Source organism: Bacillus sp. JAS24-2 (assembly GCF_008274905.1).
GTDB lineage: Bacteria > Bacillota > Bacilli > Bacillales > Bacillaceae_G > Bacillus_A > Bacillus_A cereus.
Genome location: NZ_CP031068.1, coordinates 300,001 through 415,343 on the forward strand (window position 1 = coordinate 300,001; position 115,343 = coordinate 415,343).

Below are 115,343 nucleotides of genomic sequence, written 5' to 3' on the forward strand. Positions count from 1 at the left end.
GCACCTCGATGTCGGCTCATCGCATCCTGGGGCTGTAGTCGGTCCCAAGGGTTGGGCTGTTCGCCCATTAAAGCGGTACGCGAGCTGGGTTCAGAACGTCGTGAGACAGTTCGGTCCCTATCCGTCGTGGGCGTAGGAAATTTGAGAGGAGCTGTCCTTAGTACGAGAGGACCGGGATGGACGCACCGCTGGTGTACCAGTTGTTCTGCCAAGGGCATAGCTGGGTAGCTATGTGCGGAAGGGATAAGTGCTGAAAGCATCTAAGCATGAAGCCCCCCTCAAGATGAGATTTCCCATAGCGTAAGCTAGTAAGATCCCTGAAAGATGATCAGGTTGATAGGTTCGAGGTGGAAGCATGGTGACATGTGGAGCTGACGAATACTAATAGATCGAGGACTTAACCATATAATATGTAGCAAATGTTATCTAGTTTTGAAGGAATATGCCTTCATAGTTTGGTGATGATGGCAGAGAGGTCACACCCGTTCCCATACCGAACACGGAAGTTAAGCTCTCTAGCGCCGATGGTAGTTGGGACCTTGTCCCTGTGAGAGTAGGACGTCGCCAAGCAAAAACCTAAGTCGTTTCGACTTAGGTTTTTTTGTGTTTATTTTTATTTACCGAAGGCTATAATCCATAAATTTAATAAAGCTAAAGACGAAAAAAGAATGAAATAGAGACTGTTTAAAATAATAGCAATGATTTTTTGTGTTCCTGATTTTCCTAATGTCGCTAAAGTAATACTTAAAATAGGACAAATTATTACTATCATAAGTATATATTTTAAATAATGAGATGCTATAAATAAGTATTTAATAATTACAGAAATTACTGCAATAGAGAAAAATAAATAGGATAATAGCATAGTTCTTTCTTTAACAGTTATCCTCCTTAGAAATTAAATCGTTATAATAATACAAGAGTGCATATATATTGATTTAAAACATACTGAAGTGCCATTTAAACGATTATACGTAAAATAGATCTCTAGAAATATATATTCTAATTCCCTTTTCTTCTTGCATATAGTTGCAATTCTTCTTTTGAATATAACTAAAACACGAACGTTATTGACTACTAATAAAAAAACATTCGATTATTTATTGACATTGTTTATGAAATATTGTTAATATAACCATAGAAACAATAATATAAGACCTCATATAATCGCGGGGATATGGCCTGCAAGTCTCTACCTAACGACCGTTATTCGTTAGACTATGAGGGAAAGTCACTCGGTATTTTTCTATTCACAAGGGATACGTATGCCTGAGTAGAGCGCTTTCTCTCATAGTAAAAGAGAAACTGTTCTATTTCAGGCTTTTTTTATTTGAATCGGGGGGATTCTAATATGAAATCACTAGTTGGAGTCATAATGGGAAGCACGTCAGACTGGGAAACAATGAAATATGCTTGTGACATTTTAGATGAATTAAATATACCGTATGAGAAAAAAGTTGTATCCGCTCATCGGACTCCGGATTATATGTTTGAATATGCAGAGACGGCTCGTGAACGTGGATTGAAAGTTATTATTGCTGGAGCTGGTGGAGCAGCACATTTACCAGGAATGGTTGCAGCGAAGACAAATCTTCCTGTAATTGGAGTTCCAGTTCAATCAAAAGCATTAAACGGCTTAGATTCATTATTATCCATCGTCCAAATGCCAGGAGGTGTTCCAGTTGCAACTGTTGCAATTGGTAAAGCCGGTTCAACGAATGCTGGATTACTTGCCGCACAAATACTTGGATCATTCCATGATGATATACATGATGCATTAGAATTGAGACGAGAAGCGATTGAAAAAGATGTGCGTGAAGGTAGTGAGCTAGTATGACGAGGATCATTTTACCTGGAAAAACAATCGGTATTATTGGAGGCGGCCAGCTAGGAAGAATGATGGCATTGGCAGCTAAGGAAATGGGATATAAAATTGCTGTTTTAGATCCTACAAAGCATTCACCATGTGCACAAGTTGCTGATATTGAAATTGTTGCACTATATGATGATTTAAAAGCAATTCAGCATTTAGCAGAGATAAGTGATGTTGTCACATATGAATTTGAGAATATTGATTATAGATGTTTACAATGGCTTGAAAAACATGCGTACTTACCACAAGGTAGTCAGTTGTTAAATACAACGCAAAATCGTTTTACAGAAAAGAATGCGATTGAGAAGGCTGGGTTACCAGTAGCAACGTATAGATTAGTTCAAAATCAAGATCAGCTTACAGAAGCAATTGCTGAGTTATCATTCCCTTCCGTCTTAAAAACGACGACAGGTGGATATGATGGGAAAGGACAAGTTGTTTTAAGAAGTGAAGCTGATGTTGAGACAGCAAGAAATCTTGTGGATAAAGCAGAATGTATTTTAGAGAAATGGGTGCCTTTTGAAAAAGAAGTATCAGTTATTGTGATTCGTAGTGTAAGTGGTGAAACAAAAGTGTTTCCAGTAGCAGAAAATATTCATGTAAATAACATTTTACATGAATCTATCGTTCCAGCTCGCATTACAGAAGAGCTTTCTCAAAAAGCAATTGCTTATGCAAAGGTACTTGCGGATGAATTAGAACTTGTGGGAACACTAGCTGTAGAGATGTTTGCTACAGATAATGGTGAGATTTATATTAATGAATTAGCGCCAAGACCTCACAATTCAGGACACTATACACAGGATGCATGTGAGACGAGTCAATTTGGTCAACATATTCGAGCAATCTGTAATTTACCTCTAGGAGAAACAAATTTGTTAAAACCAGTTGTCATGGTAAACATTTTAGGCGAACATATAGAAGGGGTCCTAAGACAAGTGAATAGATTAACCGGGTGCTATTTACACTTGTATGGAAAAGAAGAAGCAAAAGCACAGCGAAAAATGGGGCATGTTAATATTTTAAATGATAATATTGAAGTCGCTCTAGAAAAAGCGAAGAGTTTGCATATTTGGGACCATCAAGAACAACTGTTGGAGGGAAAAAGATGATTAGTCGTTATACACGCCCAGAAATGGGTGCAATTTGGACGGAAGAGAACAAATTTAAAGCATGGTTAGAAGTTGAGATTTTAGCTTGTGAAGCATGGGCTGAGCTTGGCGATATTCCAAAAGAAGATGTTAAGAAAATTCGTGAGCATGCATCATTTGATATTGATCGTATTTATGAAATTGAAAAAGAAACACGTCATGACGTAGTTGCATTCACTCGTGCTGTATCCGAAACGCCAGCATTAGGTGAGGAACGTAAATGGGTTCATTACGGTTTAACATCTACAGACGTAGTAGATACAGCGTTATCTTACATTTTAAAACAAGCGAATGAAATCATATTAAAAGACTTAGAAAACTTTGTAAGCATTTTAGCTAACAAAGCGAAAGAGCATAAATACACAATCATGATGGGAAGAACACATGGTGTTCATGCAGAACCAACAACATTTGGTTTAAAACTTGGTCTTTGGTATGAAGAAATGAAACGTAACGTAGAGCGTTTCAAACAAGCTGCTGATACAGTTCGTGTTGGTAAACTATCTGGTGCGGTTGGTACATATGCAAATATCGATCCATTCGTAGAAAAATATGTTTGTGAAAACTTAGGATTAGAAGCAGCACCAATTTCAACACAAACATTGCAACGTGATCGTCACGCACACTACATGTCAACACTTGCACTAATTGCAACATCTATCGAAAAGATGGCAGTTGAGATTCGTGGTTTACAAAAGAGTGAAACACGTGAAGTTGAAGAAGCTTTCGCAAAAGGTCAAAAAGGTTCTTCTGCAATGCCACATAAACGTAATCCAATTGGTTCTGAAAATATGACTGGTTTAGCTCGTGTTATCCGCGGTTATATGATGACAGCTTACGAAAATGTTCCATTATGGCATGAGCGTGACATTTCTCACTCTTCGGCAGAACGTGTAATTTTACCAGATGCTACAATCGCATTAAATTACATGTTAAATCGCTTTGGTAATATCGTTAAAAACTTAACTGTATACCCAGAGAATATGAAACGCAATATGACAAGAACATACGGCTTAATTTATTCTCAGCGCGTAATGCTTACACTAATCGACAAAGGTATGGTACGTGAAGAAGCTTATGATATCGTACAGCCTAAAGCGATGGAAGCTTGGGAAACACAAGTACAATTTAAAGAGCTTGTAGAAGCTGATGAGCGTATTACAAGCAAGTTAACACAAGAAGAAATTAATGAATGCTTCAACTATGAGCATCATATGCAACACGTTGATACAATCTTTGAACGCCTTGGATTAAACGAAGCGTAAAATTTCATATGGCACAGAATAGAGTCATTCTGTGCCATTCTTTATAAAAACATTATTCACATTTTTCAAACTACAGGGGGCTTGCGAAATGCAAAAGCTAGAATTGCTGTATGAAGGTAAGGCAAAAAGAATTTATCGTACAGAATCAGCAGATATGGTTTGGGTAGAGTACAAAGATAGTGCGACTGCTTTCAATGGGGAGAAAAAAGAGACGATTACAGGAAAAGGTCGTTTGAACAATGAAATTACAACTTTATTGTTCAGAAAGTTACAAGAAGTGGGAATTAAAACACATTTTGTTGAGAAGTTATCTGAAACAGAACAACTTGTTAAAAAAGTGAGTATTATTCCTTTAGAAGTTGTCACAAGAAATGTAATTGCAGGAAGTCTTTCAAAACGATTAGGAATGGAAGAGGGAACTGTACTTGCAGAACCAATCGTAGAATTTTACTTCAAAGATGATGATTTAGGAGATCCGCTTGTAACGGAAGATCATATTCGTGTATTAAACGTTGCATCACCAGAGCAAGTAAGTGTATTACGAGATATGGCTCTACAAATCAATCAAGTGTTGATTGATCATTTCGCAAGCTGTCGTGTAAGATTAGTAGATTTCAAATTAGAGTTTGGTGTAACGGAAGAAGGAGAAATCATTTTAGCGGATGAAATTTCACCGGATACTTGCCGTTTATGGGATGAAACGAGCAATGAAAAGTTTGATAAAGACGTATTCCGTCGCGATCTTGGAAATTTAACAGATGCTTATGAAGAGATTTTAAAACGTTTAGGGGGAATTTCACATGTATAAAGTTAAGGTATATGTAACATTAAGAGAAAGCGTATTAGATCCACAAGGAACAGCAGTAAAAGGAGCACTTCATAGTCTTTCATTCACAGAAGTACAAGATGTTCGAATCGGAAAGTACATGGAACTAACAATTGATAAATCTGTATCTGATTTAGATAGCAAGGTAAAGGAAATGTGTGAAAAACTATTAGCGAACGTTGTAATGGAAGACTTCCGTTATGAAGTTGAGGAGGTTGTCGCACAGTGAAATTTGCCGTAATAGTATTTCCGGGTTCGAACTGTGATGTCGATATGTTCCATGCAATTAAAGATGAGCTTGGCGAAGAAGTAGATTACGTTTGGCACGATACAGAGAATCTAGATGAATATGATGCAATTCTACTACCAGGTGGATTTTCTTATGGTGACTACTTACGCTGCGGTGCTATCTCTCGCTTTGCTAATGCAATGAAAGCAGTGCAAAAAGCTGCTGAGCAAGGAAAGCCGATTTTAGGTGTATGTAATGGATTCCAGATTCTTGTTGAATCAGGATTACTACCAGGAGCGTTAATGAGAAACGAAAACTTAAAATTTATGTGTCGCACTGTTCAGTTGCGTGTTGAAAATAATGAAACGATGTTTACATCACAATATGGAAAAGATGAAGTAATTAATATTCCAATCGCGCATGGTGAGGGGAATTACTATTGTGATGAAGCGACGCTTAAACAATTAGAAGAGAACAATCAAATCGCATTCCGTTACGTAGAAAACCCTAACGGTAGCGTTTCAGATATTGCTGGTATTGTAAATGAAAAAGGAAATGTACTTGGTATGATGCCACATCCAGAGCGTGCTGTAGATGAATTACTTGGCGGTGCTGAAGGGTTAAAAGTCTTTCAATCTATCTTAAAACAGTGGAGGGAAACATATGTCGTTAATGCTTGAACCAAATCCAACACAAATTAAAGAAGAGCGTATATATGCGGAAATGGGGCTAACAGACGAAGAGTTTGCCATGGTTGAAAAGATTTTAGGTCGTCTGCCAAATTATACAGAAACAGGGTTATTCTCTGTAATGTGGTCTGAACATTGTAGTTATAAAAATTCGAAACCAGTTCTTCGTAAGTTTCCAACTACAGGTGAGCGCGTTCTGCAAGGACCTGGAGAAGGTGCTGGAATTGTAGATATCGGTGATAATCAAGCAGTTGTATTTAAAATGGAAAGTCATAACCATCCTTCAGCTATTGAACCATATCAAGGAGCTGCAACAGGTGTTGGTGGTATTATTCGTGACGTATTCTCTATGGGAGCACGCCCGGTAGCTCTATTAAACTCACTTCGTTTCGGTGAATTACAGTCACCACGTGTGAAATATTTATTCGAAGAAGTAGTAGCAGGAATTGCAGGATACGGTAACTGCATCGGTATTCCGACTGTTGGCGGCGAAGTACAATTTGATCCATGTTATGAAGGAAATCCACTTGTAAATGCAATGTGCGTAGGTTTGATTAACCACGAAGACATTAAAAAAGGGCAAGCGCACGGTGCTGGTAACACAGTAATGTACGTAGGAGCATCAACTGGTCGTGACGGTATTCACGGTGCAACATTCGCGTCGGAAGAACTATCTGAAAGCTCAGAAGCGAAACGTCCAGCGGTTCAAGTAGGGGATCCATTTATGGAAAAGCTTCTTATTGAAGCGTGTTTAGAATTAATTCAATCCGATGCACTTGTTGGAATTCAAGATATGGGTGCGGCTGGTTTAACATCATCATCTGCAGAAATGGCAAGTAAAGCAGGAATGGGTATTGAAATGTACTTAGATGATGTACCACAGCGTGAAACAGGAATGACACCATATGAAATGATGCTATCTGAATCACAAGAGCGTATGTTAATTGTCGTGAAAAAAGGTAGAGAACAAGAAATAGTAGATTTATTTGAGAAGTATGGTCTTGCAGCGGTTACGATGGGGAAAGTAACAGAAGATAAAATGCTTCGTTTATTCCATAAAGGTGAAAAGGTAGCTGAAGTTCCAGCAGATGCTTTAGCAGAAGAAGCACCAATTTATCATAAGCCATCAAAAGAAGCAGCATACTTTGCTGAATTCCAAGCAATGAAAATGGAAACGCCAAAAGTAGAAAATTATAAAGAAACGTTATTCGCTTTATTACAGCAACCAACAATTGCAAGTAAAGAGTGGGTATACGATCAATACGATTACCAAGTTCGCACAAGCACAGTTGTTACGCCAGGTTCAGATGCTGCAGTTGTACGTGTACGCGGTACAGAAAAAGGATTAGCAATGACGACAGATTGTAACTCTCGCTACATTTATCTAGACCCAGAGATGGGCGGTAAAATTGCAGTAGCAGAGGCAGCGCGTAATATCGTATGTTCTGGCGGAGAGCCACTTGCAATTACAGATTGCTTAAACTTCGGGAACCCAGAAAAACCAGAAATCTTCTGGCAGATTGAGAAATCAGTAGACGGTATGAGTGAAGCTTGTCGCACATTACAAACACCAGTTATCGGCGGAAACGTATCGATGTATAACGAGCGTAGTGGTGAAGCTGTATATCCAACACCAACTGTTGGGATGGTCGGACTTGTGCATGACTTAAAACATGTAACAACACAAGAGTTTAAGCAAGCTGGTGATTTAGTGTATGTAATTGGTGAGACGAAAGCTGAGTTTGGCGGAAGTGAATTACAGAAAATGATTCACGGCAAAATTTTCGGTCAATCACCAAGTATCGATTTAGATGTAGAATTAAAACGCCAAAAACAAGTATTAGAAGCAATTCAAGCTGGTCTTGTTCAATCTGCACATGATGTTGCTGAAGGTGGTTTAGCAGTTGCGATTTCAGAAAGTGCAATTGGTGCTAAAGGCTTAGGTGCTACTGTGAAATTAGATGGAGAAGCAACAGCAGCATTATTCGCTGAATCACAGTCTCGTTTCGTGATAACTGTAAAACGTGAAAATAAAGAGGCGTTTGAGAAAGTGGTAGAAGCAATCCAAGTTGGAGAAGTAACAAGTACAAATGAAGTAACAATTCATAATGAAGAAAATGAAGTATTACTTACAGCAAATGTAGATGAAATGAGAAAGGCTTGGAAAGGGGCAATCCCATGCTTGCTGAAATAAAGGGGTTAAACGAAGAATGTGGCGTTTTCGGAATTTGGGGGCATGAAAATGCAGCACAAGTTTCATACTACGGATTGCACAGTTTACAGCACCGTGGGCAAGAAGGCGCAGGCATTGTCGTAAATAATGGGGAAAAAATCGTCGGTCACAAGGGGTTAGGTTTAATATCAGAAGTGTTTTCAAGAGGTGAGCTAGAAGGATTAAATGGAAAATCAGCAATCGGACATGTACGATATGCAACAGCTGGTGGAAGTGAAGTTGCTAACGTTCAACCATTGTTGTTCCGTTTTTCCGATCATAGTATGGCGTTAGCTCATAACGGAAATTTAATTAATGCAAAAATGCTTCGTCGTGAATTAGAAGCAGAGGGCAGTATTTTTCAAACTAGTTCAGATACAGAAGTACTTTTACATCTTATTAAACGTAGCACGAAAGATTCTTTAATTGAAAGTGTAAAAGAGGCTTTAAATAAAGTGAAAGGTGCGTTTGCGTATCTTTTACTAACTGGAAATGAAATGATCGTTGCATTAGATCCGAATGGGTTCCGTCCGCTTTCAATTGGAAAGATGGGGGATGCTTACGTTGTAGCGTCAGAAACATGTGCTTTTGATGTAGTAGGTGCAACATACATTCGCGATGTAGAACCGGGTGAATTACTTGTCATTAATGATGAAGGAATTCACGTGGATCGTTTCACAAATGATGTAGAACATGCAATTTGCAGTATGGAATACATTTACTTTGCACGCCCAGATTCAAATATTGCTGGTGTTAACGTCCATGCAGCACGTAAGAATATGGGGAAACGTTTAGCGGCAGAAGCTCCTATTGAAGCAGATGTTGTTACTGGTGTACCAGACTCTAGTATTTCAGCTGCGATTGGCTATGCGGAGGCGACAGGTATTCCATATGAGTTAGGATTAATTAAAAATCGTTACGTTGGACGTACGTTTATTCAACCTTCTCAAGAACTGCGCGAGCAAGGGGTTAAGATGAAGCTTTCCGCAGTAAGAGGTGTAGTTGAAGGGAAACGAGTTGTTATGATTGATGACTCTATCGTAAGAGGAACGACAAGTAAACGAATTGTTCGTATGCTTCGTGAGGCTGGAGCGACAGAAGTTCACGTAAGAATTGCTTCACCACCTCTGAAATATCCATGTTTCTATGGTATTGATATTCAAACGAGAAAAGAATTAATTGCAGCAAATCATACAGTAGAAGAAATCCGTGAAATGATCGGAGCAGATTCTTTAACATTTTTAAGTGAAGATGGATTAGTAGATGCAATTGGACGTCCATATGAAGGGAAATATGGCGGCCTATGCATGGCTTACTTTAATGGGGACTATCCAACAGCTCTTTATGATTATGAGCAAGAGCTTTTAGAAAGTATGAAATAAGAAAAGTGAGAAAAGCTTCTACTTCTTTTGATGTAGGAGCTAGATCCTTTCTTAAAATAGCCCGCCCTGGATGGGGAGAAATTAAAAGACGAGGTGTAAATAACGATGGCGAATGCATATAAGCAAGCAGGAGTAGATATTGAAGCTGGATATGAAGCGGTATCTCGCATGAAAAAACACGTACAAACAACTATGAGAAAAGAAGTACTAGGCGGTTTAGGCGGTTTTGGAGGTATGTTTGATCTATCAAAATTTGCATTAGAAGAACCTGTATTAGTATCTGGAACAGATGGCGTGGGAACGAAATTGATGCTCGCTTTTATGGCAGATAAACATGACACAATTGGTATTGATGCAGTAGCAATGTGTGTAAATGATATTGTTGTCCAAGGAGCAGAGCCGCTTTTCTTCCTTGATTATATTGCTTGTGGTAAAGCTGAACCTAGTAAAATTGAAAACATCGTCAAAGGTATATCAGAGGGCTGTCGCCAAGCTGGTTGTGCATTAATCGGTGGAGAAACAGCTGAAATGCCAGGAATGTATTCTACGGAAGAATATGATTTAGCTGGTTTTACAGTTGGGATTGTTGATAAAAAGAAAATTGTAACAGGTGAAAAGATTGAAGCTGGTCACGTGCTAATTGGCTTAGCATCTAGCGGTATTCATAGCAATGGTTACTCTTTAGTACGAAAAGTGTTATTAGAAGATGGGGAACTATCTTTAGAGCGTATTTATGGCCGCTTAGAACTACCTCTTGGTGAAGAATTATTAAAACCAACGAAAATTTATGTCAAACCTATTTTAGAACTATTGAAGAAACATGAAGTATACGGTATGGCGCATATTACAGGTGGTGGATTTATTGAAAATATTCCACGCATGTTGCCAGAAGGAATCGGTGCTGAGATTGAACTAGGATCTTGGGAAATTCAGCCGATCTTTAGTTTGCTTCAAGAAGTTGGAAAACTGGAAGAGAAAGAAATGTTCAATATTTTTAACATGGGTATTGGTATGGTAGTAGCAGTGAAGGAAGAAGATGCAAAAGATGTTGTTCGTCTTCTTGAAGAGCAAGGAGAAATGGCTCGTATTATTGGACGTACTATACAAGGAGCTGGCGTTACTTTTAATGGGGGCACAGCACTATGAGTAGATTAGCAGTTTTTGCTTCTGGAAGCGGATCTAACTTTCAATCTCTCGTTAATGCGGTAGAAGAAAAAAGATTGGATGCAGAAATTAGTTTATTAGTATGTGATAAACCAGAAGCACGCGCTGTTGGACGGGCAAATTATCATCATATTCCGTGTTTTGCTTTTTCAGCGAAAGCATATGAGTCAAAAGAAGCGTTTGAAAAAGAGATATTAAAGAAGCTAGAAGAATATGAAATTGATTATGTTATTTTAGCTGGATATATGCGTTTAATCGGGCCGACGTTACTAGAAGCATACGGCGGGAAGATTATTAATATTCATCCATCATTACTACCGAGCTTTCCGGGTAAAGATGCTGTCGGTCAAGCGTTAGAAGCAGGTGTGAAAGTAACTGGAGTAACAATTCATTATGTAGATGCAGGTATGGATACAGGGCCAATTATTGCACAAGAAGCAGTGGTTGTTTCTGAAGGGGATACGAGAGAAAGCTTACAAAAGAAAATTCAACAAGTTGAACATAAATTATACGTAAATACAGTGAATCAAATTGTTCAGTCTGTGAAAGAATCAACTGTTAACTAACATACAACCAGGGGTGAAGGATAAATGAAAAAGCGTGCATTAGTAAGTGTTTCAGATAAAACAGGAGTAGTAGAATTTGTTAAAGGGTTACTAGAACAAGGGATTGAAGTTATTTCAACAGGTGGTACGAAAAAGTTACTAGAAGAAAATGGCTTACAAGTAATCGGCATTTCTGAAGTAACTGGTTTCCCTGAAATTATGGATGGCCGTGTGAAAACATTACATCCAAATATTCATGGTGGTCTATTAGCAGTTCGTGATAATGAAACACATGTAACACAAATGAATGAGTTAGGTATAGAGCCAATTGACTTTGTTGTTGTTAACTTATACCCATTTAAAGAAACAATCGCTAAGCCTGATGTAACATTTGCTGATGCAATTGAAAATATTGATATCGGTGGCCCAACAATGATTCGCTCTGCTGCGAAAAATCATAAATTCGTATCGGTAATTGTAGATCCAGTAGATTATGATATTGTGTTAGCAGAACTGAAAGAGAACGGTGAAGTAGCAGAGGAAACAAAACGTAAACTAGCAGCGAAAGTATTCCGTCATACAGCAGCGTATGATGCGTTAATTTCTAACTACTTAACAGAGCAAATGGGTGAAGAAAGTCCAGAAACATTAACTGTGACATTTGAGAAAAAGCAAGACTTACGCTATGGCGAGAACCCACATCAAAAAGCAACTTTCTATAAAGCGCCATTCGCAGCAACGTCTTCTGTTGCATACGCAGAACAATTACACGGTAAGGAATTATCGTATAACAATATTAATGATGCAGACGCAGCGCTTAGCATCGTAAAAGAATTTACAGAACCAGCAGTAGTAGCAGTAAAGCATATGAATCCATGTGGTGTTGGAGTAGGAACTAATATTCACGAAGCATATACTCGTGCTTATGAAGCAGATCCAGTATCAATCTTCGGCGGTATTATTGCAGCAAATCGTGAAATTGATAAAGCTACAGCAGAAAAGTTACATGAAATTTTCTTAGAAATTGTTATCGCACCTTCGTTCTCGCAAGAAGCTTTAGAAGTGTTGCAAAGTAAGAAGAACTTACGTTTATTAACTATAAATATTGAAAAAGCGACAAGTGCAAGCAAAAAACTAACTTCTGTACAAGGTGGACTTCTTGTTCAAGAGGAAGATACGTTATCATTAGATGAAAGTACAATTTCAATTCCAACGAAACGTGAACCTTCAGAGCAAGAATGGAAAGATTTAAAACTCGCTTGGAAAGTTGTAAAACATGTGAAATCAAACGCAATTGTTTTAGCGAAAGATGATATGACAATTGGTGTCGGTGCGGGACAGATGAACCGTGTAGGTTCTGCAAAAATCGCAATTGCACAAGCTGGTGAAAAAGCACAAGGTAGCGCGCTTGCATCTGATGCTTTCTTCCCAATGCCAGATACATTAGAAGAAGCAGCAAAAGCAGGAATTACAGCAATCATTCAACCGGGCGGATCGATCCGTGATGAAGATTCTATTAAAGTGGCAGATACTTATGGGATTGCTATGGTGTTCACTGGCGTACGTCATTTCAAACACTAATAGAGGATGTTTAAAAAGTCCGGTTAAGATAACCTTCGCATGTCGTCGTTGCATCGCCAGTGCGGTACTCATGTAGGAAAGCTACACTCCGTGTCCTCCTGGCAAATGCGCCTCGACCTGCTCGGTTCTCTTAATCCTCCTTTTTAAACCTTTATTGATATGGATGTTTAAAAAGTCTGGTCGAGATAACCTTTTATTGATATGAAAAAGCAAACTAGGAGCATAGCTTCTAGTTTGTACTTATTTAATTATTGGGGGATGAAATATGAATGTTTTAGTAATTGGCCGCGGTGGGCGTGAGCATGCTTTAGCTTGGAAGTTTGCACAATCTGAAAAAGTAGAAAAGGTATATGTAGCACCAGGTAATGAAGGTATGAGAGATGTTGCAACACCAGTTGATATTGATGAAAATGATTTTGATGCATTAGTTTTATTTGCAAAAGAGAATAATGTTGAGTTAACTTTCGTTGGACCAGAAATTCCGCTTATGAATGGAATTGTTGATCGTTTTAAAGAAGAGGGACTTCGCGTATTTGGTCCGAATAAAGCGGCTGCTGTTATTGAAGGTAGTAAAGCTTTTACAAAAGAGCTTATGAAAAAGTATGATATTCCAACTGCGGCGTACGAAACTTTTACAGATTATGAAGAAGCAGTACAGTACATTCAAAAAGTTGGTGCACCAATCGTTATTAAAGCTGACGGCCTAGCTGCTGGTAAAGGTGTAACGGTAGCGATGACGCTTGAAGAGGCATTACAAGCTGTGAAAGAAATGCTGCAAGATGTGAAATTCGGCGCGGCAAGTAAGAAGGTCGTTATTGAAGAGTTTTTAGATGGACAAGAATTTTCATTAATGGCATTCGTGAATGGAACAACTGTACATCCAATGATAATCGCCCAAGATCATAAAAGAGCTTTTGATGGTGATAAAGGTCCAAATACGGGCGGAATGGGTGCATATTCTCCAGTACCACAAATTCCAGAATCAGCAGTTCAAGAAGCGATTCAAACCGTATTGCATCCAACTGCTAAGGCGATGATTGAAGAAAACCGTTCGTTTACAGGTATTTTATACGCAGGTCTTATTTTAACAAATGATGGTCCGAAGGTAATTGAATTTAATGCACGCTTCGGTGATCCTGAAACAGAAGTTGTATTACCTCGATTAGAAAACGATTTAGTTGATGTATGTAACGCTGTATTAGATGAAAGTGAACTAACGTTACAATGGTCAGAAGAAGCGGTAATCGGTGTTGTACTTGCTTCTAAAGGATATCCAGAAGCATATAAAAAAGGTAATATTATTAGCGGACTAGATGCACTGCAAGATGTGATTGTTTTCCATGCAGGTACAGCAATGAAACATGGGGACTTTGTAACGAACGGTGGCCGTGTATTATTTGTTGCTTGTAAGGCAAATAGTTTACAAGAAGCAAAAGATAAAGTATATAAAGAAATCGGTAAAATTGAGAGTGATGGTCTATTTTATCGAAGTGATATAGGATATCGTGCAATTGGGCATGAGATGACGAAAAGTTAATATGTAAAAATCCCGCTGAGGAATCAGCGGGATTTTTTATGCATCTTTATCTTTTTTTAATTTCCCTTTTTGCTTTGCCATTTCTCGAAGTAAATACTCGATGTGTGCATTGACGCTACGAAATTCATCATTTGCCCATTTTTCGATGACTGCGTGTAATTCAGGATCAATACGTAATGGAAAGCTTTTCTTTTTAGCCATAATTACTTATAGCCCTTAGTATAGGCTTCCTGTATTAATAACTGGCTGCGCACCTTTATCTGAAACGATGGCAACTAATAAGTTGTTTACCATATTTGCTTTACGCTCGTCATCGAGTTCTAGTACGCCTTCTTCATCTAACATATGGATGGAATCTTTCGCCATCTTCACAGCACCTTCAACAATTTCTTTTCTAGCAGCTAATACTGCTTTTGCTTGCTGGCGTTGTAGCATTGCATGGGCAATTTCTGTTGCGTAAGCTAAGTGCGTTAAACGAGTTTCTAATACTTCTACACCAGCAATTTCAAGACGCGCCTCTAACTCACGTTTTAATTCTTCAGAGATTTCTTCAGTATTTCCGCGTAACGTAACGCAGGTTTCATCTTGGAAATTGTCATAAGGATATTTTGTTGCAACATGGCGGATTGCCGTTTCGCTTTGAATTTCTACAAATCGATCATAATGTTCAACACCAAACATTGCTTTTGCAGAATCAACAACTTTATATACGATAACAGCTGCAATTTCAATTGGATTTCCATCAACGTCATTTACTTTTAATTTTTTACTGTTAAAGTTTTCAACACGTAAAGATACAGTTTGACGGAATGCGAACGGAATCGTTAAAAATAAACCGTTTTGACGAATTGTTCCTAAATAATTACCGAAGAACGTAATAACCTTTGCTTGATTCGGTTGAACAATACCGATACCTGTAGCGAGAACTGCGGCTAATATAATAGTTAGTGCCGCTCCTATGAAAATTTCTTGTGCAAGGAAAAATACACCGATAGCAGCTAAAATCAAAATTCCAATAATACCGAGAAAACCATTTACATAAAATACTTGTTTTTCTTTCATATGATCGCCTCCTGATATAAAAATGATATCACTTTTATATCATTTTAAGCAAGAGGTATGCATCTAATTTTCTGAATTTTATTGGTTGATATCTTTTATATACATTTTAAGGTTCAAAAAGAGAATATACGTTCTGTTTTATGGTAAAATAAAGAAGACTTAACCGCCCACTGCAGCAGCTAAGTCCCTTTGAGAGCATCTTACATCGTGACAAATGATTCAAAGCGGTTTTGCCAGGATTATATCTTCAATCGCTGACTCAATCTCTTTGTCAGAAGCGTCATAACTTCCTTTTGACTCTGGCTTGTCATGAGTGGAAGTTTGATTCACTTCTTCTTTAGCATGTCCTTTTTCAGCAAAATTCATGCTAGGCATTTTAAATGCCCCCATGTTCATGTATTTTCCGAATTTCCACATTTCAACAACAGGGCAGAAACGAACAATTCCTTCTGCAACTTTCATTGCACCAATCCATAGAAAAATGTTAGACCAAGTGCACCACGGCTTGCGTACAAGTTTAGTTGCACTACATCCGAAGAGGACGAGCCCAAGTGTAATTCGAATTAGAGCGTTTATTGTCCCGATATTTTGCTTCATTAGAAAAACACTCCTTTTTATGAAAGTTGAAATAGATAATACTATTTCTTTTATTAGTATCCCGTTTGATTTTTGGGATATGTAATCCAACATTTGACGTGGAAAAAGATGTTGGAATGTGCGTGTGTGTAAGTAACTTTTTTTGTTATAATGAAAGAATGCATAAAAGGAACTTCAAAATTAAATCCTCTAGTTTAAAAAATATGGAAGAGGTAATTCCAAACTTAATTCTCCGTTTTAAACAAATATTTAAGATGAAGTTAAAACAATAATGATGAAAATAAACTGTTATTTTGAACAGAAATATATATAACTAGAGAAAAGGAAGGGTGTTTTCATGTACGATATTTCCGGATGGAAACATGTATTTAAGCTTGATCCAAATAAGGAGTTAAGCGATGAACATTTAGAAATGATTTGTGAGTCTGGAACTGATGCGGTTATTGTAGGCGGAAGTGATGGAGTTACAATTGATAACGTATTACACATGCTAGTTAGCATTCGTAGATATGCAGTTCCTTGTGTATTAGAGGTTTCTGATGTAGAAGCAATTACACCAGGATTTGATTTTTATTACATCCCAAGTGTTTTAAATAGCCGAAAAGTAGAATGGGTAACAGGTGTTCATCATGAGGCATTGAAAGAATTTGGGGATATTATGGACTGGGACGAAATTTTTATGGAAGGGTATTGTGTTTTAAATCCAGAAGCGAAAGTAGCCCAGCTTACAGAAGCGAAATGTGATTTAACAGAAGATGACGTTATTGCATATGCTCGTTTAGCAGACAAGCTATTACGTTTACCGATATTTTATTTAGAATATAGCGGTACGTATGGAGATGTTGAACTTGTTAAAAATGTAAAAGCAGAATTGAAACAAGCTAAGTTATATTATGGCGGTGGTATTTCTAATGCAGAACAGGCGAAAGAAATGGCACAATATGCTGATACAGTAGTTGTTGGAAATATTATTTATGATGATATAAAATCGGCGTTAAAAACAGTTAAAGCAGTAAAAGGAGAGTAGGTGCAGGCGTATATGAGTATGACAGATAAGTTATTAAACGGTTTAAATCCACAGCAACAAAAAGCAGTACAAACAACGAATGGACCACTTCTATTAATGGCAGGTGCAGGTAGTGGTAAGACACGTGTGTTAACACATCGTATTGCGTATTTACTTGGTGAAAAAGGTGTAGCACCATGGAATGTACTAGCTATTACCTTCACAAATAAAGCAGCTCGTGAAATGCGTGAGCGTATTGATACACTTGTGGGACCAGAAGCAGAAGATATTTGGATTTCGACGTTCCACTCTATGTGTGTACGTATTTTACGACGCGATATCGATCGTATTGGTATTAATCGTAACTTTACAATCTTAGATTCAGGTGATCAGCTAACTGTAGTCAAAAAAATTATGAAAGAGCGCAATGTTGATCCGAAGAAATTTGAGCCGCGCTCTATTTTAGCGGGTATTAGTAATGCGAAAAATGAACTGTTATCTGCGGATAAATATGCAAAAAAAATTACAATGGCTGATCCATATGAAAAATTAACGAGCGATGTATACACAGAGTATCAAAAACGTCTTTTGAAAAATAATTCATTAGACTTTGATGATTTAATTATGACGACGATTCAGCTATTTGAACGTGTTCCAGAAGTATTAGAGTTTTATCAGCGTAAGTTCCAATATATTCATGTTGATGAGTATCAAGATACGAACAAAGCGCAATATCTTCTTGTTAAACATTTGGCAGCGCGTTTTAAAAATCTTTGTGTTGTGGGTGACTCTGACCAGTCTATTTATCGCTGGCGTGGTGCAGATATTTCTAACATTTTGTCATTCGAAAAAGACTATGAGAATGCACAAGTAATTCTGTTAGAACAAAACTATCGTTCGTCACAAAATATTTTAAATGCAGCGAATGCTGTTATTGAAAAAAATACGAATCGTAAGCCGAAGAAATTATGGACAGACAATCAAGTTGGAAGTAAAATCTCGTATTATCGTGCTGCAACTGAAAAGGACGAAGCGTATTTTGTTGCAAAAAAAATTCGTGACGATATTCAAATGGGGAAACGAAAATATACTGATTTTGCAGTGCTATATCGTACGAATGCTCAGTCTCGTATGGTCGAGGAGATTTTCCTTAAATCTAACATTCCGTATAAAATTGTCGGGGGTACGAAGTTCTACGATCGTAAAGAGATTAAAGATATTTTGGCGTACTTACGTTTAATCGGTAATCCAGATGATGAAATTAGTTTTGCACGTATTATAAATGTGCCAAAGCGTGGCATTGGTGCGACTTCTATCGATAAAATTATTAATTACGGTGTGCAAAATGGAATTTCATTAACTGCTGTATTTGATGAGATTGAGCATGTTGGAGTAAGTGCAAAAATTACAAAGGCAGTAAAAGAATTCGCGAATTTATTAAATAACTGGGTAAATATGCAAGAGTATTTATCTGTTACAGAATTAGTAGAAGAAGTTATTGAAAAAACAGGCTATCGCGATATGTTGAAAAATGAACGTTCTTTAGAAGCGGAAGGTCGTTTAGAAAACTTAGACGAGTTCTTATCTGTTACGCAAACATTTGAATCTCAAAGCGAAGATAAGAGCCTTGTTGCATTCTTAACAGATTTAGCACTTGTTGCTGATATTGATCGTGTAGATGAAGACCCAACTGCTGGTGAAGAAGTTATTTTAATGACGATGCACTCGGCGAAAGGATTAGAGTTCCCGGTTGTCTTTATTGTTGGCTTAGAGGAAGGGATATTCCCTCATACTCGTTCTCTTATGGAAGAGGATGAAATGCAAGAAGAACGTCGTCTTGCTTATGTAGGTATTACTCGTGCAGAAGAAGAGCTATATTTATCTAACGCGCAAATGCGTACATTATTTGGTAGAACAAGTATGAACGCTGCGTCTCGATTTATTACAGAAATCCCGACAGAACTAGTGGAATCATTAAATGAAACAGCGCCGAAGCGTGAAACATCGTTTGGTACAAAAGGCAGAACGGCAAGTAGCGGCAAAACGACAATCACAACAGCAACACGCTCTCGTTCAGCTTTCGCGCGCCCTGCAGCTAAGACGACAGGCGGCGAACAAATTGGCTGGGCAGTAGGAGATAAAGCTTCCCACCAAAAATGGGGAGTCGGTACAGTTGTAAGTGTAAAAGGTGAAGGTGATGCAAAAGAATTAGATATTGCGTTCCCAAGCCCAATTGGTGTTAAACGTTTGTTAGCAAAATTTGCGCCTGTGACGAAACAATAGGAAAGGAATGAGGATATGTCAAAAGAGATAGTAAAAAAACGTATAGAAGAATTACGTGACTTGTTAAATACATTTAACTATCAATATCACGTATTAGACAATCCTTCTGTTTCTGATGCGGAATATGACCGTAATATGCAGGAGCTTATAAAATTAGAAGCAGAGAACCCAGAGTTTATGAGTGAAGATTCTCCCTCCGTTCGCGTTGGGGGGACTGTTCTTGATATATTTGAAAAAGTAACACATAAGTCACCAATGTTAAGTTTAGGAAATGCATTTAACGAAGGAGATTTACGTGATTTCGACAGAAGAGTACGTCAAGGAATTGATGGTGCGAATGTAAGATATATATGTGAATTAAAAATTGACGGGCTTGCCGTTTCGCTTCATTATGAAAAAGGACGCTTCATTCAAGGGGCGACACGTGGTGATGGTGTAACGGGTGAAGATATTACTCAAAATTTAAAAACGATTAAAGCTATCCCACTTCGTTTAAATGAAGAAGTAACGTTAGAAGCAAGAGGCGAAGCTTATATGCCGAAGCGTTCATTCGTTAAACTAAATGAAGAAAAAGAGCAAAATGGAGAAGATGTATTTGCGAATCCGCGTAATGCAGCAGCAGGTTCAATACGTCAACTTGATCCGAAAATTGCAGCGAAGCGTAACTTATCTATGTTTGTGTATGGTCTTGCGAATGTAGAAGAAAAAACAATTTCATCACATAGTGAATCGCTGGATTTCTTAGGTGAACTTGGATTTAAGACAAATCCAAATCGCCGTACATGTGAAACAATTGAAGAAGTTATAGCTTATGTAGAAGAATGGCAAGAAAAACGTCCGCATCTTGATTATGAGATTGATGGAATCGTTATAAAAGTAGATGATGTTGCTCTTCAAGAAAGTCTAGGAACTACAGCGAAGAGTCCAAGGTGGGCGATTGCTTATAAATTTCCGGCTGAAGAAGTTGTAACGAGATTAACAGGCATTGAATTAAGTGTTGGCCGAACAGGGGTTGTAACACCGACTGCAGAACTAGAGCCAGTGAGAGTTGCTGGTACGATTGTTCGTCGTGCTTCTTTACATAACGAAGATTTAATTCGTGAAAAAGACATTCGAATTGGTGACTACGTTGTTGTGAAGAAGGCTGGAGATATTATTCCTGAAGTTGTGAACGTTATTTTTGATAAGCGTACTGGTGAGGAAGAAGAATACCGCATGCCAACTCATTGTCCAGCATGTGAGAGTGAACTTGTTCGTTTAGAAGAAGAAGTAGCACTTCGATGTATAAATCCGACTTGTCCGGCTCAAATTCGAGAAGGGTTAATCCATTTCGTTTCAAGAAATGCAATGAATATTGATGGACTTGGAGAACGTGTCATTACACAACTCTTTGATGCAGATTACATTCGTACATTTGCTGATTTATATGCATTGACGAAAGAGCAATTATTACAGTTGGAACGTTTTGGTGAAAAATCAGCAACAAACTTAATACAAGCAATTGAAAATTCTAAAGAAAACTCGTTAGAGCGATTATTATTTGGTCTTGGAATTCGCCACGTTGGAGCGAAAGCAGCACGTACATTTGCAGAGCACTTTGAAACGATGGATGAGCTTGTAAAAGCAACGGAAGAAGAACTAAAAGCAATTAATGAAATTGGCGAAAAAATGGCTCAATCTGTTGTGACATATTTTGATAATGAAGATGTATTAGAGTTATTACAGCAGTTTAAAGAGTATGGCGTGAATATGACATACAAAGGTATAAAAATTGCAGATTTACAAAATGTTGAATCTTACTTCGCAGGAAAAACGGTTGTTTTAACAGGTAAGCTAGAAGTTATGGGACGAAGTGAAGCGAAGAAGAAGATTGAGGCATTAGGTGGAAAAGTAACAGGAAGTGTTAGTAAGAGTACGGATTTAGTTGTTGCAGGTGAAGCAGCTGGTTCGAAATTAGCACAAGCGGAGAAACATAATGTTGAGGTTTGGAATGAAGAGAGGTTCTTACAAGAGCTAAATAAGTAAGAGGTGCAAACTTACCATGAAAAAAATAGCATTAGCGGTATTAAGCCTTGGCCTACTTGTAAGTGGGTGTAGTGCAGGTGCCGACAAAGATGAAAAAGTGGCTGGGAAATCGGGGAAAGCAAAAGAACAATCAGTTGTTCCAAAATACGCTATTTCGGATGAATATTATAAGACGACTATTCCATTTGATGGTGGAAAGGCACGTGGTTTAGTGGTGCAAGGGTTAAATAGTCGCCTTGATATAGATGAATTTGAAACAGGATTAATGCGAATTGCAAAAGAATCATTTAGTACGAAAGATAATTTTTTAAAAGGCGGAAAAGCTCTAGATACTCAAACTATACAGATGCTTGTTAAAAGAAAACGTACAGATGCTGAACAAAAGGAACTAGAGGAAAAATTAAAAAAAGATGCAGTTAAATTTCCAAATATAGGATTAAATCCTGCATTAGGAACAGGATCCGAATCACTAGAAGTGAAAAATAAAAAAAATCCAATATATATTTCAAATATTTTAGAGCATGATTATTATGTGAAAAAAGGCGATAACGGCGAGGAACGTGTTGGTATGGTAGTTGGATTAGCGATGAATTCTGTTCAATATTTTAACGAAGAGCATGGTTACCCACGTGAATCTGCAATCCCAGATGAAAAGATGTTAGCTGAAGGGAAAAAAATGGCGCAAGAAATTTTGAAAGTCATACATCAAAAAGAACCTGAAACAAAAAATATTCCGATAACATTTGCGATTTATCGCCAAGCTCCAAAGTCTTCGCTCGTGCCAGGTAATTTTGTTTCTTATGCAAATGTCGAAAAAGGTAGTGAAACGGTTGAAGATTGGAAACAAATTAATGAAAAATATTATTTGTTCCCATCAGAGCAAGCGAAAACAGATAATAAACGTGAAGATCTTGCAAGAGTATCCAACTTTAAGGCAAAACTAAGCGATTATTTCCAAGGCGACTATACAGCTGTTATTGGTACTGGTATGTATAGAGATGATGAATTAAGAGAAATGAAGCTTGATATTCCTGTCCAGTTTAATGGAAAAGCGGAAATAGTTGGTTTTACACAATATGTGGCAGGGCTTGTTATGGAATACTTCCCGAATTATATGAAAGTACAAGTAACGATTAAATCTGTAGAACGCCCAGAAGCTATTATTATACGTGAAGCAAAACAAGATGAACCACTTGTGAAAATTTTAGATTAAATATGAAGGCTGTTCCTCTATGGAACAGCTTTTTTTCTTATGTAATTTTGTTATAATTTAAAATGTTGTAAAAAATAGGGGTGAGGGGTAAAGCTCATGGAAGAATTAAGTTTTCAAGTCATTATTTTATTAATTGCATTCGGTTTTTTAGCAGCTTTTATTGATTCCGTTGTTGGAGGGGGAGGGTTAATTTCGCTTCCTGCACTTATGTTTGTTGGCCTATCGCCAGCTTCGGCAATTGCAACGAATAAATTAGCGGCAACAATGGGGACGTTTACGAGTGCGATGTATTTCATTCGATCAGGAAAAGTTGATTTTAAAATTGTAGGAAAGTTAATCCCGTTAACTATTGTTGGAGCTGTTGCAGGTGCTTTAGTAGTAAAATTTATTCCATCGGATATTTTACGCCCATTAGTACTTGTAATGTTGGTATTTATTGCTATTTATATTATTGCAAAAAAGAATTGGGGAAGTGTGTCTACCTATAAGAAGATGACGCAAAGAAAAACATTAATATTTTTCTTTGCTATTTTAATGATAGGATTTTATGATGGGTTTTTTGGACCAGGGACAGGGTCGTTTTTAATTTTTGCATTTTTATTAATTGGCTTGGATTTTATTCAAGCGGCAGCATCTGGAAAACTTTTGAACTTTGTTAGTAATATTGTATCTTTAATTACTTTTTTATTCTTAGACATAATTCATTTTGAATACGGTATTATCATGGGATTATCAATGATCTTAGGTGCTTATTTTGGATCGAAGTTTGCGGTTCAAAAAGGTGTTGGATATGTAAGGACTTTATTTTTATTAGTTACTATATTATTGATCGGGAAAAATGTTTTGGAATATACTCATATTTTGTAGATTCATACGCATGTATGAATCTCTTTTTTTTATTATATTTTAAAAATTTATTAATTTTAAAAATATAAGTCTAGGAATATTTGAATAAATCTAAATTATCGTGTAGAATAATGTTGTAAAATGTAAACGTTTTTCTAAGGGGAGGCTAAAAAAAATGGTAGTAGCATACAAACATGAGCCATTTACAGATTTTTCAGTGGAGGCTAACAAATTAGCGTTTGAAGAAGGTTTAAAGAAAGTAGAATCTTATCTTGGACAAGACTATCCATTAATTATTGGGGGAGAAAAAATCACTACAGAAGACAAAATTGTTTCTGTAAACCCTGCAAATAAAGAGGAACTTGTTGGTCGTGTTTCAAAAGCAAGCCGTGAGTTAGCTGAAAAAGCAATGCAAGTAGCGGATGAAACATTCCAAACTTGGAGAAAATCAAAGCCAGAAATGCGTGCAGACATTTTATTCCGTGCTGCAGCAATCGTTCGTCGCAGAAAACATGAATTCTCTGCTATTCTTGTAAAAGAAGCAGGTAAGCCATGGAATGAGGCAGATGCTGATACAGCAGAAGCAATCGACTTTATGGAATATTATGGTCGTCAAATGTTAAAATTAAAAGACGGTATTCCAGTAGAAAGCCGTCCAATTGAATATAATCGTTTCTCTTACATTCCATTAGGAGTAGGTGTTATCATTTCTCCTTGGAACTTCCCATTCGCAATTATGGCAGGTATGACAACAGCTGCTTTAGTTTCTGGTAACACAGTATTACTAAAACCAGCTAGTACAACTCCTGTAGTAGCAGCGAAATTTATGGAAGTATTAGAAGAAGCTGGCTTACCAGCTGGCGTAGTAAACTTCGTTCCAGGTAACGGTTCTGAAGTTGGTGACTACTTAGTAGATCATCCTCGTACACGTTTCGTAAGCTTCACGGGATCTCGTGATGTAGGTATCCGCATCTATGAGCGTGCAGCGAAAGTAAACCCAGGACAAATTTGGTTAAAACGCGTTATCGCTGAAATGGGCGGTAAAGACACAATCGTTGTTGATAAAGAAGCAGATCTTGAATTAGCAGCTAAGTCTATCGTTGCATCAGCATTCGGATTCTCAGGACAAAAATGTTCTGCATGTTCTCGTGCAGTAATCCATGAAGATGTATACGATCACGTATTAAATCGTGCTGTTGAATTAACAAAAGAATTAACAGTTGCTAACCCAGCAGTATTAGGTACAAACATGGGTCCTGTTAATGACCAAGCTGCATTTGATAAAGTAATGAGCTATGTTGCAATTGGTAAAGAAGAAGGTAGAATCTTAGCAGGTGGCGAAGGAGACGATTCTAAAGGCTGGTTCATCCAACCAACAATCGTTGCTGACGTTGCAGAAGATGCTCGCTTAATGAAAGAAGAAATCTTCGGACCAGTAGTAGCATTCTGTAAAGCGAAAGACTTCGATCATGCACTTGCAATTGCAAACAATACGGAATACGGTTTAACAGGTGCTGTTATTACTAACAACCGTGACCATATTGAAAAAGCACGCGAAGACTTCCACGTTGGTAACTTATACTTCAACCGTGGATGTACTGGTGCAATCGTAGGTTACCAGCCATTCGGTGGCTTTAACATGTCTGGTACAGACTCTAAAGCTGGTGGACCTGATTATTTAGCACTTCACATGCAAGCAAAAACTACTTCTGAAACTTTATAAGAAATAGTAGAGGAGCTCTTCACAGAATGTGAAGAGCTCCTTTTAAAATTGAAACCCCATATATTACCGTCGTTCGAAGAGAATGAGCTAAAACCTATTAATAGCGGGATAAACATGTAAACAGAAATAAAATAATGAGAAAAGTTGACTTATTAGTCATATTTTTTAGTATTCATTTTGAGAATTTCCTGTATAATACAATTTGAAAGAAAATCTATGGTTCGACAAGGAACACTCCTTTTGGTTTTGCTCACTGAAAGGAGTGTTTTTTTATGTAGCTAAAAATTCTTGCGTGCTTATTACATTTGCATATACGCCATTTAAACTAGCTAAAATTGTATTGTGAATATAAACAGCTGGTATAGTAGCGTTCTTAAAAGAAAGGTCTTTTGTAGCACAAGCGTCATGTATAACGGTACATTGAAAGCCAAAATCGAATGCAGCCCTTACTGTTGCATCGATACACATATGAGTCATCATCCCGCATACAACGACATGTTCAATATTAAAACGTTTTAATTGCTCTAGAAGATTAGTTTCTCGGAAGCTATTTGGATAATGTTTGACTATAACTGTTTCTTCTCTAAGTGGACGTACGCTTTCGTGAATATGTACACCTTCTGTATTAGGTAGGAAAAAAGTAGCGTCATCTTTTATAGCTACGTGTTGGATATGAAAAATAGGTTCGCTGTTTGTTCTAAATTGTTGTAATAACTGATTAGCATATTCGCTTGCTTCTACTGGATTACGCAATTCCATCTTTCCATTTGGAAAATAATCGTTTTGAATATCGACGAGTAAAAGAGCTGTTTTCATATATTTATCTTCCTCCGAGTTTCATATTCAAATAAATTTATTCAATTCGTAGAGAGGATTCTCCTGTTTAAAAATATGAGGAAGAAGAATTTTAAATAACCTTGAAAGTTACTATTTTTCAGATGAATATTCATCTGAAAATTTTAATAAAGAAATAATTAATATTTTTCTAAAAAATGTATTGACTCTTATTATTCTGAGTTCTATAATGAGAATTAATTAAACGACAATTAAATCGATACATTCTTATCCAGAGAGGTGGAGGGACTGGCCCTACGATACCTCAGCAACGGGTTTTTTAATACCGTGCTAACTCCAGCAAGCCATATAAAGGCTTGGAAGATGAGAAGATGTGAACGAGTACATATAAGTGCTCTCCTTCTTATCTTTATGGTTGATAAGAAGGAGGGCACTTTTTATTTTACCTCGAAAGCTCTGCTTCAAGTTTTTACAGCATATAGGAGGGGAAAAAATGATTTCTTTTACCAATGTAAGTAAAGTGTATGAATCAGCTGGCCAATCTGTTCACGCGGTGGAGGATGTAACATTATCAGTTGAGAAAGGCGAAATTTTTGGCATTATCGGTTTTAGTGGCGCTGGAAAGAGTACGTTATTACGCTTAGTAAATATGTTAGAGAGACCGACGGCAGGAACGATTTCAATAGATGATAAAGATATTACATCATTATCGACGAAAGAATTGCGTAAACTAAGACAAAGAATCGGAATGATTTTTCAAAGTTTTAATTTATTTAATTCAAGAACAGTATTTGGAAATATTGCTTATCCATTAAAGTTAGCGAAAGTACCAAAGAATGAGATAAAAGAAAGAGTAAATGAACTGCTGAAGTTTGTAGGGTTAGAAGATAAAGCAAACTATTATCCAGAGCAGCTATCAGGTGGGCAAAAGCAGCGTGTGGGCATTGCTAGAGCACTTGCGACATCGCCAGATATTCTTATATGTGATGAGGCAACATCAGCCTTAGATCCAGAAACGACGACAGAAATTCTAAACTTATTAAAGAAAGTAAATCGAGAATACAATTTAACAATTCTTCTTATTACACATGAAATGCATGTTGTGAAAGAAATTTGTCACCGTGTAGCTGTAATGGAGAAGGGGAAAGTTATTGAAGAAGGAAAACTGTTTGATGTTTTCACGCAACCAAAAACAAAGACGACTCAAAACTTTGTACGTTCTGTCATTAATGATCATTTACCGGAAAGTGTTCTAGCGAAAATTCAAAATGGTGGTCAAATTTATCGTCTAACATTTACTGGTGAGGAGACAGGACAGCCGGTACTATCATATATCGCAAAAAACTATAACGTCGATGTAAATGTACTGTACGGAAATATTATTGAACTTCAAAATGTGCTATTTGGAAATCTTCTTGTAGAGTTGCAAGGTGAGCAGAGGGAAATTCAAAAAGCATTACAACATCTAAGACTGCAAGTGCAGCTGAAGGAGGTAGAAGCTCATGCGAGTTGATTGGAGTATATTTTGGCCGCGCATACTAGATGCGACGGGGGATACCCTCTTAATGGTAATTGTAACCCTTATATTCGCTACAATTCTGGGTATACCTCTAGGTTTACTTTTATATGTAACGAGAAAAGGAAACTTTTTAGAAAATAAATGGGTCTTTTCTATTCTTAACATCATAATTAATACAATTCGTCCGGTACCATTCATTATCTTTTTAGTAGCCTTAAGTCCACTAACAAGAAGTGTTATCGGAACGACGATTGGAACAGCAGCGGCAATTTTCCCGATGACGTTAGTCGCATCAATTGGTATTGCTAGAATGGTTGAAACAAACCTTGTTTCCGTTCCGAAAGGAGTAATTGAAGCAGCGCAAGCAATGGGCGCCTCACCAATTAGAATTGTTTTTGAAATCCTTGTACCAGAAGCGTTAGCACCATTAATCTTAGGTGTCACATTTATGACAGTTGGTTTAATTGAATTCTCTGCAGTTGCTGGGCTTGTCGGTGGTGGCGGTCTTGGTGACTTGGCAATGACATATGGTTATCAACGTTTTGATACATCAGTTATGTTCGTAACGGTCGTGTTACTTATCATTCTCGTACAGATAGCTCAAAATTTAGGAAACTACTTTGCGAAAGTCTTGTTACGCAGATCATAAAAAGGAAGAGAGGAAAAGAAAATGAAGAAAATTTTAGCATTTGCATTATCAGCGATTGTAGGAGTCTCAGCATTAAGCGGCTGCTCAAGTGGAGAAACGGGTGCAGGAGCGAAAGAAAAAGTAGTTCGCGTCGGTGTAACTGGAACGGATGGAGACGCTTGGGAAATTTTGAAGAAAAAAGCTGAAAAAGAAGGGATTAAGATTAAACTGGTCGAGTTCTCTGATTACACAACGCCAAATAAAGCGTTAGCTGATGGAGATATTGAATTAAACTCATTCCAGCATATTGCTTTCTTAGAGCAATTTAAAAAAGAGCATAAGTTAGATATTACAGCTGTTGGTACAACGCAAATTGCGCCAATGGGTTTATACTCTGAAAAATATAAGAAAGCAAATGAAATCCCAGATGGTTCAGAAATTGCAATTCCAAACGATCCAACGAACCAAGCACGGGCATTAAAACTTCTTGATGCAGCTGGATTATTAAAGCTTAAAAAAGACTTTGGTCTATTTGGAGATCCAAGTGGTATTGCTGAAAATCCGAAGAAATTAAAAATTACACCGGTTATCGCACAGCAAACACCTCGTGTGTTAAAAGATGTAGCGGCATCAGTTATTAATAACGGTGTTGCTGGTCAAGCTGGATTAGATCCAGCGAAGGATCCTATTTTCTTAGAAGATCCAAAGAATGAAAATGCAAAGCCATATATTAATATTTTTGCAGCTCGTAAGAAAGATAAAGATGATCCAACATTGAAAAAAGTAATTGAACTATATCATTCAAAAGAAGTAACAGACGCAATTAAGAAAGAAACAAATGATGGTTCCATTTCAGTAGATCTTTCACTTGATGAGCTTGAAAAAATCGTAAAATAATCATTGGGTTTAATGGACTAACAGAAGGAACCCCTCCGCTGTTAGTTCGTTCAACATATAAACTTAACAAACAAACCCTAATTCTGTACCTTCCAATTTTGTATAACATAGAATCCAATGTTTGTTAAGTAGAGTGATAGACCAGGAATTTTCCTGGTCTTTTTTTATGAATGAAAGTAGCTAGCGAACAGTAAGGTGATCCAAATTATAATGGGATAAGAAAATAAGCTGAAAAGGAGTGTAATTACGAATTGCTTTGGATGAATTAAGTGTTTTTTTGATAAAAAAAAGAAAATAGAAAAGAGAGTAATGAAAAATGCTGATATTACGCCGGGGTTATAAGAGCGATAAATGAAAAACAAAATAATATGTTGAACAGAGTTGAAGAAGATGGCCCCTTGTATAAAAATAATCCAGCATATAGAAGACAAGAAGTTAAGTTGATATAGAAAGACGATAAGTAATACAAAGATTGTTAATACGGAAATGGCGATGAAAAATTGTTGGCTAGTTATAAGACGGATTGAAAATTGATTAGCAAGGTATTGTGGCATTTGGAAAGCTTCTTCAAGGTTATGAATGAAAAATAATAAGGGAATGATCCAGAATATAGTAGTGGAATGTTTTTTCATCAATTTACATCACTCCAATAAAGTATAGAAAGCCTAAAAAAAGGCCCTCTATACAGAGATGGTTATTCAATTATGATATTTTTTAAATTAACTTCATGATGCTCTCGTTCTTTCAGATAAGCAGCTAGTTCCTCTTGTAAAATATTTAATATTTGCTTAGCTGATTGTTGGATTGGATTAGGTAGCTCTTCTAATATATGCATCCCGACTTTTACTTTTGTACGAATTACCCTTCGTAGTAATTCCTCATGCATGTACTACACCTCCAAACCGAATATTTAGTACATCTTCTTCAAATTTTGCTCCTTGAATAGAAAGGTGTGTTAATGTTTTTGGTAACGTGATGTTCCGTTTAACAGAACCCGCTCGAATAATAAGTTCATCACCTTTTTGATTTAAGGAAAGTTCACTTTTGTTTGAGAAGGGAATGGACAGAACGAAAATATACTCATCGCCATCCTTTTTTACATATTGAGTGCGCCCGTTAAATTTTACTTCTGTAGGGGAATGATCAGTTTTAAATAAAGAATCTCCTACACGTTCTAACATAGACAAACCAACAACTTCTTGTTCAAACATTGGAGCTTCGTAAATAGGAAGGGGTTGAAAACTATCTTTAATTAATGTTTTATATTTCTTCTGTGTATCTTTCCATGCCTGAAAATAAGGATCGGTGACAGTGTTAGGGATGACGCGGTTAATCATAATGGCATCTACGTTATAATCGTATAAATTCAAATAAGTAAAGCTGCGCTGGGCTTCTTTAATGACCATTTTTTCAGGATTTACAACGATGCGGATACTTGTTACTTCTCGATTTGATAAAATATCTCTCATTTCTCCGAGCTGTTCAAGTGTACTTGTTAATTCGTCCATAATATCGTCGGTTGGAAGAGGGACACCAAGGAGTGGTTGAGCTACAGGACGAACGACTTTTAAAACTTTTCTTTTAATAGGAAATAATTTTTCCATCCACCAGCTGAGCATGTCTGGAAAGCTTAGCATTGCTAATGTTTCTCCTGTAGGGGCACAATCAATAATGATAACATCATATGTGTCTTGCTTATAATAATCGAGTACGCGAAGTAGGCTAATTAAATCTTCCATACCGGGAAACATCGTTAATTCTTCTGTTGTAATATCATCAGCTGCTTTAGAAGTGAAGAGTAGTGTAATATATTTCTGTAATTTTCCCCAGCCTTTTTCCATTTCATAAATCGTATTAATTTCTTGTGCCCACAAATTTTCACGAATTTCTAGTGGTTCAGAAGATAGCTTTATACCAAATGAATCTCCTAAACTATGAGCAGGATCTGTGCTCATTACTAATGTTTTTAATCCTTGTTTCGCACTTTGAATTGCTGTTGCTGCTGAAATGCTAGTTTTTCCTACGCCGCCTTTACCTGTATACAAGATAATTCTCATCATTCATATCCCCTTTGTTTCGAATGTCGAATATTACGAGTGTCGAAGTAAATGGTTGAATAAAAACCCAGATAGGGTTTTATTCAATCGGAATGTTTTTCATTTTAGGTGTAGAAATCTTTTCTTTTGTTTTTTGCTGTGACGTAGCGATGTGATTCATGATTTTTTGGAAGATTTGTAGTAAGAATGCTTTTTCTTCTTCTGATAATGCTTCTGTTACTAAGCTAAAGTAATGGGCCGCATTTTGTTTTACTTCTTGAACGAGCATTACGCCGTTTTCTGTTAACCGAATTAATACAATACGTCGGTCATTTTCATCATGGTAGCGTTCAATATATCCCTTTTTTACAAGGCGATTTACAACGCCCGTTGTTGTACTCATCGGTATATCAAGAAGATCAGCAATTTTCGTCATTGTAATATCTGTATTTCGTTCCATCCAAAGTAAACAAAATACTTCTGTTTTAGAAAGTGTTAAATCTAGGCTTACCCATTCTTCAGGATAGAAAAGTTTCTTGGCGTTATCTAGCAGTAAGTCTAAAAAATGTTCATATTGCAACAATTAATTCCACTCCCGTATATTTCGAGGTTCGTAATATTTATTTTTATTTTATGTAGAATAGAAATAATTGTCAATGATTTTAATTGTTTTTTCAGATTAGGCAGAAAACTTTCTTTAAAATAGTATTCTTTTATGATAGATTTATAAATATAAAACGAGAATTTACATAAAAATCCATCATGGTAAATATACTTATCTATAATGGGTATGCAGCTAACGAGGGGGAGAACGATGAGAAGACGTAATACGCAAGCGTTCACGTTTTTAGCATGGACTTCATTTGTTTGTGCGCTTTCAGGTATGCTAATTGGGATTTATACGTTAGATGAAACGCTTAGTGTAAAAGGATACTATTTAATTGGAACATTATTTTTAACGATGTCTTGTTTTGTATTACAAAAAACAATTCGTGATAATGAAGAAGATAACGAGAGATTTCCGAAAAATAAACCGTTAGATAAAGAGTAAATTGTAAAGAAAGGCATTTGCCTTTCTTTTTTTATGTAAAAATGGCGTAAGTACTCTGTGTTGACTTGCTTGAAGTACTGAAAATTTGGTATCATCAATAGTATTGTAGATTGAACGATATATTATGGAGGTGGCCTAGCCGTGTCAAGAATTTCCGTTGAGAATGTAAAGCACGTAGCACATTTAGCACGTCTTGCAATTACTGATCAAGAAGCAGAAAAATTTCAAAAACAACTAGATGCAATTGTTACATTTGCAGAACAGTTAAATGAATTAGATACAACAGATGTAAAACCAACAACTCATGTATTAACTATGAAAAATGTTATGCGTGAAGATGTACCAGAAAAAGGTTTACCAGTCGAAGAAGTATTAAAAAATGCACCGGATCACAAAGATAATCAAATCCGTGTTCCAGCAGTATTAGAATAGAGGAGGGGAATTTCGATGTCATTATTTGATCATTCAGTATCAGAGTTACATAAGAAGTTAAACAACAAAGAAATTTCCGTTACGGATTTAGTAGAAGAATCTTACAAGCGTATTGCGGATGTTGAAGATAACGTAAAAGCTTTTCTTACATTAGATGAAGAAAATGCACGCGCAAAAGCGAAAGAATTAGATGCAAAAATCGGCGCTGAAGATAATGGTTTATTATTCGGTATGCCAATTGGTGTAAAAGATAACATTGTAACTAACGGTCTTCGTACAACTTGTGCGAGCAAAATGTTAGCAAACTTCGATCCAATTTATGATGCGACAGTTGTGCAAAAGCTAAAAGCTGCTGACACAATTACAATCGGTAAATTAAACATGGACGAGTTCGCAATGGGTTCTTCAAATGAAAACTCAGGATTCTACGCTACGAAAAACCCATGGAACTTAGATTACGTTCCGGGCGGATCTAGTGGTGGTTCTGCAGCAGCTGTAGCAGCAGGAGAAGTACTATTCTCTCTAGGTTCTGATACGGGTGGTTCTATCCGTCAGCCAGCTGCATATTGCGGTGTTGTAGGTTTAAAACCAACTTATGGACGCGTATCTCGTTACGGATTAGTAGCATTCGCATCTTCACTTGACCAAATCGGACCGATTACACGTACAGTAGAAGACAATGCATACTTATTACAAGCTATTTCAGGTATTGACCGCATGGATGCAACTTCTGCAAACGTTGAAGTTGGAAACTATTTAGCTGGTTTAACAGGCGATGTTAAAGGTTTACGCATTGCTGTACCGAAAGAATACTTAGGCGAAGGTGTTGGCGAAGAAGCTCGTGAGTCAGTACTAGCTGCTTTAAAAGTATTAGAAGGTATGGGCGCAACTTGGGAGGAAGTATCGCTTCCACACTCTAAATACGCTCTAGCAACGTATTACTTACTATCTTCTTCTGAAGCATCTGCGAACCTTTCACGCTTTGATGGCGTGCGTTACGGTGTTCGTTCTGATAATGTAAATAACTTATTAGATCTTTACAAAAACACACGTAGTGAAGGTTTCGGTGATGAAGTTAAACGTCGTATTATGCTTGGTACATTTGCGCTTAGCTCTGGTTACTATGATGCATATTACAAGAAAGCACAACAAGTACGTACATTAATTAAAAACGACTTTGAAAATGTATTTGCTAACTATGATGTTATTATTGGACCAACAACGCCAACTCCGGCATTTAAAGTGGGCGAAAAAGTTGATGATCCAATGACAATGTATGCAAATGACATTTTAACAATCCCAGTAAACTTAGCGGGTGTTCCAGCGATTTCTGTTCCATGTGGATTCGGTGCTAACAACATGCCACTTGGTCTACAAATCATTGGTAAACACTTCGATGAAGCGACAATTTACCGCGTTGCACATGCGTTTGAGCAAGCAACAGACTATCATACAAAAAAAGCAAGTCTGTAAGGAGGCGAGCATAGATGAATTTAGAAACAATTATTGGTTTAGAGGTTCACGTTGAGTTAAAAACAAATTCGAAAATTTTCTCTGCGAGTCCAACAGAATTCGGAGCGGAGCCAAATACACAAACAAGTGTAATTGACTTAGGATACCCAGGGGTACTTCCTACTTTAAATAAAGAAGCAGTTAACTTTGCAATGAAAGCTGCAATGGCATTAAACTGTGAAATCGCAACGGAAACGAAGTTTGACCGTAAAAACTATTTCTATCCAGATAACCCGAAAGCTTACCAAATCTCTCAATTTGATAAGCCAATTGGTGAAAATGGTTGGATTGAAATCGAAGTAGACGGTAAAAAGAAACGTATCGGTATTACACGTCTTCATTTAGAAGAAGATGCTGGTAAATCAACGCATACAGCTGATGGTTCATTAGTAGACTACAACCGTCAAGGTATGCCTTTAATCGAGATCGTATCTGAGCCAGATATGCGTACGCCAGAAGAAGCATATGCATACTTAGAGAAGTTAAAATCAATCATTCAATACACTGGTGTATCTGATTGTAAGATGGAAGAAGGTTCCTTACGTTGTGATGCGAACATTTCTCTTCGTCCAGTTGGACAAGAGAAGTTCGGTACAAAAGCGGAACTGAAAAACTTAAACTCATTCACTTACGTACAAAAAGGTCTTGAGCATGAGCAAGTGCGCCAAGAAAAAGAACTGTTATCTGGTGGTATCATCCAACAAGAAACACGTCGTTATGATGAAGCAACAAAGAAAACAATCTTAATGCGTGTGAAAGAAGGATCTGACGATTACCGTTACTTCCCGGAGCCAGACTTAGTTGAACTTTACATCGATGATGAGTGGAAAGAAGCAGTTCGAGCTTCTATTCCAGAACTTCCAGATGCACGTAAAGCTCGCTACGTTGCAGAATTAGGCTTACCAGCTTATGATGCACACGTGTTAACATTAACGAAAGAGATGTCTGATTTCTTTGAAGCAACTGTTGCAGACGGTGCTGATGCGAAATTAACATCGAACTGGTTAATGGGTGAAGTACTTGCATACTTAAACAAACAACAAAAAGAATTAAAAGACGTTGCATTAACGCCTGCTGGTTTATCTAAAATGGTTCAATTAATTGAAAAAGGTACAATTTCTTCTAAAATCGCGAAGAAAGTATTTAACGAATTAATTGAAAAAGGTGGAGACCCAGAAGAAATCGTTAAAGCGAAAGGTCTTGTTCAAATTTCTGACGAGGGTACACTTCGTAAAGTTGTAACAGAAATTCTTGATAATAATGAGCAATCTATCGAAGACTTTAAAAACGGTAAAGACCGTGCAATTGGCTTCTTAGTTGGTCAAATTATGAAAGCTACAAAAGGACAAGCAAATCCACCACTTGTTAACAAAATCTTACTTGAAGAGATTAATAAGCGATAATAGTAGTGACTTTTAAAGATTAAGCAGAAAAACACCCGTACATGGGTGTTTTTCTAGGTTAATCAAACGTTTGTTTAAATGAGACAAAATCGTTTAAACAAACGTTTGATTAACTGTCAAAAGTGGAAAAATGTTTGTATAGCAACTATGGTATGATAGTTGCAAAAAGGTGGGAATAATGATAAATCTAAACATAGAGGTTTTTTTCATCTCATGAAATAATAGATAGTTATTATTCGTTATATGTAAATTTTTATGGAAGAATGGATAGAAATAAAGTGAAACTTTAATCAGTAGGAGGTTCATCCACCATTGATTATTAGCCCTCACCAATCGGGCATTTACTGCCCGCAAATAGCGGGATAAATTTTGGAGTCAAATAAAAAACCATTGAAATGAATATTTACTTTTGATGGACTACACGAATCGGGTTCTTACTGCCTGTTTGAGCGGGATAAAAGAAGGATAGCAAGATGAGAGGAGGTAGGCATGGGAATACTGAATAGAAGTTCAGTATGTTCTTTTTCGATACATAAAGAAATTTCCTGTGCTAATAAATGATGAAGCGAGCAAGAATTATTTATAATCCTACTTCGGGGCGTGAGCTATTTAAGAAGAGCTTACCAGAAGTATTACAAAAATTAGAACAAGCTGGCTATGAGACATCTTGTCATGCGACAACGGGTCCTGGAGACGCTACTGTGGCGGCGAGGCAAGCTGCGGATCGTAAGTTTGATGTTGTTATTGCGGCTGGTGGCGACGGTACATTAAATGAAGTAGTAAACGGTTTAGTTGGGCATGAATTCCGTCCGAAATTTGGAATTATTCCAGTTGGAACGACAAATGACTTTGCACGTGCAATTGGTGTACCTCGTTCTATTGAAGAGGCAGCAGATATTATTTGCGAAGGAAAAACAGTGCCATTAGACCTTGGTAGAGCGAACGATACATATTTTATTAACATCGCTGGTGGCGGTCGTATTACAGAATTAACATACGAAGTACCGAGTAAGTTAAAGACAGTATTAGGACAACTTGCTTATTACCTAAAAGGTATCGAGATGTTACCATCATTGCATCCGACATATGTTGAAATTGAGTATGATGGAAAGTTACTACAAGAAGAAATTACGATGTTTTTAATTACGAATACTCGTTCAGTAGGTGGATTTGAAAAGGTAGCACCGTATGCATCTATTAACGATGGGTTATTTGACCTATTAGTACTGAAAAAAGGTTCTATCGCTGATTTAATTAAAGCAGCAACACAAGCACAACGTGGTGAACATATTAATAATCCAAAAGTGTTATATACACAAGCGAACCGAATTAAAGTACATTCACCAGATAAACTAATGATTAATTTAGATGGTGAGTATGGTGGAGATGCACCGATGGAATTCGAAAATATATATCATTGTTTAGAACTATTTGTTCCTGAACATCAAGAGGATGCCCTGTAAAGGCATCCTTTTTACTTTGTTAAAATGAATTGTAAATTGGGAGTTAGTTTGATTTTTATGGTATTTTTACAATTCTTTTATTTTACATCCATACTTTATTGATACACTGGAAGAGATAAGAAATGAGAGGTAGGGTGCTATGGAGAAGGTAAAGGCGATATTATTTGATAAAGATGGGACATTAATGGATTTTCATTCAATATGGATAAAAGTAGCTGAAGAACTTGTAGCTGAATGTATAAGTTTATATCATTTACCAAGTACAATGCGGCAGACCTTATTAGAAGAGATTGGTGTAGAGGGAGCATTTGTTAATCCGAGGAGTGCAATAGCTGCTGGAACAAGCCTTGATGTAGCGAAGGGGCTTTGTAATTATATTGAGTCTGCTAGAGAAGAAGAGATGCATCAGTGGGTAAGTGAGAAGTTATTTTCCCTTATGTATGAGCATCGTTCGCATATGAAAATGACAGCGGACTTACCGAAAGTGTTACAGGCATTAAAAGATAAAGGATTTATATTAGGGGTTGTCACGGCAGATGATTTCGCACCAACAGAATTATTTTTAAAACAATATAAGTTGGAGAACTTTTTTGATTATATTATAGCCTCGGATATATTCCCTGCGCAAAAACCAGATAAAAAGATTATAGAAGTGTTTTGTGAGAAATTTAATTTAGAATCATGTGAGGTTGCGGTTGTTGGAGATACGCCAACTGATTTACATTTAGCTAAAAATGGCGGTGATTGCTATGCAATTGGAGTCCTTTCTGGTACAGGGGATCGTCCAACATTAGAACCACTTGCTGATTTAGTGTTAGATTCTGTTGGAGAGTTTATTTCTCAATCGGGTGAGTTTTTCTGGGAGAAAGAAAAGTCTAATGTGTAAGGAAAATAAGTCTATAAAGACTCTTAATGAGTCTTTATAGACTTATTTTTTATGCCTGGATACAAAGAATATAGGATAAATGCTAGAAAAGAAAGTTGGCATACATTTTGCAATAAAAAGAGAAAACAATGTAAAGAAAAGGATGGGGTACGCAATGAACACAAAAAAATTTGCTAAAGTAAATGAACAAATTCCAGGACCGAAAGCGGCATCTTTATTAGAACGCCGTCAAAATATAGTACCAAAAGGAGTAAGTAACGGCATCCCAACGTTTGTACAATCTGCAAATGGTGCTCTTGTAACAGATGTTGATGGTAATCAGTACATTGATTTTGCAGGAGCAATTGGGACAATTAACGTAGGGCATTGTCATCCAACGGTTAAAGAAGCGCTCCATAAACAAGTCGATCAATACATTCATACTGGATTTAATGTCATGATGTATGAGCCATATATTGAATTAGCGGAAAAGCTTGCGGCATTGGCACCGGGAAGTTTCGATAAGCAAGTCCTCTTTTTAAATAGTGGTGCAGAAGCAGTTGAGAACGCGGTGAAGATCGCTCGTAAATATACGAAGAGACCTGGTATTATCGCATTTTCTAAAGGTTTCCACGGGCGTACATTAATGACAATGACGATGACAAGTAAAGTGAAGCCATATAAATTTGGGTTTGGTCCCTTTGCTCCAGAAGTATATAAAGCGCCATTTCCATACGAATACCGTCGCCCAGAGGGATTAACGGAAGAGCAGTATGATGATTTTATTATTGAAGAGTTTAAGAACTTCTTCGTATCGGAAGTAGCACCAGAAACAATTGCAGCTGTTGTAATGGAGCCTGTTCAAGGGGAAGGTGGATTTATCGTCCCAAGTAAGAAATTTGTTCAAGAAGTACGCCGCATTTGTTCAGAGAACGGCATCTTATTTGTAGCGGATGAAATACAAACAGGCTTTAGTCGTACAGGAAAATATTTTGCAATTGATCACTATGATGTCGTTCCAGATTTAATTACAGTGTCTAAATCATTAGGTGCTGGTGTACCGATAAGTGGTGTCATTGGACGTAAAGAAATTATGAATGAGTCTGCACCAGGTGAACTTGGTGGAACGTATGCAGGAAGTCCACTAGGATGTGCGGCTGCATTAGCTGTTCTCGATGTAATAGAAAATGAGAAATTAAATGATAGAGCGATAGAATTAGGAAAAGTCGTAATGAACCGATTCGAAGAGATGAAAAATAAATATCATTGCATCGGTGATGTGCGTGGGTTAGGAGCAATGTGTGCATTTGAGGTCGTTCAAGATCGTAAGACGAAAGTACCTGAGAAAGCGTTAACAGCTAATCTATGTACAGAAGCAAATAAGCGTGGGTTACTGTTATTATCAGCAGGAACATATGGAAATGTTATCCGTGTGTTAATGCCTTTAGTTATTACAGATGAGCAACTTGAAGAAGGATTAACAATAATTGAAGAATCGTTGCAAGCTTGTTATGAACAAACAAACATCGCTCGTGTTTAAAAACTGAAGTATAAATAGCAAACATTCTAGCTGACTCTATATTAAATGCAGAAAATTCACTTTATAATAAAGGTAGTGAAGTGGATCGATGGATTTGAAGTTAGGGGTGGCTAGGATGGTTGCAGAAAAGGAACGAGTGTTAATGGATTTAAAAGATGTATTTGAATATGCGTTTGACGAAATTTTTGTTACAGATGAGCAAGGGATCGTTGTGCGTGTAAATAGTACATGTGAAAGGCACTACCAACTAGCTGCCGAAGAGTTAGTTGGTAAGCATGTAAAAGAACTACAAAAGGATGGAATCTTTTATCCATCAGCGACATTAGAAGTGATTGAAAAAAAGAGGCCAATTGAACTCGTTCAAACTACAAAATCAGGAGAGTATTTACACGTTCGTACAAGGCCTGTTTTTGATGATGAGGGAAATTTAAGAAGAGTGATTAGTTATTCTCGCGACCTTACTGAACTCTATCAATTACGTCAAAAGGTAGAGGAAATGGATAATCAGCTAAAAACATATAAAAAAGAATTAAGAGAAACATATGAGCATGAAGGACTGATTTTTAAAAGTCTAGCTATGCAAAAAATAGTCGATACAATCAAAAAAGTATCTGTAGTGGATAGTACTGTTCTCGTTTTAGGCGAGACTGGGGTAGGAAAAAGTCGATTGGTACGCCATTTACATGAAGTGAGTCACCGTAAGCATGAAAGTTTCTATGAAATTAATTGTGCGGCATTGCCAACTAATTTAATTGAATCAGAGCTTTTTGGATATTCAGGTGGGTCTTTTACAGGTGCGAATCGTGAAGGGAAAAAAGGACTATTAGAATCCGCGCATAAAGGAACTCTTTTTTTAGATGAAATCGGTGAAATGCCGATTGAAATTCAAGCAAAGCTTTTGCAAGTATTGCAAGAAAAAACATTTCGTCCTATAGGGGGAAGAGAATTAAAAAAAGTGGATGTTCGAATTGTGGCGGCAACAAATAGAGATTTAAGTATGATGGTGAAACAAGGAACATTTCGGAAAGATTTATACTATCGTCTGAATGTCATTCCAATTGCAATTCCCCCGCTTAGGGAAAGAACAGAAGATATTTTACCGCTTATTTATCATTACTTGCAGCACTTTAATAAAAAATACGGACGCGATGTGAAACTAGCGCCGAGTACGTTACAAATGTTTGTTGGATATCCGTGGGAAGGAAACAATAGAGAAATAGAGAATGTAATTGAGAGAATTGTTATTACTGTCGATGATGTTGTAACGGTAGAGGATTTGCCACTCTCTATGCAAGAGGCAGCAGTTGAACAATCGGGGCAAAGCCTTTATAAAATGCTGGAAGAGGTAGAGAGAAATATTATTCTTAAAGCGTATAAAACGTATGGATCAAGTTATAAAGTAGCTGAGTTTTTGCAAATTAGTCAATCTGCTGCTACTAGGAAAATTAAGAAGTTCATAGAGGAGGAAGAAAACATTGGATAAAAAGGCGACTTTCGTAAGTATAGATAAAAAGGCGATGTATATAAATGGTGAGTGGATTACACTACAAGAACAAATTGAAGTAAATAATCCTGCGACGAAGGAAATATTTGCAACTGTACCAAAAGGCGGAGTAACAGAGGCAAAGCAAGCTGTTGATGCTGCACATGAAGCTTTTAAAACGTGGTCTAAGTTAACGGCAGCAGATCGTGCAACGAAGTTAAAAAAGTGGTTCATGCTTATTGATAAAAATAAAGAAGAGATCGCAGCGCTTATGACGAAGGAACAAGGAAAGCCGTTTGCAGAAGCGCTTGGTGAAGTAAATTATGCAAATAGTTTTGTTGAATGGTATGCAGAAGAAGGGAAACGTGTATATGGTGAAATGATTCCTGCTTCTCATCCGAATAAGCGCATTTTAGTTATGAAGCAACCAGTTGGCGTTATGGCAGCTATTACACCTTGGAACTTCCCAGCTGCTATGATTACGAGAAAGGTAGCCCCAGCGCTTGCAGCAGGCTGTACAGCCGTTGTGAAACCGGCAAGTCAAACGCCGCTAACTGCATTGAAATTAGCGGAATTAGCCCATGAAGCAGATATTCCAAAGGGCGTAATCAATATCGTAACAGGTAGTGCAAAAGCAATTGCTGATACATGGATGGAAGATAGTCGCGTTCGAAAAGTATCCTTTACAGGGTCAACGGAAATCGGGAAAGAGTTAATGGCTAGTGCTGCACAAACGATGAAAAAAGTTTCGCTTGAGTTAGGTGGCCACGCTCCGTTTATCGTAATGAATGATGCGGATTTAGATAAAGCAGTAGAAGCGGTGATTGGTTCGAAATTCCGTAACGCAGGACAAACGTGTATATGTACAAACCGAGTATTCGTTCAAGAAGAAGTATACGAAGTATTTGTAGAGAAGTTCCAAAAGGCAGTAGGGCAGTTGAAAGTAGGAGACGGTTTCGGTGACGGAACGACTGTCGGACCACTTATTGATGAGAATGCAGTTTCAAAAGTACAAGAACATATTGAAGATGCTATTCAAAAAGGTGGAACAGTTTTATATGGTGGTCAAAAGGTCGCAGAGTTAGAGGGACATTTCATTCAACCGACTGTAATTGGATTGGCAAATGATACGATGCTTTGTATGAATGAAGAAACATTTGGGCCAGTGGCACCAGTTGCGAAATTTAAAACAGTTGATGAAGTAATCGAACGTGCAAATAATACACCATACGGTTTAGCTGCGTATATTTTCACGAAAGACATTAGCCAAGCATTCCAAATTAGTGAAGCGTTAGAGTACGGTATTATCGGTCTAAACGACGGTCTTCCATCAGTTGCACAAGCACCATTCGGTGGCTTTAAAGAAAGTGGTATCGGTCGTGAAGGAGGCCATTTCGGCATCGAGGAATATTTAGAAATTAAATATATTTCATTGGGACTATAAGTAGTATACTAGAATCTCTATAAGGTAACAGAGAAGGAGATTCTAGTATGGTATATTGGCTATTATTACTTGTTACAATTATTTTTGAAGTAGCTGGAACAATTGCGATGAAACTATCAAATGGTTTAACAAAGCTCGTTCCAAGTGTACTGATTTTCGTGTTTTATGGAATTTGTTTCAGCGTGTTCGCCATCGTCGTTAAAAAGATTCATTTAAGTATTGCTTATGCTATTTGGTCTGGCGTTGGAACATTACTTATTACAATCATTAGTGTGTACTTTTTTAAAGAGCATATTAGTTTATTTCAAGCATTTTGTATTCTTTTTATTGTTTTGGGTGTCATTGGGCTTAAGGTTTCATCGGCATCATGAAAGCTATCTTTTGTAGAAGATAGCTTTTTTCTATTTGTGCAGTTAGCAATTAATACGACAAAATATGACAAGAAAGAGTAAAGCGTTTTGTTATGATATATATGAAATTTTGTCTTATGTGGAGGAAAGAGTATGTTAGAAAAGGTAAGTCAAATTGTTTTAATTTTTGGCATAGCTTTTAGTTTAAGTGCTTGCACTGAGACTAAAGATAGTAATGAAAGTAAACAAGAAGATGTTCAAGATAAAGTGTATAAAATAGGGGAGACAGTAGACGTAGATGGTTTGCAAGTAACTATCGATTCAGTTAAATTAGGATATCCGGATTATGATGAGGATAAAAAGAAAGAGGAGATTTTGGGGATTATTTTCAAAGTGGAAAATAATAGTAAAAAGGAAATACCTTTTGCATTTTATGAATTTGAGATTACCGATAAGAAAGGTACAAGATTTAAAGAATATAATAACCCTGATAGCTTTATTAGTAAAAAGTTAGCACCAGAAGAAAAAATTCAAGATATCATGCTATTTGACGTAGCGAAAGAAAATACGTATATCGCTACGTATAGACCAGAGTTTACGCGTGAAAATAGAACAATAAAATTTGAATTGAAACCAAATAAATAAAGAAACACATTGGATTATCCAATGTGTTCCTTTATGGTAATAAATTTAAAACGCCCAGTTACCTTTACGGAAGATAGGCTCATGTCTGCCATCAGCAGTAATACCGTCAATATCAAGCTCAGCTGATCCAATCATGAAGTCGTTGTGTGTAATACTAGCGTTTGCGCCGTTTTCAGCAAGTTCTTCTTTAGACATTGTTTTTCCGCCAACTAAGTTAAATGCGTAAGCATTTCCAATCGCAAGGTGGCAAGATGCATTTTCGTCAAATAGTGTATTGTAGAATAAAACATTTGTGTTTGAAATTGGTGAGTCATGAGGTACTAAAGCTACTTCCCCTAAGAAGTGAGAACCTTCATCTGTTTCTACTAAATGTTTTAAAGCTTCTTCACCAGCTTCAGCTTTATAGTCTACGATACGTCCGTTTTCAAATGTTAACGTGAAATTATCGATAATATTACCTGCAAATACTAACGGTTTTGTACTAGAAACTTGGCCGTTTACACCTGTTTTAAGTGGCATTGTAAATACTTCTTCAGTTGGAATATTAGCCATAAATGGTACGTTCTTTTCATTTAAGCTACCAGCACCAGCCCATACATGTTTTTCTGGAAGTTCGATTGTTAAATCTGTTCCAGGACCTGTATAGTGAAGAGCTTTATAATGCTTTTCGTTTAAGTAATCCACTTTTGTATGTAATGTTTCATCATGTTCTTTCCATGCTTCTACAGGATTTTCTAAATCAGCACGAGTAGCTTTGAAAATAGCATCCCATAACTTGGCTTCTTGTTCTTCTGGCGCTACGTCAGGGAATACTTTCGCAGCCCATTCTTTCGTAGGAACAGAAATGACACACCAGCTTACTTTATCTGCTTGTACGTAATCACGGTATACTTTCATTGCTTCTCCAGCTACTTTATGAGCTGTTGCGATACGCGATGGTTCTACACCTTTTAATAAATCAGGGTTTTCTGCATAGATAGACATAAATGCAGCGCCTTCTTTTGCTAATTCTTCACGAGCATGTGCTTTCCAAGATGGAAATTCAGCGAAAGCTTCTTCAGGAGCTAGATCGAATTTTAAGCGTGTTAACGTCTCATCATTCCAATCTACATATACGTGTTTTGCACCAGATTTATATGCTTTTTCTGTAACGAGGCGTACAAATTGTACAGCTTCAAGAGGTGCACTAATTGATAAAGTTTGTCCAGGTTGAATATTAACACCAACATTAACTGCAAGAGCAGCATATTTCTCTAACGTTTGTTCAAATGACATATGTATAATCTCCTTTAATTTGAAAGATTTCTTACTATATATAATACAAGAAAATTCTAAAAATATATATAAATATAAAGTAAAAAGAGAGCTCAAAATGTATTGAGCCCTTATATTTACTTAATTGAAGAAGCAAACTGCTCTACAGTCGTTGTATGGTGTATACGAACGCGCTTCATCTTTAACAATTCATCAGGTTCACCCTTCGTAATGAATTGCCCAGGCTTTGTCGTCGTCGCAAATTGATAATACTTCTTCGTTTCTGCAACAACCTTATCATCTACATGACCGAATGGATAAGCAATCGCGATAACAGGCTTACCTGTTATTTTTTCTAGCTTTTCTTTTGAACCTTTTAACTCTTCCTCATAGTTTGTAATTTTCGGTAAGTCTGCATGTGTTGCAGTATGAGATTGCACCGAGAAAATGCCGGAATCAACCATTTCTTTTATTTCAGAAGTAGACAATGCTCCTTCTATATCAACGTTATCAACAATCATATATTCTGTTGCTGCCGGTTTAAAAGTATCATCTTTTAGCTTTTGTAAAATGCGAAATGCATTCATATTATTTTTCATACCGTCATCAAATGTAACGAAAATCGGTTTATTTACTTTATTTATATCGCCCCAGCGTTCAAACGTTAAAAGCGTATAACCATTGTCCTTTAAATGTTTCATTTGTGCTTCAAAGTTAGCTGGTGATACGAATAAGTCTTTAATGCCTTGACCATGATAATCATCAATTGCGTGATACATAAGAACAGGAACCTTTTGTTCGAAAGTAATAGTAGATTTCGTAAGCGGGATTGTTTTCCCATCTTCTTTCATTCCTGTTGCTTCAATTTGGAACTCACCGCGTTTTCCTTCAAATTCCTTTATATCAAAAGGAAGTGTGAATTGTTTCTCTTTTTCTTTAGAAGAAAAAGATTTAGCACTTTCCTTGCCATCAGCTGTGCGCCAAATTTTATATTGTACTTCATTTAAAGAATCTTTTATGTCTGTAATATGAATACTTGTGTTTGTAGATTCGTGTGTAACTGAATTATATGAGATTTTACCTTGTTCTTGCACAGTCTCTTCTTGTTTCTTAATCCCTTGAGCCGTTTTCTCTTTTTTAGGTTCTGGACTTACATTGTTAGTATTACAGCCTGCTAGAATGGCAGACGTACATAAAGCAATTGCTGCGTATTTTCTCATGAAAATCACCTTCTATTGTGTAGTATGTTGCATATTTACATTAAAATCCCCACCGCTATAAGAGTGGTGGGGATATACCCTTGTTCATCATATCATTTGAAGAAAATGAGGGGAATATGATTTTTAGGAGGTTATTAATGTAATAGATTAGTGACTTTGAATAGATGTATTTTTTTGTTTCTTATTAGAATTAATAATAATATAACCGACTACAAAGATAAGAGGAATAATGAAGACATAGATAGGCATTCCCCATACATAATAGCTTTTCAGCGTTAAGACTAGTAAATGTAAGAAATCGAAAATTGCGTGAGCTTTCATAATATCCTCCAATGGTTTTTTTGAAAATTATAACATTTTAAACTTGTTATTTGTATAATTTGGAAAGTTATTTAAGCTAATTTTAAAGTAAGAAGAATACATATTAATATGCAATTTTGCATAAGGATATGTATTTTATTAAAATATAAAGATTTTATACTATAATGAAAACCGCTATAAAACTAAGTAAGAATAATGTATGGAGTGGAGAATAGAAATGAAATATAAAAAAATAATATATATCTTTTTCATATCGCTATTTATAGTTGGTTGTCAAAGTGAAGTGAGTAAAGCGAATAGCGTGGAAGAGTATATTCCATCGCATCTTATGAATGCGGAAGTGACGGCGGATATTATGACACTTGAGATGGAACCAGATACTCTTAAAAAGGTAGGGAGTATTGGTCAAAGAATGAGAGAGCATCTAGCAAGTAATATGGAATGGTATTTAAAATATGTAGAAGAACATGCAGAGAAAAAAAGTTTTCCATATCATCCTAATTTCGGTGTTACAAAAGAAGAGTATGAGTTTGTACTAAATGCAATTGATCAAAGTAAATTGGTTAATACAAAAGATGGAAAGCTGAAATTTAAGAAAAAAAATGATCATGAAGTAGAGATTTTTTCAAGTGAAAGTATAAAGCTCCTTAAATATGTAGTTATTGATACGAAGAAGAATACAGTAAAAACATCTCTAGGCGAATGTGAATATTTTGGAGAAATACTAGCGTCACCAGAACAGAAGTTAACTGGTCCTTGGCACGGAAAACAATGGATGTTAAAAAAAGATGACTTAATATATATATTTTCTTTAGGGAAAATTGAAGCAGAAAATAAATCAATTATTGATATTTCCGTGAAAGGTAAATATAAGGGGGAAATTATTAATAAGGAAGAGGCATTAGAGTTTTCTTCAGTTTCTTAAATGATGATAATAAAAAAATCACCTTGCTGTCTAAGCAAAGGTGATTTTTTATTAAATAAACAATCCAGCGATTGTCGCAGATAAAATAGAAGCAAGTGTTGATGCAAATAGCATTTTCCAACCAAATTTAGAAACAACGCTTCCTTGTTTTTCAGAAAGGGCACGGATTGTACCAACGATTGCACCAATTTGGCTAATACTTGCGAAGCTAATTAAGAATACTGTAACGATTCCAACTGTACGTGGAGCTAATGTTGTAGCTGTGTCTTTTAAATCAAGGATTGCTACAAACTCATTTAAAACAATCTTCGTACCCATAATACCACCAGCTGGGATAATATCTTGAGTTGGAATACCCATTAAGAATGCGAATGGAGAAAGTACGTAACCGAAGATTTGTTGTAAAGTAACAGCATGTCCCATTGCGCCTGAAGCTGCACTAATTACGTAGTTTACAACTTCCATCACACCGATAAAGGCGATCATTAATGCGGCAACGATACCAGCTACTTTTAAACCATCAAGCGCACCGTTAATCATTGCACCGATAAAGCTGTCCCCGAATAGCGTTCTATCAAATTTTTGAATCACTTCATCTTCTTTCTTCGTATCAACTGGTGTTAATAACGAACAAACGATTAAGCTTGAGAATAAATTTAGCGGAAGAGCTGCTAGTACGTATTTTGCATCTAACATCATTACGTATGATGCTGTAACAGAAGCAGAAACGGAGCTCATCGCAGAACAACAAATGATAAACATACGGTTTTTATTGAAATGCTGTAAATCGTTTTTAATAACGATTAACGCTTCACTTGAACCGAAGAATACAGAGTTTACTGCATGGAATGACTCAACGCGTGGTAAACCAGTAATTTTTGAAATTGCACCGCCGACAACGCGAACGATGAATGGTAAAACACCTAAATAACTAAAGATTGAAAGTAGTGCTGAGAAAAATACGATAATTAATAATACGTTTAAGAAAAAGACAAAATCTCTTTGAATTCCATTAAAGAGAAAATCGACACCTGTCGTACCAAGTTTAATTAGTTTGTTGAAAACCTTACTAATGAAAATAATGATTTGTTGACCAATCTTTGTAGCAAACATAAACCAACCGATTAAAATTTGGAAACCAATCATAATTGCAATTGCACGGAAGTTGATTTTACTTTTGTTGTTTGACAAAGCAAAACATAAACCTAACACGGCAAGAATACCGATAATGCTCATTACATATTGCATGTAGTTGCCCCTTTCAGAAGTTCGTATAAAGTTTGTACATAAAACGCTCGTTATATTACTAAAAATAAAGGAATGAGGTTTTATGTCATACGTAAGATGTCTGACCTTTTAGAAAAATAAAAATAAAAAAAGACCCATATGGATTCACTTTCATCTATGAGAGAAAGCTAATCAATATGAGTCCTTTTTTGCGCATAGGCTAATATTCATTAGTTTTCCCCATAGTCCAGCAATTTAAGGTTGCCGGGTAGAAACTCTCGATCCATATTATCAAGTATATATGAGGTAACATCGTCCGTATTAAATTAGTAGTAGCGTAACATTAACAGAGAACTATCGTCAATAGCTTTTTTTCTTCCAATAGAAAAAGACCATATAAGTATGATAAAATGTAACGCAGTGTTATGAAAAAGAGAGGTCGGAAAATGAGTACTAAAATGACGCCACCAGTTGAGAAAAACGAGTTTATAGATGTAGTATTTGAAGATTTAACACATGATGGTGCCGGTGTTGCGAAAGTAAAGGGCTATCCTATTTTCGTTAAAAACGGATTACCAGGTGAAGAAGCGCAAATTAAAATTATTAAAGTGAAGAAAAACTTCGCATTTGGTCGTTTAATGAAGCTTCATACAGAAAGTCCATATCGTAAAGATGCTGAATGTCCAGTATATAATCAGTGCGGCGGTTGTCAGCTTCAGCACTTAACTTATGAAGGACAATTACAAGCGAAAGAAAAACAAGTACGTGACGTTATGCAACGTATCGGAGGACTAGGTGATGTTCCTGTTCATCCTGTACTTGGCATGGAAAATCCGTGGGTATATCGCAATAAAGCACAAGTACCAATCGGAGAACGTGAAGGCGGACTTGTAGCTGGTTTCTATCGCCAAGGAACGCATGACATCATTAATATGGAATCATGCTTAATTCAGGCAGAAGAAAACGATACATTAATTCAAGAAGTAAAACGTATTTGTGAAAAGCACGGTATCACTGCGTACAACGAAGAGCGTAACAAAGGAACACTTCGTCACGTAATGGCTCGTTACGGACAAGTAACAGGGGAAATTATGCTTGTTTTCATTACACGTACAGCAGAATTGCCGAACAAAAACGCAATCATTGAAGAAATTGCAGCGAAATTCCCAGAAGTAAAATCCATTGTTCAAAACGTAAATACGAAGCGTACGAATGTAATCTTCGGAGATAAAACGACAGTACTGTACGGATCAGAATATATTTATGACTTTATCGGTGACATTAAATTTGCGATTTCAGCACGTTCATTCTATCAAGTAAACCCAGAACAAACGAAAGTGCTATACGATAAAACGTTAGAATACGCAAAATTAAACGGTAACGAAACAGTAATTGATGCCTATTGCGGAATCGGATCAATCTCGTTATTCCTAGCGCAAAAAGCGAAAAAAGTGTACGGCGTTGAAATCGTCCCAGAAGCAATTGAAGACGCAAACCGAAATGCAGCACTAAACAACATGACAAACGCTGAATTTGGCGTAGGAGAGGCAGAAGTAGTCATTCCAAAATGGTACAAAGAAGGCGTAATTGCTGACACAATGGTCGTAGACCCACCGCGTAAAGGCTGTGACGAAGCATTACTAAACACAATCATCGACATGAAGCCAAACCGTGTCGTGTACGTATCATGTAACCCAGCAACATTAGCACGTGATTTAAAAGTACTAGAAGAAGGCGGATATAAAACACAGGAAGTACAACCTGTTGATATGTTCCCGCATACGACTCATGTGGAGTGTGTGGCTTGGCTTAAGTTAGTATAATAGGAAAGCAGTTGATATAGAAAAAATTTATACCACCTGCTTTTTGGTTTACAAAAATACCATTCATAAGCGATTTTAGTTAAAATAAATATTGCTGATTTTCACAAATTATAAATTTAGATTTTGAAATTGTATTCATAGTGAGAGGATTTGAATTTGAAATGATAGATAATTTTTGGCGTGAATTACCACGACCATTTTTCGTACTTGCACCAATGGAAGATGTGACAGACGTTGTTTTCCGTCACGTAGTAAGTGAAGCAGGTCGTCCGGACGTATTCTTCACAGAGTTTACAAACTCGGATAGCTATTGCCATCCAGAAGGTATGAAAAGTGTACGTGGCCGTTTGATTTTTACAGAAGATGAACAACCGATGGTAGCACATATTTGGGGAGATAATCCTGAATACTTCCGTCAAATGAGTATCGGTATGGCAGAGCTAGGATTTAAAGGTATCGATATTAACATGGGTTGCCCAGTTCCGAACGTTGCATCAAGAGGAAAAGGTAGTGGCCTTATTCTACGTCCAGACGTTGCAGCAGAACTTATCCAAGCAGCAAAAGCGGGCGGACTACCTGTCAGCGTAAAAACAAGACTTGGCTTTAAAGAGTTAAGCGAGTGGGAAGATTGGTTAACGCACATTTTCAAACAAGATATTGCAAACCTTTCTATTCATTTACGCACAAGAGAAGAAATGAGCCAAGTAGATGCGCACTGGGAACTAATTCCGGAAATAAAAAAATTACGTGACCGTATTGCACCAAATACGTTAATAACAATCAATGGAGACATCCTTGATCGTAAAATGGGGCTGGAACTTGCTGAAAAATACGGCATTGATGGCGTAATGATCGGACGAGGCATCTTCAAAAATCCATTTGCTTTTGAAAAAGAGCCAAGAGAGCATAGCAGTAAAGAACATCTAGATCTTTTAAGACTACAACTTGATCTTCAAGATCAATATGCAGAAGTACTGCCACGCTCAATCACAGGACTTCACCGCTTCTTCAAAATTTATGTGAAGGGCTTCCCAGGAGCTGCGGAATTGAGAAATCAATTGATGAGTACGAAATCGACCGATGAGGTGCGTGCTTTGTTGGATAAGTTTGAGGATAGTGTTGGTGAGGCTCAGGATAGTGAGACGGTTTAACTTTTAAGCACTTAAATCATTTCATATGTAGTGCATGACATGAGTGAGTTGAAAATAAGTGCAGAGCTGGAAAAGAACAGTGTATTTGAGAAATCAAAACACTGTTTTTTTCTTTTAGTTAATGTTAAGAGAGAAATCTTTTTATAGGCATATAAAAAACATGTAAGAGCTCTGTAGATACAATGATAGAGAAAAGTTCGGGTAAGACTATAAAACATATCTTTAAAATGTTAAAGTATTAATTTAGTGGACAATAACTAAAAGGCTAGATTAAACATGATAATTTAAAGCAGGTTATAGCATAAACTTTAACCGCTGAATAAATAATCAACATTTCAGGAGGGAAACCCAATGGCAATGAGCAACAACGATATATTAAAAAGAGTACGATACGCTTTAGATATAAGAGATATAGATATGGTGGAAATCTTTAAACTTGGCGGGATGGAAGTAACGAAAGAAGACGTAGTTGATATGCTTACAAAAATAAAGAGAGCTCCTCAGCATGAAGCTGAAAATGATGAGGTAGCTGAAGATGAGTACGTAAAAACATGCGATATGATGATGTTAGAGGCATTTTTCAATGGATTTATTACTTTAAAAAGAGGGAAGCAAGATCCGAAACCAGGACAACCGGCACCTGTACAAAGCAAGGAGAGTGCTAATAACCTTCTTCTAAAGAAAATGAAAATCGCACTATCTTTAACGAGTGAGGATGTACTTGATATATTAGATAGCGTAGGCGTTACGGTAACAAAAGGAGAGTTAGGCGCTCTATTAAGAAAAAAAGGTCATAAAAATTACAAAGAGTGCGGCGATAGATACGCAAGGAATTTCATTAAGGGATTAGGTGTAAAGTATAGAGGATAATGAGTTCGTTAAAGCAGTAAATGATATAATAGGTAGAGTAGGACGTTTGTATCCTACTCTTTTTTATTTGTAAAATAATACGCTAGGTGATGAAATGGTACATACATATTTAGGTGAGACAATTAATTTTCATATAACTTATAAGAAGAAAAAGTCCGTGCGTCTTTTTGTGGATTCGTATGGAAATGTGGAAGCGCAGGCTCCGAAAGGGACACCTGTTGAATACTTAGTCCAGTTGCTAGAGGAGAAGTGGGATTGGATTCAGACAACTCGTAAGGAAATGGCGGAACGAGCGCATGGACCACAGGAAAAGGATTATGATCAAGGAGAGGGCTTTTTGTATTTAGGGAATACGTATCCGATACAGATTTCCCAAGATGCAAGCATTGAGCAAGACAACGCAGTATTTGAAGGGGATAAGTTACATATTTATGTGAAAGAGCTTAAGGATGAGAAAATACAACAAGCTTTAAAACGATTTTATTATAAGCAGTGTAAAACTTTAGTAGAGAAGAGTATTAAAGCGCATCAAAGTAACTTTAAGACAAAACCACGTTCCATACGTATTACAGATAGTAGCCGCACGTGGGGAACTTGTGACTCAAATTTACAGCTAACATTCAATTGGAAGTTAGCGATGGCACCACAGAGAGTAATTGACTATGTAGTTGTTCATGAAATGTGTCATATGGTTCATTTAAATCATGATCGATCTTTTTGGCGTCTTGTCGGGAAGATAATGCCTGATTATAAAGAAATGGAGAATTGGTTAGCATTATCTAGTTGGAAGATGACGGTTTAATGTTGCGCTTTGTATAGGTTGCAATTATTGTCAATCTTTGTCGGTAAGTCGATATATTTCGAAAATCGCTGATATATTTGAAGTTGCGCCGATATATTTCGAAAATCGCTGATATATTCGGAGTTGCGCCGATATATTTCGAAAACCGCTGATATATTTGGAGTTGCAATCGATATGTTCAATGAAGAGAAAGTAAAAGGAGAGGTCACAGCAGACATCTCCTCTTTTCGAGTATATAGATTAGCGTCCAAACATCACAACAAAATCCCCATCCACTTTCGCCATCTCATACCCACGATACCCCTCCGAAAGCAAAGCCTGCTGTCCACTAGCATCATTCATTAGAATACTTTGAACATCTGTCCAATCGTTTTCCTTATCTCTGCGCAATTTCTTCACAAAAACATACCGCAGACTACCACCATACTTTTCCTTCAGCGCAGCAATCTCCATTCCTTGCGCAAATTTATCCTTCAAACTCGGAATGTTAAAAGGAGCAACGGTGCAGCATACATAATCATATTTGCTGTCTTCTTTTTGCAATTCTTCCATAATGACTTTTGCTAATATTTTTTGCATACCATTTCCTCGGCAGTTCGGATGAACGTTTGAGATTTCTTGATAGATGACGCGGTGTAGTTCACTTTCTGGCAAACCAATATCAAGCCCTAAATGTTCATCGTCGATAGGAGGGACGAGTAGAGCGCGAAATGCGATGAGTTTGTTTTCGATAAAAGCACCGATCATCATGCCGTTTCCTTCTAGAATGTATTGAAATTCTTCTAGTGAGAGTGGTTGTAAACGACTTTTATCTTCTAGTGCTTCAACTACGATGTTTTGTAGTGATAAAATTTGTTCGATGTGCTCTAGTGATAGTAATGTAACGTGAAATGATTCGTTATTTTGTTTTAATGTTCCTTTGTATAGAACCGTCATATGATAGTCCTCCTTTAGCGTACAACGTCTTGAAAGACGGTTAGTTCTTGTAGTGTATCTTCGTTTATTTCAATACCGAGTCCGGGCTTTTCGTTTAAGCGAATGAATGGTACATCGTAATGTAAGTTTCCAATGTCTTTCGTGAATTTTAATGGTCCTGTTAGCTCTACGCTCGTAATGATTTTCTTTGAGAAAGCGACATGGAATCCTGCGGAAGAGGCAACAGATGATTCGACCATTGATCCCACTTGGCATTCAATGCCGGCCATTTCAGCTTGATGAGCGAGCTTTACAGCTGGATATATGCCACCGCATTTCATTAGTTTTATATTCACTTTATCAGCAGCTTCTAATTTAATAATTTGGCGCATTTCACGAGAACTTTTTAGTCCTTCATCAATCATAAGCGGGAGGTCTGTCTTAGAACGGATATGAGCCATGGCATCAATATCGTCCGCGATAACAGGTTGTTCAATCCAGTCAATGTTTAAATGTCCTAATGACCGCAGTGCTGTTAATGTGTTTGCGCTATTTTTCCAGCCTTGGTTTACATCAACGCGAATAGCGATGTCATTTCCTACACGTTCTCGTACAGCTTCAATACGTTTCACATCTTCTTTTACATTCGTACCAACTTTCATTTTGAAAGATTGGTAACCTTTTTGAATCATAGAAGCAGCTTCTTCAGCCATATCTTCAGGATCGGCAATACTTAAAACGTGAGTGACAGGGAATTCTTCATGATAGCGCCCGCCAATTAATTGATATACAGGTTGATTTAGTTTTTTGCCCATTATATCAAAACAAGCAATATCAATTGCAGCTTTCGCTGTTGGAACACCGTAAATTGTATTGTCCATTATGTCGTGTATTTTTTCGATATTCATTGGATTTTTCCCGATTAGAGCAGGGGTTAGCGTATGTTTTAAAGTATGGAAAGTACTTTCCCATGATTCACCTGTGACGTGATCATCAGCAACGCCTTCACCGTAACCGATAATACCTTCATCTGTTTCCATTTTGACGATAATAGAGGGCATATCAGAATAAGAGCCATAACTAATAACAAACGGATTGCGAAGCGGTAAACGAATTGCGTAAAGATGAATAGCTGTAATTTTCATTGAATAGAAACCCCTTCCTGTTTACAATAGTTTTGTACATTTGATATAGTTGACGTTAAATGGTCGTTAATTAATGATAAGGAGTTAGAGAAAATGATGATAAAAATTGCAGTTGTCGGTTCAAAGGAGTTTATGGAGAACCTTTTTCCTATTGCTCAAAAATTAGAAGGAATAGAAATTGATCCATATATTTACCTTCATCCGACGGAATCTTCTGAACTATTAAAGTGTCTAAAGCCTTGTGATGTCATCTTTTTCTCAGGTGCTTTACCTTATTATATGGCAAAAGAAATAAGAGAACAATTACGAATTCCAAGTACATACTTACAGCAAGACGAGACAACTGTCGCATCTTCAATTCTTTCTATCATGTATCATCAAAGTATTCAACCACATAACATTTCCATCGATTTAGTAGACCGCTCGTTTATTACAAATGTGTTCCATGATATTGGTATAAAAGAAAGCCCGCAAGTGTTGGATTATGAAAATATGCTGTGGAGTAAAGATGAAATAAATAGAGTTATCGATTTTCATGTAGCTAAATATCAATCTGGAGAGGCTCATTTAGCTTTAACTAGTATTCACGCTGTTTACGATGAGCTTCAAAAAATAGGTGTTCCTTCAGAGCGTATGATTGATCCAACACAGTCTATTATACATGGGCTAAAAGATGCAAAAATAAAAGCTGAGTTAGCAAAAAGCTATTCAGCTACTGTTGGTGCTTGTATTATTTCTTCCCTAGAATTACGAACGAGTTTGCTTGAAAAACTAGATGTCATTTCAAAAGAACTACGTGGTTCATTTAAACAAGTGGATGAAATGACATGTATTTTGTATACAACTCGTGGTGATATCGAATCGATTATTAAAACAAATGCGATAAATAACTTGTTTGCAAGCGTAGAAGGAACGATAGCTATTGGATTTGGTTATGGAAAAACCGTGAAAGAGGCGGAGCAAAATGCAAAAATTGCTCAAAGTTTTGCAAAGAATAATCCAATAGATCGTTGTTTTTATATACTAACAAGTGATAAAGATTTGTTTGGTCCGTTCCCGAAAGAACAGAGAGTACAAAGTTTGAAAAATGATAATCCGGAACTAATGAAAATAGCGAAGGAAACGAAGCTTAGTCCGGCCAACTTGTCAAAAATCATTCAATTTAGTCAATCGCATCCGTCATTGAAGTTTACAGCAGCTGACCTTTCTGAGTACTTACAAGTGACTCGAAGATCGACAGAAAGGTTGTTAAAGAAATTAGTTGATTACGGGTATGCTCATATTTGTGGCGAGGAAATGCCCTATCAACAAGGGCGACCTCGCGCACTATATGAACTGAATTTACCGCTATTTTTAAGCTTCTAGTTGAGCTTTTTGGTTCTTTAGTAATTCTGCTTTTTCAATGTCTGATAGTTTTACAATTGTGAAGCCTGTTATGCCATAAATCATTGAGATAATAGGTACGATGAAATTCAAAATAGCATAAGGGGCATATTCAAATGCACCTACGCCAAGTGTAGCGAGAATAAATACACCGCACGTATTCCAAGGAACGAAGACAGAAGTTAATGTTCCGCCATCTTCTAATGCTCTGGATAAGTTTTTTGAATGTAGTCCTTTTTCTGTGTATGCATTTGCGTACATTCTTGAAGGGACAACAATTGAAATATATTGTTCAGAGCAAGTAAGGTTTGTTGCAAAACAAGATGCGATAGTAGAAGCGATAAGCCCTTTTGCTGATTTCGCTAACTTTAAAATTTGATTTACAATTGAGCGAAGAATACCTGTATGTTCTAATACTCCTCCGAAAGTCATAGCGACAATTGTCATAGAGACTGTATTCATCATCGAATCTAAGCCACCGCGGTTAAATAGTTCGTCTACTAGCTTGTTTCCAGTGTCTATAACAAATCCAGCTTGGAGTGCACCGACAGATGCTGAGACAGAGCCACCTTGAATAAAGACTTGTGATAAGAATCCTAAAATAATACCGACGAGAATCGCTGGTATGGCAGGGACCTTTTTAGCGACCAATACCATAACGACTACGGGTATAATGAGTAGGAAAGGTGAGATAACAAAGTTTTGTTGCAATACTTGTAACGTTTGATCGATGCTTTTCGCATCAATATTGTTAGCGCCGAAGCTTCTTCCTAAGACTGCGTAGACGATAAGAGTAATAATTAAACCTGGAACTGTAGTAAATAACATGTGACGAATGTGTGCGAATAAATCTGTATTTGTTAATCCTGCGGCTAAGTTAGTTGTATCTGAAAGCGGTGACATTTTATCGCCAAAATAAGAGCCTGAAATAATGGCACCAGCAACCATTGGAGCTGGAATTCCCATACTTAGGCCAATTCCCATTCCAGCAACACCAATTGTTCCCATTGTAGACCAAGAGCTACCAATTGCTAATGCAACGATAGAACAAATGACGGTAATGGAAACTAAAAATAGTGATGGAGTTAAAAGTTTTAAACCGTAATAAATCATCGTTGCGACGATTCCACCGCCAATCCAAGCACCAATTGTTAAGCCAACAAGAATAATAATGACGATAGCAGGTAATGCAAGACGAATCCCTTTATACATTGCTTCTTCAAGATCATTCCATTTGTAACCGTAACGCCAAGCGACAATAGAAGCAACGGTTGTACCGATAATAAGTGGAACGTGAGGGGTTTGTTTTAATACAACAATTGTAACCATCATAACTGCAACGGTAATGATAATAGGGATAATCGCTATTCCAAAAGGTATTTCTTTTTTCATAAAGTTCCTCCTTGTTACGTATGTTTGTTTGTATTTTTAGAATTGTCGTAAAATAGACGTTTATTAGGTTATGATAACTAAAAGTTTATGTAAGCGTCAACGTAAAAAACAGAAAATAAGGAATGTTCTAGTTGTTTGTTTAGTTTGTAATATAAGTGCAGAGTAAGGTTTTTAAGTATTTAAAAATAAACAATTGACTTTTTTCTTAAAATTCAATATGTTCATAAAAACATCTGTTTTTCATAAGTATAATTAACCCGAATCGTTTGTAATGTGGGAAGGAGACTGGAACGTTGAAAACATTAGAACTACAAGAGCGCTTAACGGAGATTTTTCAGCATTTACACGAAAACCCTGAAGTAAGTTGGAAAGAATATGAAACGACAACGTATATTACTGACTTTTTAAAAGAAGAAGGAATTTCATATAGAACATTTGATGATTGTCCAGGTGTAATTGCTGAGATTGGAGGCGGGAATCCAGTTATTGCGATTCGTGCTGATATGGATGCACTTTGGCAAGAAGTAAATGGAGAATTTAAAGCGAACCATTCATGTGGCCATGATGCTCATATGACCATTGTAATGGGACTTATTTTACAATTGAAAAATATGAGATGGAAAAGTGGTACGGTTAGATTTATTTTTCAGCCGGCAGAAGAGAAGGGTAATGGTGCTTTGAAGATGGTGGAGAAAGGTGCTGTAGATGATGCCGATTTCTTATTTGGCGTCCATCTAAGACCAATTGAAGAACTATCTTTGAAACAAGCAGCCTCATCTATTCGCCATGGAGCAGCAGGATTTTTAGAGGGTATGATTCATGGGGAGGATGCACACGGGGCAAGACCACACCAAGGTGTGAATGCGATTGATGTCATTTCCATGATTAATGTCGGTTTGAAAAATATTTGGCTGCCACCGCAAAGTTCTTATTCAGTAAAAATGACAAGGTGCCAAGCTGGTGGTGATAATTTAAATATTATTCCGGGAAATGGTCATTTCAGTTTAGATGTAAGAGCAGAGAGTAATATACTATTAGAAGAATTAAAGAAAAAGATTGAGCATGTAATAGAATCAGCTGCATCGATGGGGTCGAAAACTTCATACGAATGGATGGATCTTGCACCAGGAGCAGAGGTTTCTGAAGAAGCAGAGCGCTTTATACGTAAAGGTATTCTCGAAGTGTATGGGGAAGAGAGATGCACAGGGCCTCTCTATACGACAGGAAGCGATGATTTCCATTACTATACAGTGAAAAGACCACATTTAAAAGCTGTCATGCTTGGACTAGGAGCAGACCTACAACCTGGATTACACCATCCGTATATGAGATTTGATCATAGTTGTATTATGGATGGGGTAGAAATATTGAAACAAACTGTATTGAAAGTGTTAGAAGACAGGAGCTAAAGAGCTCCTGTTTTTTTGTCGTGAATTGTCGGTAAATCGATATATTGAGAAAATCGTTGATATATTTGAAGTTACGATAGATATATTAAGAAAATCGTTAATATAATTTCACGTACCTATTAATTTGATGAAAAATGAGCCTCCAGTGCATGGTGTATAATAATAAGTACCATTTTTTAATAGGAGAAAACGAATGAACGAACAATATTACGATGCAGTTTTACATATAAAAACAGTCGGTGAGCAAAAAGGGTTTAACAAGTCTATGCATTATCACCGCTACGAACCGACGCCGTATAGCGGGTTAGATGAGTTATTGAATCAATATGAAATACGAAGTAGCGACCGAATTGTAGACTTTGGGTGCGGAAAAGGGCGATTAAACTTTTATATGCATCATAAATGTGGGGCTTCAGCAGTTGGAATTGAAATGAATGAAGAGTTTTATAAAGAAGCGATTGATAATCGAGATCGTTATGCACGAAAGGCAAGAAACAGTAAGGGGAAAATTCAATTCCAATGTTGTTTAGCGCAGGAATATAAGATTGATCCACATGATAATAGGTTTTATTTCTTTAATCCGTTTTCTGTGCAAGTGTTTATGAATGTAGTAAATAACATTTTGCTTTCAGTAGAAAATACGGGGAGAGAAGTGGATATTATTTTATATTATCCTTCTGAGGACTATATTTTCTTCTTAGAAAATCAGACTGCGTTTGAGCTGAAGAAAGAAGTTAGATTGCCAGGTGCTTATGAGAAGAATGGGAATGAGAGGTTTTTAGTTTATACATTAGGGTAATAAAAAAACAGGTGCCAAGGCACCTGTTTTTTATTAGTTACGGATTAAGTAATCAAATGCACCTAAAGCTGCGTTTGCACCTGAACCCATAGAGATGATGATTTGTTTGTACGGATTATTTGTACAGTCACCTGCAGCAAACACTCCTGGTACGTTTGTAGCGCCGTGCTTGTCTGTTACGATTTCACCGCGAACGCGTTCAACTGTTTCGCCTAACCAGTCTGTGTTTGGCACAAGACCGATTTGTACGAATACACCTTGTAATTCAACGTGATGAACTTCTTCAGTTTCACGATCGATGTAAGAAATACCGTTTACTTTATCAGTACCAGTGATTTCTTTCGTTTGAACGTTTTTCAGAACAGTTACGTTTGGTAAGCTGTTAAGACGCTCTTGTAATACAGCATCAGCTTTTAATTCTGGCATGAATTCAAGAACAGTTACGTGCTTAACGATACCTGCTAAGTCGATAGCTGCTTCAATACCAGAGTTACCTCCGCCGATAACTGCTACGTCTTTTCCAGTGAATAATGGACCGTCACAGTGTGGGCAATATGCTACACCTTTATTTTTGAACTCAGCTTCACCTGGTACGCCAACATTACGCCAGCGAGCACCTGTAGAAACGATTACGCTCTTACTTTTCAGAATAGCGCCGTTTTCAAGTTCCACTTCAATAAGTTCTTTTTTCTCTAAACGTTTCGCACGTTGTAGATTCATTACATCGATGTCGTATTCTTTTACGTGTTCTTCAAGGCTTGCTACTAGCTTAGGACCTTCAGTCTTTTTTACGCTGATGAAGTTCTCAATGCCCATAGTATCCATTACTTGACCACCGAAGCGCTCAGCAACGATACCAGTGCGGATGCCTTTACGTGCTGCGTAAATTGCTGCACTTGCACCAGCAGGGCCGCCACCAACAACAAGAACATCGTATGGATCTTTATCAGAAAGCTCTGATGCATCTGGACCGTTACCCATTTTAGCTAAAATTTCTTCAAGTGTCATACGACCGCTTCCGAAAGATTCGCCGTTTAGGTAAACAGTTGGTACTGCCATGATGTCTTTGCTTTCTACTTCCTCTTTGAATGCAGCGCCATCAATCATAGTATGTGTAATACCAGGGTTAAGAACGCTCATTACGTTAAGAGCTTGTACAACATCAGGACAGTTATGACAACTTAGGCTGATATAAGATTCAAAATGATATTCGCCTTGAATGTTTTTAATTTGATCGATTAATTTTTGTTCAACTTTTGGAGCGCGTCCACTTACTTGTAGTAAAGCTAACACTAATGATGTAAATTCGTGTCCTAATGGAATACCAGCGAATACGACACCAGTGTCTTCACCAGGGCGGTTTACGCTAAAGCTTGGTGTTCTCTCTAATTCAACTTTTTCTACTGTAATCTTAGATGACATAGTAGCTAATTCGTCTACTAGAGCTAACATATCTTTAGATACGTTATCGTCTCCTGCGCTTACCTTAAGTAAAATATCGTTCTCCATTAATTGAAGGTATTGGGATAGTTGTGTTTTTATATCTGCATCTAGTATCATTTTGATCGAACTCCTTAGATTTTGCCTACAAGGTCAAGGCTTGGTTTAAGTGTTGCAGAACCCTCTTGCCATTTAGCTGGGCAAACTTCACCTGGGTTGTTACGTACGTATTGAGCAGCTTTAATTTTGTTAACAAGAATGCTTGCGTCACGGCCGATACCGTCAGCATTGATTTCCATAGATTGGATAACGCCGTCTGGATCGATGATGAATGTACCACGAGCAGCAAGACCTTCTTCTTCCATTAAAACGTTGAAGTTTGTAGTGATTGTGCGAGTTGGGTCACCAATCATGATGTACTCGATTTTGCCGATAGTTTCTGAGCTATCATGCCATGCTTTGTGAGTGAAGTGAGTGTCTGTAGATACAGAGTATACTTCAACGCCTAAGTCTTTTAGAGTTGCGTATTGGTTTTGTAAGTCTTCAAGTTCAGTTGGGCAAACGAATGTGAAGTCAGCTGGGTAGAAACAAACTACACTCCATTTTCCTTTTAAACTTTCGTCAGTAACTTGGATAAATTCTCCATTATGGTAAGCATTAGCTTTAAACGGTTTTACTTCTGTGCCGATTAATAACATATTAAAATTCCTCCTAAATGTTGGTTTTGAGCATCAAAAAATAGTGTGCTCATAAAATATATTTTTTAATTAACTATAATAATTCTAATTCGATATTAATTATCATATAGAAGTGGTTATTTTGTCAAGAGAATAAACCAACTTTATACCGATTTAATTAATATTTATTCTCAATTAAGGCTAACAGGGAATGGAAAGGTAACTTTAAGTTTATAAATTTTCAATGATTGTTTGAAAGAGTAGTGTGTATGTTAGAGATATGGTGTAAGTGTAAATTCTTAGGAAGGAAATATTTCTTAGAAGTTATGTATTTGAAAAGGAACTGCTTATTTCTATTTTACAAAGAATTGTGCGATAAATAAAATAAAATGAATCGAAATCTTTTTGAACAATTTTTGTCATCTCAAATATATAATTAGGAAGTATATTACGCTGATAGTTAGAAATATTGACTCAAAGTGCTAACGAGATATAATAAAACCTAGATATACCTTTCAAAAAGAAGAATACATATTTATAGGATGAAAAAATTCAACCTATTATTTTTTATAGCTTTTAGAAAACGCTTACAATTGGTGTGGAGGGGAAACCATGTCTAAGTTCACAAAGTATTTTTTAATGGAAGCTAGCGATGTGATTGCATATGTGAAAGAGAAATTATCTAAGTTTGAACATGCAAAGGGGCTAAAGTGTAAAGAAATAGGTGATGGCAATTTAAATTATGTGTTCCGCGTTTGGGATGAAAAAGAGAACATCTCTGTCATCGTAAAGCAAGCTGGGGATACAGCTCGCATTTCAGATGAGTTTAAGTTGTCGACGAATCGTATTCGCATAGAATCAGATGTTTTGCAGTTAGAGGATGAGTTAGCACCTGGACTTGTTCCTAAGGTGTATTTATTTGATAGTGTGATGAACTGTTGCGTAATGGAAGATTTATCGGATCACACAATATTACGTACAGCACTTATAAATCATCAAATATTTCCGCAGCTTGCTGACGACTTAACTACTTTTATGGTAAATACACTTTTATTAACATCTGATGTTGTAATGAATCATAAAGAGAAGAAGGAACTTGTGAAGAATTATATAAATCCTGAATTATGTGAGATTACAGAGGACCTCGTATATTCAGAACCATTTACAAATCATAATAAGCGTAATGAGTTATTTCCTTTAAATGAGGGATGGATTAGGGAGCATATTTATAGTGATAAAGAGCTTCGTATGGAAGTAGCGAAACGTAAATTTTCTTTTATGACGAATGCACAGGCATTGCTTCATGGTGATTTACATACTGGTTCTGTTTTTGTAAGAGATGATTCTACAAAGGTTATTGATCCTGAGTTTGCTTTTTATGGACCTATGGGATATGACGTTGGGAATGTAATGGCGAATTTAATGTTTGCTTGGGTGAATGCAGATGCAACGATGCCACCTGGAGCTGAGAAAGATACGTATATGGATTGGTTACAAACTACGATGGTAGAGGTAATTGATTTATTTAAGAAGAAGTTTTTAGATGCTTGGGATATTCATGTGACCGAGATTATGGCGAAGGAAGAAGGCTTTAACGAAGTATATTTACAATCTGTATTAGAGGATACAGCTGCAGTGACAGGTCTTGAATTAATCCGCCGTATTGTTGGATTAGCGAAAGTAAAAGATATTACTTGTATTGAGAATGAGGAAGCACGTGCTAGAGCGGAGCGAATTTGTCTTAAAGTAGCGAAGAGTTTTATTTTACGAGCGAATCAATATAGAACAGGTACAAGTTTTGTAGAAACGTTAAAAGAACAGTCAATGCACTACGCGGAGTAAGGGGAGAATATGATGGAAGAGCAATTAATACCAATTCAGTGGAAAGATGATGCTTTAGTTTTGTTAGATCAAACGTTATTACCGAATGAAATTGTCTATGAATCATTTAAAACAGCTGAAAGTGTGTGGGATGCCATTCAAGTAATGAAAGTACGAGGTGCACCAGCGATTGGTGTTTCAGCAGCTTATGGAGTGTATTTAGGGGTAAAGGAATTTGCTGAAAGTACGGAAGAAGGATTTATGGATGAAGTAAGAAAGGTATGTACATACTTGGCGACATCAAGACCGACTGCAGTAAATTTATTTTGGGCACTTGAAAGAATGGAAAGTGTAGCGGCAGATAATATTCATTTATCAATCTTACAGTTGAAAGATAGATTACTAGAAGAGGCAAAAGAAATTCATAGAGAAGATGAAGAAATTAACCGTCAAATTGGAGAACATGCATTAACATTATTCCGTGATGGAATGGGAGTATTAACACATTGTAATGCTGGTGCGTTAGCGACGACTAAGTATGGTACTGCGACGGCTCCAATGTACTTAGCAAAAGAAAAAGGATGGGACTTAAAAATCTTTTCGGATGAAACACGTCCAAGATTACAAGGGTCAACGTTAACGGCATTAGAACTACAGCGAGCGGGAATTGATGTTACTGTCATTACGGATAATATGGCAGCTATGGTCATGTCACAAGGGAAGATTGACGCTGTAATTGTTGGATGCGACCGTGTGGCAGCGAACGGTGATATAGCAAATAAAATTGGAACATTAGGCGTATCTATTTTAGCGAAATACTACAACATTCCGTTTTATGTAGCAGCGCCAACGCCGACAATCGACTTGAAAACACCGACAGGAAAAGAAATTCCCATCGAGGAAAGAGATGCTTCTGAAGTGATTAATCGCTTCGGACAATATTCTGCTCCGAAAGAAAGTAAAGTATATAATCCAGCATTTGATGTTACTCCACATGAAAATGTAACAGCGATTATTACAGAAAAAGGGATTGTAAAGGCACCGTTTACGGAGAATTTAAAAAAGCTATTTCAATAAATAGATAAATATAAAAGTCAGTCATCATAAGCTTCATACTTAGGGGGATGTATATGTTATTACAAAAAGAAAGAGAAGAAATTGTAGCGTATGGAAAGAAAATGATTTCTAGTGGTTTAACAAAGGGGACGGGTGGTAATATTAGTATCTTTAATCGTGAACAAGGTCTTGTTGCGATTAGCCCAAGTGGTTTAGAGTATTATGAAACAAAGCCTGAAGATGTAGTTATATTAAACTTAAATGGTGAAGTAGTAGAAGGAGAGAGCAAACCATCAAGTGAATTAGATATGCACCTTATTTACTATAGGAAGCGTGAAGATATAAATGCGCTTGTGCATACACATTCTCCTTACGCGAAGACGATTGCGTCATTAGGATGGGAGCTTCCGGCTGTGTCATATTTAATTGCTTTTGCAGGTCCGAATGTCCGCTGTGCACCGTATGAAACATTTGGTACGAAGCAATTAGCGGATGCTGCTTTTGAAGGCATGATTGATCGTCGTGCTGTGCTACTTGCAAATCACGGTTTAATTGCTGGTGCAAATAATATAAAAATGGCATTTACTGTTGCAGAAGAGATTGAGTTTTGTGCTCAAATTTATTATCAAACGAAAAGCATTGGGGAACCAAAGCTATTGCCAGAAGATGAGATGGAGAATTTGGCGAAGAAGTTTGAAGGATATGGGCAGTAGTAGAATGAAACAAAGACACCCTCAAGAAAAGATCTTGAGGGTGTTTTTTAAGCTTTTTTAAGCAACAAATACATAAAGTAAGGAGCCCCAATTAAAGCAACGACAATACCTGCTGGAATGCCATTAGGATCAACGATATTTCTTCCAATTGTATCTGCTAATAATAATAGCCATCCGCCGATTAAAAGGGCGATAGGCATGAAGATTTGATGTCTTGGGCCTACTAAAGATTTCGCGATATGAGGAGCCATTAATCCGATAAAGCTAATTCCTCCTGTTACGGAAACAGCTGCAGCTGCAAGTGCAACAGCTGCAACTAATAAGTACCTACGTTCTTTTTCAATTTCAATTCCAACACCGATTGCGACTGGTTCGTTTAATGCTAAAATGTTTAATCGATTTGCTTTATAGAAAACAAACGGAATTAATACGATTAGCCATGGGAGCATTGCTAAAACGAATATCCAGTCATCTCCCCAAATATTTCCGGCAATCCATTTTGAAATAAAGTCTACTTTCATACGATCCGCGGATGAAATAAGGACAATCATCGTTCCAGATAGTGCAAATGCAAAACCGATACCGGTTAATGTTAATCGGATTGGTTGAAGTCCAGTTGATTTACTATATGAAAATACGTAAATTAGAACAGCTGTCAGAAATGCTCCGATAAATCCAACTACAGGTAGTAAGTAGAGAAATGAACCTACATCTATTGGAAAGTATAAAAAGAAAATAGCAACAGCAACACCGGCCCCAGAGTTAATACCAAGAATACCAGGTTCAGCTAAATCATTTCGAGTAATTCCTTGAAGAATAGCTCCTGATAAAGCGAGAGCCATACCAGCTAATAATGTAATGACAATTCTAGGTAGCCTTAAAGAGTATAAAACAAACTCCTCTTTAAAAGTCCCTTGCCCCATTAATGTTGGGAGTAGTCGATCATAAGATAAAGATGCTGAACCAAGTCCCATTCCAACTACAATGGTTGTGATGATTACTATAAGTAAAGTGAGTATAATGAGACGCTGTTTTCTTAAAATAGATTGCATCATGAGAATGTTTTTCCTCCTTTACGTACAATGAATAGGAAGAATGGTAACCCTACAATCGCGACAATTGCTGCAACTGGTGTTTCGTATGGAGCGTTAATAGTACGTCCGATTGTATCTGCAAGTAGCATAAAGGAAGCTCCAGCAATTGCTGACATCGGTATAACAAATCGGTAATCTGGACCGACAATTGGGCGTACCATGTGAGGTACCATTAAGCCGATAAATGCCATATTTCCAACAAGCGCTACAGATGCACCTGCAAGTAAGATAATAATGATAAATAAAATAGTTTTAATAACAATAATTTTTTGACCTAGTCCAATAGCCACTTCCTCACTGAAACTAAGAACTGTCAATTTTTTTGCTAGTAAGATAGCGATAAAGATACTAATTGAAATGACTGGAATAATAATTTTTAATTGGTTCCAAGTTGTTCCAATTACGCCACCAGCAGTCCAAAGTGATACATCTTGTGAAATTTTAAAGTAAATGCCAATTCCTTCTGAAATTGCGAGTAGAAATGCTGAAACTGCAGCACCCGCTAATACAATTCGAAGAGGAGAAAGGCCGCCTTTTTTCACCATACCAATTCCAAATACCATAATTGCGCCAATTGCAGCACCGATAAAGCAAGCTAATGTTAAGTAAAGATAGCTGATGGAAGGATTGAAAGCAAGTGTCAGTGCAAGCGCAGCATTTGCTCCACCAGATAGCCCTAATAATCCAGGATCTGCAAGCGGATTTCGTGTTAATCCTTGCATAATTGCTCCAGAAACAGCAAGTCCAGCTCCTACAAAAATAGCAGCAACTTCACGTGGTAAACGTATTTCTCGAATAATAGATATTTTGTCTCCTTTAGCGGAGGAAGTGAGTGCTGACCATACATCTTTTATCGAAGTATCTGCAGCACCTAATACCATTGCAACCATAAAAATAAGAAAGAATGCAATTAAGCTTAAAATTAGTTTGTATGTAAAAGCTATAGAACGTGGATTGTCATGATCTTTTGTCATTCGTTTCACATCTTTTCTGTTCATAGAATAAAGGAAGAGGAATTCTTAAATTAAGAATTCCTCATGTTTGTATTATTTACCAAGAAAGCTCTTCTTGAAGAAGTCTAGTTGGAAATCTAATGTAAGTGGATCATTGAAATAGAATTCCATCATGTTTGCTTCATATACGCGATTATTTTTTACTGCTGGGATGTTTTTATATGATTCTGTCTCTTGGAATGAGTTATCAGTATCTTTATTTTTACTTACGATTAAGTAATCACCAGCAAATTCAGGTAATACCTCAGTAGATAATGCGTAGTAACCTTCTTTTAATGCTTTTTCTTTTACTTTTTCAGGCATTTTTAATTTCATTTCTTGGTACAGGATTTCTGTTCCGCGGCCCCAGTTCTCGCCGTATACATAAAGCTGTTTGTTGAAGTTTTCTACAACAGAAACTGTAGCATCTTCACCGATTTTTGCTTTAATTTCTTTACCAGCTTCTTGTGCACGTTTCTTGAAGTCATCAACCCAAGTTTTTGCTTCTTTTTCTTTGTTTAATAACTTACCGATTTCTAAATGCTGTGTTAAGTAATCAACTTTTCCGTAAGTGTATGTTACAGTAGGCGCGATTTTCTTTAACTTATCGACATTTTTAATATTTGATAAACCGATGATTAAATCTGGATTTAGTTCAGCGATTTTTTCAACATTTTCATCTGATACTTCAGCAACATCTTTAAGTTTGCTATCAAAACGTGGGTTTTGTTTAGACCATGAATCTACCCCAACAAGATTTACACCTAATGACATTACGTTACCAGCGAATGATGATAATACAACAACGCGTTTTGGATTTGCAGGAACTTCTACTTTACCATTTTCAGATTGGTATGTAATTGTTTCTGATTTGCTACCTTTTGCATCGTCCTTTTTGTCTGTAGAGCTATTGCTACAAGCGCTCATAACAAGAACGAAAAGGACTGTTAGTGAAATAAATAACTTTTTCATCGTCTTTCTCCTTTAACATAGATGATATGTGTATACAATAATTTGTTTAACTGTAATCTTTTTGAAATAGTAGTGGTAATGCAAAATGATTTATTAAAAATCTTGAATATGAGATTTTATAATATAGTAATAACCATATTAATGAAAGAAGATGTAATCTCAAATTTGCTAATTATTAACAAAATGATAATGATTATCACTATTGATTCTTTAAATAATATAATTTTATATAGGTGTATTGTCAATAGTAATTTTGATTGTAAATTTTGCGGAAACAGGTTATATTTTATTGAGAATGATAATCAATGATTAGTAGCTGAGGAGTGAGCACGAATGAATCGAGAAGAATTGTTTGATGTAACCGTGATAGGCGGAGGACCTGCAGGGCTTTATTCAGCTTTTTATAGTGGACTCAGAGAAATGAAAACGAAAATAATAGAATTTCAACCACATTTAGGTGGAAAAATACATGTGTATCCGGAAAAAATGATTTGGGATGTAGGAGGACTATTACCAGTTACAGGTGATAAGTTAATTGAACAACTTGTACAGCAAGGGTTAACATTTAAGCCAGAAGTTGTATTAGATACAAAAGTGGAATCAATTATTTGTAATCAAGATGGTACTTTTACATTAAAAACAAGTACTGGGGAAGAACACTTTTCAAAAACAGTTATCGTCGCAACAGGAAGTGGTATATTGAAACCGCAAAAGTTATCTATTGAGGGTGCTGAGCGATTTGAAGTATCAAATTTAAATTATACAGTTAAATCTTTAAAGCGTTTTAAAGGTAAAACAGTTATTATTTCCGGTGGAGGCAATTCTGCTGTTGATTGGGCAAATGAATTAGAACCAATTGCGAAAAAAGTGTATGTAACCTATAGAAAAGAAGAATTATCTGGTCATGAAGCACAAGTAAAACAACTTATGAACAGCTCAGCGGAGTGTTTCTTTAATACATCGATTACAAAATTAATTGCTGGTGATAATCATGAAGCGATCGAATATGTAGAATTAACAAATCATGAAACAGGTGAGGTTTCTCATTTACCTATTGATGAAGTTATTATTAATCATGGATATGAACGCGACATTACATTATTAGAAAATAGTGAGTTAGACGTTGCAATTATAGATAATTATTATATTGCAGGTAATGCAAATAGTGAGTCTTCAGTAGATGGATTATATGCTGCTGGAGATATTTTAAAGCACGAAGGGAAACTACACTTAATTGCAGGTGCATTCCAAGATGCTGGAAATGCTGTGAATAAAGCAAAACAATTTATCCAACCAGATGCAAGTGAGTATGGAATGGTTTCTTCTCATAATGAAGTATTTAAGAAGAGAAATCGCGAACTGATTAAGCAGATGATGAAATAATAAGGAACAAGTATACCCCCACGTATTTCTCTATTCCAATGGATGAGAGATGTACGTGGGGGTTTTCCTGTTTACTATATTTTCTATCATTATAATGACACCGGTTTCATCAGTTCATATGATATGAACATTTTATTGGTAAAGCATCCTAGAAAACAATTTAGCTATGTTTTGCTTACGCAGAACATGGCTAAATTACGCTGTCCCTTTAGCGCGTTCATTAGGAAATGGCATATTTAGTATAGAAGCAATATACTGTTTTCCATGCATTCGAGCTAATGATTCTAATATTTGGCGAACACGTTTTGTAAGATGACCTTGTTTTTTGATGGCTTCACAATATGCGTCATAGAAGGCATATTTAGCCCAAAGGAAATCATCTTGTTGGAATAAGAAATGATTTTTGTACCATTCACCAATTGTATGATAACAATTGTTTTCATGTATTGCTGTGCTTTGAGAAAGAAAACGATCAGATAAAGATACATTTAAATGAGAAATTGTGTTTTCTGTTTCAACTTGTAGTGTTTTTTCTAACATTGTAATGATGTGACGAGTAGCCATATGTTAACTCTCCTTTGTGTAAATGGGTAATACCATTCTATATTTAAAAAATTCTTACTATATAATACTATACAATATATGGAATGCATCTACCTGCTTTTTGAACTGCATTTACAAAATCTTTTTTATTTGTTTACAAAAATAAAGTAAAGTAAGATACAGTATAGATGAAAAAATAATAAAGGAATGAACGCATTGTATATAACAGTAGAAGAGACTGCGGAGTATTTGAATTTACCAAAATCGTATATTGAAGAGTTAATTCAGCAAAAGAAAATTCGTGCGCTATTCGATGGAGAGCAATATTTAGTAAATAAAGAACAATTTAATACACATTTAGAACAAATGGAGAAATATAAGCAATTAGTGGAAGAAATATTGAACGAACCAATTCCAGAAGATATGGATGTTAAAGACGAAGATTAAACTATGGAAAATCCCTTATGAAGATATGCAGAAATGTATATTCATAAGGGATTTTTTGTTTGAAGATATCAAAAACATAAGGAGTTCTTAGCCTTTCTTCAAATTTTGATAGGTAGTAGTCTACCATGTTAAAAGCATATTTTTTTCTAGCTAGGACAAACATAGAGAACGTAACCTGTACAGATACATATACTATCAGTGCAAAAGCTTATAAATTAATGGAAGGGGTTTTCTCGTGAGTTTATTTCATTGTGATTTTCTGAAAGACTTAATTGGATCTTTTGTGAGAGTAAACAGGGGTGGTCCAGAATCTCAAAAAGGGACAATAGTCGCTGTATGTTCGGATTACTTTGTATTAAAGAATGAAAAAGGAGAGCTCTATTACTATCAGATTCGTCATCTGAAAAGTATTACAAAAAATGCGAAAGATTGTAAAGCAGATGATTGCAGATGGTTGGAATGTGAATGTGAAGATGACTTTGAAAAGTTACTTCAAAGCTTCAAATATTGCTGGGTGAAAATTAATCGTGGTGGCCCAGAGAAAGTTGAAGGTATTTTACAAGATGTTTCTTGTGAATTTGTGACACTAATTGTAAAAGAAGAAGTTATATTAGTTGCAGTATCTCATATTAAGAGTGTAACAGTACCTTGTAGAGAGAGCGAAGAAAGCGAAAGTGAAAGCGAAAGTGAAAGTAATAATTCAGGTCGAGCTCGCGCACAAAGACAGTCAAGAAGAGGAAGATAATAAGAAAGGAGGATATAAATTTGGAAAGTATATTATGCTGTGAACAAATTAAAGGCTTAGTCGGTGAGACTGTAAAAGTAAATCTTCGTGGACCAGAGAGTCGAGTGGGGGTACTTGTATCGTTAGGAAGAGATTACCTTACATTACAACTTCCTCTTGGTGAATTAGTATATTACCAATTGAAACATGTGAAAAGTCTAGTTAAGAAAGTGAAAGAAAGTAAATGTGGCGATGGCTATGTTTCATGTTTCTGCTCTGATGATGATACTTTTGTCGATGTATTACGTGACTTGAAGTATAAGTGGGTAAAGATTAATCGTGGCGGCCCAGAGTGTGTAGAAGGCTTATTAAGTGAAGTGCATGAAGAATGTATTACGCTAGTAAACGGTGATGAAGTTATTTATATCATTAATTATCATATTAAGAGTGTGAGTCAAGTAGTGAAATGTAAAAAGAATGAAGATGAATAATGTTTAATAAATAAGAGGGGCATTATGAGGGAAAGAGAAGAACAATTTCTTATTTCGATAGTATGAAAAGGAATTACTTACTATTAAGACAGAACATTGCCCTGATTATTTTTTTGAAATGGAAGATAGTAAAGCTGAAATTCATAGGAAGGAGGATATAGATGAATGAGTTAAACAAAAGTATTGGGGAAAATATATATGTTAAATTAATCGGTGAAAAAAGGTTTAAAGGTATATTAATAGACGTAGGAAATGACATTATTGTTCTTTACAATGGACAAGACTATGTATATATATCTTTATATCATGTACAATACTATAAATTTTTAAGAGCACATGACGAAGACATACTAAAACCAGATGTTGATTCTGTAATTAAGAGGGAATCCCCTTCAATTTCTTTGAGAAAAGTATTAAGTACTTCTAAAGGGATTTTTACAGAAGTTTATGTAGCAGGAAATGCTCCAATACATGGTTATGTTACAAGTGTGATGAACGACTATATTGTTTTTTATAGTCCGGTTTATAAAACGGTATATATATCTTTAAAGCATTTAAAATGGTTAATTCCGTATAAAGAAAACCAAGTACCGTATGCCCTCAATAAAAATGAACTCCCCGTAAATCCGTTAAATATTACATTAGCTAGAACATTTGAAGAACAGCTTATTAAAATGACTGGGAAAATTATGGTGTTTGATTTAGGTGAGGAGTCCAATAAAATTGGAAAAATGGCGAAAATTGATGAAGGTCATATTGAAATATCAAAAGCACGTGATGCAAAAATGTATGTGAATATTCAACATGTAAAATCCGTCCATTGTCCGTAGATTAGTTGGAAGGGCTGACTTTTTCTTTTATATGCAGAAGAAAAGGTCGAGCCTATTTGTTTTAGTTTAATTTGAAGATGAGGGGAAAAATGAATTGAATATAAACATAGTATAGTGTGATTTTTTAAAAGGTAACTTTGCACTAACTTATAAAAATTGTGTACGAGCTATCTTTTTATGTATTCAATTTATTTTTTGAGGAGGAGTTGCTCAACTAATTTATTAAAGGGGTTTTGTTCGTGGAGCAGTTTCCGAATTCGTTATCAATTACATTGCTTGGTAGTGCTGGTGGAGCAGCAAAAGCAGTTTTAGCAATTTTAAATCAAGCGATAGCAAATGAAAAAGATCCAATTTATGAAGTATTAAAGAATGCCAAATTTCATTTAGTGGATATAAAACAAAAAGATAGGACTTATTATGATGAGTTGTTTTCGAATTTGAAAGGTCAATTATATTTATATGAGATAAACCTTCAAAATGTAGTGGAATTTAAACAACATTTAAAAGAAAAAAGTACGAGTGTTGTGATTGATGTTTCAGGGGCAGATACAGTTAGAGTATTAAGCTGCTGTAATGAATTAGGAATTTGTTATATTAATTCAGCCTTGGAAAATGAAGCAGTAGATCAGGACGACAGCTTAATCGGCTTTCAGCTTACGGAAAGATATACAAGGTTTGAGAAGGAGAAAGAGAAATTTACAAATACAAAAGCGATTATAGGTTCAGGTATGAATCCAGGTGTTGTTCAATGGATGGTTGTTGAGCTTATGAAGGAACGACCAAATGAAAGGCCAAGAGCATGTTATATTGTAGAACATGACACGTCGTTTTTGCATGATACAGCACTTATAAAGCCACATACACTTTATGCTTCATGGGCAGTAGAGCGATTTTTAGATGAAGCAATCTGGAGTTATCCGATGTATATGAGTCATCATCGGCCTCTTTACTTTTATGAAGATGTATATGCTTCAGAGTATAAAGTGAAGTTAGGAGAAAAAGAATTCTATGGTTGTTTAATGCCACATGAGGAAGTATTAATTTTAGGGAAAAACTTCAATATGGAAGTTGGTTTTCTTTACCGAATTAATGAGTATACAACAAATATAATTAGACAGAACTTAGATCAAGTAGAAGATTTATGGAACTGGAATCGTAAAGTGTTTAATCCAGCAGAAGAAGGGGTTGCTGGAGAGGACTTGGTCGGTGTGTTACTCGTTTATGAAAATAGTGAGACATATATGTATAATGTAATGAATAGTAGCCAAGTTTTTCGTAAATATAAAACGAATGCAACGTATTTTCAGGTAGGGTGCGGAATTTATGCGGGCTTGTCTAGTTTACTTTTAGATCAATTTGAACAAGGTGCTTATTACGTCGAGGAGTTGTTATTAAATACAGAAAGTAAGTACGGTGAGTATTTAAATTTATATATGAAGGATTTTGTAATAGGGCATAATAATTTTACTGATGGATTGTTACATGATAGGGTAAGGTGGATATAAGTTGTTACTAAAAGGAAGGAGAGATCTCCTTCCTTTTAGTATTATAAGGTTAAATATTGCCCTGAAAGCAATTTCATACTTATACTTTAAGGAGATAACAATGAAAGTTTTTTGTATCGATCAAGGGGAGTTTTTATATGAACAAATACAAGAGCTTGATTTATGAAGAAAGAAGAGCCTTAAAGGTATTTATATTATTATTTTATATTATATTCTTTTTATATGACGCTATATATTATTTTGTATATCCTGCTATGAATATTAGTGGAACAGCGGTAGGGTGGCCAGAAGGTAGTCTTGGGATAGGTGTGCCTATATTTGTAATAGCATTATTTCCTATTTCTATATATCTTCAAAAAAGAGGGTATGTATATTCTGTAAAATATTTATTTTTATTTGGATACATGTTTATCAATCTTGTTAATAATTTAATGATTTATTTGCGAACGGATAGACCTTTTGAACATGGTAGTATGGTAGAAATGTTGTTAATTTTATTTGCCCCAGTTTTCGTGAATAGAAAATACTTTTATTTAGTTTCCTTTAGTGTAATTGGAAAGTACGTATTTTTCACATTGCTATTACAAGATTTAAAAGTGATAATTCCACTTGTTTTATGTGTATTTTATTTCATTATTTCACATTCTTTATTAAAACGATTTCAATCTTATGTAAGAACAGTGGTTGAAATGATGAACAATATGAAAGAGACGGAAAATTTAGCTGTGATTGGGACTATGTCTACAACAATTGCCCATGAAATTCGAAATCCACTAACAGCGTTAAAAGGGTTTACGCAAATGCAAAAAGAAAGAAATCCAACTGATACGATGAGCTACGACATTATGCTACAAGAAATTGAAAGGGTTAATGGATTTGTTAGTGAATTGATGTTGTTAGGGAAACCAAAGCCAACAAATTATGAAAGGTGTAATATACGAGACACCCTTCTATATGTTGTGCATCTAATGGAAAGTTATGCAACGCAATATAGAGTTAAATGTAATTTACAAGTAGATGGAAATTTACCGGCTATAAACGGTGATGATAAGCAATTAAAACAAGTGTTATTAAATATCATTAAAAATGGAATAGAATCAATGCCAGAGGGTGGAGAAATTCATATCTGTGCATATCAAAAAACGCAAGGACATTTGTGTATTTCTGTTGAAGACCAAGGATGTGGTATAGAGAATGAGAAGTTAGAAAAAATCGGCAAGGCGTTTTACACAACAAAGGAGAATGGTACAGGACTTGGATTAATGATTACATATAAAATTATTAAGGAACATCAAGGGAGTATCACGATCCAAAGTAGTCTAGGAGTAGGAACGAAAGTAGAAATTTTTCTGCCGACCGTTTAATGTATTTGAGAAAAGATTTTTCAGAAAAGTGTTCTTGTTGTGTAAATATAAACATTTTATAAAATGTTTCAAGAAGGGTTTTTTTTATAAAATACTTCGTTTATAATGGAGGAAAATATCGACATGAGATTGATTGCTCATGTAACGGTTCAGTAGTGTTATGAAAAGATAAGAAGGGGTGCACGCGCATCCTTTTTTCTATGCAGATATTATGAAAGAGGTGGTATGATGGAATTAACATTAAATTCGACTGTATGTTTACACACGATTCAATTTCGAAAAGAGCAAAAGAATTATACTGTAAAAGACACAATTACAGGAGAAAAATATGAAATGCCGCCACTTTGGATTGATGCATTGGCAATGATGCGTGACGGTTTTTTATTGGGGGAAATTGAGGAGAAATTAAAAGAAGAGTATCCATCCGAAGAAGTGAATATGTTAGCATTCACGAAGCAACTGTTAGAACTAGAACTTGTTGAAATGGTAGATGGGGAAGAAATAGCTTGTACAAAGAAGAAAGAGAAGGATTATTTAGCTTGGTTACGTCCTCATGTTGAGCAATTCTTTCTTAATTTAAATAAAAAAAATAGAAGCAAAGGTCAATGATGATCTTTGCTTTTTTGTATAGTTTGTTTAAAAAATTACAGCAAATGCTCTTGCAAAAGCACCGTCGCTATCTTTAATTTTTAAAGGTGCTGCTGAGAAGAAGAAACGTTTCGTGTGAATGGCATCTAAGTTTGTTAAGTTTTCGATTAAATAAATATTATTCCCAAGTAGTATGTGATGAATTGGTGATGTTTCTGTCGTTACCTCATCAGGAGAAATAAAATCTAAACCGACAGATTTTACTTTTAATTGTACTAGTTCCTCGGCTAATTCTTCAGAAAGATAAAAAGCTTCTTTCTCATACGCCTCCGTGTTCCATTTAGTAGATAGATTGGAATGGAAAATAACAATATCTCCTTCTTTTATATCAGCATCGTGCAGTACTTCTTTAGGTAGTTTTCGTTCTTGTACATGAGTTACATCAATAAGAACAGCTTCACCTACAAATTGATCCAGCGGTAATTGATCGATGGTCGTTGCGCCTGAAATAAAATGCGCAGGAGCATCACAATGCGTGCCAACATGAACGACAGAATGAAAATCTGTAACTTGATAGCCTGATTCTTCAACACTTGTAACAGCTTCTAGTTGTATTTTAGGTGTTCCAGGAAATTGAGACATATTATTTTCAAATGTTTGTGATAAATCAATTACTTTCATTTTACATACCTCCAATATATGTTTTTCAAATAATAAAAAGCTCATCCTTCAGTATCAAGAAAGATGAGCTTTACATGCTAGTTGAGTTTTATCTTCCAAAATGCAATGCATTTTGCAGGAATTAGCACCTATTCAGTTCGTATAAACTGAGGTTGCTGGGCTTCAAAGGGCCAGTCCCTCTGCCTCTCTTGATAAAGAAGTATTCGGTTTCAAAATCTTAATTTTCTGATAGTTAAATTGTAATTCATTTCCTTTTTATGTGCAATACAAAATAGGTATTCACCCAAATAAAGCCGCTCGCATATTGTAGCTTATGTAAATAGAATGCTGCGAAGGAGTGAGTGCAGTGACAGGAAATGTATTGAATTATTATGCTGGTGGTAATACAGCTAGGGGATTTCACAATTTATACGAAGAGAATTTAAAAGGATTAGACAGATTATTTATCTTAAAGGGTGGTCCAGGAACGGGAAAATCTTCTTTAATAAAGGCAATAGGTCGTGAATGGGTTGGAAAAGGATATGATATTGAATTTTTACATTGTTCTTCTGACAATAAATCGGTTGATGGTGTAATTATCCCACAATTAAAAGTAGGAATTGTTGATGGGACATCACCGCATGTTATTGAGCCAAAAATGCCAGGAGTTGTTGAAGAGTATATAAATTTAGGAATTGCTTGGGACTCAGATAAACTAAGAAAGCAGAAGTTAGAAATTGAAAGATTTGTTTCAGAAGCAAGCAAAGCTTTTCAGTCTGCTTACGCACGTTTTAAAGAGGCATTGGTTATACATGATGAGTGGGAGAAGATATATATTGATAATATAGATTTTAATAAAGCAAATGAACTAACCGATCAGCTAATCCAGAAATTATTTGCAGATAAAAGCGGGAGACAATCGCTTGTCAAACATCGTTTTTTAGGAGCTGCAACACCGAAAGGAGCAGTTGACTTTGTTCCTAATTTAACAGAAGGGTTACCACATCGTTATTTTATAAAAGGCCGCCCAGGCTCTGGAAAATCAACGATGCTCAAAAAGTTAGCTAAGGCAGCTGAAGAAAAAGGATTTGAAGTTGAAGTATATCATTGCGGATTTGACCCGCATAGTCTTGATATGGTTATCGTAAGAGAATTAGGCTTTGCAATTTTTGATAGCACCGCACCGCATGAATATTTTCCAAGTCGTGAGGGTGATGAAATTATTGATATGTATGCCCTTATTGTTACGCCAGGGACGGATGAGAAATATGCGAAGGAAATTCGTGATGTTTCCATTCAGTATAAAGCAAAAATGAATGAGGCAATGTCTTTCTTAGCGAAAGCAAAATCGGTTCGTGATAAATTAGAACGAATTTATATTGCTGCTATGGATTTTTCAATAGTAGATGCATATAAAGAGGAGATTCAAAAAGAGTTTGAACGAATTGCTGCTACTGTAATTGAAAAGCAACAATAGAAGTTTTATTAGGCTGTCAGTAATTTCTGACAGTTTTTTTAGTATGTAGTAAAATGAATAGTGTATTGTCGAATTTCCAAGGAAATAATCAAAAAATGGAGATGTTATGAAATGAGAGAGAAAATCGAGTTGGAGTTAGAAAGAATTGAAAAAGAGAATGATGTGAAAATTTTATTTGCGGTGGAATCAGGGAGTCGTGCTTGGGGGTTTCCATCGAAAGATAGCGATTATGATGTTAGGTTTGTTTATATACATCCGGTAGAATGGTATTTATCAATTCATGACAAACGTGATGTAATTGAATATCCAATTAGTGATGATTTAGATATAAGTGGTTGGGATATTAAAAAGGCGTTGCAACTATTCGCGAAGTCGAACCCAGCTTTACTTGAGTGGATTCGATCACCAATTTTTTATTCGAAAAACTCTAATTTTCCAGAACTACTTCAACAGATGAGTGAGAAGAATTTTGATCCAAAAGCAACGATATATCATTATTTACATATGGCGTCGAAAAATTATCGTGAATTTTTGCAAGGTGAGAATGTAAAGCTGAAAAAGTACTTTTATGTATTACGTCCTATTTTAGCTTGTAAGTGGCTAGAAGAGAAAGCAACTTTACCACCTGTAGAATTTGATCGATTGATTACAGAATTACCATTAGAACGTAGTGTATTAGATGAGATTGAAAAGTTGTTAATAAAGAAAAAAGCAGGTACTGAATTAGATGTTGGATTGAAAATTAAGGTGCTAAATCAATTTTTAGAAGAACAAATTCATTACTATGGGCAATATGTAAAAGGAATTGAAAAGGGATCAGGGATCGATATTGAAATTTTAAATACACTATTTCGAGACATGCTGTTTGAAGCATATGAAAAAGAGCACAAGTAATGAAGTGACCCCTAAAAGTTAGACACGGTTATTTCATTAGGCAGCTTGATAAAAGTGAGTCCGGTATTGTACCGGGCTCATTTTTAATTTTGCCTTAATCCGTTTCATATTATAATAATCTATATATTTTTCTAATTCTATTTTAAAGTGCTCTACATTTTCAAATTCTTTTATGTAGAGGAACTCCGACTTCATAATCCCAAAGAAATTTTCTATTACTGCGTTGTCGTAACAGTTGCCTTTTCGAGACATACTCTGGACGATAGCTCTTGATTCAAGTGTCCGGACGTACTGTCTCATTTGATAATGCCATCCTTGATCCGAATGCATCAGTAGCTGGTGGGTTTCAGGTAAACGTTCCAATGCTTTCTCTAACATGTCTGAAACAAGCGAATACGTCGGTCTAGAACCAATTGTATAGGTAATAATTTCACCATTATACAAATCTAATACAGGTGATACATACAGTTTTTCTCCAAACAATTTAAACTCTGTGATGTCTGTTACCCACTTTTGATTCGGTGCATCTGTATGAAAATTACGCTCTAAAATATTAGGTGCGATTCTACCGACTTTTCCTTTATAGGATTTATATTTCTTCATACGCACGACACACTTTAACTCAAGCTCTTTCATAATGCGCTGAACCTTCTTGTGGTTCACTTTCTGGCCACGATTCGTTAATTCATCACGAATGCGACGGTAACCATAACGACCTTCATTTTCCTCATAAATCGCTTTAATCTCAGCTTTCAAATCGGCATCTACATCTGGACGATTCATTTTCTTTACTAAATCATAATATGTGCTTCGAGGAATAGTAGCTAGCTCCACAAGTGCCTTCACCGAATATTTATGCCTTAATTCATAGACTACTTGCGCTTTGTCTTGTTTTGTGATTTTTCCTTGTTTTGAACTAAGGCATTTAACTTTTTTAAGTACTCATTTTCCATCTCAAGCTGTTTAATGCGTGCTTCAAGTGCTTCGACTGACCCTTCAGCTAAAGGTTGTTTTAATTGTTTATTTGAATCTTTTTTCATGGATGGACGCCCCTTTTTCTTAGATTGAAGGGCATCAATTCCTTGTGTTTCGAGCTGTTTTTTCCAAACAGAAACCGTTGAAGGGGCAGGAATATTAAAAATAGCTGCCGTCTCAAATAAGGACATACCGTTTTCAATCATAAAGTTTAGTACGTCTAGTTTAAATTGTTGTGTGTAATTTGTACATCGTTTTAGAAAAGCTTCCAGACCATTCTGTTTATATTGGTTTACCCAATTCAAAATGATTGTGTCACTTATACCGAGCGATCTACCCATTTCTCGATAACTTTCATTCCCGTTCAAATAACGTAGAACGATTTGTATTTTTTCATCAGCTGTAAATTTAGCCATAGAAAAACTGCACCTCCAATTGTTAGACTGTGTCTAACAATTGGGGTGCAGTTCAGTAAGTTTGTGCTCTTTTTATTTTGTAGGAATGAAGAAAACAGATATAGCTGCGATAAGACCTGCAAAGGAGAATAAGTAAAAATTCCATGCTAAGTCATATTGCATTGTCATTATAATACCGATGAGAATAGGGCCAGCAATTGCACCAACTCGGCCAAGTCCCAGTCCCCAGCCTAAGGAGGTAGCTCGGATATGTGATGGGAAGTATTGTGTTACATATGCATTTAATATTTGAGTAATACCGACCGATCCAATACCAGCAAGGCCAATTAAAAGATAAATGATTGTAACAGATGGCTTAATTGTTAATAGTCCGATACATATGGCTGCCATAAGATAAGAGATGCTAATAACAATTTTTGCGCCTATACGATCAGCAATTGCTCCAGCGAATAACGCACCAACAGCTGCGGTAATATTTAGCATAAGTAGAAAAGACAGACTAGATCCAAGAGGATATCCCGTCTGGCGCATCATCTGTGGTAACCAAGTATTTAAACCGTATATTAAAAACATTCCCATTATATAAGTGATCCAAAAAAGTAGTGTTGCTTTTATGTATTCTTTTGAGAATAAAGTAAAAAATCCATTTTTCTTTCGTATAGTAGATGGAGCTTGATGAGTTTTATTTTTTACATGAAATTCAATTTGAAAACGATTAAGAATTTGGTTCACTTCTTCTTGGCGATTACGTGATAATAAAAATTGAATGGACTCAGGTAAATAGCGAATAATGAAAGGAATGAGGAGTAGTGGAATCATTCCGATACCAAACATAATTCTCCATCCGAAATCTTCTAACATAAACATAGACAAAATAGCACCTAATACGATACCTAAAGGATAGCCAGTAAACATAAGAGCATAAATAAAAGATTGCCTTTTTTTTGGTGAATATTCAACAGTAAGTGCTGAAGCCGTTGGGATAACACCGCCTAATCCGATTCCTCCTATAAATCGAGATAATCCAAATAACTTAGGAGAAGAAGCGATAGCCGCTAAACCCATTGTGATAGAAAAAAGTGCTAAACAGCATATAAGCGTCCATTTACGCCCAATTAGATCTGTAATCGTTCCAACTAGAATAGCCCCAATAAACATCCCAAATAAAGCATAGCTTGCAATTGTACCAGCGTGCGCTGGTGATAGCGCCCAGCTTTTGTCTTCTAGGAGCTTTGGTAGAACGGCACCGTAAATACCTAAATCATATCCATCAGCTAAAATGGCTAGCCAACAAATAAAAACAACAAGTTTTGTAATAGAGCTTGAAAAGATAGTTTCTGTAGATTCTAGATGAGGTGGAGCTGAAGGTTGCATAATATTCACCCCTTTTAATTTGTAGATGAATATATTATTTTATTTAATGTTAATATTTTCCTTCCTGTGTCGAAATTTATCTGAACAGGTTTTATAACAAATAAAGAAGTTCAACCGTAATTCTGTTGAACTTCTTTATTTGTTTACTCATTATCAACGCGTTTTAACGGTTGATCTGCTGGGCCTTCAAGAACGTCTCCCTCAATTGAAAAACGAGAACCATGGCAAGGACAATCCCAAGTACAATCACCATTATTCCATTCAACTTCACAGCCGAGATGTGTACAAGTTGTATCGACGATATGTAATTTTCCTTCTTTGTCCTTATAAGCACCTGATCGTTTACCGTTAACATGTACGACAGATCCTTCACCAACTTCGAGATCTTCTGGCTTACGTAATGCGGTTTCAATCTTTCCTTCAATTAAATGTTTCGCAACATCAATGTTCTGGGAGAGGAACGTTTTTATATCTGGATTTGCATGGAAGCGTGATGGTGCATACAGTTCTTTATAGGGACTGTGGACTTTTAGGATGGAGTCCTTCAGTAGGTGAGCGGCAGCAGTTCCAGTTGTCATGCCCCATTTGCGATATCCAGTTGCAACAAATATATTTGGATTTCTTTCGTTAATATGTCCGATATAAGGAAGTTTATCTAGAGTGATTAAATCTTGTGCTGACCATCTATAAGGAACTTCGTCTATTCCAAAAGTTGCTTCAGCAAAAGAATAAAGTGCTTCATAATGAAGCATCGTATTTATTCCTTGTCCTGTTTTATGACTCTCTCCGCCAATCAAAATTAATTTTTCTCCATTGTTTGTTATATAGCGTAAGGAGCGCTTTGGATCATCAATACTTAAATACATGCCACCTGGATAATCCGTTTTTGCTTTTATTGCAAGAGCGTAGGAGCGTTCTGCGTACATTCGCGTAAAGAAAAAGCTATTTGCATCATAAAAAGGAAAATGTGAACAAGAGACGACATATTCACAAGTGATATGATGGCCCTCTTTTGTAATTATTTGTGGATGATCTCCCTTTTCCACATCCATAGCTGTTGTTTGTTCGTAGAGCTTTCCGCCCATCTCCACAAACTTTTCTAAAAGTGTTTTTAAATAAAGAAGGGGATGGAATTGTGCTTGATTTTTCATTATAAGCGCAGATTGTACTGGAATAGGAATCGATAGAGATTGAACATAGTCACAAGGTATATTTAATTTTTGATAAGCTTCATATTCTTTCGATAAATTTCTTAATCCGTTATCGGTAGTTGTATATAAATATGAATCTTCATTTGAGAAATTACAGTCGATTTTATATGTTTGAACAGTTTCATTTATGAATTGTAGAGCCTGATTATTTGATTCATAGTAAAGCCCGGCCTTTTCTACACCGAAATGGTTTATTAATTCATCATAAATAAGATCATGTTGTGCTGTTACTTTCGCTGTTGTATGCCCAGTCGTTCCGTTTAAAATACGACCAGAATCAATTAAAACAACATCGATGCCTTCTTTTGCAAGTAAATAGGCAGTAGTAATACCTGTAATACCAGCACCGATAATAGCAACTTTCGTCTTTATATTTTCGGATAAACGAGGGAAAGTAGGAAACTGAGTAGATTCAATCCAATAAGATAGCGGCAGTTGTGGAAATGTATCACTTGTCATTGCGGAAACCTCCTGATTTTAGAACAATTTTCCTTTTAATATTTCCATAATATATGAAATTCATGTGTGTTGTTTTAGAAGTAGTCTATTTTTATTAAAAGAGGTTATAAATTATTTTAATATAATTAATTAGATGGGGCATTATGAAGTGGTAGGATTTATATAAAACTAAATTCAAGTGATTCTGTTTGTTGATTACATAGGGAGTTATTGAATGAGATAGAGTCTATGACGTTTAAGAAAATGTCTATATATAGTGGGTAAATCCTTATGGAATCTATACATTTTCTTTAGTGAAATAAAGTATGATTATAAAAATATAACCACCTTTTATTACTAGGTCATAAAAGGTGTTGACAATATAGAAATTCTATTGTTATGATTCATCATGTGGAAAGGTTGATAGAGAGTAAAAAGAGAAATGTTTTTCATTGATAATAAAAGCGAAAAATAAGTGACGATAGAGTGAGTATATTTTCCTTATAATAGATGCTTTTTGGATCATCTAGTAAAATCAATCTGGAAGCAAGAATTGATATATGTAAGTTGCGCAAGGCGCGGCATAAGAAAGGAGCAAAAGGATGAAGGAGCTTCATACGTTTGGGTGGTATGCAGCACGTGTATCACCACATTTGCCGAAAAAAGCATTTAAACCAGTGCCTACTCGTTTATTTGGTGGACTGGCTTATTTGCTTGTGGCATTGGCGGGGTTAATATCGATTGGTGTATTTGAATTGAATGTGTGGGCGAATCTAGGAATTGCGATTGTTCTTGGATTATGTTTTGCTTCACTTGGATTTTTAGGGCATGAAATTTTACATGGAACTGTTGTAAGAAAGGCATGGCTTCGTGACTTCTTAGGCGCGATTGCATTTATGCCATTATCAACAGGGCCAAAGCTTTGGAGAAAGTGGCATAATGCAACGCATCATGTTCATACACAGCATGAAGAGAATGATCCGGATGCATGGCCGACACTTGAGAAACTTAAGAAGAGTAAGTTTTTGAGTTGGGTATATCGTATGCCTTTACATGTACGTTCATTCTTTAGTTTTCTGTCACTAACAATTCAATTTACATTGCATTCGACTCGAATGTTCTTTCATTTTATAAAAGAGTTCAAGTCATCCAATCAAAAATCTGTATGGCTTCAACTTCTTTTGCCTTGGACAGTTTGGATTAGTTTATTGTTTATTATGGGACCTGGAAAATGGTTATTTGCATATGTCATTCCGTTGTTAATTGCTAACTTTATTGTAATGGCATATATCGCAACAAATCACCGCTTAAATCCAATTGTTCCAGTAAATGATCCGTTAGCAAACTGTTTGTCAGTAACAGTGCCGCGCTGGGTAGACGTTTTACACTTCAATTTCTCATATCATACAGAACATCATCTGTTTCCTGCTATGAGTTCTAAATACTACCCGTTAGTAAAAGAGAAGATTAAAGAAATGTGGCCGGAACGCTATCATGAGATGCCGATGACAAAAGCTTTGGCAGCGCTATGGAATACACCACGCGTGTATTATCAAGGAAGTGAATTAGTTGATCCGCATAGAGAGCATTTCTATGGTTCTTTAGGAAATGGACTAGATCCTCATAATATTTCATATCGTGAGGAACATATAGAGGAAGAAAAGAGTATTAAAAAAGTAAATCAGTAAAAATTAATATATTTTTGCAATGAAAAAGCAAGCCATCTCAGGCTTGCTTTTTCTTATAAAGAAACTTCCTTTTTGTTCTTTTTATGGAATTGGACGGAGTTAGTTTCTTTTCGTTGTAGTCGTTTTTCTAAAAGATTAACAAAATAAGTAAATAGAAGAACAAGTACGAGATAGTATACACCAACGATTATGTAAGTATCTAATTGTTGGAAGTTACCTGCTGCAATTGATAAACCTGATCCCCATAATTCGGACAGTCCTACGTAAGCGACGAGTGAAGAGTCTTTTAATCCGATAATAAATTGGTTTCCTAGAGGAGGAAGAGACAGACGAAATGCTTGTGGTAATATAATCCGGCGCATAGCTAAAGGGTAAGGCATACCTAAGGAGCGAGCGGCTTCCAATTGTCCCCGGTCGACGGATTGAATGGATCCTCGGAAAATTTCCGTAATATATGCACCGTTATGAATTGCTAAAGCGATTGCTCCTGCCCAAAAAGGGGAGAAAACAATGACAGATGTAATGCCAAAATAGAGAATTGCGATTTGAACGATTAAAGGTGTACCACGAATAATAGCAATATAGATATGAGCAATGCTATTTAAAACTTTGTTATTCGAGATTCGAAAGAAAGCAAATAATAATCCAATTAATGAACCGAGTACTAGGGAGGTTAATGTTAATTGTAATGTGACAATAGTAGCCTTTAAGAGTGTGGGATAGGTAGAGATAAAAATTTCAAACATGTGTTTCACCTCATATTGTATAGATTTTAGTAGAGAATGAAATGCCCCACATAAAATGAACATTTAATCAGTGGGGCACTGTTTATGAATCTTTTGAATGGCTAACTTACTTCGTTTTTTCCTCTTCACCGAGAATATTACGCCCGAACCATTTTTTACTGATTTTTTCATACGTACCATCTTTAATGATTTCATCTAACGCTTTATTTACTTTCTCAACCATTTCTTTATCATCTTTGCGAATAGCAATTCCCATTTCATCAAGATTTAATGGTTTTCCGGCTTCTTTTATATTCGATTTTCCTTCTTTTATCATACGTAGACCAACCATTTGATCCGTAATTACTGCATCAACACGCCCAGGCTCTAAATCCATAAGAGCAGTAATATCGCTGTCATATTCTGTGATTTGATCTGTATATTTTGCAACAAGATTTTTAAAGGTACTAGCTTTTACAACACCAATTTTCTTACCTTTTAAATCTTCTGGAGAAGAGATAGCGTTATTCTTTTTAGCTACAAAAATTTGGGCGCCAGAGCGATAGTACGGATTTGAGAAACTAACAGCTTTTAAGCGCTCCTCTGTAATTGCCATACTACCCAGTATTACATCATATTTCTTCGCTTGAAGACCTTGAATCAGCGTTTCCCATGGGTTTGTAACTGGCGTAGCCTTCATGTTCATCTTTTTAGCAAGAGCTTCACCGATTTCTACATCAAAACCGACAAGTTTGCCGTCATTTTCTTTATAGTTAAAAGGTTTGTATAATCCACTCATCGCATAGCGAAATTCTTTTTCACCATTTGTTGAAGTAGTAGAGCTTTCTTTGCTACAAGCTCCTAGTATGAAAGATGTACATAGTGTAATGCTCGCAACAATGGTTAATAGTTTTCTTTTCATAAAACCCCTCCTATATATTGATCATACGGATGGTTTTTTAGTATGTTATTGAAATATTTTATTTGGATGATTAGTTGTGCACCGTATGAATGTATTGTTTTTCGTTCGAAACAAAAGTTACATTATAAAACGTTGCGTAAAAATTGTTTTGCCCGTTCATGTGATGGAGCTGAAAAGAATTGTGCTGGCGGAGCATCTTCTACAATCTTTCCATCATCCATAAAGATGACGCGATCAGCTACATCTCTTGCAAAATTCATTTCATGAGTAACAATAACCATTGTCATCCCTTCTTCAGCAAGTTCTTTCATAACTTGCAATACTTCTCCAACAAGTTCAGGGTCTAAAGCTGAGGTAGGCTCATCAAATAGCATAATCTTAGGGCTCATTGCAAGAGCTCGTGCAATGGCAATGCGCTGTTTTTGACCACCTGAAAGAAGATGAGGAGTTACATCCGCTTTATCTTGAAGGCCGACTTTTTGGAGAAGTTGAGTTCCAATATCCTTTGCATTTGCTTTCTCTAATTTTTTTACGTGAATAGGTGCTTCTATGATGTTTTCTAGTGAGGTCATATGAGGAAAGAGGTTAAAGTGTTGAAAAACCATACCGACATTTTCACGGACTTTATTTAAATTTGAATGCTTTGGATCAATTCGCTCACCTTGTAAGTGAATTTCGCCTTCATCGTACATTTCTAAAAAGTTAAGACAGCGAAGTAATGTACTTTTACCAGAACCACTGGCACCAATTAAAACAACAACTTCTTTTTCTTTTACTTCTAAATCAATTCCTTTTAACACATCAAGTGAACCGAATGATTTTACTAGATTTCGAACTTGAATCATACAAAACCCCCAGTTAAAAATATATTTTACAAATGTTGCCCCTTATTTCTGTTATTAGTCATAAATTGTCAGAATCCTTTATTTTTTTCGTGCAATTTGATATTCAAAGAAATAATATTTTTAAAATCTCTATATCCTTCTATAATGAAAATATGGATAATAATATATAGGTAGTATTTATATTGCTTATAAAAAGGGGGAAAAGGAAGATGGAAAAAGAAAGGAAAACATTTTCTTTTGGATTACGTACACAACTTATGCTATTCACTACAGTTTTAGCTTTCATTACATATTCAACAAGTATCTTTTTTATTTACGTGATATACGATTATTTTCAAAGTTATGTAAGTCAAACTGTATATAATATTATCGTTATGTTATTAGGGGTAGTATGGTCTGGAATTTTAGCATATGGAGCAGCCGTATTTTTAATTAAACCGCTTCGCAAGTTAGAGGAGGCGGCAAGAAAAGCAGCTGAGGGTGATATTCGTGAAGATGTTCCATTACCGAAGACAGATGATGAAATTAAATCTTTAAGTGTTGCATTTAATATGATGTTAGGAAACTTAAGGGGCATGGTAAAAAATATTGATACAACATTTTCGTATACAAATAATCAAGTACAGCAGATTAGAAAACAAACAGGCGAAGCAACGAGACAAGCGCAAGGTGTATCTGAGACACTTGCAGAAATTTCTTCAGGCGCTGAGCAATCAGCGGCATCAATTCAAGCAATTGTTTCTGCTGTTGATACAACGACTTCTATTGCAAGTGAAGTAGAAGAAAAAGCGAAGCAGTCTGATACATTGTCTTCAGAAATGGTTGAAGCTTTAGGGCATAGTACTCGTGTCTTTACGTCTTTAATTCAAGGTATTCAAACATTGGCAAAAGAAAATGAAGATTCAATGCAAAATGTACAGAAGTTAGAAGAACGAATGAAACAAGTAGAACATATTGTGTCTGTTGTGAGTGCGATTGCTAGCCAAACGAATTTATTAGCACTAAATGCTTCTATTGAGGCAGCTCGCGCAGGAGAGCATGGAAGAGGCTTTGCGGTTGTTGCGGAAGAAGTACGGAAACTTGCTGATGAAAGTGATCATTCTGCAAGAAACATATCGCAGTTATTACGGAATATGCAAGATGAAGTACAACAAGTTGCAATGAAAATGACAGAACAAGTGAAAATAGCTAAAGAAGAGGCGAAACGTGGGGAAGCTACGGAATTAATTTTAAAAGAAATGTCATCAAGTGTTATGGAAGTAGCCGATGCAACTCAGCAAATTAGTAGTTATATGAATGAACAAGTGAGCCACATTCATCAAACAGGAGCACAAACAAAAGCTGTAGCAGCAATTGCTGAAGAAACGTCAGCTGGTTCGCAAGAAGTGGCGCGTGTGACGCTACAACAGTCTAAAAATATGATAGTAATCGATCAATTATTAAAGGATTTAGAGAAGCAAGCAACTGATTTGAAACAAACAATTGAACGATTTTCAATGTAAAAGGAAGAACAGAATGCTGTTCTTCTCTTTTTTATTTAGCTTGATTTAATATTTACAGTTAAACTATGAACGTTTCCGCAACATTCTTTTCTGTCCCTTTCGGATGAAAATTATAGCGAGCTATAATATTAAAAGGGGTGTCTTTTATGAAAAAAGAAAAAAGACAACGGTTAATTAAACAATTTGTAAAGGAGTATGAAATAGATAAGCAAGAAAGATTAGTAGAATTGTTAGCAAAAAAAGATGTATTAGTAACACAAGCTACGGTTTCTCGCGATATTCGTGAGTTAAACTTAACGAAGGTACCTTCTCAAGAAGGATTAATGATATATAAAGTTTTCTCAGAAGAGCATGTACAAACTGATATAAAGTTAAAGAAAAAATTACGAGAAGTGGTTGTGAAAATTGATTGTGTAGATCAATTAATGGTTATTAAAACATTACCTGGTAATGCACATGTTATTGGTGTTTTATTTGATGAGTTAGATTGGAAAGAAAAAATAGGATGTATATGCGGAAATGATACATGCCTTATAATTTCACAGTCGAAATCAGATAGGGAGATTATAGAAGAAAGATTAAATTTAATTATTTAGATGCAAAAATCCTGTTTTTAATAAAATTAAAAACAGGATTTTTGTTTAAATACGGAAGTTAAATATTCAACATATATGCGTAATATATGTATTTTTTATTGAGAAAGCGAGATAGTTTGTTATAAAAATACATATTCGTATGATTTTAAAAAAATAACTTGTTTAATATTTCACAATGATAATGTGGATACTTTCACAAAGATGAAAGTGCAGAGCATTTATTATGTACTTGTAAGACATCAAACATATTTAAAAGGAGGTACAACAAATGAAACATCCGATACATGTTACTTCAGAAATTGGGGAATTACAAACGGTTTTATTAAAACGACCGGGTAAAGAAGTGGAAAACTTGACGCCAGATTATTTGCAGCAATTATTATTTGACGATATTCCATACTTACCAATTATTCAAAAAGAGCATGATTATTTTGCACAAACGTTACGCAATCGGGGTGTTGAAGTTCTTTATTTAGAAAAACTAGCCGCTGAGGCGTTAGTAGATAAAAAACTTCGAGAAGAATTTGTTGATCGTATTTTAAAAGAAGGACAGGCCGACGTAAATGTTGCACATCAAACTTTAAAAGAATATTTACTTTCCTTTTCAAATGAAGAATTAATTCAAAAAATTATGGGCGGTGTACGGAAAAACGAAATTGAAACAAGTAAGAAGACACATTTATATGAATTAATGGAAGATCACTATCCGTTTTACTTAGATCCAATGCCTAATTTATATTTTACTCGTGATCCAGCAGCTAGCGTGGGCGATGGCTTAACGATAAATAAGATGAGAGAACCAGCGCGTAGACGTGAATCATTATTCATGGAGTACATCATTAAATATCATCCAAGATTTGCAAAACATAATGTACCAATCTGGTTAGATCGTGATTATAAATTTCCAATTGAAGGTGGCGACGAGCTAATTTTAAATGAAGAAACAATTGCGATTGGAGTATCTGCTCGTACTTCAGCTAAAGCAATTGAACGTTTAGCTAAAAATCTCTTTAGCCGACAAAATAAAATTAAGAAAGTGTTAGCAATAGAAATTCCAAAATGTCGAGCATTTATGCATTTAGATACAGTATTTACAATGGTTGATTATGACAAGTTTACAATTCACCCAGCCATTCAAGGGCCAAAAGGGAATATGAATATTTATATTTTAGAAAAAGGATCAGATGAGGAAACTCTTAAAATTACACATCGTACTTCTTTAATGGAAGCATTAAAAGAGGTATTAGGCTTAAGTGAATTAGTTCTTATTCCATGTGGAGGAGGAGATGTAATTGCTTCTGCTCGTGAACAATGGAATGATGGCTCGAACACATTAGCAATCGCGCCAGGTGTAGTTGTTACATATGATCGCAACTATGTATCTAATACGTTATTACGGGAACACGGTATAGAAGTGATTGAGGTGCTAAGTTCGGAATTATCTCGTGGTCGTGGGGGTCCACGTTGCATGAGTATGCCAATTGTTCGTAAAGATATTTAGTATAAATAACGGAGAAAGTAGGGATGAATTATGTTAATGACTAGACCAAATTTAAAAGGAAGAAGCTTTCTAGCAGAAAAAGATTTTACACAAGAAGAATTATTATATTTTCTAGATTTGGCAGCAGAATTAAAAGAGAAAAAGAAAAATGGTATTCCGCATCATTATTTAGAAGGTAAAAATGTAGCGCTCTTATTTGAAAAAACTTCTACTCGTACACGTTGTGCATTTACAGTAGCATGTACAGATTTAGGAGCAAATCCTGAATATTTAGGGAAAGGTGATATTCAACTTGGGAAAAAAGAATCTGTAGAGGATACAGCAAAAGTGTTAGGGCGTATGTTTGACGGAATTGAGTTTCGTGGATTTAATCATGAAACCGTAGAATCTTTAGCACAAAATTCTGGTGTGCCGGTTTGGAATGGATTAACAGATATGTGGCATCCAACACAAACACTAGCAGATTTATTAACAATTAGAGAACATATAGGGAAATTGAAAAATGTGAAGCTCGTTTACGTTGGCGATGGACGAAATAATGTTGCTAATAGCTTACTAGTTGGTGGAGCAATCGTTGGAATGGATGTACGTATTTGTACACCGGAATCTTTATGGCCTGCACAAGAAGTAATTGATTTAGCAAAAAAATATAATGAACAGGTAATGATAACAAGTAATGTGGAAGAAGCTGTTGCGAATGCGGATGTAATTTATACAGATGTATGGGTGTCTATGGGGGAAGAAGAAAAATTTGCTGAACGTGTCGAGTTATTGAAACCTTATCAAGTAAATATGAAAATGATTAAAGCAACAGGGAATGAAAACGTGATTTTCTTACATTGTTTACCTGCATTTCATGATGTTGAAACGATGTATGGCGAAGAAGTTTATGAGAAATATGGGTTGAAAGAAATGGAGGTAACTGACGAAGTATTCCGCAGTAAACATTCAAAAGTATTTGATCAAGCTGAAAATAGAATGCATACAATTAAAGCGGTTATGGCAGCTACTTTAGGAAATATGGAGTAAAGAAGAAAGGGAGTCTTCCTTTCTTCTTTCTCCTCCTTTAGACACGATCATTCACTATTGCTTTTGTATTGTTATTGCAATTTAAGAGAGGTGAGTGGAATGGGTGAAGATAAGAAATTAGGGTTGTTTACACTAACGGCTCTTGTAGTTGGGTCTATGATTGGCGGTGGAGCCTTTAATTTAGCGAGTGATATGGCAAAAGGTGCTGGTGCTGGAGCCATTATTATTGGCTGGGTTATAACAGGAATTGGGATGATTGCACTTGGATTATCTTTTCAAAATCTAACTGTAAAACGGCCAGATTTAGATGGTGGTATTTTTAGCTATGCAAAAGCAGGGTTTGGTAATTTTATGGGGTTTAATAGTGCGTGGGGATACTGGCTATCTGCTTGGCTTGGAAATGTAGCTTACGGTACATTATTGTTTTCTTCATTAGGATATTTCTTCCCGATCTTTGAAGGCGGTCAAAATGTAGAATCCATTATTGGTGCAAGCGTATTATTATGGTGTGTTCACATGTTAATTTTACGTGGAGTTCAATCAGCAGCCCTTGTGAATTTAGTAACTACAATCGCAAAATTAGTACCTGTATTTGTATTTATTGTCATAGGAATCTTCGCGTTTCATATTGATACGTTCTTAGATGGATTTTGGGGGCAAGCTGGTTCTTTTTCATGGGGAGCAGTTGGCAGCCAAGTTAAAAGTACAATGCTTGTAACTTTATGGGTATTTATTGGGGTAGAAGGGGCTGTTGTTTTATCCAGTCGAGCAAAAAATAGAAGTGATGTAGGGAAAGCAACCGTTATTGGCTTAATTGGTACACTCATCATTTACATTTTAATCACATTATTGTCTCTTGGACTTATGCAGCAAGCAGATATTGCAGGTTTGAAAAATCCGGCTATGGCTTATTTATTTGAAAGTGTTGTTGGAAAATGGGGTGCTATCTTTATTAATTTAGGTTTGGTCATCTCTGTATTAGGTGCTTGGTTAGGTTGGACTTTGCTCGCTTCTGAAATTCCATATTTAGCGGCTAAAGATGGAGTATTTCCAAAATGGTTCGCAAAAGAAAATAAAAATAAGGCTCCAGTAAATTCATTATGGATAACAAATGGTTTAATACAAATGTTCTTGTTAACATTCGTCGTTTCTGATCAGGCGTATAACTTTGCATTCTCTTTAGCATCTTCAGCTATTTTAATCCCATATGCTTTTTCAGCGTTTTATCAACTGAAGCATAGCTTAAAGTCTGAAGAAGCAGATCGAAATAAAAATATAATAATTGGCTTGATAGCAAGTATTTATGGCGTGTGGCTAGTTTATGCAGCTGGTTTAGAGTATTTATTATTAACAATGACTTTATATGCGCCAGGTATTTTTATTTTTTACAATGTTCAAAAGCAAAAGAGTTCGAAGCAAATATTTACTCGAGTGGAATTAGCATCATCCGTAGCAATTGGTGCTTTAGCATTCTTTGCGATTTATGGATTAATTACAGGCAGTATTACTTTATAAAGCGCTGTGAAAGCGAAATCAACTGGAGGGCTGGAATATGGCACGAAGAAAAATTGTAGTTGCACTAGGGGGAAATGCGATACAGTCTGGAGAAGCTACTGCGGGAGCGCAGCAAGAAGCGTTGGAAAAAACGGCAGAACAACTTGTGAAAATAATGGAAAATGATGTGGATATAGTAATTGCGCATGGAAATGGCCCACAAGTGGGGAATATTTTATTACAGCAAAAAGCTGCAGAAACGGAAAAGACACCTGCAATGCCATTAGATACTTGTGGGGCAATGAGCCAAGGAATGATTGGATATTGGATGGAAAATGCGATTGAAAAGGCATTGAAAAAACGGAATATAAAAAAAGACGTAGCAACGGTTATAACACGCGTTGTTGTGGATAAAAAAGATGAGGCATTTAAAAATCCAACTAAACCAATCGGTCCTTTTTATACAGAAGAAGAGGCCAGAAGATTAATGGATGAAACAAAAGCAGTGTTTAAAGAAGATGCTGGTAGAGGATGGAGACGTGTTGTTCCATCACCGAAGCCTGTAAGTATTCATGAACATAAAGTGATTAATTCTTTGGTCGAAGATGGAAACATAGTGATAGCTGTTGGCGGAGGTGGAATTCCAGTAATTGATTCCGAAGAAGGGTTAAAAGGAACTGAAGCGGTTATCGATAAAGATTTCGCTGCACAGAAATTAGCAGAATTAGTAGATGCCGATACGCTCGTTATTTTAACTGCAGTTGATCATGTGTATGTAAATTATAATCAACCGAATCAAAAAAAATTAGGGCATGTCACAGTGAATCAATTAGAAGAATATATTGAAGAACAACAATTCGCTGCGGGAAGCATGCTTCCAAAAATTGAAGCTGCTATTAATTTTGTTAATACAAATCCAAAAAGAAAAACAATTATTACGTCTTTAGAAAAAGTATATGAAGCACTAGAAGAAAAAGCTGGTACTATTATTTCAAAACAGAATGTATGCATGTATGTTTAAATTCTTATGTACGCTACTTAGTAGTAAAAAAGAATGGAGTTAGTAACTTCATTCTTTTTATTTATTAATATTTTTTGTACTCATTGTTCATAAAGTTTTCATGATGAAATCTGAATATGTAAGTTAATTATGATAAAATTCAAATTGAATACGCTTTCTTGATTTTTTCGCTCCAACATACAGCAAGAGAGAGGGAATTTTATGAATAGACGGAACGTAGTGAAAGACTTAAAGCAGTTCGAATTATTTGCTCATTTAACAGAAAAAAAATTGAAAGGCTTAACAGAGTTTGTTTATTGGCGAACTTATAAAAAAGGTCAATTTTTATTTTTAGAAGGGGATTCAAGAGAAAGAATTTACTTCATGTTAGATGGTTTTGTAAAGTTAGAGCGGGTTAATCAAAATGGGAACTTATTATACGATGACTATGTAAAGCGATATTCTATTTTTCCTTATGGTGGTATGTTTACAGACAGAGGATATAACTATACAGCAGAAGCAATGACGGATGTGGAGGTATATTATATTCCAACGGTAATCTTTGAAGATATGGTAAAGTCCAGCAGAACGCAATTGATGTACGTTGTTCAGCAATTATCATCTATATTAAAATTGAACGAAAATCGAGTGCAAAATATTACAATTCCTAATGCACAAGATCGTGTTATCCAAACGTTAAATTATTTAATGCAGGATTTAGGAGAACAGAGTGGAGAAAAGATTGTAATTTCATGTCCACTTACAACAATTGAAATATCTAAAATATCTGGAACATCTCGAGAGACAGTTAGCAGCGTATTAAAACAATTAAAAAATGATAGCATTGTTACAATTTTAGATAAAAAAATTACAATACATGATCCAACATATTTTGAAGAAATCTCTATGTGAAAATTGTATATTGATTTTTTAATTCATAGTGTATATTAATAAGGTTCTTTATATATTTATAAGGAACTTTTTTACGTTATCCTCTATAAAAAGATTGTATAGTATGGTAATAATAGCTAAAATCGATAATAAAATACAAAGTGAAGGGGAGAAAGAATGATTCGTATTGAGTATGATCGATTAGTAGCTATTTGTTACAGTATAGGGGTTTTGTTATTATTAAAAATTCCAAATGATAATGAATTAATTGGGGAAAAACTATTCAATGTCTATAAGGTTCCGATACATACGTATGTTTATATGGATTATAAAGTCTCAAATATATTGATTGTTTCTTTCATACTACATGTAATTGCATTTATATTATTTTTAAAATGGCTAGGAAAAAAGGAGTCTAGTACATTTAGAAAAACGAATAAGATAAAAGTAGTAGGCATTAGTATTTTGATTGTAATGATGCCGTTTATTTTAAATACAATCCTCCAGACATTGAATAAAACATGGTACTACGCAGGAAAAACAGGGGTAGAAGCAATAGAATATAAAAAAGAAGATAGCCAGTGTAGAATGGAGAAAAATGGAGAGAATATCCAACCGAAGTGCATTGTTACTTTAAAAAATTATCGTAATCATTCACAAGCATTAAAAGTTGTTTTATACGATAATGCAAACGAGAATTCAAAAAGCTATCCAGTACCGAAACCAGTCTATTTACAAAAACATGAGACAAAGCAATTCGAATTTCAAGTTCCTGTTTCTTATAATAGAGGTATTGAAAAAGATAAAGTACCAAATATTAAATTACATTCATTGCATGAAAATGATACGAAATACAATTAATCTGTAAGTAAAAGTTTATGAGTAGGAGCAAGAATTTGAAACGATATAGAAAATCAACTTGAATCATCCAACATACTGCGAGGTAACGGTATATTGGATGATTTTTTTATGTTATCCCCTTTTTTCACGTATGAAAAGGAGGAATACTTTGTTGGAAATGAAAAACATCACAAGGATCATACATGGTTTTTACTTTACGTAATCTGTGAAAGTTAGAGCCATAATAACTAGTTTGCCAATTTTTAATATCGATATCGGGCCAGTTCACATAGTCACCTAGTGTATAAGGATCTAAGCTTTCTCGTAAACCTTTAACCCAGCGTATATTTCGATTTTCTTCATCATCGCATTTCCAAGAGGTAATGTATTCTTGAGCAATAATTGCTTTACGATGAAAATAAGCCGTTTTATTCGGCGAAATATTTTCAACAGCACCTATGAGCGATTGATGCCAAATACTAGCATCTTTATTTGGTGCATGAGAAAGAAAGTATTGCATGATTTGAATGCCTTTAAGGGGAATAGGTTTATAGACATAGGAACCAGAGCGCTTGAAATTTTCAGGGATGTTACCGCTATTAAAAAATTCAACAGCCTTTATATAAGGAACTTCTTCTATAAAGAGAGAGGGGCTACCAGTTTCAAGAAGAGGTGAAGAATGAGATTTACCTTTGTGAGAAATAAATAAAGCATAAGAATAAAGAATCTACATAGAGTTCAATGAAAACAGTTGCAAACTGTTCATATTTTGTTATGATAGTGTTACGAAAACGTTTGCATAAAATTCCGATGGGATGCAAAAGGAGAGAATGACTATGAATAAGACATGGTGGAAAGAAGCGGTTGCTTATCAAATTTATCCACGAAGCTTTATGGATTCAAATGGTGATGGTATTGGAGATTTACAAGGTATTATTGCAAAACTGGATTATTTAAAAGATTTAGGTATAGATGTAATTTGGATTTGTCCAATGTATAAGTCGCCTAATGATGATAATGGTTATGATATTAGTGATTATCAAGATATTATGGATGAGTTTGGTACAATGGCAGACTTTGATGCTTTACTAGATGAAGTTCATAAGCGTGATATGAAGCTTATTATTGATTTAGTTATTAATCATACGAGTGATGAACATCCATGGTTTATTGAATCACGTTCATCTAAAGATAATCCGAAGCGTGATTGGTATATTTGGCATGATGGTAAAGATGGTGCGGAGCCAAACAACTGGGAAAGTATTTTTAATGGTTCGGCATGGGAATATGATGAAGAAACAGAACAATATTATTTACATCTATTCTCACGTAAACAACCAGATTTGAACTGGGAGAATAAAGAAGTTCGCGAAGTACTATATGATACGGTTAATTGGTGGCTTGATAAAGGTATTGATGGTTTCCGCGTTGATGCGATCAGTCATATTAAAAAAGAAGAAGGCTTTAAGGATATGCCAAATCCAAAAGAGTTAAAATATGTGCCATCTTTTGATAAACATATGAATGTGAAAGGTATTCAACCTTTATTAGAAGAGCTAAAAGAAAATACATTCTCTAAGTACGATATTATGACTGTTGGTGAAGCAAATGGTGTTAAGATTGAAGATGCTGAGCTATGGGTTGGAGAAGAGCAAGGTAAGTTCAATATGGTATTCCAATTTGAACATTTAAGTTTATGGGATGCAGAGAAGAAGAAAGACCTTGATGTTGTAGGATTGAAAAAAGTATTAACGAAATGGCAAAAAGGATTAGAAAATAAAGGATGGAACGCTTTATATATTGAGAATCACGATAAACCACGTATCGTTTCAACATGGGGAGATGATAAACAATATTGGCGTGAAAGTGCAACAGCTCTAGGAGCGATGTATTTCTTTATGCACGGTACACCGTTTATTTATCAAGGCCAAGAAATTGGTATGACAAATGTTCAGTTACCAAATATTGAAGATTACGATGATGTAGCAATTAAAAATTTATATCGCGAGAAAATTGCAGAGGGCGTACCACATCAAGATATGATGGAGATTATATGGGCTTCTTGCCGCGATAATTCACGTACACCTATGCAGTGGAATGATGAGATGAATGCTGGTTTCACAACAAGTACACCTTGGTTTAGCATGAATCCAAATTACAAAGAAATTAATGTTGAAAAGCAAAAAAATGAAGAAAAGTCTATTTTCAATTTCTATAAGAAAATGATTGCCCTGAAAAAAGAGCACGATGTACTGAACTATGGTACGTACGATTTACTTTTAGAAGACGATCCACAAATTTATGCATATACACGTACGTTACAGGATGAAAAAGTCATTGTAATTAGTAATATCTCAAAAGAGGAAGCTGTGTATAATGAGGGTTCATTTGCACTAGAACGCAAACGTTTGCTTTTAAATAACTATGAAGTTGCGGAACATGAAGAAGTAACAACAATTGCTTTAAAACCTTATGAAACAAGGCTTTATCGCATTTCATAATAAAAAAAGGATGCTCTTTGAGCATCTTTTTTTATGAAAAAAAATAAATTTCTATTGCAAAGTGAAAACGCTTTTATTAAAATAGATTTATGAAAACGGTTGCGTAAAGATAAAAATAAAGTAACATAAGGAATCGTTTTCATAAAGGGAACAGAAATTATAATTTAAATCATTATGTTGTTATAAATAAAGGGGAGGAAGAACAGATGAAAATTACGTCTTTTGATTTTTGGCAAAAGTTCGGGAAAGCTTTATTAGTTGTTGTAGCCGTAATGCCAGCAGCTGGTTTAATGATTTCCATCGGTAAGTTAATTGGTATGTCTGCTGGGGATGTTAACGCAGTTCATACAATCGCTCGCGTAATGGAAGACATCGGTTGGGCAATCATTACAAATCTACACATCTTATTCGCAGTAGCAATTGGGGGATCTTGGGCGAAAGATCGCGCGGGTGGTGCATTTGCAGCGCTATTAGCATTCGTCTTAACAAACCGAATTACAGGAGCTATATTTGGCGTAAACGCTGAAATGTTAGCGGATTCAAAAGCGAAAGTTTCTTCAGTAATAGCGGGAGATTTAATTGTAAAAGATTACTTTACTTCTGTACTTGGTGCACCTGCATTAAACATGGGAGTGTTCGTAGGGATCATCACAGGTTTCTTAGGAGCTACTTTATATAACAAATATTATAACTATAATAAACTGCCACAGGCATTAGCATTCTTTAATGGAAAACGATTTGTACCATTCGTTGTAATTCTTTGGTCTACAGTTACTGCGATTGTATTATCACTTCTATGGCCATTCATCCAAAGTGGGTTAAATGAATTTGGTCGCTGGATTGCAGCTTCAAAAGATAGCGCACCAGTTGTTGCACCGTTTGTATATGGAACGTTAGAGCGTTTATTATTACCATTTGGTTTACACCATATGTTAACGATTCCGATGAACTATACAGAGCTAGGCGGAACATATACGATGTTAACTGGTTCAAAAGTTGGACAAGTTGTAGCAGGACAAGATCCATTATGGCTTGCATGGATTACAGATTTAAATAATTTACTAGCAAATGGAGATACGAAGGCATATAACGATTTATTAAATAACGTTGTACCAGCTCGTTTCAAAGCTGGACAAGTTATCGGCTCAACAGCAGCGTTAATGGGGATTGCATTTGCGATGTTCCGTAACGTGGATAAAGAAAAGCGTGCAAAATATAAACCAATGTTTTTATCAGCAGCATTAGCAGTATTCTTAACAGGTGTAACAGAACCAATTGAATTCATGTTCATGTTTATTGCTCCAGTATTATATGTTGTATATGCTATTACAACAGGACTTGCATTCGCGCTAGCTGATTTAATTAACTTACGTGTTCATGCATTTGGATTTATTGAGTTAATTACTCGTACACCAATGATGGTTAACGCAGGTTTAACAAGAGACTTAATCAACTTTGTTATTGTTTCATTAGTGTTCTTCGGTCTTAACTTTACACTATTTAATTTCTTAATTAAAAAATTCAATTTACCAACACCAGGGCGTGCAGGTAACTATATTGATAATGAAGATGAGGCATCAGAAGGAACAGGAAATGTACAAGACGGTTCACTAGCAACAAAAGTTATCGATTTATTAGGTGGAAAAGAAAATATTGCTGACGTAGATGCTTGTATGACACGCTTACGTGTAACAGTAAAAGATTTAGATGTTGTTGCACCAGAAGCACAGTGGAAACAAAATGGTGCTTTAGGACTTATTGTAAAAGATAAAGGTGTACAAGCGGTATATGGTCCGAAAGCTGACGTGTTAAAGTCAGACATTCAAGATATGTTAGGTGCGTAATAATATGAAATTGCTAACTTTAAACTGTCATTCTTGGCAAGAAGAGAATCAAATAGAAAAGATACAATACCTTGCTAAAGTAATTCAAGAAGAAGAGTACGATGTCATCGCATTGCAAGAAGTAAGTCAGTCCATACAAGCTGAAAATGTATGCGGTAACAAGAAAGAAGATAATTTTGGACTTTTACTATTAGAAGAGTTAAAAGCGCTACATGTAAAAGATTACAATATTACTTGGGATTTCTCTCATATTGGTTATGACGTGTATGAAGAAGGATTAGCGATTATAACGAAGCATAATATTATAAAAGAAGATACGTTCTTTATTTCAGAAAACGAGGATACAACGTATTGGAAAACGCGTAAAATTGTAAGTGCAACAATTGCTTATAATGGTAAGGATATAACGTTTTACTCTTGCCATCTCGGTTGGTGGAATGATGAAGAAGAGTTATTCGAAGGTCAAGTCGATCGTTTGATGGAGCGTGTAGATAGCAATAAGCTCGCCTTCTTAATGGGGGATTTTAATAACAATGCTCGGTTGGAAGGCGAAGGTTATGAGTATATGATGCAAAAAGGGTTGTATGACACATATGAATTAGCAATAGAGAAGGATGAAGGAACGACTGTCCAAGGTGAGATTGCTGGTTGGGATGAAAATAAACATAATTTGCGAATCGATCTAATATTGTGTAACCAAAGTAAAAAAGTTCATTCTTCAAAAGTTATTTTTAATGGTACAAACAGAAATGTAATTTCAGATCATTTCGGTGTAGAGGTTCAATTGGATATATAATAGAAGAAATCCTCACAGAGAATAAAAGCTGTGAGGATTTTTTTTAGGAATACAAGTATTTCCAAGAGAAAATACTTGTATTTTTTATGACATTTCATATATATTTGTTATTATTGAATGTAAAACCGATTTGGTCATTTTGTATTCATACTTTGACTCACTTCGTTATATAATGAAGTAAGTGAAAGTTAATGGGAAAAAATAGTACGTTTTTGGTTAATACACGATGTAGAAAGTGATATAATTGCAAAATGCATGTATCATTTTCTAAAGAAGGAAAAATATATAATTAGGTGATAACTTCTATGAAACAAATTTGGCGTATTTATAAGACAGATTTACGGAATGTAGCCAAACATTGGGCTGCAATTGTTATTGTTTTAGGATTAATGATTTTACCATCGTTATATGCATGGTTTAACATTAAAGCTTCTTGGGATCCATATGGAAATACAAAAGAGGTTCCCATTGCAGTTTCTAACCAAGATGCAGGTTCTAATTTAAGAGGGAAAGATATTAATATCGGGAAAGAGATTGTAGACTCCCTTAAGAAAAACAAAAATCTTGGCTGGAAATTTGTAGATGAAAAACAAGCAATTTACGGAGTTGAGCGTGGGGATTATTATGCAAGTATTACGATTCCAAAAGACTTCTCTGAAAAAATCGCAACTGTTCTGGATGAAAATCCGAAAAAACCAGAACTGGATTACTATGTGAATGAAAAAGTAAACGCGATTGCACCGAAGATTACAGCAAAAGGTGCATCAGGTATTACAGAAGAAATTAGTAAAAACTTTGTTAAAACAGCAAACGGTGAGATTTTTAAAATTTTCAATGACCTTGGAATCGATTTAGAAACAAACTTACCAAGTATCGAAAAAGTAAAAGATCTTGTATTTAAGTTAGAAGCGCAGTTCCCAGAAATGAATACACTCATGGATAAGGCGTTAGATGATGCGACTCGAGCAGAAGATATTGTGAAAGTGGCGCAGAAAGATTTACCTGTTGTAGAGAGTGTAATAAATGATGGGCAGGAAGCATTGGCGAATTTAGATAAGTTCTTTGCAAGACAAGATCAAACATTAAAAAACGCTCCAGGAACGATAAGAAATGATTTAGTAGCAGCAAAAGGCGTTATGGATAGTGCAGCTGTATTTACTAACTTTTTAATGAATCCAGGTGTGGATTTAAATATTCCTGATTTCTCTGGAATGAATGGATTACCTGAATTCCCTGCAAGACCGGACCTTTCTAAGTTGAATAATGACGGATATAAAAGTATAGCGCAAAATATTAATCAAACAGTAAATAATGTTTTAAGCTCATCACGTGCAGGAACAGCTTATGGGAAAAGTGTTTTAAATGGATTGCAAAATGGTCAGTTTGATCCAGAACAAGCAAAGAAAGATTTAAATGCAGTATCAAATCAATTGCAAGCTCGTACAGAAGGTATTTCGTATCTTATTAATGTATTTACTGAACTTCAAAACTCAGCGACGACTGATTTTGGAAAAAGCTTTTTCCAAGGGCGAGTGGATCGCCTAACTAAGCTGAAAAGTGGTATGGAAAATGCAAACAACGGTATTAAAGATATTGTAAATGTTATCGGTACAGGACAAGAAGTAAAGAAAGATGTAACAGATGTAGCAAATCAAAAATTAGATGCAGCAAATGCATTAATTGATCAAGCTGAAAAAGATTATAATGAAACGTTTGTAGCAGATTATAAAAAAGCAGTTAGCACAGTAGATCAAGCGAAAGCTAATGCGAATGAAATATACGATAATGCAAAAGCTGATTATGATAAAGCGAAAAATGGTCTAGAAAGTACTAAATCTAGTGTCCAAAAAGCACTAGAGGATGTACAAAACAAAGGTATTAATGGTTTAGAAGGTTCGAAGGAAGCCTTGAAAAGCTTAAATGGTCAATTCCAATCTGGAATCGGTTTAATTGATGATATGATTCCAGTTCTAGAAAGTACAAATAAGGTTTTAGCGGATGTAAATAGTGATAAAAACCTTAATAATGGAATCGCAAAATTAAACAAAGCGAAAAGCAGCTTACAAAAAGGTGTAGAGGCAACGAATAAGGGAATTACACTTCTTAACAATGGCCAGAAACCTACAAAAGATGTAATTGAAAGTATTAACAACGCTGCGAAGGGCGGATCAGCTCAATTAACAGATGTATTATCGACGTATGATTCAGAAATTGTACCTAATTTCAATACAGCAATTGCTCGTACAAAAGAGATGTCGAAAAATACAACTCAAATTTTAAATGATGCAGACAAAAAGCTTCCAGATGTTAAAAAATTACTAGAAGATTCATCAAAAGGCTTAGTAGACGGTAGAAAGAAATTAGTAGACATTAAAGCTGAAATGCCGGAGACTGAGAAAAAGATTAAAGAATTAGCAGATAAAATTCGTGATTTTGAATCTGAAGAGGATTTAAAAGACATCATACGCTTATTGAAAAACGATGTTGAGAAGCAAAGTGATTACTTTGCGAATCCAGTAAATTTAAAAGAAAATAAATTATTTGCGATGCCGAACTACGGTTCAGCGATGTCACCATTCTATACAGTGCTTGCATTATGGGTAGGCGCATTATTAATGGTTTCATTATTAACGGTAGAAGTACACGAAGAGGGCGCGAATTATAAGAGCCATGAAATTTACTTCGGACGTTTATTAACATTCTTAACGATAGGTCTTTCACAAGCGTTTATCGTATCGATGGGAGATATATTCTTACTCGGTACGTACGTAGTCGATAAGTTCTGGTTTGTGTTATTTAGTTTATTTATTGGTGGAGTCTTCGTTTGTATCGTATACTCACTCGTTTCTATTTTCGGAAACGTTGGGAAATCGATGGCGATTATTTTACTTGTACTACAAGTAGCAGGATCGGGCGGAACATTCCCAATCCAAATGACACCAGCGTTCTTCCAAGCGATTTATCCGTTCTTACCATTCACATACGCAATTAGCGCAATTCGTGAAACAGTTGGTGGAATGCTTTGGGATATCGTAACGCGAGATTTACTTGTGTTAAGTGCTTTCGTAGTAGTTATGATTGTTGCTGCGTTATTACTGAAAACACCAATTAACAAATCAAGTGAAAAATTTGTTGAGAATGCAAAAGGAAGTAAAATCATTCACTAAAATAAAAGGTTCCTACCGATAGAGGTAGGAACCTTTTTGTTTAATCAAATTTTAATTTTTTTAATGCTTCCGCGAATGGGTTATTTAATGGTTCTTCTTCTTTTTTCTGTTGTTTCATATATTTTTGAACGTCGCGTTTATCGGCTTTGTTTCCAGATTCTTTTTTACGTCGCTCTTGGAATGTTGATAATTTCTCGCGATAGCCACATTTACATGCGAAAATTTGGCCTGCACCCTCACCACGTAATTCTAGTTTCTTTTTACATTGCGGACAGCGAGCATTTGTTGTACGAGATACATTTTTACGATGACCACATTCACGGTCTTGGCATACGAGCATTTTCCCCTTTTTTCCATTTACTTCTAGCATTGGTTTACCGCAATCTGGACAAGACTTCGTTGAAATGTTGTCATGTTTATATTTCTTATCACTCGATTTAATTTCAGCAACAATTTCTTTCGTATAGTTCTTCATTTCCGAAATGAATACTTCTTTCTTTAATTTTCCTTTTGCAATTGCTTCAAGTTTTTGTTCCCACTCACCAGTTAGTGTAGGTGATTTTAATTCTTCTGGTACTAAATCAAGTAATTGACGACCTTTTGATGTAATGTGAATATCTTTACCACGTTTTTCAATTAAGAAAGAATTGAAAAGTTTGTCGATAATATCTGCACGTGTCGCTACAGTACCTAATCCACCAGTCGATTTTAACGTATCAGCAAGTTGTTTATTTTGCGTATCCATATATTTTGTAGGATTCTCCATTGCTGAAAGTAAAGTTGCTTCATTAAAGCGTGCAGGTGCTTTCGTTTGACCTGATGTTTGCATAAGTAACTTTACAGTTAATGTATCGCCCTTTTCAATGTGAGGTAGAATCTGCTCTTTTACGTCATCAGTTACATCATCGTCTTCAAATCGATTTTCGTATACTTCCTTCCAACCAGCATGTAAAATCGTTTTTCCGCGTGCAATGAATGTTTCATTGCCGACCTTTGTGCGTAACGTTAGTTGTTCGTATTCGAATGCTGGGAATAAAACAGCTAAGAAACGTTTTACAACTAAATCATAAATTTTGCGTTCTTTATCTGTGAATGCTGCGAAGTTAACGTATCCTTCTGTTGGAATAATCGCATGATGATCGCTTACTTTACTATCATCAACAAATGATTTGTTAGGTTTGATAGGCTTTTGTAATACTTTATGTGCGAAGGGACGGTATTCTCCAACACCACATGCTTTTAGACGTTCTGGAAGTGTTCCAACGATATCAGATGAAATGTAGCGTGAATCTGTACGAGGGTACGTTAGTACTTTATGCTGTTCATACAATTTTTGCATAATATTTAATGTTTCTTTAGCAGAGTAACCGAACTTTTTATTTGCATCACGTTGCAATTCAGTTAAATCGTAAAGACCAGGAGAGAATGACTTCTTCTGTTTCTTATCAATTTCCACAACAGTAGCATTTTGTTTATCTAAACTTTTTACAATACCATCGATTTTTTCTTTATTAAAACTACGGCTATTGCCATTTGCATCTTGCCAAGTAAGTTTGAGCTTCTCCATTGTTTGAGCTTCGATGCCGTAGTAAGTTTGAGCTTTGAAGTTCTTTATTTCATCCTCACGACTAGCAATCATAGCAACAGTAGGGGTTTGTACACGGCCGCAATTTAACTGGGCATTAAAGCGAGTCGTTAAAGCACGAGTCGCATTAAGACCGATATACCAGTCAGCTTCTGAACGTGCAACTGCTGAAGCGTATAAATTGTCATAGGCTTTACCTGGTTTTAAATTTGCAAAACCATCTTTAATTGCTTTATCGGTTACAGAAGAAATCCATAAACGTTTGATTGGTTTATTTAGCTTAACTTTATCGATAATCCAGCGTGCGACTAATTCCCCTTCACGTCCAGCGTCTGTTGCTACAATAATTTCATTTACATCTTTTCTAAGTAGCTGACTTTTTACAGCATTAAATTGTTTACCAGTTTGTTTAATAACCGTTAATTTCAAACGCTCAGGTAGCATCGGTAAATCTTCTAAATTCCACTTTTTATATTTCACATCATAACTTTCTGGATCTGCTAATGTAACGAGATGACCTAAAGCCCAAGTTACAATATATTTACTACCTTCAAGGTAGCCATTTCCTTTTTTATCGCACTTAAGTACACGAGCAATATCTCGTGCAACGGAAGGTTTTTCAGCGATTACAACGCTTTTTGACATATTAAAAACATCCTTTCAAATTTCCATAAGTTAAATATAGCATACATCTTCTTGAGATTCAGTTTCGCTCCATATTTGATCGGTTTTTAGTGGGATGAACAAAACACTCACTGATTAAAGTTTCACTTGATTATGTTTATTGTTATATAGGTTGCTTCTATATTAAATAGAAAAGTAAAGAACTTGTTATTTTAGTAGAATAAGAGTAGACTTTGAAGTAGATGAATAATAAGCACATGGGAGTTTGTGGATACAAACTGAGAGTATGGCTACTAGTCCGTCATTGACCATTTGAACCTGTTGGATAATGCCAGCGTAGGGAGAGTGTAAAAGCACATGTTCAGGCACTTTGCGTACGCGCAAAGTGTCTTTTTGTGTATCTCCCACCATTATAGTTAGGAGATGAAAAGGATGAATATGAAAGAAATTAGTAAAGTAGTGGATTTGGTGAGAGAATCTAATCCGCTCGTTCATAATATTACAAATGTTGTTGTAACAAATTTTACTGCTAACGGTTTGTTGGCACTTGGAGCATCGCCTGTAATGGCGTATGCAAAAGAAGAAGTAGCAGAAATGGCTAGCATTGCTGGAGCGTTAGTATTAAATATGGGGACACTTCGTCCTGAAGAAGTAGAAGCGATGTTACTCGCGGGTAAATCAGCAAATGCGAACAATGTGCCAGTACTATTTGACCCAGTTGGTGCAGGAGCAACTTCGTATCGAACAGAAGTTGCGAGACATATTCCAGCCGAAATAGATTTAGCAATTATCCGCGGAAATGCGGCTGAAATAGCAAATGTTATTAATGAGAAATGGGAAATTAAAGGGGTAGACGCTGGTACTGGAAATGGCAATGTTGTAAGTATTGCAAAGCAGGCAGCAGATGAACTAAATACAGTTGCGGTCATTACTGGAAAAGAAGATGTTGTTACAGATGGAGAGAGAACTATTGTTATTCGAAATGGTCACCCTATTTTAACGAAAGTTACGGGAACAGGTTGTTTACTAACTTCTGTAATAGGAGCATTTGTAGCAGTGGAAAAAGATTATGTAAAAGCAGCAGTAGCCGCATTAACGTTTTATGGTGTAGCTTCGGAACTGGCAGCTGCTAAGGCGGTAGAAAAAGGGCCTGGTAGTTTCCAAATTGAATTTTTAAATCAATTAGCGAATACAACTTCAGGTGATATTGAGAAGTATGGGAAGATTGTGGAGTTAGAGTAAGAGGGAGTGAAAGAAATGGCACGCATTGAAATAGATAAAATGTCTAAGCTATTGCAAGTGTATTTTATTATGGGAAGTAATAACTGCACGAGGGATCCTTTAGCTGTATTGAAAGAAGCGTTAGATGGTGGAGTGACAATTTTTCAGTTTCGCGAGAAGGGGGAAGGTTCTTTAATCGGAGAAGATAGAGTGCGCTTTGCAAAAGAATTGCAGACGCTTTGTAAGGAATATAGTGTTCCTTTCATTGTAAATGATGATGTAGAATTAGCCATTGAATTAGATGCAGATGGTGTTCATGTTGGACAAGATGATGAAGGAATTACATCTGTTCGTGAAAAAATGGGAGATAAAATTATCGGCGTATCTGCTCATACAATTGAAGAAGCACGTTTTGCAATCGAAAATGGAGCGGATTATTTAGGTGTTGGTCCTATTTTCCCAACGAGTACGAAAAAAGATACGAAAGCGGTTCAAGGAACGAAAGGATTAGCTTATTTTAGAGAACAAGGAATTACAGTGCCAATCGTTGGTATTGGTGGGATTACAATTGAAAATACAGCGGCAGTTATAGAGGCGGGTGCGGACGGTGTTTCAGTTATTTCAGCAATTAGTTTAGCGGAATCTGCGTATGAAAGTACGAGAAAATTAGTTGAAGAAGTAAAGAGAAGTTTGTAGGGAAGGAAGTGTAGTATTTTAAGTGCTACATGAAGAAATAGACTGCCCAAAATTTAAACAAATATTTGATTAAAAAAGCCCAAACCTTTTTAAATAAAGGTTTGGGCTTTTTCTTTAAAACATAATTGAAATTAAGAGCATTCCAATTCCGATAGAAGTAAATGTTGCAATTAGGCCCGGAATCATAAAACTATGATTTAATACGTATTTACCGATACCTGTTGTACCAGTACGGTCAAAGTTAATGGCAGCAACGATTGTTCCATAGTTTGGAATGAAGAAATATCCATTTACTGCAGGGAACATCGCAATCAGTAGCGCTGGTGGAATACCAAGAGATAGTCCAAGTGGCATTAAGGCACGAACTGTTGCTGCTTGGCTGTACAGTAAAATAGATAGAATGAATAGTGCGATAGCAAATAGCCAAGGTGCACTTGTTACTAAATGCTGAATGGATCCTTGAATCATATTTAAGTTTCCATTAAAGAAAGTATCTCCCATCCAAGCGATACCGAAAATAGCAACAACTGCTGTTGCTCCTGCTTTAAAGACGTTACCAGATACAATGCTTTCTACATTTGGTTTACAGAAAATAATAATAAGAGCCGCGATAGTTAACATAACCATCTCAATTGTGTTCGGCATGGAAAGACGGGCTAACTTCCCATCAACTATCCATCCTGGACGAAGTGCTTCAAATGAACCAAGAAGTACAACAAGGAAGGTTCCTACAAGGAAAAGGATAACTGATAAATTTGCGCCCTTTACACCTACAAATTCTTTTTTCTCTTCAAGCTTAGGAATTAATCCTTCTTTTAATCGTTTTAAGTATTCAGGGTCTTCATTTAATTCTTTTCCCATCTTACTAGCAACAAATGCAGCTATCATACAAGCGATGAAAGTAGAAGGGATACTTACTTTTAAAATATCTAATAAGGTGATTTTATAGTCAGCTAACATTGCTAAAAGTGCAACTGTTGCAGCTGATATAGGACTAGCTGTAATTGCTTGTTGGGAAGCAATTACGGCAATTGACATTGGTCGTTCTGGTCTAATTCCGGATTCGCGAGAGACTTCAGCGATAACAGGAAGTACAGAATAAGCAACGTGACCAGTTCCTGCACAAAGTGTAAATAAATAAGTAACAATTGGAGCAAAGAATGTAATGCGTTTTGGATTTTTTCGTAATGCCTTTTCAGCTAGATGAACAAGGTAGTCCATTCCTCCAGCGGCTTGCAAAGCACCAGCAGCTGTAATTACTGCCAAAATCATAAGCATTACATCGATAGGAGGCGCCGTTGGTTGTAAGTGGAAGACAAAAACGAGTATTGCCATACCAACTCCACCCATTACTCCTAAACCAACTCCGCCTAGGCGTGCACCAATAAAAATACAGAGTAACAAGGTAAGAAATTGTAGCCAAAACATGATAAACTACCTCCGAAATTCATTAGTTAAGATATATTCGAATAGTTTAATTTGAATGAAAATTAAATAAATACCCGAAGAAATCCTTGTTATTTATACATTTTTTATTATATAACATAAAAAAAGTAACATTCACGTACTTTTTGAAATTATTTTGAAAAAGCAATTCATTAAAAATTTGTATTTATATCTCTAAATAAGTAGACATTTTGATTTATATGTTGTAATCTTTGAAAGAGAATAAATTAATTCTCATAGAACTCCCATATCGTTCAACTCGTTCAGCGAGAAAGGCAAACTGATGGAAACATGAGGACGCAAAACTACAGGAGCTAAGGTCGAAAGGCTACGCTAGCCAGTTACCGGACGGATAGGGTTGGTCTTGGCCAATGCTTTTACATTGGCTTTTTTTTATTCTCGAACATATTGAGAAACATTTTCAAACAAAATATTCATATATTTTGTTTTTTTGTTTATGTTGATTAAGGAAGGTGGATATTAATGAAAAAATATTGGCATAAGTTATCGTTCCTTCAAAAGAACGTCTTATTAACCGTATTAGTTATTTTGACACTTGTTGGAAGTATGGGTGCATTAAGTTTCAACATGTTTCAAAATAGTATGATGTCTTTATTTGAAAGGCAGTCTATTGAAACAGGAGAAATAGTATTGAAAAAACTGGATGTAGAATTAGTTAGAGACATGGCGAAAGATCCTACAGCCGAAAAAGTGAAAAAAGAAAAGTTAACAGAGAAATTAGATGAAGTATCAAAAGAATTGAAAAGCGTTGGACAAACGTATGTTACAGGAGCAAAGCCGAATGAAAAGCGAGAATTACAACTCGTTGGTTTGACTACAGAGTTAACAAATGCGTTTCCTATAAAGCCGGGAGATTATTATGAACAACCCGCTCATTGGATGAAGGCATACGATAAAGTGATTGATACGAAAAAGGCTCAAATGACAGAAGTATATGAAGATGAAATAGGTTCGTGGGTGACAATATTAGAACCAATTACAGATGGAGAAAACAATATTGTTGCAATTATTGCGGCTGACTTAGATGCTTCCATTGTTCCTATTACAAAAGAGAAGTTTATGATACAGGGCTTACTCTTCATCATTATTTCATTAGCAATTGCGACTATTACTCAATTCTTTATCGTGCGTCACTCGCTAGCTCCATTAAAAGATTTACGAGAAGGGTTACGTAAAATTGGTGAAGGTGACTTAAGTATTAAATTAAAAGAAAGACCAGATGATATTGGAATTATTAATGTTTATTTCAATAACACGATTGAAAAATTTAAAGGGATTATAGATAAAGTAAGGCAAACTGCTGAGCAAGTTTCTTCTTCTTCACAAGAATTGTCGGCGAGTACAGAGGAAAACAGCATGGCAGTTCAAGAGATTGCAAGTTCTATTGAAGGTTTAAGAGTAGGGGCACAGTCTCAAAAAACTTCAGTACAACAATGTTTAGGAATTGTACATGGAATGGAAGATAAGGTAGAAGAAATAACTGGGGCTGCAAAACAAGTTGCGGTTGCTTCTGAAGGTATGGAACAACATTCAATTGAAGGTAATGAAGTGATTGGACAAATTATTAATCAAATGAGTTTAATCCAAAATGCAGTACAAGATTTATCTTCCATCATTTATTCGTTAGAAACAAGGTCAAAAGAAATTAGTGATATCGTAACTGTAATTACAGGTATTTCAAATCAAACAAATTTATTAGCTTTAAATGCTTCTATTGAGGCTTCACGTGCTGGAGCAGCTGGAAGAGGGTTTGCAGTTGTTGCTGATGAAGTACGAAAATTAGCAGAACAAACGGAAGCGTCTGCAAAAGATATAGCGAAATTGATTGGTGAAACACAAGCTGAGACAGAAGATGCTGTAGTTTCCATGCAAAAAGGTTCAAAAGAAGTAGAAACTGGAATTTCGCTTGTTCAAAGTAGTGGAGATTTCTTTGAAAAAATCTCAAAATCAGCGCAATCTGTTACAGATCAAGTAAAAGCTGTTTCCGGTAATTCGAGTGACATTTTACAAAATAGCCAGAATATTGTTCAAGTCGTAAATGAATTATCACATATTGCAAATACTTATGCCAACAGCAGTAGTAATGTTGAAGAAAGCATGAAAGAGCAAGAAATATCAGTACAAGATATTGCAGAATTAGCGACTTCTTTAAGTTGGCTTTCTCAGGAATTACAAGAGCTTATTGGTGAGTTTAAAAGCGAATAAGGAGAAAGTTCAATTCTAATCAAGGGGGTATCTCCGCTACTGATTATGAATTGAACGAATCTGCCCTTTAATAAGGGATGAAAAAGGTGTGAATTTTCACACCTTTATTATATTTAAGAGAGGAATTTACATAAATATGAAATTAGCAATTTCTTATAATGAGATGGTAAAAGAATTTTTAGGAAAAGTAGAAGGAAGTATTAAAATACCTAAAGATGTGCAAGGAACAGAACTTAGGATAAAAAGGAAAACGGAACTGTTTTCAAATTTGACTCACATTGTAGATTTAATAGGAGCGACTGCAACGTGGTTATATCATATTTCTAAAGAAAGACATATTGTCGTGCTTTATCATGTAAGAGGAAATTTATTTCCAATTACTATTGAAGTTTCTAATTTTCTCTCCTATGAAAGTTTAAATTTACAAATTGAAGAGCAACTGGAGCAAATTAAAGAAATGAATGAGGAAGAAATAGAAGAGTTTCAAAACGGTAATACATTATATGAAATGTCACCTATTATTATTGGTGAAACATATTATGAGCTAAAAGACACGAATACATTACAATTTGTATTTAGTAAAAATATGCAAAGTGTAGAAATAATATTTAATAGTGTTAATTGGAAAGAGACAACGATTACTCGTTATGCACAACAAATACAAGGTGTTTTAGTTGATATATCACAAAATACTAATAAGCATATAAAACATTTTAATATTATTACAGAGGCCGAGATGGCACTTTATAGTCAAGTGAATGATACGACAGCAGTATATCCTGAGAAAAGTATCGTCGATATGTTCTATAATACTGTTACTCAATTTCCAAATCGTATAGCTTTATCTTCAAGGGAAGGTACTTTAACTTATGAGGAGCTAAATAAAAAAAGTAATCAAATAGCTCATATGTTAATTAAAAACGGCGTCCAATTAGGAGACTATGTTGGAATATTTATGAAACGTAGCATAGACACAGTAGTAAGTATGGTAGCTATATTAAAAGCTGGTGCAGCGTATGTTCCGATTGATCCAGATTATCCGGAAAGTAGAATACAGTACATTATTCAAGATAGCCAAGCGAAAGTTATATTGATGAAAGAGACGCCTATAACATGTGATGGGGTTCAAACAGTTTCATTGTATGATAGTGAAACTTATGAAGATATAGATGTAAAGTTGTCTATTCATTGTGATGATGTAGCTTATATGATTTATACATCGGGTTCAACAGGGAATCCAAAGGGAACGATGTTAGCACATAGAGGCGTTGTTAATCTGTACACTTGGATGAAAAAGCAATATGAATTGACAGAAGAGGATGTATTTGCTCAATTTCCTTCCTTTAGTTTCGATGCTTCTGTATGGGAGTCATTTGCTTCTTTATTCTGCGGAGGAAACTTGTATGTACTATTAGAGGAAGAGCGATTGTCTGTAGAGGCATTTGCAAATGCAATCTATAAAGTGAAAGCAACTTCAATCTTGGCATTAGCAACAATTTTTGTTCGACAAGTAGCAACTTATTTAGCAGAAGAAGATATATATAAGCTAGCTTCCCTAAAAAGAATTGCGATTGGTGGTGAAATGTTGCCTGTAGAGGTTATTAAATTGTGGAGAGAAAGAATAGGTACAAATGTTGAAATTTATAATGTATACGGACCGACAGAATGTACTGTAGTGACGACAACCTATAAAATACCTAGTCAGTTAAATGAGGATGTTGCGAGTATTCCCATTGGTAAACCATGTGCTAATTATCAAGTTATGATTTTGGATGAGAATATGAATCTTTGTCCAATTGGTGTACCTGGTGAATTATATATAGATTCAGTGGGATTAGCAAAAGGGTATTTTAATAAGCCTAATAAAACAATTGAAGCTTTTATTCCGAACCCTTTTAATCCTATAGTTAATATATATAAAACAGGTGATATCGTTAAGTTGCTAGAGGATGGAAATATAGAGTTTTTACATCGGAAAGATGATCAAGTAAAAATTAGAGGACATCGTATTGAACTAGGAGAAATCCAAAGTAAAATTTCTCAAAATCATAATATAAAAGAAAATGCTGTTTTTGCTAAGAAGAGTAAGGAAGGTAGCCAATATTTAATCGCGTTCTATACAACTTTAAATAAAAAAGAAATACCAGAATTAGTTTATCAGTTACAAGAGCAATTACCAGATTATATGGTGCCATCTAAACTAATTTATAT

The 115,343-nt window shown here is 35.8% G+C and carries 99 protein-coding genes, 2 rRNA genes, 4 pseudogenes and 6 riboswitches (2 of these 111 only partly in view); of the genes and pseudogenes, 73 read left to right on the forward strand and 32 right to left on the reverse strand.

Features of this window, described 5'->3' with window-relative positions:
* Both DN407_RS01675 and rrf read left to right on the forward strand, forming a co-directional pair.
* Positions 1–405: ribosomal RNA gene (locus DN407_RS01675) — 23S ribosomal RNA — on the forward strand (it extends 2,517 nt beyond the left edge of the window).
* Positions 406–454: 49 nt separating this feature from the next.
* Positions 455–570, forward strand: a 5S ribosomal RNA gene (gene rrf / locus DN407_RS01680).
* A 43-nt stretch (positions 571–613) separates the two neighbouring features.
* Here the strand turns inward: rrf and DN407_RS32025 are convergent.
* The gene (locus DN407_RS32025) at positions 614–865 is read right to left on the reverse strand and encodes a hypothetical protein (RefSeq protein ID WP_097842733.1); all 252 of its coding nucleotides are present in this window, start codon (positions 863–865) and stop codon (positions 614–616) included.
* Between the two features lie 274 nt (positions 866–1,139).
* Positions 1,140–1,241: riboswitch (purine riboswitch) on the forward strand.
* 110 nt (positions 1,242–1,351) lie between these two features.
* Between DN407_RS32025 and purE the strand changes: the two genes are divergently transcribed.
* The 12 genes from purE (at position 1,352) to purD (ending at position 14,454) form a co-directional block, all read left to right on the forward strand.
* Positions 1,352–1,837: a 5-(carboxyamino)imidazole ribonucleotide mutase gene (gene purE, locus DN407_RS01690; protein ID WP_000839367.1), complete on the forward strand. Its 486-nt coding sequence runs from the start codon at positions 1,352–1,354 to the stop codon at positions 1,835–1,837.
* Positions 1,834–2,985 carry a 5-(carboxyamino)imidazole ribonucleotide synthase gene (gene purK, locus DN407_RS01695; protein WP_000196765.1) on the forward strand — a complete coding sequence of 384 codons (1,152 nt, stop codon included), beginning with the start codon at positions 1,834–1,836 and terminating at the stop codon, positions 2,983–2,985. Before purE ends, purK begins: the two co-directional genes overlap by 4 nt.
* Complete coding sequence (purB, locus tag DN407_RS01700; RefSeq protein WP_000625682.1) at positions 2,982–4,289, forward strand: adenylosuccinate lyase; 1,308 nt, start codon at positions 2,982–2,984, stop codon at positions 4,287–4,289. Before purK ends, purB begins: the two co-directional genes overlap by 4 nt.
* 88 nt (positions 4,290–4,377) lie before the next feature.
* Positions 4,378–5,097, forward strand: coding sequence for a phosphoribosylaminoimidazolesuccinocarboxamide synthase (gene purC / locus DN407_RS01705; RefSeq protein ID WP_001170544.1), 720 nt, complete (start codon positions 4,378–4,380; stop codon positions 5,095–5,097).
* A complete protein-coding gene (gene purS / locus DN407_RS01710) occupies positions 5,090–5,344 on the forward strand; it encodes a phosphoribosylformylglycinamidine synthase subunit PurS (protein ID WP_000278823.1) in 255 nt (84 codons plus the stop codon). The genes purC and purS overlap by 8 nt, the downstream gene beginning before the upstream one ends.
* Positions 5,341–6,024 (forward strand): phosphoribosylformylglycinamidine synthase subunit PurQ, encoded by a 684-nt coding sequence (gene purQ / locus DN407_RS01715; protein WP_000666787.1) that lies wholly within the window; start codon positions 5,341–5,343, stop codon positions 6,022–6,024. The genes purS and purQ overlap by 4 nt, the downstream gene beginning before the upstream one ends.
* Positions 6,008–8,227 (forward strand): phosphoribosylformylglycinamidine synthase II, encoded by a 2,220-nt coding sequence (gene purL, locus DN407_RS01720; RefSeq protein WP_000055564.1) that lies wholly within the window; start codon positions 6,008–6,010, stop codon positions 8,225–8,227. The genes purQ and purL overlap by 17 nt, the downstream gene beginning before the upstream one ends.
* The gene (gene purF, locus DN407_RS01725) at positions 8,212–9,627 is read left to right on the forward strand and encodes an amidophosphoribosyltransferase (protein WP_000879032.1); all 1,416 of its coding nucleotides are present in this window, start codon (positions 8,212–8,214) and stop codon (positions 9,625–9,627) included. Before purL ends, purF begins: the two co-directional genes overlap by 16 nt.
* A 105-nt stretch (positions 9,628–9,732) precedes the next feature.
* Positions 9,733–10,773: a phosphoribosylformylglycinamidine cyclo-ligase gene (gene purM / locus DN407_RS01730; protein ID WP_001262439.1), complete on the forward strand. Its 1,041-nt coding sequence runs from the start codon at positions 9,733–9,735 to the stop codon at positions 10,771–10,773.
* A complete protein-coding gene (gene purN, locus DN407_RS01735; RefSeq protein WP_000088589.1) occupies positions 10,770–11,357 on the forward strand; it encodes a phosphoribosylglycinamide formyltransferase in 588 nt (195 codons plus the stop codon). Before purM ends, purN begins: the two co-directional genes overlap by 4 nt.
* A gap of 24 nt (positions 11,358–11,381) precedes the next feature.
* Complete coding sequence (purH, locus tag DN407_RS01740; RefSeq protein ID WP_149215955.1) at positions 11,382–12,917, forward strand: bifunctional phosphoribosylaminoimidazolecarboxamide formyltransferase/IMP cyclohydrolase; 1,536 nt, start codon at positions 11,382–11,384, stop codon at positions 12,915–12,917.
* A 265-nt stretch (positions 12,918–13,182) separates the two neighbouring features.
* Positions 13,183–14,454: a phosphoribosylamine--glycine ligase gene (gene purD, locus DN407_RS01745; protein ID WP_098022940.1), complete on the forward strand. Its 1,272-nt coding sequence runs from the start codon at positions 13,183–13,185 to the stop codon at positions 14,452–14,454.
* A 36-nt stretch (positions 14,455–14,490) separates the two neighbouring features.
* On the opposite strand, the gene DN407_RS01750 is transcribed toward purD, so the two are convergent.
* The 3 genes from DN407_RS01750 to DN407_RS01760 all read right to left on the reverse strand — a co-directional run bounded on the left by DN407_RS01750 (position 14,491) and on the right by DN407_RS01760 (position 16,113).
* Complete coding sequence (locus DN407_RS01750; RefSeq protein WP_001085171.1) at positions 14,491–14,655, reverse strand: type II toxin-antitoxin system antitoxin; 165 nt, start codon at positions 14,653–14,655, stop codon at positions 14,491–14,493.
* 15 nt (positions 14,656–14,670) lie between these two features.
* On the reverse strand, positions 14,671–15,516 hold the full coding sequence (locus DN407_RS01755) for an SPFH domain-containing protein (RefSeq protein ID WP_000660669.1): 846 nt from the start codon (positions 15,514–15,516) through the stop codon (positions 14,671–14,673).
* A 219-nt stretch (positions 15,517–15,735) separates the two neighbouring features.
* Positions 15,736–16,113, reverse strand: a complete 378-nt coding sequence (locus DN407_RS01760) for a YgaP family membrane protein (RefSeq protein ID WP_000812345.1) — start codon at positions 16,111–16,113, stop codon at positions 15,736–15,738.
* 337 nt (positions 16,114–16,450) lie between these two features.
* Here DN407_RS01760 and pcrB point away from each other — a divergent pair, with 337 nt between their 5' ends.
* The 6 genes from pcrB to pruA all read left to right on the forward strand — a co-directional run bounded on the left by pcrB (position 16,451) and on the right by pruA (position 25,209).
* Positions 16,451–17,140 (forward strand): heptaprenylglyceryl phosphate synthase, encoded by a 690-nt coding sequence (gene pcrB, locus DN407_RS01770; RefSeq protein ID WP_000272102.1) that lies wholly within the window; start codon positions 16,451–16,453, stop codon positions 17,138–17,140.
* 12 nt (positions 17,141–17,152) lie between these two features.
* Complete coding sequence (pcrA, locus tag DN407_RS01775; RefSeq protein ID WP_002100669.1) at positions 17,153–19,402, forward strand: DNA helicase PcrA; 2,250 nt, start codon at positions 17,153–17,155, stop codon at positions 19,400–19,402.
* Between the two features lie 15 nt (positions 19,403–19,417).
* Positions 19,418–21,427, forward strand: a complete 2,010-nt coding sequence (gene ligA, locus DN407_RS01780; RefSeq protein WP_000031613.1) for an NAD-dependent DNA ligase LigA — start codon at positions 19,418–19,420, stop codon at positions 21,425–21,427.
* 16 nt (positions 21,428–21,443) lie between these two features.
* Entirely contained in the window at positions 21,444–22,640 is a 1,197-nt protein-coding gene (locus DN407_RS01785; RefSeq protein WP_149215956.1) for a CamS family sex pheromone protein, read from the forward strand.
* 96 nt (positions 22,641–22,736) lie between these two features.
* Positions 22,737–23,507, forward strand: coding sequence for a TSUP family transporter (locus DN407_RS01790; protein ID WP_000391975.1), 771 nt, complete (start codon positions 22,737–22,739; stop codon positions 23,505–23,507).
* 154 nt (positions 23,508–23,661) lie between these two features.
* Positions 23,662–25,209, forward strand: a complete 1,548-nt coding sequence (gene pruA / locus DN407_RS01795) for an L-glutamate gamma-semialdehyde dehydrogenase (protein ID WP_000259555.1) — start codon at positions 23,662–23,664, stop codon at positions 25,207–25,209.
* A gap of 250 nt (positions 25,210–25,459) precedes the next feature.
* On the opposite strand, the pseudogene DN407_RS01800 reads toward pruA, so the two are convergent.
* Positions 25,460–26,025, reverse strand: a pseudogene (locus tag DN407_RS01800) (cysteine hydrolase family protein).
* A 243-nt stretch (positions 26,026–26,268) separates the two neighbouring features.
* A riboswitch (SAM riboswitch) is annotated at positions 26,269–26,374 on the forward strand.
* A 123-nt stretch (positions 26,375–26,497) separates the two neighbouring features.
* On the opposite strand from DN407_RS01800, the gene DN407_RS01810 reads away from it, so the two are divergent.
* From DN407_RS01810 to DN407_RS01820, 3 genes are read left to right on the forward strand one after another with little or no spacing between them, the layout of a single operon-like run.
* On the forward strand, positions 26,498–27,517 hold the full coding sequence (locus tag DN407_RS01810; protein WP_000623013.1) for a methionine ABC transporter ATP-binding protein: 1,020 nt from the start codon (positions 26,498–26,500) through the stop codon (positions 27,515–27,517).
* Positions 27,507–28,172 (forward strand): methionine ABC transporter permease, encoded by a 666-nt coding sequence (locus tag DN407_RS01815; RefSeq protein ID WP_001261865.1) that lies wholly within the window; start codon positions 27,507–27,509, stop codon positions 28,170–28,172. The genes DN407_RS01810 and DN407_RS01815 overlap by 11 nt, the downstream gene beginning before the upstream one ends.
* A 21-nt stretch (positions 28,173–28,193) precedes the next feature.
* A complete protein-coding gene (locus DN407_RS01820) occupies positions 28,194–29,048 on the forward strand; it encodes a MetQ/NlpA family ABC transporter substrate-binding protein (protein ID WP_149215957.1) in 855 nt (284 codons plus the stop codon).
* Positions 29,049–29,212: 164 nt separating this feature from the next.
* Here DN407_RS01820 and DN407_RS01825 read toward each other — a convergent pair whose 3' ends face one another.
* The 4 genes from DN407_RS01825 to DN407_RS01840 all read right to left on the reverse strand — a co-directional run bounded on the left by DN407_RS01825 (position 29,213) and on the right by DN407_RS01840 (position 31,667).
* Positions 29,213–29,680, reverse strand: a complete 468-nt coding sequence (locus DN407_RS01825; protein WP_001986283.1) for an HXXEE domain-containing protein — start codon at positions 29,678–29,680, stop codon at positions 29,213–29,215.
* Between the two features lie 62 nt (positions 29,681–29,742).
* Positions 29,743–29,934: a DUF3926 domain-containing protein gene (locus tag DN407_RS01830; protein ID WP_000544105.1), complete on the reverse strand. Its 192-nt coding sequence runs from the start codon at positions 29,932–29,934 to the stop codon at positions 29,743–29,745.
* The gene (locus DN407_RS01835) at positions 29,927–31,108 is read right to left on the reverse strand and encodes an ArsA family ATPase (protein ID WP_179955809.1); all 1,182 of its coding nucleotides are present in this window, start codon (positions 31,106–31,108) and stop codon (positions 29,927–29,929) included. The genes DN407_RS01830 and DN407_RS01835 overlap by 8 nt, the downstream gene beginning before the upstream one ends.
* A gap of 76 nt (positions 31,109–31,184) precedes the next feature.
* Positions 31,185–31,667: a MarR family winged helix-turn-helix transcriptional regulator gene (locus DN407_RS01840; protein ID WP_149215958.1), complete on the reverse strand. Its 483-nt coding sequence runs from the start codon at positions 31,665–31,667 to the stop codon at positions 31,185–31,187.
* A gap of 231 nt (positions 31,668–31,898) precedes the next feature.
* On the opposite strand from DN407_RS01840, the gene DN407_RS01845 reads away from it, so the two are divergent.
* The 11 genes from DN407_RS01845 (at position 31,899) to DN407_RS01895 (ending at position 43,272) form a co-directional block, all read left to right on the forward strand.
* On the forward strand, positions 31,899–32,135 hold the full coding sequence (locus tag DN407_RS01845) for a YiaA/YiaB family inner membrane protein (protein ID WP_001254393.1): 237 nt from the start codon (positions 31,899–31,901) through the stop codon (positions 32,133–32,135).
* A 141-nt stretch (positions 32,136–32,276) separates the two neighbouring features.
* Entirely contained in the window at positions 32,277–32,567 is a 291-nt protein-coding gene (gatC, locus tag DN407_RS01850) for an Asp-tRNA(Asn)/Glu-tRNA(Gln) amidotransferase subunit GatC (RefSeq protein WP_000086999.1), read from the forward strand.
* A gap of 15 nt (positions 32,568–32,582) precedes the next feature.
* On the forward strand, positions 32,583–34,040 hold the full coding sequence (gene gatA / locus DN407_RS01855) for an Asp-tRNA(Asn)/Glu-tRNA(Gln) amidotransferase subunit GatA (protein ID WP_000051441.1): 1,458 nt from the start codon (positions 32,583–32,585) through the stop codon (positions 34,038–34,040).
* A gap of 14 nt (positions 34,041–34,054) precedes the next feature.
* A complete protein-coding gene (gene gatB, locus DN407_RS01860) occupies positions 34,055–35,482 on the forward strand; it encodes an Asp-tRNA(Asn)/Glu-tRNA(Gln) amidotransferase subunit GatB (RefSeq protein ID WP_001047685.1) in 1,428 nt (475 codons plus the stop codon).
* A gap of 557 nt (positions 35,483–36,039) precedes the next feature.
* Positions 36,040–36,945, forward strand: coding sequence for a diacylglycerol kinase (locus DN407_RS01865; protein ID WP_000977679.1), 906 nt, complete (start codon positions 36,040–36,042; stop codon positions 36,943–36,945).
* Positions 36,946–37,084: 139 nt separating this feature from the next.
* Positions 37,085–37,831 carry an HAD family hydrolase gene (locus tag DN407_RS01870; RefSeq protein WP_149215959.1) on the forward strand — a complete coding sequence of 249 codons (747 nt, stop codon included), beginning with the start codon at positions 37,085–37,087 and terminating at the stop codon, positions 37,829–37,831.
* Positions 37,832–37,985: 154 nt separating this feature from the next.
* Complete coding sequence (gene gabT, locus DN407_RS01875) at positions 37,986–39,350, forward strand: 4-aminobutyrate--2-oxoglutarate transaminase (RefSeq protein WP_179955810.1); 1,365 nt, start codon at positions 37,986–37,988, stop codon at positions 39,348–39,350.
* Between the two features lie 115 nt (positions 39,351–39,465).
* A complete protein-coding gene (locus tag DN407_RS01880; protein ID WP_084065569.1) occupies positions 39,466–40,833 on the forward strand; it encodes a sigma-54 interaction domain-containing protein in 1,368 nt (455 codons plus the stop codon).
* Positions 40,826–42,277: an NADP-dependent succinate-semialdehyde dehydrogenase gene (gene gabD, locus DN407_RS01885; protein WP_000358130.1), complete on the forward strand. Its 1,452-nt coding sequence runs from the start codon at positions 40,826–40,828 to the stop codon at positions 42,275–42,277. Before DN407_RS01880 ends, gabD begins: the two co-directional genes overlap by 8 nt.
* Before the next feature lie 47 nt (positions 42,278–42,324).
* Complete coding sequence (locus DN407_RS01890; RefSeq protein ID WP_000263262.1) at positions 42,325–42,648, forward strand: DMT family transporter; 324 nt, start codon at positions 42,325–42,327, stop codon at positions 42,646–42,648.
* Positions 42,649–42,780: 132 nt separating this feature from the next.
* Positions 42,781–43,272, forward strand: a complete 492-nt coding sequence (locus tag DN407_RS01895; protein WP_000891129.1) for a DUF4352 domain-containing protein — start codon at positions 42,781–42,783, stop codon at positions 43,270–43,272.
* 45 nt (positions 43,273–43,317) lie between these two features.
* On the opposite strand, the gene DN407_RS01900 is transcribed toward DN407_RS01895, so the two are convergent.
* The 3 genes from DN407_RS01900 to DN407_RS31475 form a co-directional block, all read right to left on the reverse strand.
* A complete protein-coding gene (locus DN407_RS01900) occupies positions 43,318–44,547 on the reverse strand; it encodes an aminopeptidase (protein WP_000007357.1) in 1,230 nt (409 codons plus the stop codon).
* Positions 44,548–44,663: 116 nt separating this feature from the next.
* Positions 44,664–45,746 carry a polysaccharide deacetylase family protein gene (locus tag DN407_RS01905; protein ID WP_001233711.1) on the reverse strand — a complete coding sequence of 361 codons (1,083 nt, stop codon included), beginning with the start codon at positions 45,744–45,746 and terminating at the stop codon, positions 44,664–44,666.
* Positions 45,747–45,893: 147 nt separating this feature from the next.
* Entirely contained in the window at positions 45,894–46,067 is a 174-nt protein-coding gene (locus tag DN407_RS31475; protein ID WP_000643592.1) for a hypothetical protein, read from the reverse strand.
* A 217-nt stretch (positions 46,068–46,284) separates the two neighbouring features.
* On the opposite strand from DN407_RS31475, the gene DN407_RS01910 reads away from it, so the two are divergent.
* Positions 46,285–46,992 carry a hypothetical protein gene (locus DN407_RS01910; protein ID WP_000875608.1) on the forward strand — a complete coding sequence of 236 codons (708 nt, stop codon included), beginning with the start codon at positions 46,285–46,287 and terminating at the stop codon, positions 46,990–46,992.
* A gap of 51 nt (positions 46,993–47,043) precedes the next feature.
* Here the strand turns inward: DN407_RS01910 and DN407_RS01915 are convergent, their stop codons facing one another.
* Positions 47,044–48,240, reverse strand: a complete 1,197-nt coding sequence (locus DN407_RS01915; RefSeq protein ID WP_069604852.1) for a NupC/NupG family nucleoside CNT transporter — start codon at positions 48,238–48,240, stop codon at positions 47,044–47,046.
* 202 nt (positions 48,241–48,442) lie between these two features.
* Positions 48,443–48,544: riboswitch (purine riboswitch) on the reverse strand.
* A gap of 121 nt (positions 48,545–48,665) precedes the next feature.
* Between DN407_RS01915 and rlmD the strand changes: the two genes are divergently transcribed.
* The 4 genes from rlmD (at position 48,666) to DN407_RS01935 (ending at position 52,865) form a co-directional block, all read left to right on the forward strand.
* Positions 48,666–50,042, forward strand: coding sequence for a 23S rRNA (uracil(1939)-C(5))-methyltransferase RlmD (rlmD, locus tag DN407_RS01920; RefSeq protein WP_097796303.1), 1,377 nt, complete (start codon positions 48,666–48,668; stop codon positions 50,040–50,042).
* Between the two features lie 161 nt (positions 50,043–50,203).
* Positions 50,204–51,193 carry a tRNA dihydrouridine synthase gene (locus tag DN407_RS01925; protein WP_000566706.1) on the forward strand — a complete coding sequence of 330 codons (990 nt, stop codon included), beginning with the start codon at positions 50,204–50,206 and terminating at the stop codon, positions 51,191–51,193.
* 351 nt (positions 51,194–51,544) lie between these two features.
* Positions 51,545–52,063 carry a YehS family protein gene (locus DN407_RS01930; RefSeq protein ID WP_001251728.1) on the forward strand — a complete coding sequence of 173 codons (519 nt, stop codon included), beginning with the start codon at positions 51,545–51,547 and terminating at the stop codon, positions 52,061–52,063.
* 94 nt (positions 52,064–52,157) lie between these two features.
* Positions 52,158–52,865: a M48 family metallopeptidase gene (locus DN407_RS01935; protein WP_149215961.1), complete on the forward strand. Its 708-nt coding sequence runs from the start codon at positions 52,158–52,160 to the stop codon at positions 52,863–52,865.
* A gap of 240 nt (positions 52,866–53,105) precedes the next feature.
* Here DN407_RS01935 and DN407_RS01945 read toward each other — a convergent pair whose 3' ends face one another.
* Complete coding sequence (locus DN407_RS01945) at positions 53,106–53,801, reverse strand: N-acetyltransferase (protein ID WP_097842737.1); 696 nt, start codon at positions 53,799–53,801, stop codon at positions 53,106–53,108.
* Positions 53,802–53,815: 14 nt separating this feature from the next.
* Complete coding sequence (locus DN407_RS01950; protein WP_000704486.1) at positions 53,816–54,925, reverse strand: mandelate racemase/muconate lactonizing enzyme family protein; 1,110 nt, start codon at positions 54,923–54,925, stop codon at positions 53,816–53,818.
* A 93-nt stretch (positions 54,926–55,018) separates the two neighbouring features.
* On the opposite strand from DN407_RS01950, the gene DN407_RS01955 reads away from it, so the two are divergent.
* Positions 55,019–56,290, forward strand: coding sequence for a transcriptional regulator (locus DN407_RS01955; protein WP_097913199.1), 1,272 nt, complete (start codon positions 55,019–55,021; stop codon positions 56,288–56,290).
* On the opposite strand, the gene nhaC is transcribed toward DN407_RS01955, so the two are convergent.
* Positions 56,279–57,700: a Na+/H+ antiporter NhaC gene (gene nhaC, locus DN407_RS01960; RefSeq protein WP_149215962.1), complete on the reverse strand. Its 1,422-nt coding sequence runs from the start codon at positions 57,698–57,700 to the stop codon at positions 56,279–56,281. The two genes, DN407_RS01955 and nhaC, sit on opposite strands and share 12 nt — an antisense overlap.
* Positions 57,701–57,993: 293 nt before the next feature.
* On the opposite strand from nhaC, the gene DN407_RS01965 reads away from it, so the two are divergent.
* Both DN407_RS01965 and DN407_RS01970 read left to right on the forward strand, forming a co-directional pair.
* The gene (locus DN407_RS01965) at positions 57,994–59,109 is read left to right on the forward strand and encodes a M20 peptidase aminoacylase family protein (protein ID WP_149215963.1); all 1,116 of its coding nucleotides are present in this window, start codon (positions 57,994–57,996) and stop codon (positions 59,107–59,109) included.
* 193 nt (positions 59,110–59,302) lie between these two features.
* Positions 59,303–59,908, forward strand: a complete 606-nt coding sequence (locus DN407_RS01970) for an SAM-dependent methyltransferase (RefSeq protein ID WP_001005619.1) — start codon at positions 59,303–59,305, stop codon at positions 59,906–59,908.
* Between the two features lie 33 nt (positions 59,909–59,941).
* Here the strand turns inward: DN407_RS01970 and ahpF are convergent, their stop codons facing one another.
* Positions 59,942–61,468 carry an alkyl hydroperoxide reductase subunit F gene (ahpF, locus tag DN407_RS01975; RefSeq protein WP_000599501.1) on the reverse strand — a complete coding sequence of 509 codons (1,527 nt, stop codon included), beginning with the start codon at positions 61,466–61,468 and terminating at the stop codon, positions 59,942–59,944.
* A gap of 14 nt (positions 61,469–61,482) precedes the next feature.
* The gene (ahpC, locus tag DN407_RS01980) at positions 61,483–62,046 is read right to left on the reverse strand and encodes an alkyl hydroperoxide reductase subunit C (RefSeq protein WP_000924420.1); all 564 of its coding nucleotides are present in this window, start codon (positions 62,044–62,046) and stop codon (positions 61,483–61,485) included.
* A 591-nt stretch (positions 62,047–62,637) separates the two neighbouring features.
* On the opposite strand from ahpC, the gene mtnK reads away from it, so the two are divergent.
* The 3 genes from mtnK to DN407_RS01995 are packed head-to-tail and all read left to right on the forward strand — an operon-like array spanning position 62,638 to position 65,615.
* On the forward strand, positions 62,638–63,867 hold the full coding sequence (gene mtnK, locus DN407_RS01985) for an S-methyl-5-thioribose kinase (RefSeq protein ID WP_058839957.1): 1,230 nt from the start codon (positions 62,638–62,640) through the stop codon (positions 63,865–63,867).
* 9 nt (positions 63,868–63,876) lie between these two features.
* Positions 63,877–64,923, forward strand: coding sequence for an S-methyl-5-thioribose-1-phosphate isomerase (gene mtnA / locus DN407_RS01990; RefSeq protein WP_033690097.1), 1,047 nt, complete (start codon positions 63,877–63,879; stop codon positions 64,921–64,923).
* Positions 64,924–64,976: 53 nt separating this feature from the next.
* Positions 64,977–65,615 carry an L-fuculose-phosphate aldolase gene (locus tag DN407_RS01995; protein WP_149215964.1) on the forward strand — a complete coding sequence of 213 codons (639 nt, stop codon included), beginning with the start codon at positions 64,977–64,979 and terminating at the stop codon, positions 65,613–65,615.
* A gap of 47 nt (positions 65,616–65,662) precedes the next feature.
* Here DN407_RS01995 and DN407_RS02000 read toward each other — a convergent pair whose 3' ends face one another.
* The 3 genes from DN407_RS02000 to DN407_RS02010 are packed head-to-tail and all read right to left on the reverse strand — an operon-like array spanning position 65,663 to position 68,673.
* Positions 65,663–66,670 carry a FecCD family ABC transporter permease gene (locus DN407_RS02000; protein WP_000983759.1) on the reverse strand — a complete coding sequence of 336 codons (1,008 nt, stop codon included), beginning with the start codon at positions 66,668–66,670 and terminating at the stop codon, positions 65,663–65,665.
* On the reverse strand, positions 66,667–67,707 hold the full coding sequence (locus DN407_RS02005) for a FecCD family ABC transporter permease (RefSeq protein WP_001998969.1): 1,041 nt from the start codon (positions 67,705–67,707) through the stop codon (positions 66,667–66,669). The genes DN407_RS02000 and DN407_RS02005 overlap by 4 nt, the downstream gene beginning before the upstream one ends.
* A 48-nt stretch (positions 67,708–67,755) precedes the next feature.
* Positions 67,756–68,673 (reverse strand): iron-hydroxamate ABC transporter substrate-binding protein, encoded by a 918-nt coding sequence (locus tag DN407_RS02010; RefSeq protein WP_000732594.1) that lies wholly within the window; start codon positions 68,671–68,673, stop codon positions 67,756–67,758.
* Between the two features lie 333 nt (positions 68,674–69,006).
* Here DN407_RS02010 and DN407_RS02020 point away from each other — a divergent pair, with 333 nt between their 5' ends.
* Entirely contained in the window at positions 69,007–70,056 is a 1,050-nt protein-coding gene (locus tag DN407_RS02020) for an NAD(P)/FAD-dependent oxidoreductase (protein ID WP_098347990.1), read from the forward strand.
* A gap of 195 nt (positions 70,057–70,251) precedes the next feature.
* Here DN407_RS02020 and DN407_RS02030 read toward each other — a convergent pair whose 3' ends face one another.
* A complete protein-coding gene (locus DN407_RS02030) occupies positions 70,252–70,620 on the reverse strand; it encodes a hypothetical protein (RefSeq protein ID WP_000235475.1) in 369 nt (122 codons plus the stop codon).
* Positions 70,621–70,806: 186 nt separating this feature from the next.
* Here DN407_RS02030 and DN407_RS02035 point away from each other — a divergent pair, with 186 nt between their 5' ends.
* The 7 genes from DN407_RS02035 (at position 70,807) to DN407_RS02065 (ending at position 76,569) form a co-directional block, all read left to right on the forward strand.
* Positions 70,807–71,046 carry a helix-turn-helix domain-containing protein gene (locus tag DN407_RS02035; RefSeq protein WP_001998970.1) on the forward strand — a complete coding sequence of 80 codons (240 nt, stop codon included), beginning with the start codon at positions 70,807–70,809 and terminating at the stop codon, positions 71,044–71,046.
* 235 nt (positions 71,047–71,281) lie between these two features.
* Positions 71,282–71,791 (forward strand): hypothetical protein, encoded by a 510-nt coding sequence (locus tag DN407_RS02040; protein WP_000051534.1) that lies wholly within the window; start codon positions 71,282–71,284, stop codon positions 71,789–71,791.
* A 20-nt stretch (positions 71,792–71,811) separates the two neighbouring features.
* Complete coding sequence (locus DN407_RS02045; RefSeq protein WP_000443836.1) at positions 71,812–72,261, forward strand: hypothetical protein; 450 nt, start codon at positions 71,812–71,814, stop codon at positions 72,259–72,261.
* Between the two features lie 161 nt (positions 72,262–72,422).
* Complete coding sequence (locus tag DN407_RS02050) at positions 72,423–73,091, forward strand: LSm family protein (RefSeq protein WP_001004266.1); 669 nt, start codon at positions 72,423–72,425, stop codon at positions 73,089–73,091.
* A gap of 239 nt (positions 73,092–73,330) precedes the next feature.
* Positions 73,331–74,596 carry an S-adenosylmethionine decarboxylase related protein gene (locus tag DN407_RS02055; RefSeq protein ID WP_149215966.1) on the forward strand — a complete coding sequence of 422 codons (1,266 nt, stop codon included), beginning with the start codon at positions 73,331–73,333 and terminating at the stop codon, positions 74,594–74,596.
* Between the two features lie 137 nt (positions 74,597–74,733).
* A complete protein-coding gene (locus tag DN407_RS02060; protein ID WP_001046105.1) occupies positions 74,734–75,960 on the forward strand; it encodes an ATP-binding protein in 1,227 nt (408 codons plus the stop codon).
* 228 nt (positions 75,961–76,188) lie between these two features.
* Entirely contained in the window at positions 76,189–76,569 is a 381-nt protein-coding gene (locus DN407_RS02065; RefSeq protein WP_000424119.1) for a hypothetical protein, read from the forward strand.
* A 27-nt stretch (positions 76,570–76,596) separates the two neighbouring features.
* Here DN407_RS02065 and DN407_RS02070 read toward each other — a convergent pair whose 3' ends face one another.
* Positions 76,597–77,229 (reverse strand): cyclase family protein, encoded by a 633-nt coding sequence (locus DN407_RS02070; RefSeq protein ID WP_000862983.1) that lies wholly within the window; start codon positions 77,227–77,229, stop codon positions 76,597–76,599.
* Positions 77,230–77,314: 85 nt separating this feature from the next.
* Positions 77,315–77,427, reverse strand: a riboswitch (SAM riboswitch).
* Positions 77,428–77,575: 148 nt separating this feature from the next.
* Here DN407_RS02070 and DN407_RS02075 point away from each other — a divergent pair.
* Positions 77,576–78,685 carry a PRK06851 family protein gene (locus DN407_RS02075; RefSeq protein WP_000147485.1) on the forward strand — a complete coding sequence of 370 codons (1,110 nt, stop codon included), beginning with the start codon at positions 77,576–77,578 and terminating at the stop codon, positions 78,683–78,685.
* Positions 78,686–78,796: 111 nt separating this feature from the next.
* Positions 78,797–79,579: a nucleotidyltransferase domain-containing protein gene (locus DN407_RS02080; protein WP_001208232.1), complete on the forward strand. Its 783-nt coding sequence runs from the start codon at positions 78,797–78,799 to the stop codon at positions 79,577–79,579.
* 36 nt (positions 79,580–79,615) lie between these two features.
* On the opposite strand, the gene DN407_RS02085 is transcribed toward DN407_RS02080, so the two are convergent.
* The 3 genes from DN407_RS02085 to DN407_RS02100 all read right to left on the reverse strand — a co-directional run bounded on the left by DN407_RS02085 (position 79,616) and on the right by DN407_RS02100 (position 84,014).
* A protein-coding gene (locus DN407_RS02085) for an IS3 family transposase (protein WP_149215967.1) occupies positions 79,616–80,970 on the reverse strand; the annotation gives its coding sequence in 2 pieces (ribosomal slippage) (positions 79,616–80,517 and positions 80,517–80,970; 1,356 coding nt in all).
* A gap of 72 nt (positions 80,971–81,042) precedes the next feature.
* The gene (locus DN407_RS02095; protein ID WP_149215968.1) at positions 81,043–82,344 is read right to left on the reverse strand and encodes an MFS transporter; all 1,302 of its coding nucleotides are present in this window, start codon (positions 82,342–82,344) and stop codon (positions 81,043–81,045) included.
* A gap of 143 nt (positions 82,345–82,487) precedes the next feature.
* Positions 82,488–84,014: an FAD-dependent oxidoreductase gene (locus tag DN407_RS02100; protein WP_149215969.1), complete on the reverse strand. Its 1,527-nt coding sequence runs from the start codon at positions 84,012–84,014 to the stop codon at positions 82,488–82,490.
* Between the two features lie 581 nt (positions 84,015–84,595).
* On the opposite strand from DN407_RS02100, the gene desB reads away from it, so the two are divergent.
* Entirely contained in the window at positions 84,596–85,681 is a 1,086-nt protein-coding gene (gene desB / locus DN407_RS02105; protein WP_000661226.1) for a Delta(10) desaturase DesB, read from the forward strand.
* Between the two features lie 53 nt (positions 85,682–85,734).
* On the opposite strand, the gene DN407_RS02110 is transcribed toward desB, so the two are convergent.
* From DN407_RS02110 to DN407_RS02120, 3 genes are all read right to left on the reverse strand, one after another.
* Positions 85,735–86,490 (reverse strand): amino acid ABC transporter permease, encoded by a 756-nt coding sequence (locus DN407_RS02110; protein ID WP_003283038.1) that lies wholly within the window; start codon positions 86,488–86,490, stop codon positions 85,735–85,737.
* Positions 86,491–86,533: 43 nt separating this feature from the next.
* Complete coding sequence (locus tag DN407_RS02115) at positions 86,534–87,328, reverse strand: ABC transporter substrate-binding protein (protein WP_000823768.1); 795 nt, start codon at positions 87,326–87,328, stop codon at positions 86,534–86,536.
* A 122-nt stretch (positions 87,329–87,450) separates the two neighbouring features.
* A complete protein-coding gene (locus DN407_RS02120) occupies positions 87,451–88,173 on the reverse strand; it encodes an amino acid ABC transporter ATP-binding protein (RefSeq protein ID WP_000616925.1) in 723 nt (240 codons plus the stop codon).
* A gap of 374 nt (positions 88,174–88,547) precedes the next feature.
* On the opposite strand from DN407_RS02120, the pseudogene DN407_RS32860 reads away from it, so the two are divergent.
* From DN407_RS32860 to DN407_RS02160, 9 genes and pseudogenes are all read left to right on the forward strand, one after another.
* A pseudogene (locus DN407_RS32860) lies at positions 88,548–88,733 on the forward strand (HAMP domain-containing protein); the annotation flags it as partial.
* Between the two features lie 369 nt (positions 88,734–89,102).
* A pseudogene (locus DN407_RS32865) lies at positions 89,103–89,675 on the forward strand (methyl-accepting chemotaxis protein); the annotation flags it as partial.
* Positions 89,676–89,821: 146 nt separating this feature from the next.
* Positions 89,822–90,271 (forward strand): arginine repressor, encoded by a 450-nt coding sequence (gene argR / locus DN407_RS02130; RefSeq protein WP_000711827.1) that lies wholly within the window; start codon positions 89,822–89,824, stop codon positions 90,269–90,271.
* A gap of 268 nt (positions 90,272–90,539) precedes the next feature.
* On the forward strand, positions 90,540–91,772 hold the full coding sequence (arcA, locus tag DN407_RS02135; RefSeq protein WP_000682331.1) for an arginine deiminase: 1,233 nt from the start codon (positions 90,540–90,542) through the stop codon (positions 91,770–91,772).
* Positions 91,773–91,802: 30 nt separating this feature from the next.
* The gene (argF, locus tag DN407_RS02140) at positions 91,803–92,801 is read left to right on the forward strand and encodes an ornithine carbamoyltransferase (protein ID WP_000930289.1); all 999 of its coding nucleotides are present in this window, start codon (positions 91,803–91,805) and stop codon (positions 92,799–92,801) included.
* A gap of 99 nt (positions 92,802–92,900) precedes the next feature.
* Positions 92,901–94,316, forward strand: a complete 1,416-nt coding sequence (arcD, locus tag DN407_RS02145; RefSeq protein ID WP_000503410.1) for an arginine-ornithine antiporter — start codon at positions 92,901–92,903, stop codon at positions 94,314–94,316.
* Positions 94,317–94,353: 37 nt separating this feature from the next.
* Complete coding sequence (gene arcC, locus DN407_RS02150; protein ID WP_097796293.1) at positions 94,354–95,316, forward strand: carbamate kinase; 963 nt, start codon at positions 94,354–94,356, stop codon at positions 95,314–95,316.
* A 201-nt stretch (positions 95,317–95,517) separates the two neighbouring features.
* Positions 95,518–96,207: a Crp/Fnr family transcriptional regulator gene (locus DN407_RS02155; RefSeq protein ID WP_001081905.1), complete on the forward strand. Its 690-nt coding sequence runs from the start codon at positions 95,518–95,520 to the stop codon at positions 96,205–96,207.
* A 156-nt stretch (positions 96,208–96,363) separates the two neighbouring features.
* The gene (locus tag DN407_RS02160; RefSeq protein WP_000619194.1) at positions 96,364–97,047 is read left to right on the forward strand and encodes a hypothetical protein; all 684 of its coding nucleotides are present in this window, start codon (positions 96,364–96,366) and stop codon (positions 97,045–97,047) included.
* Positions 97,048–97,171: 124 nt separating this feature from the next.
* On the opposite strand, the pseudogene DN407_RS02165 reads toward DN407_RS02160, so the two are convergent.
* Positions 97,172–97,708: pseudogene (locus tag DN407_RS02165) on the reverse strand (BBE domain-containing protein); the annotation flags it as partial.
* 154 nt (positions 97,709–97,862) lie between these two features.
* Here DN407_RS02165 and DN407_RS02170 point away from each other — a divergent pair.
* From DN407_RS02170 to DN407_RS02185, 4 genes are all read left to right on the forward strand, one after another.
* Entirely contained in the window at positions 97,863–99,527 is a 1,665-nt protein-coding gene (locus DN407_RS02170; protein WP_001044699.1) for a glycoside hydrolase family 13 protein, read from the forward strand.
* A 206-nt stretch (positions 99,528–99,733) separates the two neighbouring features.
* Positions 99,734–101,371, forward strand: coding sequence for a PTS transporter subunit IIBC (locus DN407_RS02175; RefSeq protein WP_000705560.1), 1,638 nt, complete (start codon positions 99,734–99,736; stop codon positions 101,369–101,371).
* A gap of 4 nt (positions 101,372–101,375) precedes the next feature.
* Positions 101,376–102,167 carry an endonuclease/exonuclease/phosphatase family protein gene (locus DN407_RS02180; RefSeq protein WP_000771984.1) on the forward strand — a complete coding sequence of 264 codons (792 nt, stop codon included), beginning with the start codon at positions 101,376–101,378 and terminating at the stop codon, positions 102,165–102,167.
* 305 nt (positions 102,168–102,472) lie between these two features.
* Positions 102,473–105,334: a YhgE/Pip domain-containing protein gene (locus tag DN407_RS02185; protein ID WP_000810074.1), complete on the forward strand. Its 2,862-nt coding sequence runs from the start codon at positions 102,473–102,475 to the stop codon at positions 105,332–105,334.
* Positions 105,335–105,374: 40 nt separating this feature from the next.
* Here DN407_RS02185 and topB read toward each other — a convergent pair whose 3' ends face one another.
* A complete protein-coding gene (gene topB, locus DN407_RS02190) occupies positions 105,375–107,564 on the reverse strand; it encodes a DNA topoisomerase III (protein ID WP_000047299.1) in 2,190 nt (729 codons plus the stop codon).
* 226 nt (positions 107,565–107,790) lie between these two features.
* Positions 107,791–107,903, forward strand: a riboswitch (TPP riboswitch).
* A 72-nt stretch (positions 107,904–107,975) separates the two neighbouring features.
* Between topB and thiM the strand changes: the two genes are divergently transcribed.
* Together thiM and thiE are read left to right on the forward strand one after the other, a co-directional pair.
* On the forward strand, positions 107,976–108,785 hold the full coding sequence (thiM, locus tag DN407_RS02195; RefSeq protein ID WP_149215970.1) for a hydroxyethylthiazole kinase: 810 nt from the start codon (positions 107,976–107,978) through the stop codon (positions 108,783–108,785).
* 15 nt (positions 108,786–108,800) lie between these two features.
* Positions 108,801–109,460, forward strand: coding sequence for a thiamine phosphate synthase (thiE, locus tag DN407_RS02200; protein ID WP_000090961.1), 660 nt, complete (start codon positions 108,801–108,803; stop codon positions 109,458–109,460).
* Between the two features lie 114 nt (positions 109,461–109,574).
* Here thiE and DN407_RS02205 read toward each other — a convergent pair whose 3' ends face one another.
* Positions 109,575–110,888 (reverse strand): anaerobic C4-dicarboxylate transporter family protein, encoded by a 1,314-nt coding sequence (locus tag DN407_RS02205; RefSeq protein ID WP_149215971.1) that lies wholly within the window; start codon positions 110,886–110,888, stop codon positions 109,575–109,577.
* A 282-nt stretch (positions 110,889–111,170) separates the two neighbouring features.
* Positions 111,171–111,255: riboswitch (cyclic di-GMP riboswitch) on the forward strand.
* Between the two features lie 134 nt (positions 111,256–111,389).
* Here DN407_RS02205 and DN407_RS02210 point away from each other — a divergent pair.
* On the forward strand, positions 111,390–113,132 hold the full coding sequence (locus DN407_RS02210) for a methyl-accepting chemotaxis protein (protein ID WP_000761081.1): 1,743 nt from the start codon (positions 111,390–111,392) through the stop codon (positions 113,130–113,132).
* A 136-nt stretch (positions 113,133–113,268) separates the two neighbouring features.
* Positions 113,269–115,343: the 5' portion of a non-ribosomal peptide synthetase family protein gene (locus DN407_RS02215; RefSeq protein ID WP_149215972.1), read on the forward strand. It continues 1,507 nt past the right edge of the window; 2,075 of the gene's 3,582 nt are visible here — the first part of the coding sequence; its start codon is at positions 113,269–113,271; its stop codon lies beyond the right edge, outside the window.

Coding starts and splice junctions, on each gene's coding strand:
- DN407_RS32025 (WP_097842733.1), bottom strand. CDS start 865: ATGCTATTATCCTATTTATTTTTCTCTATTGCAGTAATTTCTGTAATT.
- purE (WP_000839367.1), top strand. CDS start 1,352: ATGAAATCACTAGTTGGAGTCATAATGGGAAGCACGTCAGACTGGGAA.
- purK (WP_000196765.1), top strand. CDS start 1,834: ATGACGAGGATCATTTTACCTGGAAAAACAATCGGTATTATTGGAGGC.
- purB (WP_000625682.1), top strand. CDS start 2,982: ATGATTAGTCGTTATACACGCCCAGAAATGGGTGCAATTTGGACGGAA.
- purC (WP_001170544.1), top strand. CDS start 4,378: ATGCAAAAGCTAGAATTGCTGTATGAAGGTAAGGCAAAAAGAATTTAT.
- purS (WP_000278823.1), top strand. CDS start 5,090: ATGTATAAAGTTAAGGTATATGTAACATTAAGAGAAAGCGTATTAGAT.
- purL (WP_000055564.1), top strand. CDS start 6,008: ATGTCGTTAATGCTTGAACCAAATCCAACACAAATTAAAGAAGAGCGT.
- purF (WP_000879032.1), top strand. CDS start 8,212: ATGCTTGCTGAAATAAAGGGGTTAAACGAAGAATGTGGCGTTTTCGGA.
- purM (WP_001262439.1), top strand. CDS start 9,733: ATGGCGAATGCATATAAGCAAGCAGGAGTAGATATTGAAGCTGGATAT.
- purN (WP_000088589.1), top strand. CDS start 10,770: ATGAGTAGATTAGCAGTTTTTGCTTCTGGAAGCGGATCTAACTTTCAA.
- purH (WP_149215955.1), top strand. CDS start 11,382: ATGAAAAAGCGTGCATTAGTAAGTGTTTCAGATAAAACAGGAGTAGTA.
- purD (WP_098022940.1), top strand. CDS start 13,183: ATGAATGTTTTAGTAATTGGCCGCGGTGGGCGTGAGCATGCTTTAGCT.
- DN407_RS01750 (WP_001085171.1), bottom strand. CDS start 14,655: ATGGCTAAAAAGAAAAGCTTTCCATTACGTATTGATCCTGAATTACAC.
- DN407_RS01755 (WP_000660669.1), bottom strand. CDS start 15,516: ATGAAAGAAAAACAAGTATTTTATGTAAATGGTTTTCTCGGTATTATT.
- DN407_RS01760 (WP_000812345.1), bottom strand. CDS start 16,113: ATGAAGCAAAATATCGGGACAATAAACGCTCTAATTCGAATTACACTT.
- pcrB (WP_000272102.1), top strand. CDS start 16,451: ATGTACGATATTTCCGGATGGAAACATGTATTTAAGCTTGATCCAAAT.
- pcrA (WP_002100669.1), top strand. CDS start 17,153: ATGAGTATGACAGATAAGTTATTAAACGGTTTAAATCCACAGCAACAA.
- ligA (WP_000031613.1), top strand. CDS start 19,418: ATGTCAAAAGAGATAGTAAAAAAACGTATAGAAGAATTACGTGACTTG.
- DN407_RS01785 (WP_149215956.1), top strand. CDS start 21,444: ATGAAAAAAATAGCATTAGCGGTATTAAGCCTTGGCCTACTTGTAAGT.
- DN407_RS01790 (WP_000391975.1), top strand. CDS start 22,737: ATGGAAGAATTAAGTTTTCAAGTCATTATTTTATTAATTGCATTCGGT.
- pruA (WP_000259555.1), top strand. CDS start 23,662: ATGGTAGTAGCATACAAACATGAGCCATTTACAGATTTTTCAGTGGAG.
- DN407_RS01810 (WP_000623013.1), top strand. CDS start 26,498: ATGATTTCTTTTACCAATGTAAGTAAAGTGTATGAATCAGCTGGCCAA.
- DN407_RS01815 (WP_001261865.1), top strand. CDS start 27,507: ATGCGAGTTGATTGGAGTATATTTTGGCCGCGCATACTAGATGCGACG.
- DN407_RS01820 (WP_149215957.1), top strand. CDS start 28,194: ATGAAGAAAATTTTAGCATTTGCATTATCAGCGATTGTAGGAGTCTCA.
- DN407_RS01825 (WP_001986283.1), bottom strand. CDS start 29,680: ATGAAAAAACATTCCACTACTATATTCTGGATCATTCCCTTATTATTT.
- DN407_RS01830 (WP_000544105.1), bottom strand. CDS start 29,934: ATGCATGAGGAATTACTACGAAGGGTAATTCGTACAAAAGTAAAAGTC.
- DN407_RS01835 (WP_179955809.1), bottom strand. CDS start 31,108: ATGATGAGAATTATCTTGTATACAGGTAAAGGCGGCGTAGGAAAAACT.
- DN407_RS01845 (WP_001254393.1), top strand. CDS start 31,899: ATGAGAAGACGTAATACGCAAGCGTTCACGTTTTTAGCATGGACTTCA.
- gatA (WP_000051441.1), top strand. CDS start 32,583: ATGTCATTATTTGATCATTCAGTATCAGAGTTACATAAGAAGTTAAAC.
- gatB (WP_001047685.1), top strand. CDS start 34,055: ATGAATTTAGAAACAATTATTGGTTTAGAGGTTCACGTTGAGTTAAAA.
- DN407_RS01865 (WP_000977679.1), top strand. CDS start 36,040: ATGATGAAGCGAGCAAGAATTATTTATAATCCTACTTCGGGGCGTGAG.
- DN407_RS01870 (WP_149215959.1), top strand. CDS start 37,085: ATGGAGAAGGTAAAGGCGATATTATTTGATAAAGATGGGACATTAATG.
- gabT (WP_179955810.1), top strand. CDS start 37,986: ATGAACACAAAAAAATTTGCTAAAGTAAATGAACAAATTCCAGGACCG.
- DN407_RS01880 (WP_084065569.1), top strand. CDS start 39,466: ATGGTTGCAGAAAAGGAACGAGTGTTAATGGATTTAAAAGATGTATTT.
- DN407_RS01890 (WP_000263262.1), top strand. CDS start 42,325: ATGGTATATTGGCTATTATTACTTGTTACAATTATTTTTGAAGTAGCT.
- DN407_RS01895 (WP_000891129.1), top strand. CDS start 42,781: ATGTTAGAAAAGGTAAGTCAAATTGTTTTAATTTTTGGCATAGCTTTT.
- DN407_RS01900 (WP_000007357.1), bottom strand. CDS start 44,547: ATGTCATTTGAACAAACGTTAGAGAAATATGCTGCTCTTGCAGTTAAT.
- DN407_RS01905 (WP_001233711.1), bottom strand. CDS start 45,746: ATGAGAAAATACGCAGCAATTGCTTTATGTACGTCTGCCATTCTAGCA.
- DN407_RS31475 (WP_000643592.1), bottom strand. CDS start 46,067: ATGAAAGCTCACGCAATTTTCGATTTCTTACATTTACTAGTCTTAACG.
- DN407_RS01910 (WP_000875608.1), top strand. CDS start 46,285: ATGAAATATAAAAAAATAATATATATCTTTTTCATATCGCTATTTATA.
- DN407_RS01915 (WP_069604852.1), bottom strand. CDS start 48,240: ATGCAATATGTAATGAGCATTATCGGTATTCTTGCCGTGTTAGGTTTA.
- rlmD (WP_097796303.1), top strand. CDS start 48,666: ATGAGTACTAAAATGACGCCACCAGTTGAGAAAAACGAGTTTATAGAT.
- DN407_RS01925 (WP_000566706.1), top strand. CDS start 50,204: ATGATAGATAATTTTTGGCGTGAATTACCACGACCATTTTTCGTACTT.
- DN407_RS01930 (WP_001251728.1), top strand. CDS start 51,545: ATGGCAATGAGCAACAACGATATATTAAAAAGAGTACGATACGCTTTA.
- DN407_RS01935 (WP_149215961.1), top strand. CDS start 52,158: ATGGTACATACATATTTAGGTGAGACAATTAATTTTCATATAACTTAT.
- DN407_RS01945 (WP_097842737.1), bottom strand. CDS start 53,801: ATGACGGTTCTATACAAAGGAACATTAAAACAAAATAACGAATCATTT.
- DN407_RS01950 (WP_000704486.1), bottom strand. CDS start 54,925: ATGAAAATTACAGCTATTCATCTTTACGCAATTCGTTTACCGCTTCGC.
- DN407_RS01955 (WP_097913199.1), top strand. CDS start 55,019: ATGATGATAAAAATTGCAGTTGTCGGTTCAAAGGAGTTTATGGAGAAC.
- nhaC (WP_149215962.1), bottom strand. CDS start 57,700: ATGAAAAAAGAAATACCTTTTGGAATAGCGATTATCCCTATTATCATT.
- DN407_RS01970 (WP_001005619.1), top strand. CDS start 59,303: ATGAACGAACAATATTACGATGCAGTTTTACATATAAAAACAGTCGGT.
- ahpF (WP_000599501.1), bottom strand. CDS start 61,468: ATGATACTAGATGCAGATATAAAAACACAACTATCCCAATACCTTCAA.
- ahpC (WP_000924420.1), bottom strand. CDS start 62,046: ATGTTATTAATCGGCACAGAAGTAAAACCGTTTAAAGCTAATGCTTAC.
- mtnK (WP_058839957.1), top strand. CDS start 62,638: ATGTCTAAGTTCACAAAGTATTTTTTAATGGAAGCTAGCGATGTGATT.
- mtnA (WP_033690097.1), top strand. CDS start 63,877: ATGATGGAAGAGCAATTAATACCAATTCAGTGGAAAGATGATGCTTTA.
- DN407_RS01995 (WP_149215964.1), top strand. CDS start 64,977: ATGTTATTACAAAAAGAAAGAGAAGAAATTGTAGCGTATGGAAAGAAA.
- DN407_RS02000 (WP_000983759.1), bottom strand. CDS start 66,670: ATGATGCAATCTATTTTAAGAAAACAGCGTCTCATTATACTCACTTTA.
- DN407_RS02005 (WP_001998969.1), bottom strand. CDS start 67,707: ATGAACAGAAAAGATGTGAAACGAATGACAAAAGATCATGACAATCCA.
- DN407_RS02010 (WP_000732594.1), bottom strand. CDS start 68,673: ATGAAAAAGTTATTTATTTCACTAACAGTCCTTTTCGTTCTTGTTATG.
- DN407_RS02020 (WP_098347990.1), top strand. CDS start 69,007: ATGAATCGAGAAGAATTGTTTGATGTAACCGTGATAGGCGGAGGACCT.
- DN407_RS02030 (WP_000235475.1), bottom strand. CDS start 70,620: ATGGCTACTCGTCACATCATTACAATGTTAGAAAAAACACTACAAGTT.
- DN407_RS02035 (WP_001998970.1), top strand. CDS start 70,807: ATGAACGCATTGTATATAACAGTAGAAGAGACTGCGGAGTATTTGAAT.
- DN407_RS02050 (WP_001004266.1), top strand. CDS start 72,423: ATGAATGAGTTAAACAAAAGTATTGGGGAAAATATATATGTTAAATTA.
- DN407_RS02060 (WP_001046105.1), top strand. CDS start 74,734: ATGAACAAATACAAGAGCTTGATTTATGAAGAAAGAAGAGCCTTAAAG.
- DN407_RS02065 (WP_000424119.1), top strand. CDS start 76,189: ATGGAATTAACATTAAATTCGACTGTATGTTTACACACGATTCAATTT.
- DN407_RS02070 (WP_000862983.1), bottom strand. CDS start 77,229: ATGAAAGTAATTGATTTATCACAAACATTTGAAAATAATATGTCTCAA.
- DN407_RS02080 (WP_001208232.1), top strand. CDS start 78,797: ATGAGAGAGAAAATCGAGTTGGAGTTAGAAAGAATTGAAAAAGAGAAT.
- DN407_RS02095 (WP_149215968.1), bottom strand. CDS start 82,344: ATGCAACCTTCAGCTCCACCTCATCTAGAATCTACAGAAACTATCTTT.
- DN407_RS02100 (WP_149215969.1), bottom strand. CDS start 84,014: ATGACAAGTGATACATTTCCACAACTGCCGCTATCTTATTGGATTGAA.
- desB (WP_000661226.1), top strand. CDS start 84,596: ATGAAGGAGCTTCATACGTTTGGGTGGTATGCAGCACGTGTATCACCA.
- DN407_RS02110 (WP_003283038.1), bottom strand. CDS start 86,490: ATGTTCATTTTATGTGGGGCATTTCATTCTCTACTAAAATCTATACAA.
- DN407_RS02115 (WP_000823768.1), bottom strand. CDS start 87,328: ATGAAAAGAAAACTATTAACCATTGTTGCGAGCATTACACTATGTACA.
- DN407_RS02120 (WP_000616925.1), bottom strand. CDS start 88,173: ATGATTCAAGTTCGAAATCTAGTAAAATCATTCGGTTCACTTGATGTG.
- argR (WP_000711827.1), top strand. CDS start 89,822: ATGAAAAAAGAAAAAAGACAACGGTTAATTAAACAATTTGTAAAGGAG.
- arcA (WP_000682331.1), top strand. CDS start 90,540: ATGAAACATCCGATACATGTTACTTCAGAAATTGGGGAATTACAAACG.
- argF (WP_000930289.1), top strand. CDS start 91,803: ATGTTAATGACTAGACCAAATTTAAAAGGAAGAAGCTTTCTAGCAGAA.
- arcD (WP_000503410.1), top strand. CDS start 92,901: ATGGGTGAAGATAAGAAATTAGGGTTGTTTACACTAACGGCTCTTGTA.
- arcC (WP_097796293.1), top strand. CDS start 94,354: ATGGCACGAAGAAAAATTGTAGTTGCACTAGGGGGAAATGCGATACAG.
- DN407_RS02155 (WP_001081905.1), top strand. CDS start 95,518: ATGAATAGACGGAACGTAGTGAAAGACTTAAAGCAGTTCGAATTATTT.
- DN407_RS02160 (WP_000619194.1), top strand. CDS start 96,364: ATGATTCGTATTGAGTATGATCGATTAGTAGCTATTTGTTACAGTATA.
- DN407_RS02170 (WP_001044699.1), top strand. CDS start 97,863: ATGAATAAGACATGGTGGAAAGAAGCGGTTGCTTATCAAATTTATCCA.
- DN407_RS02175 (WP_000705560.1), top strand. CDS start 99,734: ATGAAAATTACGTCTTTTGATTTTTGGCAAAAGTTCGGGAAAGCTTTA.
- DN407_RS02180 (WP_000771984.1), top strand. CDS start 101,376: ATGAAATTGCTAACTTTAAACTGTCATTCTTGGCAAGAAGAGAATCAA.
- DN407_RS02185 (WP_000810074.1), top strand. CDS start 102,473: ATGAAACAAATTTGGCGTATTTATAAGACAGATTTACGGAATGTAGCC.
- topB (WP_000047299.1), bottom strand. CDS start 107,564: ATGTCAAAAAGCGTTGTAATCGCTGAAAAACCTTCCGTTGCACGAGAT.
- thiM (WP_149215970.1), top strand. CDS start 107,976: ATGAATATGAAAGAAATTAGTAAAGTAGTGGATTTGGTGAGAGAATCT.
- thiE (WP_000090961.1), top strand. CDS start 108,801: ATGGCACGCATTGAAATAGATAAAATGTCTAAGCTATTGCAAGTGTAT.
- DN407_RS02205 (WP_149215971.1), bottom strand. CDS start 110,888: ATGTTTTGGCTACAATTTCTTACCTTGTTACTCTGTATTTTTATTGGT.
- DN407_RS02210 (WP_000761081.1), top strand. CDS start 111,390: ATGAAAAAATATTGGCATAAGTTATCGTTCCTTCAAAAGAACGTCTTA.